This is a genomic window from Arenibacter certesii DSM 19833 (genome assembly GCF_000429545.1).
Taxonomy (GTDB): Bacteria; Bacteroidota; Bacteroidia; order Flavobacteriales; family Flavobacteriaceae; genus Arenibacter; species Arenibacter certesii.
Genome location: NZ_AUCB01000009.1, coordinates 1 through 115343, shown reverse-complemented (window position 1 = coordinate 115343; position 115343 = coordinate 1). Strand labels below are relative to the sequence as shown.

Sequence of the window (115343 nt, the reverse complement as noted above, 5' to 3'; positions counted from 1 at the left end):
AGGACGATTATAGTGTAATTTATACTACCCCACACGGCAATAGTATTTTACTCGATTTTGCAAAAGAGACAATTGATAAGGAAAATTTAGGAAAAGGAGAAGATACCGATCTATTGGCCATTAGCCTATCTTCTACCGATGCTATTGGACATACCTTTGGAGTAAACTCGGTGGAGGTTGAGGATACATACCTTAGGTTAGATAAAGAATTGGGAGCGTTTTTTAAATATCTAGATCAAAAAATAGGAAAAGGCAAATATACTATCTTCCTTACCGCAGATCATGGAGCAAATCACAACCCGCAATTCCTACATGAAAATAAGCTGCCTGTACATACTGTTAAGTCCAATCTAAAAGAAGACCTCAATGAATTGTTAAAGAAAAGGTTTCAAGTTGATGGTTTGGTAAATAGTACGGGATACAATCAGGTACGTTTTGATTATAAATTGATTAATGAGCACCAATTGGATGAACAGGAGATGCGGGATATTTGCATGAGATATCTTAGAAGGAATCCAGAAATACTTTTTGTTGCCGATTTTAATAAGATTGGGGATGCGGCTATTCCAGAACAAATAAAACAAAGAATGATCAATAGCCATCATCCAGAAAGGACCGGAGGCATTCATTTTGTGTTCAATGCCGATGCAAAGTCCTTAACAACCAAAGGTTCTGGTCATTCGGTTTGGAATCCGGACGACGCCAGGATCCCTATGTTATGGATGGGATGGGGAATTAAGAACGGAAGATCTTCCCAACAGGCCCATATGTCGGATATAGCTCCAACATTAGCATACCTTTTAAAAATTCAGGTGCCCAATGGCAGTATTGGAAAAGTCTTGAATGAAATTTTAATCGAAGAATAGATGGCAAGATCCTTTAGGTAAGGACCATAACATTTGAAATAAAACATTATATAAAAGCGGTTATCTATTAATGGATAGCCGCTTTTTATGATTAATAATTACATTACCTATAGAGCGTGAAATGTCCCATAAACCTTTGTTTTTCCTGGTCATTCGCATTTACTTCATACCAATAATCACCAGATGGCATTTCTCTTCCTTCATAGGTGCCATCCCAGCCGGACACCTCATTTAAAACAGCCACAACCCTACCGTAACGATCATAGATCTTTACTTCCATATTAGGGAAAAAATCCTTGTTCCCAGGGAACCACGTATCGTTCTTACCATCTCCATTGGGAGTAAAGAAATTAGGGATATTTAGCTGGCCTGTAAATTTAAAAGGTATGGAAACTAAAGCCTCACACCCGTTTTGATCTACTACTCGAACGGTTACATTAGCATCCTGATTGGATAAGAAAACATTATCACTACCTTGGGATTCTCCTTGGAAGAAAAATTCATATCCCCCAAATCCTCCTGTTGCAGTTGCCGTTATTTCATTGGGGCCAGTTTTTACAGCTACTAAAGTGAGTGGGTCAAAAGCATCTATCGAAAATTCAACGTAGGTACTACAACCATTCTCATGATAGATGTACACCGTGTGGTCACCCGCTGGTAGATTTCCAAAAGTGGTCTGTGTATTGGCCACAGTTAAATCATCTTCATCCAAAGAAAATAACAAATGTGACAACAAGGTAGTATCTGCCATTCTAATATTAACTGTATTGTTAGGAAATATCCCTTCACAACCATATTCTACATTAGGTTCCGAAGTTAGATCTACTCCAATTGATATAGGCACAATAACATCGGTTTCACAGCCCATAGCATCTCGGATGAAGACCACGTAGGTCTTCCCGCCTATGAGGTTATCCATAAACAAAGAATCATTTCTTGAAAAAACCTCATCTCCGATAGAATTGGGACCTATGATTTTTGTCTCAAAATAAGTTGCTCCGCTAAGCACATCCAAAAATGGGGTTCCCCCGCTGGCAGTTAGTTGTGCAGATCCATCTGACGCATTAATACATGTTTCAGAGGAGGAAATAAAGGAAGCAGAGAGGGCATCTGGTTGTGAAATAGTCAACACAACCTTCTCACTACACCCTTTTTCATCCTGAATCAATACTTCATAATCACCAGGTGCAAGATCTGTAAAAGTGTACGCATTGGGAGATACCGGGTCACTATAAAACTTATTAAAATCAGGGGAAATTGCAAATTGCACCAACCCCTCTCCACCAGAGATTAAATCTATAGAAATAGAACCATCCTCCTGTCCATAACAGCTTACCTGATTAGGAACGGCGTTGAATTCTATAACAGCGGGTCTAACAATCTCCATTGGGCCTTTTACTTCACCACAACTAAGACCACTTGTTACCCCAATATAGTACTCCATTCCTTCTAGCAACTCTTCAAAAGTTCCATGATCTTGTGCTGGTCTTATGATAGTTGACGTAGCATTTGGAGAAAAAGGATCTCCAGGATCGCCTGCATAAAGGGTATATTGATAATTACCAACTCCACCAGCTGCAAAAGACTCTATTCTACCGTCCATTTCGGAAGCACACGAAATATCATCGGGCATATTAGGAACCAACTCTACCTGTTCCGCATCAACAAGACTTATTCCTTGTGATCTAACACTTTTACAAACATTGGCCCCAGAAATATCTTTCTTACGAATATCATACCGATAAAATCCTGGTCCAACATCCATCAAAACCGAGGTACCTATCATTTCTACATAAGGGTCGGAAGGAGGGGCATTATATAGTCTATATTCATAAACATAACCTGACTCTGGATTTTGCACACTAAGTCTTATTTGTCCGGCTCCGCCACATCCTGGCGCTTGAACTTGTACTAGTCTGGGCTGAATGGGCGCTGGCGGATTAACATAATAAGGTTGGGTGTGCCCAATACATTCATAACTTGAGGAAACTTCTATAGCATACCAACCTGCACTAATAAATCCGCCCGTAACCCCTTCAAATGTTGGTGAATCCTGCAATCCACCTCTAGACAACTCATCGTTTATATCATCGCTGCCCAAATAAAGCAACTGGTATTTGTAGCCTGCACCTACAACTCCGCCAGAAGCTCCTGAGGTTCCGGTTACCACATCGCCCGTGGTAGGATCGTACGCTTCCAAGACAGCATTATTCCCACCAGGACAAACTAAACCTTGTGGTTCCCTTATTGCTGCAACTACTGGCTCTATCGGACTAAGTAATATATCATACGTAGCCTCACATCCCTCTACATCTCTTATAGCAATCTTATAATTCCCACTAGAAAGACCATTAAATTCACTGTTTACAGTAAAGGCCACGGTTTCTATAAAGTTATTGCTTCCCAATGGAGATTCTAAAGAGAGAGAATATTCATAAGGTGCAATATCCCAACCACCCAGTCCTGTAGCTACTATTTTGCCTCTATTATCATTACAACTAACGTTGCCTATTTCCATACCGCTAACGGATAAAGGACCATTTGGCGTTCTAATGGTTGCTACATTACTACTCCCAGAACAATAAGGAACATCATCTGAGCTGATGACCACATAAAAGTTACCTCCCGGAAGATCGGTGATTCTCTCTGGATTATTGTTAGTATTAGACATGCCTGTTCTAATGGAAGTAGAAGCCGATATATCATTACTTCTATATACATTATAGGTATAATTCCCAGAGTAATTTGTTACATTTATCGTCAACTCTCCGTCATCTGCTCCAAAACAAGTAATTGGTTTAACTTCATTGATGACTGCCATTGGCACAATAGGCTCATTAACTGTATGTTTCGGTAAAGGGTACGTACAACTCCCTATATTATCCGTAATTTCAAAAAGATAGTCTCCCGCAGCGGGTAAATCAATTATAACAAAATTGTCTCCAGAAACGGTTATCGGCGCCATAGGAACTATGGAGTTAATAGTAACGGTAAAGTTGTTAGTACCAACCACATCTATCCTAATTTGTTCAGGATCCTTACAATCTAAGACCTTATCTACTGATAATGTAGGTACCACATCCGTTGGCGGGTTAATGGTTGGTATAACAAATTCTGTTCTACACCCATTACCATCAACTGCATATACTGTAATATCTCTAGGATTTCCATTATCAATTATTTCAAAAGTGTTGGACGTTTGATAGTTACCATGCCCTGTTATACTAAACTGATACCCAGAGCCCTCTGTTCCTGGATCCTCAACATTTACCGTAATTATGGTAGAACTATACCTGTTGGCCCCAACTTCACAAGCAAAATCCGGTGCACTGGCAGATATCGTAAAATCTAATGGCTCCTCCACATCAATTAAGCCCGACTGGTCTGAACAATTTCTTGCAGAAATTACTTCTACCTCATAACGTCCTGGGGAAAGATTACCAAAAGAACCGGAAGTATTATTAGTGATCAGCGCTCTAGTATCAAAATCCAATAATTGATACTCTATAGGACCATTCAACTCACTACCAGTCTGAAGGAGAATATTTATACTTCCGTTATTGGCACCATTACAAAAAATGTCTTGTTTATTCACTTCTGCAATTACCGGAGCTATAGGGCTTTCTAAGTTCACAATAACCGTATCATTACATAAAGTTTCCGTATCTTCAATATATATTCTATAATTTCCTGCAACGAGTCCTGTGAAAATCCCAGCTAATCGATCCCCAAGTAGGGGAGTTCCAATATTGCCGCCACTTTCATTTTGCAATTGATAGCTAAAGTTGTTGCTACCCCCTACTACTTCTGAAGTAATTGTTCCATCCGGATTAAAACAATCGGGATCGGTAGAAAATCCTCCACTTACGGCTAGGAATTCATAAACCTCTGCATTCGCTTGGATAGTACAACCATTCCCATCTACGAGTTCAACAGGATAGGACCCTGGACTATTCACATAAAAAGTAGCTTCATATAGAGCCCCATTTAACACTCCAAATTGGGATTCCCCTCCCAAGGTGAAACGAGGTGTATTTATGGTGCTAGGTACAGAGACATAGACCTCAAATGACGTAGCGTTAACATCACATTGGTTAACAACAGTTATTACTGGAGGTGTTACATTAGGCTCTAACTGGATTACGGTAGCTATGTTAAAAGAAGTACAACCATTAGTATCCTTAACATAAACATCATAATTCCCTGCGGGAGCAAAAAAGGTGGTTTCTGTTACAAAATCTCCTAAGTTAGGTGTATTTCCTTGATCCATAAACGCAAATTCATACGGCGCTCCGGTCCCACCCGTGCCTTGAACAGTAATAGATCCATCGGCATTACAATTTGCAGGACGCTGCGTTAAAATATCGATCGAAGGTAGGTTTGGGTCAATTGTAATAGAGGCTGAATCCGTACATTCATCGGTTACATTGGTTACCAAAATCTGATAGTTACCGGACAATGTTAAATGACTATTAGAATATGAGACAGATGTTGGAATCACCGTTGCTAATTCCATTGTAGATCCGTTGCTATTGTTCACCAGTTCTATTCTTAGTTCATCACCAAGATTAAATCCATCTATAGTATATACAATTTCGCCATTTCTATTAACATCACAGAATCCTGTCGTAGACGTTGCCGTTACGTCCAATAAAGTGGGTCCATCTACAGGTTCTATGCTATCTACATAAATACATCCTGTATTTGTATCTAGTACCTCCACGGTATAAGTAATCCCAAACTGTAATCCATTAAATGTATGTCTTCTCAATGGAGAGTTAACCGGTTCAAATGAATTGGCGGGGTCTTCCACCAGTCGAATTTCAAACGGACCAATACCACCGTTAATCTCCACAGTGTTTGTAAAACCGGTAGTACTACAAGTAAGAGGAGTAATAGGGTCTGGCACTACAGTCACCATATTTTGACCAATGCTAACCGTATCTAGATCTCTACAACCAGCAGAATCCATCGTCACAACAGTATAGGTACCAGGAGTAAGTCCGCCAAATGTATGTGAAGTAGACGCGGTAGGCCCGCTACGGGTTACCTCTGCACCAAATTGATTTTGTAGTATAAAGGTGAAGTTTGGGCTTCCATCAGATACACCAGTTACTTCTATCTCACCATAAACCCCACTAGGAGAACACGTTGCATCAACTGCTAAAACAGTGGCATTAGGTGGAAGAGCGCTATTTGTACCTATGGTCTCACTCCCTGTAAAAACACATCCCCTAGAATCCCTTACTATATAAGAATAGGTTTGTCCTGCATTTAAATTAGAGTACGTAGTTTGAGAAGAAAAGCCTCTTCCATCAAAATTAACTTCATATGGAGGCACACCAATCGCAGCATTAGGAACTACAGTAATAATACCATTATTCGTTCGCCCACAACTAGCAGCTGCTACATTTGCCGATGCGTCAATTCCCACGGGAGGATCCATAACCAAAGGATTTGATTCCGACACACATCCTTCATTATCCGTTACACGGAAGATGTAAATTCCTGGAGTTGAAGTATCAAAAAGAAAATTAGTGGACATCAACGCTTGCGGGGGACCAAAGCTACTACCGCTGTCCGAGCTAACTTCGTATTGCTTAGGGCCAGGTCCGGAAAGGTATCCTCCTGAAACACGTACACGTACTTGGCCTGGGTCTGTACCACAAGGAATATCGCTTTCTATAGCAGTGGTCACCCGCAATCTACCTCTCACTGTAACATTTATACTGTGACTACAATTATTACCATCCCTTACCTGAATAGTATGGTTTCCTTGAGGCACTCCAGTGAATACAGGACTTGACTGCCAAGACGTAATCCCATTAATTTGATACTGATGGCTACTCAAAGGTGCGCTACCTTCTGCAGAACTCACGGCTACAGTGGCCCCTGTACCAGGAATAAAGCAAAAATCTGAGGCTCCTGAATCCAGTGTAAGGGTTGGAGCGCTTATGGAGGTAAGGTTAAAATTAAATGTTTCAACACACCCCTCAGAGTCAGTAACAGTCATGGTATATGCTCCTACTTGGCTGAGATTTGCAAACGTTCTATTGGATGTTGGTCCAATAACTGCCCCCGTTGGCGGTGTTAAGGTATATCTATGATTGCTCCAACCACCGGTAGAATTGGCCACTACCCTACCCCTGTTACTATTGGCACAGCTCATATCTGTAACAGTACCCGTTAATGATAACAAGGTGGAAGGCTCCAGAATAGTAATGGAAGCGGTTTCCGTACACCCCGTATCAATATCCGTTACCGTAATTTCATAAGTTCCCATTCCAGATGGTGGCAACACCACTTCACTACTATTTTGTGGCACACTTTCAGGTCCACCGTTAATAGTATAGGTATAGCTATTGGCAAATCCGTCTATAATAAAACTACCAGTACCATCAGTTGCTCCGGTACAGACCTGTGTATCCCCACCCGATTTAACCCGTGCCCGTATAGAACTAATATTTGCTGCCGTAAAACTTTTAGTGTAAGTACAACCATTTACATCAGTTACCCTAAATTGGTATGCCGTTGCAGTATTTAAACCAGTAAAAGTATCATTAGACCCATTGTCAATATTTGGACCCGGGCCAACCACCTCATATTTTGTAATTGAATGATTACTAGTTACGGTCAATTGTACATCTACGGTCCCCACAGAACAGTTTATATTGTTCTGGGAAAAAGAAATTGCTTTTGGTGGATCTATATCACTAATTGTTATCGGGGTCAGTTCTAATCTACACCCACCATTATCCCTTATTATTGGGGTATAGGTCCCCGGAGCCAAATTACTATAGACCGTCTTAGTACTAAAGTTAACGGGGGCATCTCCAGAAACACTAAAGACATAGCCACTGCCAGAACCTCCCGAAAAAGGGCCTTGAAATTCAATTTGTCCTCCAATGGGGCCACCCATACCATCACATGTCCTATCTAATATTTTTACTGCATTTCCAGATATGGCTCCTGTAGTAGCAACAGTAACAGAATTAGACATATCCATAATACAGTCAAAACCACCTTGTTGGTAACGTACTTGTATGGTAGGGTAGCTGCCCGCTGGAACGGTAATCATAGGATTGGTACTCCAAGTATCACTAGGCGATGCCCTAAAGGATAGGTTATACCCCTTTGCATCCACCACATTAAAATCTAATTTAGCCCCCCCGTTGGTACAGTTACCATCTATGCCACTTACCATGATGTTTGGAGGAGTTAATTCCTCTACATTGGCAGATGCAGTAATGGTACACCCTTTGCTATCTGTAATTAAAAAATCATAAGATCCAGGGCTAGTTACGGTATAGACTGCATCACTAGTATAAGCACTACTGGATGGACCCGTACCGTTTACCACAAAGGTATATGGTGCTGTTCCCCCTGAGGTCTTAACAGAAATATCTACGCTGGCAACGCTGCATCCAAAACTATTATTGACCTCCGTTGATGCATCCATAGCAACCATTCCTTCCCCGATCACAATGGGATTTCCATTAACATCCAGGTCCTGGGAAGGGGGCGGAATTCCTAAAGCTGTATCCCCTTTACATTGTTGTGTTTCTACACTAACACTGTAGGTTCCAAAACCAACGGCACTAAAAATATAATTATCGGCAGCTATAAATGAAGTGAATTCTTGCGGAGAACCACTAGCATCCAATAAGGTATATTTATAGGGTCCTGGCACATTACGCACTGCCACTGAAATACTCCCAGTATCCCCGCTACACTGGGCGTCCACATAGGTCATTTCGATATCGATATCCCTTTGTTCAATAACAATGGGATCATATAGGTATTCACAAGTATTTTGGGTGTTTTGCAATCTAGCTTTTACTACATAGGTCCCAGGAACCAAATCACTAAAAATAGCTCCCTGCCACGGCCCAAAACCAATTCCATTATCTATACTGTACTCATAGGAACTAGATAGATTGGTGATTTGAATCCTTCCAGGAGTCCCACAGACAAAGTCTCTCTTTACAAAAGTTTGGGTAATAGTGCTTTTCTTTACATTAAAGTAATAATACGGCCCCGTTCCATTTACTCTTACCCTATAGCCTGCACCGGTGGAAGAACTGATGCTGCTTGCATCTATGTTAAATATATTGTTGGTACTTATTGTATTCCAGCAACCTATATTGGTATTGGCACATTTATCATCCACGTTAAAAGTACATCCGCTACCAGGAGAAAATTGTTGCCAATCATAACTACTGTAGGAACCCTGTAACGCCACTAATCTATCATCAAAATCACCACATAGGGCATAGCTTGCCATGGAACTACCATCATTGTTGCAATTATCATATGCATCCGCATTGGTAATAATTGTTGCGAACATCACAGCAGGGGTGGTATTCGGTTGTAAAAGCGTTAAATCTTTAATTTTTAAAGGGGCAAGCTCCTTGTCGGCTTCAAGCATTAAAGCTACTTCGGAATTAACAATACTAAGTGCTGAGGGAATATCAGCAGTCATTTTATGGACAACAGATTTTGCTATTGCAGAACTGCATACTATTGATACCAGAAGTAAAAATGCGACATACCAATAATGCCGTGGTTTGGGTGATAGCATACGTTAAGTAGGTTTTTCAAAATATATTTGGATTTGGGTTCAAAGTATATTTTGTAGTACTAGTTTATACTTATATTTTATAATTATCTTTATCGTCTAAAGCCAAATTATTAATTATTAAACGTTTAAATATGAAGAATAGTATTTCCTTCCTCGTCTTGGTACTCCTAGGATTAAATTTATCCTGTGCGCAACAGGGTGAAAATGAAGTGAGCACGCCTGATAAAATAACTTTCACTCCACAACTCATTATAGATGATTTACCAATTGCATGGGGAATGGCATTCTTGCCCGATGGAAGTATCCTGATTACCGAAAAGTCCGGGGATTTAATACGTTTTAAGGATGGCAACAAATCTATCATCAACAACTCCCCTACCATATACAACCGAGGACAGGGTGGGTTGCTGGATATAGCTATAGATCCGGATTATAAAAACAACGGCTGGATATATATTTCATACTCATCTGAAGAAGGGGAGGACAAAGGAGGTAATACCGCAATAATGCGTGCAAAATTAAATGGCAATAGCTTAACCAATAACGAAGTACTCTATAAGGCAAGTCCAAACTCAACTAAAGGTCAACATTTTGGTTCTAGGATTGAATTTGACAATGACGGATATTTATATTTTTCCATTGGAGATCGTGGGGATCGGGATGTGAATCCGCAGGACATTACAAAGGATGGAGGAAAAGTTTACCGCATAAATAGGGATGGAAGCATTCCGTCTGACAATCCATTTGTTAATTCTGAGGGCGCAAAAACTGCAATTTACAGCTACGGTCACCGCAATCCGCAAGGAATGGTTAAGAACCCATATACGGGAGATATCTGGACAAATGAACACGGCCCACAGGGCGGGGATGAAATAAATATTGTAGGAAAAGGTAAAAATTACGGATGGCCAGTGATTACCTATGGAATAAATTATAGTGGCACCCCAATTACCGACCAGACAAAAAAGAAAGGGATGGAAGATCCACTTCACTACTGGGTTCCTTCAATTGCCCCTAGCGGAATGACTTTTGTAACCAGTGATAAATATCCTAGTTGGAAAGGAAGTCTATTGATAGGATCTTTAAAATTCCAATATTTGGAACGCTTAGAACTGAAAAACAATAAAGTGGTGTATCGCGAAAAGCTTATGCCCGATCTGGGTAGGATTCGTGATGTAAAACAGGCGCCAGACGGATTTATTTATGTTTCAGTAGAAGGCAAGGGCATTTATAAATTAGTACCAAAAATATAATTTATTTTAAATACATAAGATCATACTAATGTGGGGGTAGTAGCTCAAAGCCTCTCTCCCACATTAAATGGATAAAACGCAACTCTAATCTATATAAATAGCTAAGAAAATCTCCATGAAGTTTATAATAATAACCTATATAAGTGCACTAATTACCCTTACCCTTTTTCTTTCACAAGATAAAGCGCTAGAGGAAAGCATTAAACGAGGAGCGGATATTTATTCTGATTTTTGTGTTACCTGCCATTTACCCAATGGGAAGGGTGTAGAGAAGACTTTCCCACCATTGGCCAAATCAGATTACTTATTAAAAAATAGGGAAGAAAGTATACGGGGCATAAAATTTGGCCAACAAGGAGAAATAGTGGTCAATGGTATTACTTATAATAATACCATGCCTGCGATGGGATTGGATGACGAGGAAATAGCCGATGTAATGAACTACATACTCAATTCTTGGGGCAACAAAGGCAAAGACTTTGTTACCCCGGAAGAAGTCTCTAAAATCCAGAAAAAGTAGTGCTAGCCTTTTTGGGCATCTATTACCTTTTTAACGGAACCAAATTTTTTTAACAAAGTTTCGGCCTCCTTATAATCCAAGTTAAGTTCCTCTACTAAATATCGGGTACCACGGTCTACAAGTTTTATATTACTGAGCTGCATATTCACCATCTTGTTTCCCTTTACTCTCCCAATTTTGATCATTAGGGCAGTAGATATCATATTGAGGACTAATTTCTGGGAGGTACCACTTTTCATTCTTGTACTTCCGGTAACGAATTCTGGACCTACATTTACCGCAATGGGAATTTCAACTGCTTCTGCTAATGGAGAGCCTGGATTATTGGTAACACATGCGGTAAGCAAACCCTTGGCTTTTGCTTCTTTCACCCCACCAATAACGTAAGGGGTGGTTCCCGAGGCGGCTATTCCAACAACAGCATCATTTTCATTAATACCATAGGCTATAAGATCTTTCCAAGCTTGGTCGGGATCATCCTCTGCATTTTCCACTGCTTTTCGGATGGCAATATCTCCACCTGCTATTAGACCAATAACACGGTCGTAAGGCATCCCATATGTGGGCGGAATCTCTGAGGCATCCAAAATACCCAATCTCCCGCTAGTACCTGCTCCGATGTAGAACATACGTCCCCCTTTATTAAATCTTTCCACCAGGGCATCTACCAATTTAGTAATGGAAGGAATTTCCTTTTCTACCGCCGCTGCAATTTTCTTGTCCTCTTCATTAATACTGGAAAGGATAACATTGGTATCCATAAATTCCAGGTCATTGAAGTTAGAAGGCATTTCGGTAATTCTCTTATACTCTGACATACTTAATAAAATTGTAGTGTTTACTAATAAATTAAAGCTGATCTCTTGGTATTATAATCTTAAACTAGGCTTAAAAAAGGTGCTAAAGATACTTTACCTAAGTCTACTAATAAAGAAATTGAACTTCTAAATAATTCTTATTTCTTGATAATCTCTTGCATTTTACACCTCCATAAACCAACTCTCGATAATTTTAAATCCTATAAAACAGCCATTAAACCGTCTCATCTTATAGTATATTAAATCTCTTGTTCCTATACATATCCAGTAGCGGATTTTCGGGATCTAATTCGGTTATCAATGTATCAATACCTTCTATATCGCAAATCTTGTAACGCTGAATGGTATTTAGTTTTTCTGATATCACAGGGGCCACTATTTTTCGGGAGGCTTTAATCATCGATTTCTTTAACTGCACAATCTCCCAGTCAAATTCCGATAATCCATATGATAGATCAATGGAATGAGTTCCTAAAAAACACAGATCAACCGAAAACTCGGATAACATATGAATAGCACTACCTCCTACGGTGATCTGAGAATCCTTGGAGACTCTTCCACCAATAAAAATTATTTCTACATTCGGTTTTGTCAGTAGTTGCGTAGCCACCGGCAGACTAGGCGTAAAACAGGTTAATTTTAAATTGGTGGGCAACAACCTGGCCATTTCCATATTAGTGGTTCCACCGGTCAACAGTATAACCTGTCCATCCCTTAATAAGGTTATTGCCTTTTCTCCTATTATTGATTTCTCATCTTTGGAATATATTTCAACTCCCTGAAAATTATAATTATGAAAGCCCAAGGAAATAGCACCCCCATGTACTTTTTTCAGCTTCTTTTTCCGATGCAATTCAGTAATATCTCGCCTAACTGTGTCAACGGACACATTAACGAGGTCGGCCATATCGGGTAATAACACCCTATTATGCCTTCTAACCTCATTTAAAATGATTTGCTGTCTTTCTGCCTTTAACATAATTATAACTATAATAACAAATATAAACAATTAATCATCCGCTTGCAGCAAACTGAATAAAAATAGAAAAATAATTGCAAAAAATTGCAAATAATTCTAATTATTGCCTATTTTTGAAAGGCGTAGGATTACATATTCTAATAAATCGCAAAAAACTGCATTGCAAATGAGCAAGTAAAACTCGTAATTGAATATTTTATTAACCTAAAATTAACGACTTAAGATTACCTAAAAAATTGCATTTAACAGGACCTTTTTTATTACTCGTTTTGAAACGATTTAGACTAACTAATTAAACTAACACAGATTATGGAAAAAAGATTTCAAAAATCATTTTTGTTCTTGGCGCTCCTGTGTTCCATACAAGTATGGGGACAGACCAAAACCGTTACAGGGGAGATTTACGACCCTGAAGGGGTGCCCATTCCTGGAGCAGGAATTTACGTGAAAAACACATCTAACGGTACCATATCCGATTTTGACGGAAAATTTTCACTTCAGGTACCAGAAAGTGGTAATACTGTACTTGTATTTTCTTCCTTAGGATTTCTACAACAGGAAATCACGGTAGGGAACAAAACCAACTTCACCATTACCCTTCAGACCAATGTAGAAGGCTTGGATGAGGTAGTTGTAGTTGGATATGGAAGTCAGAAAAAAAGAAATGTAACTGGAGCTGTGACCGGGGTAGATACCGAGGTACTCACCTCTAGACCCATTACCGACGTAGCTAGAGGGCTACAGGGAGCTACTCCTGGACTTACTATAACGTCTCCAAGTGGACAGATCGGAGAAAATCCTACTATTAAACTAAGGGGATCTGTTGGCACCTTAGGTACAGGTGGCGGCGCACAACCACTAATCTTGGTAGATAACGTAGAAATCCCAAGTTTACAGTCCATTAACCCAGAAGACATTGAGGAAATATCCGTATTAAAGGATGCAGCCTCTACCTCTATCTATGGATCAAGGGGAGCTTGGGGAGTTATTTTAATTACTACCAAAAAAGGGAGAAAGAATAGAGCTCCATCAGTCAACTATTCTAACAACTTTTCATGGGCGACCCCTACGGTTACCCCTAAAGTAGCACCTGCAGCTGATGGTGCCGAAATGGCGTTTGCTGCCGTTAATAGAAGAATTCCATCTTTAAAATCCTTTGGCGTAGTAGGGATGAGAATAGACCAATTGGCTATTGAAAAAATGAGGGATTGGGAAGCACAATATGGCGGACAGGACTTAGGGATGGAAATGGTTGAAGGTAGAGATTATGAAATAAGGGACGGAAACTAGTTTTTCTATAGGTCTTGGAATCCTAGCAAACTGTTTGTTAAAGAGTGGGCTCCACAGCAAAAGCAAGATTTTTCGCTTACCGGAGGAGGAGAAAACACTACTTACTATCTTGGATTGGGGTACCTGAACCAAGGTGGGGTGTATAAAACAAATCCCGATACTTATGAGCGATATAACTTAAACCTTAGTATTAATTCTACTATAACGGACTGGTTAGATATCAGAGCTAAAGTGATGCATAATAACTCTTCACAAACAGATCCATTTAAGTTTGGCTCTGCAACTTATGATGCATGGTACTACACTACTAGATGGCCGGCATTCTATCCATATGGTACTGTAGACGGTAAACCGTTTAGAAATCATATTTCAGAAGTGGAACAGGCTAAAATGAACGAAAATAACTCTAGCTTATCTCGTATTAATTTAGGAACTACCATAACCCCTATTGAAGATTTAGCCATTAATTTTGACTTTACCCATGACAGGGTTGAAGACCACGAAAAGCAGGTTGGAGGAACTTTATATGCCTATAACTTTTGGGCACAGGGTGCCGATTTTTCTTATGTACCTTATAGTAGCTCTGCTTATGACCGTGTACAATACAACTCTAGTTGGAGCAGAAGAAATACCGCAAAAGCATATCTAGTTTACGATAAGGCTTTTGATGATCACGAGTTTAAATTCACCTTTGGAGGGGATATGGAAAAATATGATTATTGGCACCACTACTCCCAAAGAAGAAATCTTCTAAATCCAGACCAAGGAGAATTAGCACTGGCAACTGGAGATATGTTTATTGGAGGAGATAGAAACAAATGGAACACTTTAGGTTTCTTTGGAAGAATTAACTACGCCTACAAAAATAAGTTACTATTGGAACTAAATGCTAGGTATGATGGTTCGTCTAGGTTATCATCTGACAAAAAATGGGGTTCTTTCCCTTCTGTATCTGCAGGATTATATCCTAACTGAAGAGAATTTCATGGAGTCTTTATATCCAACACTTTCCTTCTTAAAACTAAGAGCTTCTTATGGTTCAGTAGGAAACCAAAATACCTATTTATCCAGTATTTATAGAATTATGTCCTCTAGTTCTTCTGAATGGCTAATAGATGGAAACAATCAAGTTACTGTAGGAACTCCAGGCGCGTTGCCTTCCTCTTTAACTTGGGAAACGGTGACCACTTTAGATGTTGGTTTGGATGCTAGATTTTTCAACAACAAACTTGGAATGACCTTTGACTGGTACGAGAGAACGGTTAGTGACATGCACAGTTCCGGAATAACCCTTCCCAGCAGCTTTGGAACTTCTTCTCCAAGACGTAATTACGGAGAGTTACAGACCAAGGGTTGGGAGCTGAGCTTGGATTACAAACACCAGTTTGACAATGACCTTAAAGTAAGTGCATTGGTTACCTTGACAGATTTTAAAGAAAAACTAACAAAATACTCAAACACTACAAAAGGTATCACCTCTAATTATGAAGGTAAAGTCCTAGGAGAAATTTGGGGATATGAAACGGATAGATTCTTCACTGAAGACGACTTTAATTCTGATGGCTCTTACGCCAATGGGGTTGCAGATCAAAGTCTTTTTGAAACCAACGGTTGGTTTAAATATGGCCCTGGTGATGTAAAGTTTAAAGACCTTAATGGAGATGGAGTTATAGATTATGGCAGTAGAACTGTTGGAGATTCTGGAGACATGAAGGTAATTGGTAATTCAACTCCTAGATATCAGTACGGTATTCAATTGGGTGCCGATTTTAAAGGCATAGACCTTAGCGTATTTATGCAAGGGGTAGGAAAACGTGATTTCTGGGCTAATGGTCCGGTGTTTATCCCAGGATACAGATACGGCGAAGGATGGTATGAGCACCAATTAGATCATTGGACTCCTGAGAACACTAACGCGTACTACCCTAGACCAAACGATCAGGGCCAGAGTAATAGTTCAATGAACTTTTTGCCACAGACTAAGTATTTGCTTAATATGTCTTACCTACGTATGAAGAACATTACCCTAGGTTACTCTTTTCCAGAATCGGTGTTAAACAAATTAAGAGTGAACAAATTAAGATTATATCTAAGTGGTGAAAACTTATTTGAAATTAGTGGAGTACAAATTCCAGTAGATCCAGAAGTTGACTATACCAACGCTGGAACCAATGATACCTCTAGCTTTGGAAGAGTTTATCCATTTAGAAGATCGTACTCTTTTGGACTTCAATTATCCCTATAATTTTTAAATGAAAAATATGAAGACAATATATAAAATATCACTATTTTTTCTTAGCCTCACTGTACTAGTAGGCTGTGAAGACGACCTATTGGACGTACCGCCACAAGATATGTTGGTAGACGAGACCTATTGGAGCAGTGAGGGCAACGTAAAAACATTTGCCTTTGGCTTCTATACCGGTTATTTTAAAGGCTACGGTTCTGGCTATACTTGGGGGAATTACTTTTCAGGTCAAACTCTGAACGATGATTTTGCACCTACCAATCCATCTAGATTTGCCTTACAAGTACCCACTTCCGGCGGAGGATGGGGATTTGGTTGGGTCAGAAAAGCCAATATCTTTATCAATAGAGTACAAACTGTACCCATGGAACAAGAGGCCATAGACCACTGGACTGGAATTGGCAGGTTTTTTAGGGCAATGGAATACCATGATTTGGTAGCCCGATTTGGCGATGTACCCTACTATGATCAAGAGTTATCAGAAGAGGATAATGAGCAATTATACAAAACTAGGGATGATCGTACTTTTGTGATGGATAAGGTATTGGAAGACCTACAATTTGCTGCCACCAACGTTAGGGCATCCGTAGACAATAATGGTTTGGAGGTGAATAAGGATGTGGTACTCGCCTTTATGTCGCGTATTATGTTATACGAAGGTACTTGGCAGAAATATCACGAAAACAATAGTGCTAAGGCCTCCGAATATTTGGAAGCTGCCAAATGGGCGGCTGATCAAATCATAAACAGTGGGAATTATTCCTTAGGGAACTACAGAGCGGTTTTTAACTCTCTTAGCCTTAAATCAAATCCAGAGGTAATCCTTTACAAGGAATATGAGTCAGGCCTGCTTACACATGCCTTAAATAGCTATAACAATAAGGAACCACAAACAGGGATTTCAAAAAATGCTATTGAATCTTATCTTACTGAAGATGGATTGCCAATTTCCCTATCTCCATTGTATCAAGGGGACCAAGGTATAGACAATGTGATGGCCAACAGAGATGGTAGAATTTATGAGACCTTTGTATCATCAGAGTTAAGAATTAATGGTGTTGCGCCCAACCATTCTACAACAGGAATCGCAACACATAAATTTTTAAATGAAAGTATAAAGGACGATCCCATAGGAAGCTCTAACTTAAATCCAACCGATGCGCCAATTATTCGTTATGGAGAAGTACTGTTAAATTATATAGAAGCAGTAGCTGAATTAGCTACATTAGGAGGTGCTGCCGTATCGCAAGGGGATCTGGATAGGTCTATTAATGTATTGAGAGACCGCGTAGGAGTTAATTTGCCTCATTTACAAGTATTGGGAGATATGCCTGCTGTGGGTGGTATTGTATATGACGATCCTAAAAGAGATCAGGATGTACCTGCATTACTTTGGGAAGTCCGTAGAGAAAGAAGGGTAGAATTGATAATGGAAGGATATAGATTAGACGACCTTAAACGTTGGAAGAAATTGGCATATGTAGATATGGTTGCCAATCCTGAAATTAATCGAGGTGCGTGGATTAAGAAATCCGACTACCCCGAAAGCGAACTGAAGGACATCACATTGACAGATGGAGACGAGGGATATATTATACCTGCCTCTGCTTCTGCATCACTAAGAGTATTTGATAATGAAAGGGTCTACCTAAGCCCAATCCCATTAGATCAAATTACGCTTTACAAAGACCAAGGAGTTACTTTGGAGCAAAACCCAGGATGGGAATAGCAGTTAAGTGTTAATTATATACCTAAAGTACTTCAGAGCAATGCTCTGAAGTACTTTTTTTTAATATTAGAATAATCGTTTTATAACAATATAATCCTCCCTCTATCCTCAAAATTCAATGAAAAAATATTCTTATCACCTTATACTACTTAGCATTCTTAGCATCCTGTCCGTAGGATGCAAACCATCCAAAATATCCGCTTACCTAGACAAACAGCCTATCTCTACTGTTTACACTGATAATAAAACTGTAAAATGGGACCCAAAAACACCTTATAATGTAGAAGAGTTTCGAGCTGCATGGGTAGCCACCGTGGCAAATATTAATTGGCCAAGTTCACCTGGACTCCCCGTCCATGAGCAGCAAAAAGAGGCTATACAACTTTTGGATTTATTAGAAGAAAACAATTTTAATGCTGTTATATTTCAGGTTCGCCCACAGGCAGATGCGCTTTACAAAAGTAACATTGAACCTTGGTCTTATTACCTAACCGGTAAACAGGGAAGTGCTCCCGAAATAGATTATGACCCCTTACAATTTTGGATACAAGCGGCGCACGAGAGAGGATTGGAATTGCATGCATGGCTAAATCCATATAGGGCACACCATACGGCTGGAGGTGAAATAAGCAATACGTCCATAATAAAAACCAATCCCGAATTAGTTGTAGCACTAGAAAATGGTATGTATTGGATGGATCCATCCCTAAAAGGAACACAAGAACATTCCTTAGCAGTGGTGATGGATATCGTAAATAGATACGATGTAGATGGCATCCATTTTGACGATTATTTTTACCCCTATGACTCGTATAACAATGGAAAGGATTTTCCAGATGATAAGAGTTGGATTTCCTATCTTAATGATGGTGGCAAGCTGTCCAGATCCGATTGGAGACGCCAGAGTGTAAACACCTTTATCAAAAATGTATATAACGAGATAAAAGATTCTAAACCCCACGTGAAATTTGGCCTTAGTCCTTTTGGCATATGGAGACCTGGTTACCCAGAATCCGTTGTAGGGCTAGATCAATACGATAAACTGTATGCAGATGCCAAACTTTGGTTAAACGAAGGTTGGGTAGATTACTATACTCCACAACTATACTGGAGAATTAATAAAATAGGACAAAGTTTCCCAGAACTTTTGGGCTGGTGGCAAAGCGAAAACACCAAACAAGTCCACCTATGGCCAGGGCTGAATATTGGTCTTGGAGGAGATGAAAAAAATGCAGACGAAGTTATCAATCAAATTATGATTACTCGTGGTATGGTACCAAAAAGTAAAGGCGCCGTTCATTGGAGCATTGCCCCATTAATTAAATATGATAGCTTGGCACTTGCCATAAAAAATGGTCCTTATAGCAAAAAAACCTTAGTTCCTCCTTCCCCATGGCTGAATAACACACCTCCAACCCCCCCAAGTCTTCAAATAAAAAAAGAACAAGATGCTATTGAGTTAACATGGAGCCACCCAGAAAAATCTCAGATATTTAGATGGGTAGTATATTACCAACGCCAAGGCAAAAGATGGGAACACACCATCCTAAACCAAGGATCAACATCCTTGACCCTCCCTATTACCCAAGAAAATGGTAAATTCCCCATTATAAAAGCTGGACTATCAGCAGTAGATAGAACGGGTAACCAAAGTGAATTTTTTGAATTAAATATCAATTAAAACCAAATCCCTATGAGCCCATTAATCGTTTTTGGAGTGATAGCAGCCTATTTTGCAATGCTAATGGTCATTAGTTACTTCACCTCCAAAAAATCTGACAATGATACATTCTTTACTGGCAACAAACAATCGCCTTGGTATTTAGTGGCTTATGGAATGGTAGGTGCCTCCTTATCAGGGGTCACTTTTATTTCTGTCCCAGGCGAAGTAGGGAATACTGCGTGGACCTACCTTCAATTTGTAATGGGAAATATGGTGGGTTATGCCGTTATTGCTTTTGTGCTGGTCCCACTTTTTTATAGGCTAAACCTAATTTCTATCTATGAATACCTAAATGATCGATTTGGAATGAAATCGTACCGGACTGGCGCGTCATTCTTCATTATTTCACAAACTATTGGAGCCTCTTTCAGGCTCTTTCTAGCCGCACTAGTCTTACAAATTGCTTTTTTTAATGCTTTTGGCATTCCATTTTGGGTAACTGTTTTTATCACCATTTTATTAATATGGTTGTACACGTATAAAGCAGGCATTAAGACCATAGTATACACAGACACCTTGCAAACCACTTTCTTATTAGCTGCGGTTGTGATAAGTATTGTGGTAATTCTACAGCATCTAGACCTAAAAATAGGGGATCTTTATGGTGTGGTATCCTCTAACCCCATGTCCAAAATTTTTGAATGGGACTGGCTATCCAATCGTAATTTTTTCAAAACGTTTTTAGCAGGTGTTTTTATTACCATTGCTATGAACGGACTAGATCAAAACGTAATGCAGAAAAACTTAACCTGTAGAAATATAAAGGACGCCCAGAAAAACATCCTTTGGTTTTCAGTTACCTTTTTCCTGTCTACTATGTTGTTTCTAATCCTTGGAATTCTAATATACGAGTACGCAGGAAGCCATAATATCGCAATCCCCGAAAGAACGGATGATCTTTACCCCCTTCTGGCACTAAACTATTTTGGCATTCTGGCTGGAACAGTATTCTTGGTCGGCATTGTAGCCGCAGCTTTTTCAAGTGCCGATTCTGCCTTAACAGCCCTTACTACCTCCTTTTGTGTAGATATTCTTGACATCAGAAAAAAACAATCGTCTCAAAAGAACATAAGGCAGTATGTACATATTGGATTTACTCTGGTTATGTTTACGGTAATCGTCATCTTTAACGCATTTAATGACAGTAGTGTAGTAAGTGCGGTTTTTAAAGTCGCCGGATTTACCTATGGCCCGTTGTTAGGGCTATTTGCATTCGGACTTATGTTTAAACAAAAGATAAACGACAAACTAGTCCCCTACATCTGTATTCTTTCCCCTATACTGTCCTTAGTTCTAGATCTAAATTCCGAAGCTTGGTTTAATGGTTTTAAATTTGGATTCGAGATATTGTTGATCAATGCAATGATAACCATGATTGGACTTTGGATGTTGACGCAAAGAAAAAACACGGTTATCACCAACTCTAACTAAAAAAGTTGCTTTTCATAAGCACAGAAGGCTAATGAATTGCAAATAAAATTAAACACAGATTGCATTCTCTATTACTAAACTTCCTGTCTTTAACAATTAAAGATGGGGAAGTTTAACATTAGAAAGAAAAATTTTAATTACTGGTAATGAGGTATTTACATTGTAATCGCTATTAATTCAAAGTCACAAATACCTTTAATTTAAATAGGTAAAACCACACTCCTACTCCTTCAAACGATACATATAATAGCCACCGCCTTTGTCCCAGCTACAGAAAATAAGTGTTTTTTCATCCGGTGACACTCCTAGCCCCCTTGGTTCTGCTCCATCCAGTTCAGGTAGTTCTAAGGTCCAAACTTGTTTTTTATTGGCATTCCTATAGTGAAAGGTGGATGGAGAAATGCCGCTAGATCTTGTTGCTACATACATGGCCTCCTTCCTAGGGACCCGTAGCGCACTACTTCCCCCGTAGGTACTTACTATAGCTTCCTTTTCCGCATACTTCTGCCCGTCTTTACTGGTGTATACCTGTATCTTTGCAGTCCCAGGATCGGGAAAATAAAGACTTAATCCATCTGGACTCATATCGAACGTACGTGCCAGAATTCTATCTTTTAGTTCTAGGATCCTCACTAGATCAAATTTTGAAGGATCATTATCATTCTGTTTTAAGACATAATTGGGATCATCCGCAAATAGGGACATGGCATAGATCTCACCAAGCTCATTTACCCTCGGCGCTGTGATGGCACGCTCACCTGCTGGCACCTCCCATACCGCAATTCCTTCTCCGGTATTCGCATCTATCTTTATAAGGCGCCTATTTATTCCGGCTAAAATATGTCCGTCCAAATCTACTCCTACCCCATTCACTGGACTGAGTTTATAATCTATCCCATTTATCATAACACTTTGCAAAGGAGAAAAACTGGCAGGCGCCCCTTCTGCTGTTCTAACCACAAAGCCCTTATTGTAATCGGCCAACCATAGTTTATTATTGCCGTCCCAAACGGCTCCATACCCTCCTCCCGATGGGACTATCTTATCTACAAACTCATAATTGGGGGCCACTATTTCTGCAAAATCCTCCAAGGGTTCATTAGATTTTATCAAATGTAATTTCTCAGTCGAAGAGGGGGTGATATTGCTCCCGTCGGAAGAAAGCACCCTATGGTAGAAAATTCCTGACTCCCCTTCTTCAATTCCAGATAAAAGCTCAAACCAAATACGCTCTACAATCTTAAATCTTGGTTCCCTTCCCGTTTGATGCTGCCATAAGACATTCTTAAAATCGGGGTCTTTCGCTAATTGATACGTATAAGAAACAAAATCGCCATCCCTATCCATTGAAGGCTTCCACTCCACCATGTACAGGGTTTCACTATTTCTTATGCCATAGGTATTTTTGGATTGGTGTGAAAGAATTTCTGTTGGTTCAGGGGGTTTGTTGCCAATAGGGTAAAGCTGGCTTCTATATTTTTGATCTTTCCATGTCACCTCAACGTTTAAAGCTCCTACTGCAAGAGATTCCTTTACATCCCGATCCAATGCCATTTCACCCTTAAATACTAGTTGACCCTTTTTTCTCCGAGTAACTTTTAATGATTTTATAGAATTACTCGCTTCGGTATTTCTCCCACTTCCCAAACTCACAGCAGCATTTTTGGTGAAATCTTGGCTCAGAAGCTCCAATTGTCCTTCTAGGTATAAAATATCATCTCGAATTTCTGCAAGTACCATTCCTTGGCCTACGCTATTATGGTCTACCTCAGTATCGAAAACCGATCTAAAGCTCCCTTCAACATGTGTGAAATTGGTATTTATATCCCGGCGGATAATGTTCCCATTTACTCCGAACATAGCGGAAGGATACCTAGAAGTTTCTAAAATTTCCATTTCGGCAGCATTCCGCTTTTTTATGTTATAGGTTGTATATTCCAACCGCTTCCCATCTTCAAAAATATCCACAATGGTAATGGTATTTTCTGGAAGGCGGGTATCTCCCAACCAAGCACGGGGCCCCGACCCTGCAGCACCGGCATTCAACAATGCTAGCTTCCCTTTTTTTGCAGGATAATAGGCATGTTGGTGTCCACTGATATAGGTATGCACCTTATAATCTTCCAGCAATCGTTGCAACTTTTTAGGATTCTCTAAAAGATTCCCTTTAGAATCCCGCTCTTGAGCCACCCCATATAACGGCATATGTCCTATTACGAAACGATTTTTTGCATTTCTTGCCTCAGATGTTTTAAACTGCTCTTCTAGCCAATCCAAATTTTTCTGGGTAATTACAGAAGAGGAAGCCTCCCAAGAGACAAAAAACACTCCATCTTTCACGAAGGAATAGTAGTGGGGAAAATGGGATACGTCTACAAAATTCAGCCTAGTCCTTTCAATATTCTTCTCCCAAAATTTTCTGGTCGCCTCGTGTTCTATAGGGTAAGATCGTGGACCATCATGATTTCCTACCGTAAAGGCAAAAGGAATTTGGGCTTTATCCAAGGGATCCATAATATGTTTATTAAATCCATCCCACATCTTTTTAAGTTGCAGCGTATCCGAGATACCCATTCCCGCAACCATATCACCCCCACACAACACCAAATCTGGTTTCCATATTCTTGGAATACGTTGCATAATACTATCTACCTGCCATTCATAATCTGCAGCACCCAAACCAGAGTTCAGATCGCTGATCACCGCAATTCGCATTGCCCCTCTTTCTGGAAGTTCTGGAAAGTCTTTCTTGGATACCAATCGTATAGCATCCGTGGTAAACTTGCCTTCTCCTCCGCCCATAATTTCAATCATATCCCCTGCTCCTAAGTGAAATGACCCCAACACTTCCCATTTCCCCGGTTGGGATATGGATTGCTGGTTAACAGAAAGGGTGTCTATTCCAGAAGTACTGTGCACCACATAGAAGACCTCATCAGAATGTGCGTCATCATTAATATACCAAGCCCCCAGTTGGTAGGTATTTCTTCTAATATTTTCTAATTGATATACGGCCTTATTAATACTATTTACCATGCTACTTCGCGCTGGCGTTTCACCATAATAATTATTGTCCCTGCTGTTTTTCCAGATCCCGACTTCGGAATAATAAGGACTATCCGTATCCAAAATAATAATTTCACCATGCTTGGTGGGTGTTTTTTCTGAGAGCACTAAGGCACCGGCGTTTTTACGTAAACTATTTCTATTACCCCCAGTTATAGCTGTTGGCACGTTCACCACTTCACTGCCCGCTACCATTGCTGAAGATCCACCTCCATCTAAATTCAATGCTTCTTTGGCCCCTATCCCAAGCATTAGTTCAGCCAACTCTTCCAATGTAACTCCTACACTGGCCGCTTGACGCCCATCTACCACCATCATCAACAAGGTATTTTCATCTGCATAACCAATGGCACTTCTAGGATGTCTAATTAAATGCCCCTTGCCAAAGCCTTCTTCCTCCGATGTAACATTAATCTCCCCATTCTTTAACAACACTGGCCCAGCTCCTACAGCCTGTTCTGGATTCCATTTTACCCCCTTTTTATTTGTTCCAGGCTTGGAATACTTCCAAATTGCTCCGTCTTGCTTAGATCCAGTAGACCATACTATTTCTGGCAATCCATCTACTAAGCCAAATGCGCCACGCGCCCTATCTCCAGTAGGACCTAGAGCTACAGTTTTTCCGTCTTGGACAATGAGACTCACAGCGCTGGTAGGAGCAAAATACCCCCCGTTCAATGCCAGGATACCGCCATTTTTCTTATATGTTTCCAAGGTGGTCTCCCTAATGGTATTGCTGCCCATTGATCTTAAATCCAAATTTGTGTCCCGTAAATCTACTTTTGCATAGACAGCCCTAATAGGTTCTCCATCGGCCAATGTTCCCGCAGCATCAAAGACTTGAACAGAATTTGGCAAAACTATATTAAGATCTTCACGAGGCTTCCAATCCAATCCCAGATCTTGGGAAAATAAAGGGAGCGATAAAAAGAACATAAAAACAAAAAAAAGAGGAAGGGATAAACGCAATTTCCCACAAGAATGAGCATTAGCTCTGCCTAATAAAAAAGAACTCATATACACAGAAATAGAATTGTTACTATTAAATAACCATTAATGGACATACTATTTAATTACAAGCCCTAAATATAAAGCTCCCTCTATTCAGAACCTAGTCTTTAACTCGCTTTACCCAAAACCGTTACAAAACAGTGGGAGTAGTTAACAAATGGGGTAAACTCTCTATTAATTTGCGAAAAAAAGCCTTACTTTTAGAGATTTGAATTTAAAATAACCAACAGATTAAATCTTGATCTAAATCTTTAAAAAAAGCCAACCATCAATGGAGAAAACAATTACTACGCAAAGGTATTACGCCTTGGATATTTTACGAGGTATGACCATTGCCTTAATGATAATGGTAAACAACCCAGGAAGCTGGTCACACATCTACCCACCACTTAAACACGCCGCTTGGCACGGCTTTACTCCTACAGATTGGGTATTCCCTTCCTTTCTTTTTGTTGTGGGTACCGCCATGAGCTTTAGTTTGAAAAAATATCAGACCATGGGAAACAGCCTAATTTTAAGAAAAATAGTTAAGCGGGCAGGGATGATATTTTTAATCGGACTCCTGTTAAATGCATTCCCCTTTATTTATCGTGCCGATGATGGAATTACATTTAAAAATTTAGCCAATATCCGTATTATGGGGGTATTGCAACGGATTGCATTATGTTATCTCTTTGCTTCTTTAATCATTCATTATTTAAAACTTAAAAAATCTGTCATTGTCGGAGTATTAATTCTCCTAGCCTATTGGGCCATAATGTATTTTTTTGGATCATCGCCCAACCCCTTCAGCTTAGAGAATAATGCCGCTCTAAAATTTGACAATCTAATTTTTAGGCCAGAAAATATATATAAAGGATTTGGTATTCCCTTTGATCCAGAGGGGCTCTTAAGTACCTTAACCGCTACTGTAAATGTTATTGCGGGATACGCGGCTGGCGTCTTTGTACAGAAATCAGGCAAAAATCTTAAAACCGTTTTACAACTTATAGCCTCGGGCATTGTTCTTGTAATTATAGCGCTTATTTGGGACGTATATTTTCCAATTAACAAACCTATATGGACCAGTAGTTACGTCTTATATAGTACGGGATGGACGCTAATGGTAATGGCCATTTTAATCTATGTTATAGAGTTATTGAACCTTAAAAAATGGGCCTATTTCTTTGAAGCATTCGGCAAAAATCCTCTTTTTATTTTTGTGGTATCGGGCGTAGTCGCAAAACTTCTTGGTTTGATTCGTATTGGCGGAGTCTCTCTTCATTCGTGGCTGTATAAAAACCTATATTTAAGCTGGCTAAGTGAGGTAAATGCTTCTCTTGCGTTTGCCATCAGCTTTATAGCAGTAATGTGGCTACTGGGCTATGTACTGGACAAGAAAAAAATATATATAAAAGTATAATAATTCACACTAATATGTCTATTAAAAAAATACCCTTACTCATTACCCTATGCCTATTTGCTACAATTTCGCGAGCCCAGGAAAATTCTAAAAAGACACCAGAATTCTTACAATATACCGAAAGTACCTGGGTAGATTCCATAATGAAATCCCTAACCCCACAGGAGCGTATTGGACAACTTATATGGGTGTCTGCCTACTCTAATCGTGGGCCGGAACACCGAGCGGATATCCTAAAAACCATAAAAGATTGGAATATTGGAGGGTTGGTCTTTTTTCAAGGTGATCCCGTAACTCAGGTAAAATTGATGAACGAGTACCAAAATGCTTCCAAAGTACCCCTAATGGGAGCAATTGATGCCGAGTGGGGCTTGGGGATGCGATTGGATAGTACCATAAGTTTTCCCTTCCAAATGGCCCTAGGAGCAATACAGGACGATAACTTAATCTATGAGATGGGAAAAGAAATGGCGCATCAGATTAAAAGAGTAGGATTACACCTGAACTTTGCTCCCGTTGCCGATGTAAATAACAACCCGAATAACCCGGTAATTAACTACCGATCCTTTGGTGAGGACAAATATAAGGTTGCCGAAAAGAGCATTGCCTATATGCAAGGAATGCAAGATGGAGGACTAATTACAACCGCAAAACATTTCCCTGGTCATGGAGACACCAGTACAGATTCCCATTTTGATCTTCCACAAATAAACCACTCTAGAGAGCGATTAAACGATCTAGAGCTGTACCCCTTTAAAGAACTTATAAATGCCGGCATCAATGGCATGATGGTAGCCCATTTAAACATTCCGGCATTAGACCCATCCGGGGTACCTTCAACCCTTTCCAAAGCAATAATCAACGACCTACTACAAGACCAATTGGGTTTTGAAGGTCTTATTGTAACCGATGCTATGGAAATGAAGGGGGTAACCAAAGGCAATTTACCTGGGATTGTAGATAAACAAGCTGTATTGGCTGGTAATGATGTTTTAGAGATTGTGCAAGACGTCTCCAAAGCAATTACTGAAATTAAAAAGGCCGTAGACAAAGGAATCATTTCGCAAAAAACAATAGATGCCAGGGTACGTAAAATCCTTGCGGCTAAGCAATGGGTAAACCTAAACAAATACGAGCCTTTGCCTGTTTCCAATCTACTGCTGGACATAAACAATCCACATGCCTTATTGTTAGAGCGTAAACTAACCGAGGCATCTTTAACTGTACTTAAAAATGAGGCAGACCTCCTTCCTCTAAAACACTTGGATACTTTAAAAATCATGTCGGTTTCTATTGGTGCCGACAAAAAAACTACATTCCAAAAAACGTTGGATCTATATACCAAAGTAGATCATTTTACACTTCCAATGGAAGCCTCCCAAAAGGAAATGGAAGCAATTAAGAAAGAGCTTCCCCAATACAACTTGGTTATAGTTGGTGTACATGATGACACTCCCAGACCACGAAACACCATAAAATTTTCAGAATCCGTACAGTCTTTTATTCAAACCCTACCTTTTAATAATACGGTAGTTGCCTATTTTAAAAACCCATATTCTATAGATAAACTTAACAACTTAGATAATGCCAAGGGGCTTATTGTTAGCTATCAGGATGGAGAATCGGCACAAGACTTGTCCGCACAATTAATTTTCGGTGGTGTGGGTGCTAATGGTCAACTCCCTGTGGGAATCGGGAAAAAATTTAAGGCTGGGGACGGACTTACCATTAAAGGCGGAATTCGGTTTAAATATACCCTACCGGAAGATGCTGGGATGGATTCCAAAACCCTATACCATGGGGTAGATTCTTTAATGAACCAGGCTATTGATTTAAACGCTACTCCTGGAGGACAGCTTTTAGTGGCTAAAAATGGGAAAGTTGTTTTACACAAGGCCTACGGTCTAAAAAAATACAACGACACCACAAAAGTGTCCCTTGAGGATATTTATGATCTAGCATCCGTTACTAAAATTTCCTCTGCTCTTCCTGCTGTAATGAAATTGTATGATGAAGGAAGGTTTGACCTCGATAAAGGGATAGATGATTACCTGAGATATTTTAAAAACTCCAATAAAGCAGATGCCAATTTTAGGGAAATACTAGCGCACCAAGCTGGATTTAATCCCTATATCACCTATTGGAAAAATACCCTTAGAAAAAATGGAAGCTATAAATGGAGTACTATTAAAAAAGATTCGTCGGCTCGGTTTCCTATAAAAATCAGCTCCAATATGTGGTTACACCGCAATTATCAAAAAAAAATATTTAAAGCGATTAAAAAATCGGCTCTCTTAGAAAAAAGGGAATATAAATATTCTGGTTTGCTTTTTATGCTCTTACCCACAATGATTGAAGAAATTACCAAGGAGGATTTTGTGAACTACGTAGATCAGAATTTTTATAACAAACTAGGAGCATACACCTTAACGTATAATCCAGATAAAAAGTTTAACAAAAACCAAATCATACCTACCGAGCACGATTTTATGTTTAGGCACCTACCAGTACATGGTACCGTACACGATGAAGGTGCAGCCATGATGGGCGGCATTTCTGCCAATGCAGGTCTGTTCTCCAATACCAACGATTTAGCCAAGTTAATGCAAATGTATCTTAATATGGGTACCTACGGAGGCGAAGAATATATTAAGGAAAGTACGGTAAAAGAGTTTACCAAAGTTCAATTCCCAGAAAACAATAATCACCGCGGATTAGGATTCGACAAGCCTTTTTTAGAATACAAAGGTGTAAATAGCAATACCGCTAAAGATGCAAGTAGCGATAGTTTTGGACATACTGGATTTACTGGAATTATGGTTTGGATGGACCCAAAGGAGGAGCTATTATACTTATTTCTTTCGAACCGAGTATTGCCTACCCGGGAAAATACCACCTTGTATAAACTGAACACCCGAACCAATATTCAACAGGTTCTTTACGATGCTATCAAATAATCCTAGAACCAATAAAGGATGAAAATTTATAAAGTTTTGGGATTAATGTCCGGTACCTCCCTAGATGGCTTGGATCTAACCTATTGCCATATTTGGAAAACACCCACGGGATGGGATTTCGATATAAAAAATACGGATAGCATTCCCTATTCCGATACATTAAAAGAGAAGCTTAAAAATGCAATTTATCTACCTGCTGATACGCTTTTAGAATTTCATAACACTTATGGAACCTGGCTAGGAAAACAATCCAAGGAGTTTATTAAGACCCATGAATTGGAAGCCCATTTTATAGGTAGCCATGGACATACCACTCATCATCAACCACAAAAGGGGTTCACTTTTCAAATAGGCTCTGGTCAACATCTAGCCAATGAAAGTGGCATTAAGGTAATTTGTGATTTCCGTTCTAACGATGTGGCGCTGGGCGGACAAGGAGCACCTTTGGTGCCTTTAGGAGACCGACTCTTTTTTGGGCAGTACGATTATTGTCTAAACTTAGGAGGAATTAGCAATATTTCCTTTGAACGTAATGGGGAACGATTGGCCTATGATATTGGTCTGGCAAATATGATTCTTAACCACATTACTCAGAAAATAAACCTCAACTATGACAAGGATGGGGCCCTAGCCAGAAAAGGAAGTATCAACAAGCCCATGCTGGAGCAATTAAACAACCTAGAATTCTACAAACTGCCTTTTCCAAAGTCAATTGGTTTTGAATGGTTTGTAGCTCAAGTGGTTCCCATTGTTGAGGCTAACGACGACAATATAGAAAACCTATTACATACCAGTATCCACCATATCTGTGACCAAATTGCTAAACAGGTGGAATTGCAAAAAAACAAAACAGAAAATACACTTTTTGTTACAGGGGGAGGTGCCCTAAACGGTTTTCTTATGGAAACATTACAAGAAAAAGTTGGCAGTAACACCAAAGTGGTAAAACCCACTAACCTCCTAGTAGAGTTTAAAGAAGCCCTAATCTTCGCCCTCATGGCAGTATTACGAGAGGAGAATTCTATAAATTGTTTGCGTTCCGTTACCGGAGCAAAACGCGATTGTTCTGGTGGGGTAATCTACTTACCAGCATAAATTAAATTATCAGATTATTATTCAAATCCGTACCTTAGAAAACGCAAAAAACTTGTCAACAAATAAAAAACCAAACCACATGGAAGACAAACAAAAAAAGGCCACCGCATATTGGAAAGAAAACGTCCGTTATCTCTTCATTCTGCTTTTTATTTGGTTTTTGGTCTCTTTTGGTGCTGGGATACTCTTTAAGGATTTCCTAAATACTTTTAAACTCGGAGGATTTAAACTAGGGTTTTGGTTTGCACAACAAGGATCCATTTATGTTTTCGTAGTCCTCATCTTCGTCTACGTTTACCTAATGAACAAATTGGACAAAAAATACGGCTATAACGAATAAAAATTAACCAACCAACAACCAAAACCATACACTATGAGTGTTCAAACCTGGACCTACCTTCTCGTAGGAATTACTTTTGCCCTTTATATCGGAATTGCTATTTGGTCCAGGGCAGGTTCAACAAAAGAATTTTATGTGGCCGGTGGCGGAGTGTCCCCTCTAGCGAACGGAATGGCTACTGCGGCCGACTGGATGTCAGCAGCTTCCTTTATCTCTATGGCTGGTATTATAGCCTTTGCAGGGTATGATGGCTCGGTATACCTTATGGGGTGGACGGGTGGATATGTGTTACTAGCACTACTACTTGCCCCCTACCTTAGGAAATTCGGGAAGTTTACAGTCCCCGATTTTATTGGGGAACGCTACTATTCCAATACAGCTAGAATGGTAGCTGTTTTTTGCGCCTTAATCGTATCCTTCACCTATGTAGCGGGCCAAATGAGGGGCGTTGGCGTTGTTTTTTCAAGATTTTTACAGGTGGAGATCGATACCGGAGTCATTATAGGGATGGTAATTGTACTGTTTTATGCCGTTTTGGGAGGTATGAAAGGGATTACCTATACTCAAGTAGCACAGTACTGCGTTCTGATCTTCGCTTTTATGGTACCCGCTATATATATTTCCTTTCAAATGACGGGTAACCCAGTTCCACAGCTGGGAATGGGCACCACTTTTAACGATGGCTCTGGCACCTTTTTATTGGATCGTTTAAATGGACTCTCTACCGAACTGGGTTTTGCAGAATACACGGACGGATCCAAATCCATGATAGATGTCTTTGCTATTACCTTGGCGTTAATGGTTGGCACCGCAGGGCTCCCACACGTTATTGTTCGGTTTTTTACTGTAAAAAGAGTTAAAGATGCCCGTAAATCGGCAGGACTGGCACTCCTACTGATTGCAATCCTGTACACTACAGCTCCCGCTATTTCCGTTTTTTCTAAAATTAATTTAATAAATACGGTGAGCAAACAGCCTTATATTGACATGCCAGTATGGTTTAAAAATTGGGAAGAAACCGGACTCTTATCCTTTGAAGATAAAAATAGGGATGGATTAATTCAGTATCTCGCCGATCCCAACCAAAATGAACTTACGGTAGACAATGATATTATGGTGCTGGCCAATCCAGAGATCGCCAATCTTCCGGCGTGGGTGATCGCTTTGGTAGCTGCAGGAGGCCTAGCAGCAGCCCTTTCTACTGCCGCGGGATTACTATTAGTGATTTCCTCCTCAGTTTCCCACGACCTTATCAAGAAAATATTTTTGCCCAATATCTCAGAAAAAGGAGAACTATGGTCCGCTCGCGCCGCGGCAACAGTAGCGGTAGTCGTTGCAGGGTATTTTGGCATCCACCCACCAGGATTTGTCGCTGCAGTAGTAGCATTGGCATTTGGACTGGCCGCCGCTTCTTTTTTCCCAGCTATAGTATTAGGGATATTTTATAAGAAAATGAACAAAGAAGGAGCTATAGGTGGTATGATTGTAGGGATAAGCCTAATGTTATTCTATATGGCAAAATTTAAATTGGGCTGGTTGGGAGAAATCCCAGACAAATCTGAATGGTGGTTTGGAATATCCCCAGAGGGATTTGGTACTGTAGCTATGATCGTTAATTTTATCGTTGCAATAGCCATCAATAAGTTTACCCCAGAACCCCCATTAGAGGTTCAGGAAATCGTAGAACACATTAGGATTCCCAGTGGTGCTGGCGATGCAATAGAACATTAAATTATTTTATGAGCATAAATGTCGGATAGGAAATGGCATATTTGTTTTCATTCCATAATAACCTTTCCAAAAGAGTATGGATTTACAAATTCGTTTCCCAAAACTATCCGAATTAAGATGATTTGTATAAATTTATAAAAAATCAAATAGAACATGAGTAATTATCACATTAAACATTTGGAGGAGTACTATCAAGTGTATCGGAAATCCATCCGAGAACCAGAAAACTTTTGGGGAGAAGTCGCAGAAGAACATTTTTTATGGCGTAAAAAATGGGATAAGGTCCTTAGCTGGAATTTTAGTACTCCGGAAATCAAATGGTTTGAGGGTGCTAAACTAAATATTACTGAAAACTGTATAGACAGGCACTTATTAAATAGAGGCGATAAAACCGCTATTATTTTTGAACCCAACGACCCTAATGAGGAAGCAGAACACATTACCTACAAACAATTACATGATAGGGTATGTAAACTGGCGAATGTTTTAAAAGATCAGGGTATAAAAAAGGGAGACCGGGTATGTATCTACCTCCCAATGATTCCGGAATTAACCATATCATTACTGGCTTGTGCACGTATTGGAGCAATTCATTCCGTGGTATTTGCTGGGTTTTCATCAACCGCATTATCCTCTAGGATAAACGATAGCGATTGTAAGTTGGTAATTACCGCAGATGGTTCCTTTAGAGGCAGCAAATCCATAGCCCTAAAAAGCATAGTAGATGAGGGGTTAGAAAAATGTCCAGGCGTTAAGTCCGTTTTATTAGTAAAGCGTACTAATACCGAAATTAATTTTGTAGAAGGCCGTGATCAATGGTTACAACCTTTATTAGATAAGGCTGATCCCAATTGTGCCCCAGAGATAATGGATGCCGAAGATCCTTTGTTCATCCTATATACCTCCGGATCTACAGGAAGCCCTAAGGGAATGGTACATACCACTGGTGGCTATTTAGTATATACCGCCTATACCTTTAAAAATGTCTTTCAGTATACCGAACATGATGTGTACTGGTGTACGGCAGATATCGGTTGGATTACCGGTCATAGTTATATCGTCTATGGACCTTTGGCCAATGGAGCCACTTCCCTTATGTTTGAGGGGGTTCCCAACTACCCAGACTACAGTAGGTTTTGGCAGATAGTAGAAAAACACAAGGTTAATCAATTCTATACTGCTCCAACAGCAATTAGGGCATTAGCAAAACAGAATATAGAATTTACCAAAAAACACGATCTAAGCTCGCTTAAAGTTTTAGGATCCGTAGGAGAGCCTATAAACGAAGAAGCCTGGCACTGGTACAACGACGTAATCGGAAAAAAGAAAAGTCCGATAGTGGACACTTGGTGGCAAACAGAGACAGGAGGTATAATGATTACTCCCATCCCTTTTGTAACTCCAACAAAACCCACTTTTGCAACACTACCGTTCATTGGAATTCAACCCGCAATTATGGATGATAAAGGTGAAGAAATAAAGGGTAATCAAGTAGAGGGACGTTTATCTATAAAATTCCCATGGCCCGGGATAGCGAGAACTATTTGGAATAATCACAAGCGATACAAGGAAACTTATTTTTCTACCTATCCCAACTATTATTTCACTGGCGATGGAGCCTTTAGGGACGAAGTAGGCTACTACAGAATTACAGGACGTGTAGATGACGTAATCATAGTATCCGGCCACAACCTAGGAACCGCCCCTATAGAAGACTCTATAAACGAGCATCCGGCAGTTTCAGAATCGGCCATTGTTGGTGTTCCACACGATGTTAAAGGAAGTGCACTTTATGGTTTCGTAACCTTAAAGGAGACTGGAGAATCTCGAATGCACGAAAACCTCAGGAAAGAGATCAATCAAATGATTACGGAACACATTGGTCCAATTGCCAAGTTAGATAAGATCCAATTCACTAGTGCGTTACCAAAAACGCGTTCTGGTAAAATTATGAGACGTATCCTAAGGAAATTAGCCAGTAGGGATATGGATAATTTAGGTGATACAAGTACCCTTCTAAACCCAGAAGTGGTGGAAGAGATTAGAAATAACCTTCTTTAAATATTTTTTGGGGGCATTGCCACTTTATATTAAGATATAAAGTGGCACGTGCTTTCCGCTGTATCTTTTTTATTTCCATAAAAAAGGATGCCGCTGCAATCACTAATGCGGCCACTTTATTATAAATACTGCCAGTTTAAAATTCTTAAAAAGCTATATCGATTTTCATATAGCAGACCCAATGCTATTCATTTATAGTTTGCCTTATAAAAATTGGCAATATTATATATGTGCAATTAGGGTTATTATTCAAATTTGAACTAACGATCAAAGGCAGTCTGTAAAATAACACTCCTACGAACAGCAATCATAATAAAAAGGGAAAGACCTGCACAGATAGCAAATCCAATAAACAAAGGTAGCGTTGTCCCCTCCATAAAACTACCAATATAGGTCGCAATAGGTATAGCGATCATTGTAGATACAAACCCGGTAATAGCTGCGCCAATTCCCGCAATATGACCAATAGGCTCCATGGCAATAGCCCTCAGGTTTCCAAACAAAAACCCCAAAGCAAAAAATTGAACGGCAAGAAAAAAGATCAACACCCATAATGGAGGATTGCTCGAATTCCAGAACAAGCTTACATAGGTTAATGATATGGCAAAAAACAAACTAAGGGAGATAGAAGCAAGTTTACGCATACCCCATCTCACTACCATTGTTCCGTTTAATAGAGTAGATATCCCCACAGAAATCGCTAGACCTGCAAAAATATAGGGGAAGTCATCCGCTAATCCATATTGATCCTCAAAAACCTGCTGAGCCGAACTCAAATACACCATAAAAGCACCCGTAATTAACCCCGACACCAAAGTGAAGGCTATACTTTCCTTATGCCTTAGCAGTTCCTTTAAACCTTTTAAATAAATATGTTTGGAGAACTTAATCTTATAGTCGGTTTTTAAAGTTTCTGGTTGTCGCTTCCAAAACCATACTCCTATAACTACCGTGGCCACTAATTGCACAAAAAAGATAGATTCCCATCCAAAACGATCCAAAAAGAATTTTCCCATTGCTGGGGCCACAATAGGCACTAAAATAAAGAAAGCGGTAACAAAAGACATAATCTTAGCCATATAATCACCCCTATAAGAGTCGCGTATCATGGAAATACTTATGGAACGTGCAGCCGATAGGCCTATCCCTTGCAACACCCTACCCGCTAACATCCACTCCAAGCTGGGCGCAAAAACGCAGATAATACTAGCGATAATGAAAATAACAAAACCGAAATATACAATAGGCTTACGGCCAAAGCTATCTGAAAGAGGCCCTAACATCAATTGACCTATTCCCAATCCCAAGAAAATCATGGTAATCAATTTCTGGTTCTCCACAGGATCATGGCTACCTACATCTACTCCTATAGTGGCCATAGCAGGCAATATGGCGTCTATGGCAAGGGCTACGATAGACATTAAGGAGGCCATTATCGCTACAAATTCGAATTGAGGTCTCTGCTGAGAATTTTGCATCCGGCAAAAGTAGTCATATCCAGCACGATAGGAAAAAAAGGCCTTTAAAATAACAAAATGATAACAGTTGAAAGACACCTATGATAAAATGAAACTAGCTAAATAATCTATTATCGTTAAGTATATAATCTGACCCTAATTGCGCTCTCCAAACAATTTTATACCGCTGGCTGGGAAGGTGAATTAATTCCATGCTTTTACCAAAACCTACTTATGGAAAACATAAAAAAGACTTAAAATTTTATAAACTAGATGGAACATTTAGAATCTTCGCTTTACAACCCGCTTAGGTTGTAAGGTGGAATCAATTACAATTTCAAAATCGATTACCCCCAACACTAACTCTTCATCGGTTATAACCTCTACAGACCATAATCCTGGTTTAACATTATTCTTATAAGTGTACCCGCGATAACCTCCATCCCTACCGCCAGTAATTTCATAGCCAATATCATCCATAATCTCCCACTGTGAAGAATCGTCATTATACCATATCCACCTATGATAAATGGATTTTTTTAAGTCGGTGGGAGCAAATACGGAGGAAAACACATATACATTCTCACCAGGTTTATGAATATATTCCGATTTATGGTCTCTCCAAAAAACATACCACTCATCTCTTTCATAGGTTACATGATAACTATTATTTTCCAATTCAATATTATGCGCTACCATTCCTGTTTGCATTGCCAATGGTACAGGAGGTATCATTCTAAAAAAATAAAAAACATTGATCAGTACATAAATAGATAAAATAAGCCCAACTATTTTCCCATAGTGGATTTCCGATCTAGTACTTGGACTAATACCATAGATGATAGTTATTACCAAGAGCGTACAAAATAAACTCACCCCACCGGAAATAAGGAAAATAGTTGTATTCATTTCACTGATAAACACCGGAATAATAAAGGTGAAAAAAGTGAAGCTTATAAAAAAGTATACTCCAAACTGTAAATATTTATTGGAAATCCTTTTCTTGAGCAACTCGTTGGCAAAAAGTAATAGCACGAGAATTACAAAAAAGGATATAGTTCTGGAAAGTGAAACACTTCTAGAAAAATAAATAACAAAAGCGCTGGAGAGGCCTCCAAAGAAAAACTGGATCGCCAAAGGTAAGTACTGCTCATATCGACCCAAAATGGTGTTTTTCCACCGCCCATCATCCGCCAAATTATATAGAAATAGTGCTATCGTTAAGGAGGACATATGAAGGCATAGCACTACCAAATCGTACAACCTATCAATACGTCCAAGGGTTAAAGAATCAAAAATGAAACCCGCAACAAAGAAAATTATGGGAGCGTATTTCTCATGTCTCTTGATAAATTTTCGAAAGCCGCTATTTCTAAGTCTTACTAATGCTCTTTTCATCTAAATATTTGGAAGGGGTAAAAATAATCAATATACTTTCCTTTTACTTTGTTCCTAGTATTTCATTTGAGCCTGTCCCAAGCACTAGAATAAATGAATACTGACTACGTTACAATACTCCACTTTTAAAATCTTAGACCTAAAAATAACTGAAATTATATAGACCTATTCTCAGATCTTCAATTCTATTTTTCACCAAAGGTCAGTGGAATTATAAATATCGCTGCAGGTTTTTCTTAAAATACTGGGCACTGGTCGCAGCACTTTTGATGGAATTATCGGTGAAATTGCCACCTTGTTCTATATAATAATGTTCTAAACCAGATTCCTTGGGGTCTGGAAGTATTTCTTGGTAGTTAATGGATCCATTTCCCAGTTCGGTATAATCCCTACTAATCTTATGCATATCTTTTATATGCCACATGGTATATCGCTTCGGCTGCTTACGGATTAATTCCTTCGGACTGTGGTTAGAAGAACGTATTACCCAGTACATATCTAGCTGCAATTTTACAAGTGCAGGGTCGGTCTCATTTATAATTATATCAAATCCGTTGCCCCCATTCTGATCTTCAAATTCATAGCCGTGGTTATGATAGGCAAACCCTAGACCTGCATCTTTTATTTGTTCTCCGATGGTATTCATCTTCTTGGATATTAATTTATAGTGATCAATGGTCCTTTGTTCAGGTGACAACCAAGGCAAGGTGATGTAATCGCTTTTTAATGTTTGTGCTCCAACAATACACTGATCTACGAAACGTTTTAGTTCATCTTCGGATTTATCCAGGTATGGAGAGAAATTATAATGACCACTACTGACAGTTAGGCCTAAGTCGTCTAACAAATGTTTAAAATCCGACGATGAATAACCGTAATAGCTCCCATTTTCAGCATCAAATCCATAAATTTCAAAATCCACATAACCTAATCCTTTTAAATACCCCAAAGTGCTTTTAGGATCTTTGGCCATTTCATCCCTAATGGAAAATAATTGATATCCCATCTTAAATTTTGGCGCGGTGATCAGGGAAAAAGAAGATAGGGGCAACATTGCCGCTACCCCTAACACTCCAGTTTTGCCAATAAATTTTCTTCTATTCATATAATGCAATTCTACAAAATTAAAACCTGTCTACTCTAAATGTACCGGCTATCAGTTCCGCTTAGGGGTATTTAAAAAAAGACTTTCCCCATGTAATACTTAACCTCTTAACACGGCCCTAAATATTTATTTAAAAATACGGAAGTATATTATATCCTTTAATTCCCTTCCAAGTTAACTAAATTTTATCCAATTAATACTGGGCTAATAAGAGTTATATTTAAAAATCAATTGACAATTAAATTTTTGTTACTTAAAAAACAAATAACCCACTTATATGTCATTCTACTTTTTATATTAACTAAAGTAAAACAACCGATACGTTAAAGTAGTTTCGCAAGAAATCATATATCCGATTTTAAGTCTATCAACGATAAAAAAAAAGTCTGACCGAATTTATAGGGTTAAAAAAAGGGATTACAAAAATTGGAATTACCTTTAATCAATCTTTTCTCTATTGTGACATACCATTTATGATAAAAAAACTGCTTGTTTGCCTACTATTATTACATATTTCTCATTTTACTTGGGGACAAAAACTGAATAACCAAGAAATTAAGGAGCTCATCAATTCTTACAAAAAGGATATTAGGGGTCCTTATAAAGAAATCCGGTGGTTCTGCACAGATGGCAGTATACGTCTGCCGAAAGACCCATGTCCGGATAAAATTGGCCCTGGAGTACAACATGCTACCTACAAAAACTCGATCACCGATCTTGGTAAGAACAACCATTTGTTTTTTGGTCAAATTCTTGCTTATACCGATAAGGAAGAGTTCTGGGATAAGGAAAGCAACCATTCGCGCCTAAAACAATATCAGCTAGATAAATATTTAAGGTCTGTTGACGACGGATGGGTGTTACAAAAAGGGCAATATTATAGAGGAGCTATACAGTCTGAAGACGAAGAGGCATGGGGCATTGATTTTTATAAATGGCTGCTCTCCGATACCGATAATTTAAAAAAACATTTTTTTCTTATCAGACAATCCTTAAAAGATATACCGCACGAAGGAGATGATAATTTAGCGCAAAAAATTAGAAGCGAATCTAAGGTGATTTCCGACATGGCACCTAGCTTTATGGATTTGCGAATAAAAATTCATAGTCAGCCCGATGCGGAAGATATTAATAGGGTAACCCATTATAAAAACAACCATAGCGGAAAATTAAGTTCGGAGGTCAATTCAAAAATTGATGCTTTAACCCGTACCATGACTACCTTCTACAAGTCTGTAGATATTGCTGCTTTGCCAAAAAGAACAAACCTTGTTTTGGAAAAACAGATTGGTAAGGATATAATCATGTATGCGGACCTTTATTCAGAGGAAAAAAATAACGCATTTTTAATTCCGGCAACGGCAGAATTACTGCTTTCCATTAGAAAGGCAATATTAGAAGAAGAATCTGCTGCCGCTAGATTACAATTAATGGACGCCTCGTTAAAACTAGAAGAAATAATTTTTAAAAAAACGCCCGAATGGCGGCCCAAAGACGTAAACGAACTCTTAGACAAGGTATGCTATTTAGGAATGGCCAACGTTGGGGCAGGATATATAGAACTCCAAGAATGGCAACAATTAAACTTGGCTTCCAAGGGGAATTCATTAGGGGAACTTACCAAAACATGGGAACATGCACGTAGGGAAGTAGAATGGAGTTCTTCTATGGTAAAGGCCAATTATCAAAATATTGTAGATATATACACAGGTTTTGAGCCCAAAGCATATGGGTATATAGACGATAAAATTAGGGGTTCTATAGCCTTACACCTGGGGCAGTCCGTTAGTGAATTAGGGGATATAATTGCCAAGGAATCGGCACTCACCAATAAAGTGATGGGTATTGATAACCAAAGCGGCTTTCGCGGTTTAAATTCGGGTTATGCATTGGGTGAACTAGTCGTTGTAAGTGGGTCCCCAGATGAAATTGAAGTAGTTTCAGATAAAATATATGTATTTCAGCGACCGCCCGCAGATTTAAAACCTGTGGCCGGAATTGCCACCGTATCCGAAGGAAATATGGTTTCCCACGTACAACTTTTGGCTAGGAATTTAGGAATTCCTAACGCAGCACTAGCCGATGACAACCTTAGAAACCTTCTACAATATAATGGAGAGGTGGTATTTTTTGCAGTTTCCAATAAAGGTAATGTGATTATGAAGCTGGAAAATGATATGACTCCAGAGGAGCGAAATCTCTTTGCCAAAAAAGAACGCAGGGAAGATAGGGTGCGCGTCCCCATTGATAATATCCGATTACAGGAAAACAAAATTTTAGACCTTAAAGAAGTGGATGCCAGTGATTCTGGAAAACTCTGCGGCCCTAAAGCGGCTAACCTAGGTCAATTAAAAAAGATGTTCCCTAACAAAGTGGTAGAAGGCCTAGTAATTCCCTTTGGAATTTTCAGATCCCATATGGATCAATCTATGCCAGATAGCAAAGTTACCTATTGGGAGTTTTTAAACACCATTTTTAAAGAGGCGGAAACCATGCGGACCCAAGGAATTAACCAAAGCGAAGTTGAGAACTATCAATTACAAAGATTGGAGATGCTAAGAGAAGCTATAAAAAATATTCCCTTACAAGCGGAGTTTCTTGATCAACTAGAAAAAGGGTTTGCCAATATACTCGGGGAAAATTTAGGGGAGATTCCAGTATTCCTTAGAAGTGACACCAATATGGAGGATCTAAAGGACTTTACTGGAGCAGGTCTTAATTTAACCATATTTAATGTGGTGACAAAAGAAAAGATAATTGCAGGAATTAAAGATGTATGGGCCTCTCCCTATACGGAGCGCAGTTTTAAATGGAGACAAAAATTCCTGTTGAATCCAGAAAATGTTTTCCCATCTATATTGGTTATCCCCAGTGTAGATGTAGATTATTCAGGAGTTTTAATTACCAAGGGAATCAGCTCCGGAAGACCGGAAGATTTAACGATAGCCTTTAGTAGAGGTGCTGGGGGCGCGGTAGACGGGCAATCTGCAGAAACCTACGAGCTATTTGATGCTGGAGGCAAACAGTTGCTTGCACCTGCCAGGGAAACTTATTACAATAGGCTCCCCACAGTAGGAGGAACAGAAAAAAAGATAGCTACCTTTGAAAATTTCATATTAAACGATCAAAACGTTCAGGATATTAGAGATCTTGCAAATGCTATTAGGGAAACGATGCCCAAAGAAACAAGCACTGATTATAAAGGTGCTTATGATGTAGAGCTAGGTTTCCAAAACAATAAGTTATGGTTGTTTCAGATTAGACCTTTTGTGGAAAATAAAAAAGCACAAAGCTCCGATTATTTAGAAGCTATAACCCCAAATATAGATCTGAACAAAAAAATCAATCTCTCCCAAAAAATATAAGATGCGGAAATATTTCATCTACACCCTTTTATTACTATGCTGTTCTGCATTTACTGTGGTAAATTATTACCCAATAGATGGATACGAGCGCACGGGAATAAAACGTTTAAAGTATTTGGAATTAGTTAAAAGTGGAGAAATAAAATCAGCCTCCCCCCTACCTGCCGGAGCTTATAAATCGTACGAGGAAATTACTCTTAATCTTCTCTCAAAAAAGAAGGATAGTTTGGAATCCATTTTAACTATAGACGAAAATTTTCAGAAAGAAATAAACGGACTTTTCAAAGGGTTGGATAAAAGTTATTCTCTTGCAGTTTTGGATATTTCCGATGTAAATCAGATTCGCTATGCAAAGCGAAATGAAACCGCAGGCTATCAACCGGGTAGCGTAGGTAAATTGGCGGTATTGGTAGCGCTATTTGACCAATTATCGAAAATTTATCCTGACTCCTTCGAAAAAAGAATTGATTTATTACGTTCCAAATCCGTTAAGTCAGGCGTCTGGGGCTTAACAGATTCACATACCGTTCCAATTTTTAATGTAGAGACCAATAAACTCATTAAAAGACAGGTGGTTGCCAGTGACGTGTTTACCTTATTTGAATGGGCAGACCATATGCTCTCTGTTAGCAATAATGGCGCTGCCAGTATAGTATGGCGGGAAGCCTTGTTAATGGCCGCCTTTGGACAGGCATACCCAGAACTTACTCAAGAAGAAGCCGATGCTTATTTCAACACTACCCCTAGAAAAGATCTCACCGATTTATCCAACGATATTGTAAACCTACCACTACGTAATTTAAACATAAGTTCCGATGAATGGCGATTGGGCAGCTTTTTTACCTCTGGCGCCAACAAATATGTTGGAGACAAGGGCGGAAGTATAGGATCTACTTTGGGGTTAATGAAGTTCTTAATCCAATTAGAACAAGGGAATGTAATAGATGAAGCCTCGAGCCTTGAGATGAAGCGATTAATGTATATGACGGATCGCAGGATAAGATATGCACAATCCCCTTCATTAAAAGAAGCCGCTGTTTATTTTAAATCGGGGAGTTTGTACCAGTGTAATAAAACAAGTGGTGAACCTTGTGGCAAATATATGGGGAACATCACAAATTTTATGAACTCCGTAGCCATTATAGAACATCCAGATAACTGTACCTATATGGTGGTTTTAATGACCAATGTATTGCGAAAAAATTCGGCCACAGACCATATGATGCTGGCCAGCAGTATTGATAAAATAATTAAAAAGTAGTCTTTTCAGTGGATTGAAGGATTTCAGCAGCCTTTTTCCTAACCTTTTCATGAGAATCATCCAAAGCCATTTCCAATAGGGAGTTGTATTTTGGTTCGTTAATTTTTTCAATTAGGTAAAGTACCGCCAATCTCAATTTAACATCTTTTCTTTTTAAGAGGGCAGTATAACATTCAAACTCACTTAGCACCTTAATATTTAAATTCTTTAGTTTTTTTTCTGAACCCGTTTCTAAAAGGGTGGATTCGGCTACAGGAATCAATTCCTTTTTAAGCTGAATATCTAAGATGTTATCTAAAAACTCAATGGCATGTATCCGTTGTTCCTCTTTTCCGTGCAGTATAGAGTTTAGTATGGGGTCTACATCCTGTGGAGGGTATTTGATACCCAAAAACTTAAAGATTCGTTGTAATTGCCTATCCAATCGCATTTCCAATAAATGTATCAAACCGTTTCTGGCCTCGTTTTCTTCGCGCGATTCCGGTATCTCGGAATTTCTTTTATATCTGATGATAATCTGGGAATGAATAACAGAAAGGGTATTCTGATAAAGATTGCATTCGTCCAAAATTCTATCCACAATAAATCGATCGTTAATTTTTAAATGTGGATACTTCCATTTCAATCTTTTTAAGACCTCAATAGCTTCAATTTTTATAGTATGTTCCGTTTCTCCAGTTAGTTTTATCAAAGTATTTACAGCTTTTTGCGAGGCAAACTTTTCCATTACCAATACTACTACTGCAGCATCTTCCATCTCCACCTCATTCTCCCTCAATACCTTTTCGTACAGAATGTCAATTATAGGCTCTCCAAAGAAATATAAGGCTTCTACACTAGACTTTCTAGTTTCCTTCCCCGATAACTTAGCAACAATTAAACTCACGAACTGTTCGTTCAAGGTTTTGGATGCCGCTATTATTGCAGTGTTGGCCACAGCACTATTTCCGGAATCTATATGCACCTTTATAACATCGTAAAACCGTTCTACCTTGGCATTTCCTATAGCTTCCAGAATAGCCTGTATCTTATTCGTTTTCTCCTCCTCGGAGCTTAAGTAGGTAAGTTGCGACAACGCGTTTTCTATTCGGTTATCCAAACTAAAACGGCCTTGTAAAAGCGTATTGTTCCTCAATTCTAAGGACAAGCCTACCAAGGCAGCATTGGCAATGGTGTTATCCTCCACATTGAGATAGGTATTAAAAAGCTGAACCTGATCCTGATCGTAATTCTTCAGTAAGTATCTAAACGCAGAAGTGGTGACTTGCTGATCTTTATCCATTATCAGATCTTGAATGGGTACACATAAATTTTCGGTGTTAAGAAAATAAAGGTTCTCTATAGCAAGAGCCCGCACCTTGGCAGAAGGATAACTTAAAAGATTTTTAATGGCATAAAAAAAACGTTCATCCTTCACCTCTAAAGTTTTATGGAGCATGTGAAGTATCTGATTCTCCGTTCCGCTATTTAGCACCCGGACAACGGTATCTATAATGGACGTGACCTTTATTTCTTTCTTATCTACCTTTTCCTTTTTTACACCAGATTGTTCCAACAACCCTTTAAACGCTATTATATACTCCCTTCTGAGATGATAGATAAAATACAACCATAAAGAAATTAGGATAATAATAATTAAACTGATGTAAGTTGAAGGTATTTCTAGCGCATTGATAAAGAATATCAAAATAAAGCCGGCCAGTCCCGTTGCGATACTATCTACCACTACATCAGTAAAGGTTTTGGTCTTCTTTTTAATTTCTATGGGTATGGGGATGGAAAGAAGCTCCGTTGCCGCTTTATTTACGGACTGCTTTAAACTCCCATCCACAATTTTAATAAATACCACCACCCACAACTGGGGAAGAATCAATAATAGAACCGACCCAATTAAAATACCTGTGGGCAACCATAATAACGACTTCCCAACCCCAAAAGTCCCCACAATTCGCTTGGTAAGAAATAATTGAATTAATAAGGAAATTACACTGAGCGTGGAAAACCAAAATCCAAAAAATGAAGTCAGCTCATCCTGATTTTGTATAAACCTAGAGGCATAATCGCTGTATTGATAATCTACAAGCTTGGCGATTAGCACACTAATCCCAATTACCAGGGCAATTAAGCTTAGTAATTTAGATTGTTTAATTAGTCTAAAAGGAGATTCTCCTTTAGGTGTAGACCTTCCTGAAACTTGAAAAGGGTTTAATTTCACTACCTCTGTACTCCATATGTAACGGGTAATGGGAAGACAGCATAGAAGCAAGGCCGCTGCAACAAACAGCAAATTTTCAGTGTATAGTATCTTGGTCAACAAAGAGGTTAAATACCCCCCAAATATTCCACCAGCTATAGCTCCCGCACCAATAAATCCAAAGACGCGTTTTGCTTCTCTTACATTATAGACTAGGTTGGCCATTATCCAAAACTGAGAGGCGGTAAGCAGACCAAACAATGCCACCCAGACATATGGTATATAAAGAATATACCCGCTAGCAAGGTTAAAACTAAATGCGATAGCAAATAGCACCAATGAAATTACTGAACCTATAATAGTCCTATCAACTATTATGTTCAGTGCATATTTTTCCATGGCGCTATCATAAAAATAAGAACCTACAATAGCCATAATTGCTGTTAGCACATAACCTAGAGGAAGAGCACTAGAGGAAAGTTCGGAAAGAAATAAGGAGTTGATAGTTGGTTTTACAATCAGTAGAACCGTTATAATAAGGAATATGTTCAACTGCAGAAGAAGCGTTTTTTTTAACTCCTCCTCCTTCAGATCAAAAGCTTTTAGAATATATGTTTTAACCAGTGATAATAGGTAGTTCAAATGTGGTTCTTTATGTAAATTAAATACCAAATAACTTATTAGGACTAAACCAATTTACAATATATAGCGCTAACAAAGGTAACTGGAGCTCCTATTACCCAACATGTGTGATGATGGACCATGGTTCAATTAATGGCCACTTGAGCGCGTCCTGCCCGTAGTACTTTTTCTACTGGCTTCACAAGATCTCGAATTATTTGCTCCCCAGATTCATCATCTATCAAAGCAACTAAGATATAACGTCTATTTGGATTCTTTCCCCATACTAGGACCGAGTCCGAATGAAAATTTTTCCAAGATCCAGATTTACGATACAATTTTGCAGTGGGTGCAATAACGTCTAGCGTGTTTACAAATTTATGATGCAATTCAGGATCCCCCATTATATCTAGCATCTGTTTAGATCTCTCCCTATTAACCAATTGACCATTGGCTAACAAATAATAATAACGGCATACCTGGTTTACCGTGGCGGCATGGGATAAATTCTTAAGGGGTTCCCTATTGGTGTCCCCGCCCCCACCGTAGCGCTTACCTACCCAGAGTCCGCCACCACGTTCCTCATCATAAAACTTATATTTGGGATCGGTCATCACGGATTGTATCTTATCATAGCCCAATCGATCGATCATCCTTGTTGAGGCCGCGTTGTTAGATCTACTGATCATGAGCCGCATATCTTCCCTTATTGTTTGGTTGTCCTTAAGCTCCCCTTTTTCTAACGCATCCATAGAAGATAGCAAAATTGCAATTTTAGGCAAACTAGCTGCGTACATCATATAATTGCCATTAATACTAGCATATTTTGCCTCGTCTGGATTTTTTAAATCTACGATTCCTACAGCCATTTTTCTATTTTTCATTAAGGCTTTCCACTTGGGATTGGACATAAGTTCGCGTTCCAAACTTTGCTGCAGACTATTGCTTGCCAAACTCGTCAAAGGTTTCACCTGAGATTCCCCTATTCTGATTGGGAGGTCTTTTTGGGCATATATTCCTGTAGCGGATAATAAGGTAATTATAAAAAGATAAAATCTATTCCCCATAATGTTTTTAGCTGTTACAACATATTAAACAAAATTATTCATTTATAGAATTACTCCTTGTTAATTTTTATGATTGCTAACTATTTTAATTCCCCTTATTTATATGGTATTTTGGCCGAAAGCGCACCTGTAAATGTTAAATCTTTTAGTATCTTTCTATAAATGGGGATTTTATCTGCTTAACTTTATATTACTCACATAAAAATCCAAGGGCACTAAGTGTATAGATCCATCTCTTTTGCCTATTGATAGAATTAAAATCACAGGGTTTTCATCCCAAATCGCTATTTTTGGAACAAAATATTTAGAAATGCTAATTATCGGGATTGCAGGAGGAACCGGATGTGGAAAAACAACCGTAGTAAACCAGATTATCAATGAGTTACCAAATAAGGAGGTTGGTGTAATTTCCCAAGACTCTTATTATAACGACCTTTCTTATCTTTCCTATGAGGAGCGGTCGCAGATAAATTTTGACCACCCACGGGCGATCGATTTTGAACTGCTGGGAAATCATTTGAATGAACTAAAACATGGCAATCCAATTCATCAACCGGTGTATTCTTTTGTAAATCATAACCGAACCAAAGATACCATCCTTACCCATCCCAGAAAGGTGATGATCGTTGAGGGAATCTTAATTATGACAAATCCACAAATCAGGGAAATGTTCGACATTAAGATTTTTGTGCATGCCGATTCTGACGAGCGATTAATCAGAAGGTTAAAGCGGGATATTAATGAGCGGGGAAGAGATCTTGATGAAGTGCTAGAGAGATACCAGAAAACTTTAAAGCCTATGCACAATCAATTTATTGAACCTACCAAGGAGTATGCAGATATAATAATCCCCAACAACAAATACAATACCGTTGCCGTAGATATTGTTAGGTCTATCATTAATCAAAAGCTAGCATAGCTATTTATGGGAATAAAAGAGATAAGAAAGAAAAAATGGTTCGCTATAGTGACCAATATGTATGTATTGGTACTTACTGCCTTTTTGATTTGGATGGTTTTTTTTGACACCAACTCCCTACTTATACATTGGGAACTTAAAAAGGAAATAAGAAACCTGGAAAAACAACGCGAATTTCTACAGGAGGAGATTTCTAGGGATAAGAAAATTATAGAAAAGCTTTCAGATCCTGAGGAGTTGGAGAAATTTGCTAGGGAACAGTATTATCTGAAAAAGAAAAACGAAGAGATTTATTTAATAGAATACGAAGACAGTATAAAATCTAAGAAAAATGAGTAATTCCAAGCTGTTCCTTGATTTTCGGGAGATTTCCGTTAAAGAATGGAAACAACTAATACAGGTAGACCTTAAGGGCGAGGACTATAATGAACAGTTAATTTGGGAATCCCCAGAAGGGATAAAAACAAAGCCTTTCTACCATATGGAGGACATGGCCTCCTTAGATTTGCCCAAGTTTCAATTAAATAATTCTTGGGGAATTGGACAGGCCATTTATGGGGGAAATGCGGTTATGGCCAATAAAAATGCCTTAGATGCCATAAAAAAAGGAGCAGAAGATCTTCATTTTACCGTTCCATCACCTAAAATAGATCCAAAGGAGTTACTACAACACATCGATTTAAATAAACACACCCTATATTTTGACTTGCAGTTTTTATCGGAGTCGTATTGTAAATCGCTTTTAAAATTCGCTGAAAATAACGCTCACCATATTTTTCTGAACATCGATATTATTGGAAATTTAGCTCGAAGCGGGAATTGGTTTTCTAATATGAAGCAAGATCACCAGCAGATGGATAGCATCCTTGCCTTAAACCATGACAATACCTTAAGCGTTGACCTTACCCTTTATGAAAATGCAGGTGCCAACAGAGTACAACAACTTGCCTATGCAATGGCACATGCCAATGAGTACCTCAACCATTTAGAAGATAAAAATAAAGCGCTTTTAAAAACAACCTTTTTTACTTTTAAGGTAGCTATTGGTGGGAATTATTTTTTTGAGATCGCCAAAATCAGAGCCCTTAGAATGTTGTTCGCCACTTTAGCAAAGGAATTTGGAGCTGGGCCTAATTGCCATATCATTGCCGTGCCTACCAAAAGAAACAAGACCTTGTACGACTATAACAACAATATGCTGCGCACTACTACGGAATGCATGTCGGCCATCCTTGGAGGTGCAAATACGGTCTGCAACTTACCCTATGATGCCATATACAAAAAAGACAATACATTTGGATCTAGGATGTCCAGAAACCAACTACTACTCCTAAAAGAAGAAGCCCATTTCAACAAGGTTGGCAATGCTCCAGATGGTAGTTATTACATAGAGACCTTAACCCATCAATTGGCTTCGATGGCCTTGGAACTATTTAAACAGATAGAAACTGGAGGCGGATTCTTAGCGCAACTGAAACAACAGCTCATTCAGAAAAAAATAAAGGAAAGTGCAAACAAAGAACAGGAACGGTTTAATAAAAAGGAGGTTATCTTGGTTGGAACTAATAAATATATTGCCGCCGAACAACAAATGAAAGATAATCTGGAACTGTATCCTTTTGTTAAAACCAAAACCAGAAAAACTTTAATAGAACCCATCATAGAAAAAAGGCTATCGGAAGCGTTAGAACAAAAGCGCTTGGAACAGGAATAAACTTAAGTCTTAATATTATAAGTTTGGTTAACTTAATAGAAGAATTAATACCCCATAGCATGATTACGGAGAATTTCCAGACTGATAATCTATGGTATATTTTAAAATAATTTGATGACAATGGCTAGAAAAAATCTCCAACATATAAAACTTGGCAAAAGTGAAGGTTCCCACCATCACAAATTTAATGGGGATCAATTTATGACTGCCGAGGGTATCCCGTTAAAATCATCCTATTCCCAATATGATACAGAGCGCTTAGCACATTTAAATTTTGCCGCAGGAATTCCGCCCTATTTAAGAGGGCCATACAGCACCATGTATGTTAAGCGTCCATGGACCATCAGACAATACGCGGGGTTTTCAACAGCTGAGGAGAGCAACGCTTTCTATCAGCGGAATTTAAAAGCAGGACAAAAGGGTCTATCCGTAGCATTTGACCTCCCAACCCATAGAGGATATGATAGCGATCATGAACGAGTTGTAGGGGATGTAGGCAAAGCCGGTGTAGCGATAGACTCGGTAGAGGATATGAAAATACTCTTTAAGGATATCCCTTTGAACAAAATGTCTGTTTCGATGACCATGAACGGCGCCGTTCTACCAATAATGGCATTTTATATTATAGCAGCTGAGGAACAAGGCGTACCCATGGATCAATTGACCGGTACTATCCAAAATGATATCCTAAAAGAATTTATGGTTAGGAATACCTATATCTACCCACCTACACCATCCATGCAGATTGTAGCCGATATTTTTGAATATACCAGCAAACATATGCCCAAGTTTAACAGTATTAGCATCTCTGGTTACCATATGCACGAAGCTGGGGCTACCGCCGATTTGGAATTAGCTTATACTTTGGCAGATGGATTAGAATATATTAGGACGGGATTAAAGGCAGGGCTAGATATAGATCATTTTGCACCGCGACTCTCTTTCTTCTGGGGGATAGGCATGAACCATTTTATGGAAATCGCTAAAATGAGGGCTGGCCGTATGTTATGGGCTAAACTCGTAAAACAGTTTAATCCTAAAAAAAATAAGTCCTTGGCACTGCGCACCCATAGCCAGACTAGTGGATGGAGCCTTACTGAACAAGATCCTTTTAATAATGTTGCCAGGACTACAATTGAAGCCTCGGCGGCAGTATTTGGAGGAACCCAAAGTTTGCACACCAACGCCTTGGATGAGGCCATAGCCCTTCCTACCGATTTCTCTGCACGTATAGCACGTAACACCCAACTATTTCTACAGGAAGAAACGGGAATAACAAAAACCGTTGATCCTTGGGGCGGCAGTTACTATGTGGAATCCCTGACCCACGAAATAGCTCAAAAAGCTTGGGAGTTAATCCAAGAAGTAGAAGATTTGGGTGGCATGACCAAAGCAATAGAGGCAGGAATACCAAAACTTAGAATAGAGGAAGCGGCAGCAAAAAAACAAGCCCGTATAGACAGTGGCCAGGATATTATTGTGGGAGTCAATAACTATCAAGCAGAGGAAGAAGTAGATAGCTTTCAGATATTGGAAGTAGATAATGCAGAAGTACGTAGACAACAGCTTGAAAGATTACAACAGCTAAAGTCGAATAGAAATGCCAGTGATGTACAGTACGCCTTAAACCAGCTTACGGCTGCAGCAGAAATAAAGATGAAATATGCCTCCTCCAAAAATAGTTACGATACAACCGAAGGTGAAAATAATTTACTAGCTTTATCGGTAAAGGCGGCTAAGGCAAGAGCTACTTTGGGAGAAATCAGCACCGCATTGGAAAATGCCTTTGGCAGACATAGGGCAGTAATAAAAACATTTACAGGAGTGTATTCAAAAGAGATAAAAGACGATAATAGCTTTGAAAAAGCTCGAGAAATGGCCAACAAGTTTGCCGAACAAGAAGGACGTAGACCAAGGATAATGATCGCAAAAATGGGTCAGGATGGTCATGATCGTGGTGCAAAAGTGGTGTCTACAGGCTATGCCGACCTTGGGTTTGATGTAGATATTGGCCCCTTGTTCCAAACCCCCGCTGAGGCTGCGAAACAGGCGGTAGAAAACGATGTCCATATTTTAGGGATATCCTCTTTGGCAGGAGGTCACAAAACCCTTGTGCCCCAAGTATTGGAGGCATTAAAAAAATACGGGCGCCAAGATATTATGGTAATTGTAGGCGGCGTAGTCCCCAAACAAGACTATAATTTTTTATATGAAGCTGGAGCAGTAGCCGTTTTTGGTCCAGGTAAAAAAATAAGCGATACTGCAATTCAAATATTAGATATCCTATTGGACTAAGTATCGTCAAAACAGCCTTAACAACGCTGCCCCCTGCCTTTTTTCAGGGAAGCAGATCAGTCTCCATGGCTTAATTTATCGGCTGTTAACAAAATACATTTTATAACAACGTAAATAATCGTATTTTTACCCACTAACTTACTATGATAATGGGCAAAATAATTGCTATTGCAAATCAAAAAGGCGGCGTAGGTAAAACCACCACTTCGGTGAACCTAGCAGCTGCTTTGGGTGTTTTGGAAAAAAAGGTCTTATTAATTGATGCCGACCCCCAGGCAAACGCAACCTCCGGATTAGGAGTGGATGTGGAAACAGTAGAAATGGGAACTTATCAATTATTGGAGCATACCAAATCTGCCAGGGAAACTATAATATCTACTTCTTCCCCTAACCTAGATCTTATACCCTCCCATATCGACTTGGTAGCCATTGAGATTGAACTGGTGGACAAGGACGATAGAGAGTATATGATGAAGAATGCGATCCGATCCCTAAAAGACGAATATGATTATATTTTAATAGATTGTGCTCCTTCATTGGGTCTCTTAACGTTAAACGCCCTTACTGCGGCAGATTCCGTTATGATCCCTATCCAATGCGAATACTTTGCACTGGAAGGATTGGGGAAATTACTGAATACTATAAAAAGTGTTCAAAAAATTCATAATCCAGATTTGGATATAGAAGGTATGGTACTCACCATGTACGATTCCAGATTGCGCTTATCCAACCAAGTTGTTGAAGAAGTGAAAAAGCACTTTTCCGAAATGGTTTTTGACACCATCATTCAAAGGAACGTGAGATTAAGTGAGGCACCAAGTTATGGCGAAAGTATTATTAAATATGATGCAAGTAGTACAGGAGCAGCCAATTATTTAAATTTGGCCAATGAAGTAGTAGTGAAAAACAAGGAAACTGTATAATGGCGAAAGCGACAAAAAAACAAGCGTTGGGCCGCGGATTATCGGCCTTATTAAAAGATCCCGAAAATGACATTCAATCGGCTTCCGACAAGAATGCCGATAAGGTAGTAGGTAATATAGTTGAATTGGATCTGAGTTCCATAGAAGTAAACCCATTTCAACCCCGTTCTAATTTTAATGACGAAGCATTGCAAGAGCTTGCCTCCTCAATTAGGGAATTAGGCGTTATACAACCTATAACCGTAAGGAAATTGGACTTTAACCAATATCAATTGGTTTCTGGGGAACGACGATTTAGGGCGTCTAAACTAGTAGGCCTGGAAACTATCCCTGCCTATATTCGTATTGCCAATGACCAAGAATCTTTGGAAATGGCATTGGTTGAAAATATTCAGCGTCAGGATCTAGATCCCATAGAAATTGCACTTTCTTATCAGAGGTTGATTGATGAAATTCAATTGACGCAAGAAAAGATGAGCGAAAGAGTTGGAAAAAAGCGATCTACCATTACCAATTATCTGCGCTTATTGCGCCTAGATCCTATTATTCAAACCGGGATAAGAGATGGTTTTGTTAGTATGGGTCACGGAAGGGCATTAGTAAACATAGAAGAAAAGGATGACCAAATAGCCCTATATGAAAAAATTGTAGGTGAAAACCTTTCCGTAAGAAACACAGAGAAGGCCGTAAAAGAATATCAAGAAAAGAAATCTGGCTCAGGCCAAGAACCGTCTACTGAAACAAAAGAACAAAAGAAATCTAAAATCAGTCCGGAATTCATAACAAAGAGCGTAACTCGATTTACAGATTATTTAGATGTAAAGGTAGATATTAAGGCAACTGAAAAAGGGAAAGGAAAGATTACAATTCCTTTTCATTCCCAAGAAGAATTTAATCGATTAAAAAAATTGATTACGGGTGAGTAAATTTTCTCTATCACTAATAGTATTTTTTCTGGTCATCTCTATTGGGTTTGCCCAAGAAAAGGAGGTTATACAAGAGCCCGATTCTGTACAAGTTGCCCTTAAAGAACAGGGTATTACAGTGATAGACACGCTAAAGATCAAAAAAAAAGGAATCAACCCCTTGGCCCCCAGTAAAGCGGCATTTTATTCCGCCGTTTTCCCGGGCCTAGGCCAAATCTATAACAAACGCTACTGGAAGGCACCTATTGTCTACGCAGTGATAGGGACCGGGGTTTATGCCTATAAATATAATGATGATCTTTACGATAGATTTAGGACTGCCTTTAAACGCAGGCAAGCCGGTTTCACCGATGATGAGTTCTACGATCTAGGATCACCAAATCCACCAGGTTCCCCTCCTGACTTTTCTAATACGGCATTGGAAAATGCCCAAGATAGATACCAGCGAGATAGAGACCTATGGCTATTGGTCACAATTGGCATGTACGTCCTTAATATAGTGGATGCCAATGTAGACGCGCATTTAAAACAATTTAATGTGGATGATGATCTGAGTATGCAATTTAAACCATTCTTGGATACAGACGCCCTAACCGCTAATCCGGTCTACGGAATGGCATTAACCATAAAATTTTAATTAATGAACATCGCCTTGTTCGGATATGGTAAGATGGGGAAAATGATCGAACAGATCGCCCTGAACAGAAACCATAACATTGTAGCAAAAATTGACGTGGATACCACCGAAATAAATTTTTCGGAAATAGATGTAGCCATAGATTTCAGTATGCCCAATGCTGCTTTTAACAACATAAAAATGTGCATGGTAAACAACATTCCCCTAATCTGCGGAACCACAGGATGGTTGGAAGATTATGAGAATGCAGTTAGGATATGCAAGGAAAATAATGGCGCATTTATATACGCTTCCAATTTTAGCCTAGGCGTAAATCTATTTTTCGAATTAAACTCCTATTTGGCAAAAATGATGGGGAATCTAAAGCAATATCAGGTAAGTATGGAAGAGATTCATCATACCCAAAAATTAGACGCTCCAAGTGGTACGGCAATAACTTTAGCAGAAGGTGTAATAAATGAAACCGATTATTCTGGATGGAAACTAGATACTGCGAACGCTAATGAAATTCCGATTACTGCCAAACGGATTAATGATACCCCTGGCACCCATACCGTCAACTATAACAGTGAAGTTGATAGTATTGAAATTAAACATACCGCCCATAATCGCGAAGGTTTTGCCCTAGGTGCAGTAGTAGCAGCGGAATGGATCCTAGATAAAAAAGGAGTATTCACTATGAAAGACGTGTTAAACCTTAGTTAAGGAACGTAACAATCACCAATAAATAAAGACTTAAAAGATTGATTGTTAATTTTTAAACAGCAATCCTAAATCAGCATACGGATATGAACGGTACACAGTGGATTATATTTATTTTAATCATTCAGGTAATACATTTTTTAGGAACTTGGAAATTGTACGTTAAGGCAGGTAGAAAAGCATGGGAGGCAGCTATTCCAGTCTATAATGCCATCGTTTTGATGAAAATTATCAATAGGCCAAAGTGGTGGGTAATTCTACTCTTTATACCTATCATTAACTTATTGATGTTCCCTGTTGTTTGGGTAGAGACCCTTAGGAGCTTTGGTAAGAACAGCCTCATAGATACTTGGTTGGCCATACTTACCTTGGGTTTATATATCTACTATGTAAATTATTTTACAGATGTCACTTATGTAGAAAATAGGGATCTTCATCCAAAAACCGCCTTAGGAGAGTGGGTAAGTTCTATTGTATTTGCCATTGTTGCGGCTACTTTGGTTCACACCTATGTAATCCAACCTTATGTTATTCCTACAAGTTCGCTTGAAAAAACCTTACTTGTGGGCGATTTTCTTTTTGTGAGCAAGTTTCATTATGGTGCACGGGTACCCATGACTACCATTGCTGCTCCAATGGTTCATGACACCTTACCGATTCTTAAAACAAGGTCTTACGTAGCCGATGTAGATCCTGCCACCTACAAAACATCTTTTTGGAACAAGCTACAGCTTCCTTATATGCGCCTTCCTGGCTTTAAAAATATAAAAAGGAATGAAATTGTAGTTTTTAGTTGGCCTGCAGATACGGTTTACCAATTCTTTAAACAACAAGAAGGGGTCAGAAAGCCCATTGATAAAAAATCTAATTACGTTAAGCGCGCTGTGGGCATACCAGGGGACTCCTTATCTATAGTGGACGGTTATGTACATATAAACGGAAAGAAAACCGTATTACCTTATAGAGCTAAACCTATGTTCTCTCATACGGTAACTGTAGAACAAAAATTTACAAATGCAGCAATAGATGCATTAGGAAGAGAAAATTTTGCCGGAAACGTAGTGCGTATACCTAACAGTTCTTTAAAGTTAGAAAATGCAGACCAAGTAATTTCTGCAATGCACATGGAAGTAATTAAAACCGACTCCGTTTACACCTACTATTCCGGGAATGTTAGCAATAATAGGGTCCGCGACTATTTAAAGTCAGAGGACGTAAGCAATATGGCCATTTTTAATTTAACGGAAGAAGAAGCCACTAATTTCACTGGAAAAGAAGGTATAGTGTCCATCAAAAAGCTTGCATTTACCAATAAAAACACCTCTCTTTTCCCTCAAGATCCTGCTCACCCTGGAACTTTGGACAATATGCAGTCCATCTACATCCCTGAACAAGGGAAGACAGTACCTATTAATATAGATGCACTTCCTATATATGAGAAAATAATTAAGGAATACGAGGGCAACACCCTTAAAGTAAACGGCAATCAGATTTTGATCAATGGAGAAGTGGCCGACACTTATACCTTTAAACAGGATTATTATTGGATGATGGGAGACAATAGACACCGATCCGAAGACAGTAGAACTTGGGGTTATGTTCCAGAAGACCATATTGTAGGTACGCCTGTTTTTATTTGGATGAGTATAGATGGGATCAACGATGGAATGAAAAACTGGAAAATTCGTTGGGACAGAGTATTTACTACAGTCCACGGAGATGGGGAACCTACCTCCTATTTTAAGTACTTTATAATAGCCCTAGCAGGATGGTTCGTATTTGATTATTTTAGAAAAAAGAAAAAAACCGACGAAAAATAGTATGCCTAATCCTAAGCCTTAATTCATGTTTTCATTTGAGGCTTAGGATTCAAATTACAGTAGGAACAATTTTAAAAATTGCATCATTCCCCATTTAGTGGTACTTTGATTCATTATTAGATTAATACATTTCCCAATCAACAAATCATCAAATTGATTCATTAAAAAAATGCAATTGCTTCTTCATCCGGGATATTTTTTAAACATCGCCAATTTCGCGGCCATTGTTCAGAATGATATTTGTTGGGAGGTAAAAGACAATTATCAAAAGCAGACCTTTAGAAACCGTTGCTATATCTGTACGGACATTGGAAAGCACATGCTTAATATTCCTATAAAGCATATTGGAAATAACAGCAACAAACAGGTATATGCCAATGTAGCCATTGACAATAATTACCATTGGCAACGACAACATTGGCGCACCTTGCAAACGGCATACCGGACTTCCCCATTCTTTGAGTTCTACGAAGATGATATAGCCCCTCTCTACAAAGAGACCTTTACTTCCTTAATGGATTTCAACTTAAAGACCATAGAAACTATTTGTGAGTGCTTACAAATACAGATACCTACAGATAAGACCACAGTATACGAGTCAAAAGTAAATGATAAAATAGACGGTCGCCATTTAATCAATTCAAAAACTGAAATCCAGTTTGATCAGCCGCAATATGTTCAGGTTTTTAATGACAGGAACCCCTTTATTTCTAACCTAAGCATACTGGACCTCCTCTTTAATGAAGGCACAAATACCCTTCCCTATCTTAGAACTATAAAATTAGGTTTCCCTTATGCTTAGGTGGAGTCTGCACTATGGAATCCATTTTTTGGTACCCATTCTAATCGGCCTACTTTTTTATAAAGAATATAGATGGAAGGCAGTTTTAATACTTCTGGGAGGTATACTAATAGATCTAGATCATTTATGGGCAGATCCCCTTTTTGACCCTAATCGATGTAGTATTAATTTCCATCCGCTGCACACCTACTGGGCAATTATAATGTACTGCATTATGCTAATTCCAAAGAGGACAAGAATATTTGGCTTGGCACTTGTAATACATATTATAGCGGATATTACGGACTGCCTACTTATGTAACATGTAGGTAGTATGACCCAGACAGACCTACATATGGATTCTTATTATTTTGCAACCTGTCCCAGATAACAAGGGATAAGTACCGATATTGGTTTTAAATGCCCCTCCCAAGCTAATTATAAATAGGACTATATCAACAAATTCCTTTTTTTGGAAAATAATTACTATTTTGTACTCTTGATTTAAACACATTACAATAAACCAATAAAGTGTTATGGGAGATTATAAGTTTCACAACTCCATTCCTTCCGGAAGAAGGGAGTTCATCAAAAAATCTGGCATTGCCATAATCGGGGGATCGCTGGTATCTCCAGCGCTATCTTTTGGCGCTACCAACCTATATAAAGATTCTACCTTAAAGGTTGGATTAATTGGTTGTGGTGGTCGTGGTACTGGAGCCGCTGCACAGGCCTTACAAGCAGATCCTAACGTTGTACTTTATGCCATGGGGGATGTTTTTGAAGACCGATTAAATTCAGCCCATACCGAATTATTGAAAGTGTCTGGTGATAAGGTAAAAGTAGATCCCAAAAACAAATTTGTGGGATTTGATGCCTACCAAAAAGTAATTGATTCGGGTGTTGATGTAGTACTCCTTACTACTCCTCCGGCTTTTAGACCGGACCATCTCCAAGCTGCTGTTGATGCAGGAAAACATGTATTTTGCGAGAAACCTGTAGCAGTAGATGCTCCGGGTGTGCATAAAGTATTGGCTGCTGCCAAAAAAGCCAAGGAGAAAGGCTTATCTCTAGTTTCTGGCTTTTGTTTTCGTTATGATTACCCCAACAGAGCTATATTTGGACGTGTTTTAGACGGACAGATTGGAGATATAAGAACGGTTACTACTTTCCGCCATGGAGGGGAAGCTTGGTATAAAGAGAGACAGCCAGATTGGACGGACATGACCTACCGTATGCGCAACTGGTACTATTACAATTGGCTATCAGGTGATTTTATTGTAGAGCAGGCCGTACATAGTTTAGATATGATGTCTTGGGCAATGGGTGATAAAATGCCTATAAGCGCTACCGGTACTGGCGGAAGACAGGTGCGAACAGATAAGAAATATGGCAATATTTTTGACCATTTTGCGGTGGAGTTCGAATATGAGAACGGAGCGAAAGGATATCATTTCACTAGACAACAAAGTGATACTTCACATAAAAACAGCGTGGAAGTCCATGGTACTGATGGATCCTCTATTACCCATATTGGACGTAGATATGAGATAACAGGAAAGAATAGCTATACCTACCGCGGAGAAAGGAACAATATGTTCCAAACCGAACACGATGAACTATTTGCCTCCATAAGAAATGGCAAACCTATGAACGATGGGGAATGGATGGCAAAGAGTACTATGTTGGCAATTTGGGCACGTATGGTTGGGTACACGGGACAAACACTAACATGGGATCAAGTATTTAACTCTAAAGAATCACTAGGACCAAAAATAGATGAATACAATTGGGACCTAGTCTGGCCCTCTGCACCAGTAGCTATTCCAGGAAAAACTAAATTTGTTTAACCCCACTCTTAAAAACAAGAATTCGTTAAACCTCATGGCGATCTATTCGCCGTGTGGTTTAACTATAAAATATAACACCTCTATAAATAAAGCTTACCCTTTCCATATGTATTATTTTGGGATTAAGCTTTAATCTAAAATTGCCGCGCATAGCTTAACTATAGAAAAAGGAGAATAGAACAGCTATAAAATAGTTTGAGGAAATGGAATTAGTAAATTCGTCCATAAAGGAATCCGTAGCGGCTAATTTTCAGTTTACAAATCGTAATGTTATTCAGCATCCAGCAAAAGCATCCTTTGTATAACAAAGCGAGAGCGATCTCTTTTAAGCTTTAGCTGAAAATAGGCCAGACAACTATCCAAAGACTCTTAGAAAGCCTCAAAAGGTCTAATACCACTGATAAAAAAGGATATTCGAAAATTAAATTCAGCAAAGATGTGCGTTAGCTTCTATTCTCTAGAGATACTGTACAATCAGAACTTTCGTGAATATAAAAACAAGGGAATTGGCAAGTTTACGCCTAAATCTTTTTAACTATTGGCCCCCAAAATCAAAAGAGGCCATAAGTGGAAAGTGATCGGACAATTTTACATCAAAGTTTTTATGAGCCTTAACTTGAAAGGCCTTATCAACCAAAATAAAATCTATCCTAACCGGATAATATTTAAAATTAAATGTTCGGCCATATCCCACTCCTTGCTCCATAAAGGTATCTTGCATATCGCCCTTAATTACATGATAAACATTGGAGAACTGAGTGTTGTTAAAATCACCACAAACAATTTTCTTATAAGGGGTAGCATTTCGATGCTCATTGAAAATGGCGACTTGTTCTTGCTGTTTAGCAAATGACTCGCTCATACGCTTAAATAACCTGGTCTTTGGCTCTTTGCTAATTTCCTCTACTGTGGGCACTACCTTATGAGACTCTAAGTGCATGTTATAAAGACGTACCGTATCCTTATTTATGACTACATCCACATAGATAGCATTGTTGCTACTATCAGGAAAATCCAGGGAACCTTTCCCTATGATCGGAAATTTAGAATAGATAGCAAGGATCACTTTCTTATAGCCATATTCAAAGTCTACAAAACTATAATCATATTGATCAAATTCTGCACTATTCTTTTTTGTGTAATCAAACTCCTGGAAACAAACAATGTCGGGATCTTTGGCTCTTACAAGATCTACTATTTGGGCCCCTACTGTTTTATCCTTTATTGTCGCGGAACGATTAAATCCGCGGCTATTAAAACTCATTACACTAACTTCCCCATTACGAATAGGCTCTTCTGAAGTCTGAAACTTAAAAAAAGTACCCAAAATCACATAGCCCACTATTAATACAAGTCCGGACAATAAGAGATTACGACTCCCTTGTAGCAGCCAGTAACAAAAAAAGAGGGCGTTAATAAACACCAAGAGAGGCACAGTAAGCGATAATAACGACATAAAGGGAAAGTGCGTTACAGGAATATGAGGCGCAAAGCAAGCCAATATCAAGAGCAGTGCACAAAGCCCATTGAAGAGGAATATTAATTTGTTAATTAGATTTTGCACCTATCTTAATCTTCCTTACCTGCCTTGAACAAAAAATCCTTTTCGGCTTTGGAGAGACTTTCGTAGCCAGACTTACTTATTTTATCCAAAATAGCATCAATTTTTCGCTGACGACTTTCCTTATCGTAATTCCCTGATGCTTTAGATGCCGTACTTTCCTTTCTATATACGGTCTTCATTGACGCCTTCTTTTCCTTCCCCTTAAACATATTCCCAAAGCTATCCATTAGATTTGAAAACCAGCTACCAATGTCATTCCCTTTGGGAAGTTGGATTGCGTAATAATATCCTAAAGCGGCACCTCCCACATGAGCTAAATGTCCGCCTACATTTTTACCAAACGAAATTTGTATCAGATCCATCAATACCACTAGCACCCCAATATGCCAGAGCTTCACATTAAAAAATAGTACTCTCACCTCTTGGTTAGGCAAATAGGTGCAAATAAATATTAGCACTGCCGTTACACCCGCAGAAGCTCCTATCAGTGACGTATTTTGACCTATTAAAGCGGGGAAAATATTATAACTCAATAAAAAGATCATTCCCCCAAAGATTACTCCTAGGAAATAAACGTTTAAAAATCTTTTCTTATCAAATAAATTTAAAAAAATCCTTCCGGCAAAGTAAAGCATTATCATATTCCAGAAAATATGCCCGAACCCGGAATGAAAAAACGAATACGTAATCAGCGACCAAGGCTGGGTAAGAAAATCGAAAAAATCTTTTGGGATTCTAAACCAACGATCTACCCCATTGTTAATGGGAAGGGCAAATAGCAAATTAATCAGTCCGCCTATAATAAAAATAGCCACATTAAATACTATTAGCTTTTCGGCTATACTTAACCGATTATAATAGTATGAAATGTTCTGATTGCGCATTATAGATCCCATCGATTATTGTTAAACTGATTTTTTTTCCAATACCACATCATTATAAACCCAAATAAGGCTCCACCCACGTGAGCAAAATGTGCAATTCCACTCCCAAAGATAGAATAACCTGTTACCCCTGAAAATAAATCGAGCCCAATAATTACCGGAATAAAGTACTTTGCTTTTACCGGTACCGGTATAAACATCAAGAACAGCTCAGCATTAGGGTAAGACATCCCAAAGGCGACCAACACCCCATAAATGGCGCCAGAAGCCCCCACAGCCGGTGTATTAATGGCACTCAGGAAATTATCTATCGTATCCTTTGAAGCTATATTATACCAATTGGGACTGTACTTTCCATTGGTAACGATCTCCATTATTTGTTCCTTGGGAATTCCTGAATCGACCAAAGCATCAATTCCCTGATGGAAATAATAATAGTTAACCCCTGTATGGATCAATGCTGCACCAATACCTGCCGAAAAATAAAAGAATAGAAATTTATTCCTACCCCACATTCTTTCTAGTGGCGAGCCAAATGCCCATAACGCATACATATTAAATAATATATGCATAAATCCTCCATGCATAAACATATGGGACAATACCTGCCAGTATTCAAAGTTACCATTTTTTGGAAACCATAAGGAAAACCACTCGTACATTTGGTCTCCATAGAGATAAGTAGCTACAAAAAATAGCCCATTTACAATGATCAAATGCTTTACTGCATCCGTAATTCTACCCATTTATAAAAATTTTTTGTCAATATCGTCTTCGGTAATGGTAACGTATACTGATTTATTAAAAGGACTTAATCTAGATTCTTTACATGCAAACAAATCGTTTACCAATGCCAACTGGGAATCTCTATCTAGCACTTCCCCAGTTTTCACTGCTAAGGATTTTGCTAAGGTTTTGGACAACACGTCAGTCTGCGAAAATCCATCCACAACAAAATCTTGATGATAATCAGAAATCAACTGTTCTAATATCATATCCACCTCGCTTTCGGGAACCGATAAAGGCACCCCACTTATCTTAATTCCCTCATCTCCAATAGCCTCAAAATCAAAACCTATACTGGTTAAGTTATCTTGGATTTCCATGATAATGTCCCTATCATTTTTGGAAAAGGTTAAAGATAATGGAAATAACAATTGTTGGCTCACCGCTTCTTTTACGGTAATATTCTTTAAGAAATTTTCATACAATACCCGCTGATGCGCCCTACTTTGGTCTATAACTACCATCCCGGATTTTATAGTGGTCACTATATATTTCCTTCTTAATTGAAAAGTTGTTGTTACCGCATCCAATCCAATCTTGCTATCATCAAAAATAGAGCCCGTAATAGTGTCCGATTCAAAGCTGATACTACTAAAATCATTATTTCTTTCGCCTTGTGAGTCCATTCCAGAATAAAGTGACTCCCATCCTTGTGTAGATGGTTTCTGGACGTTAGACCTCCCTCCGGTTGCAATATATTCTTCCTTGAAAGGATTAAATCCAGAGTCTACTACCACTCGTGGTTGTTCTGCAGATCTGTTTTTATATTCATAAGGAGTCTCCAAATTCTGATCCTGATCAAAATCCAAGGCTGGGATTACATTAAATTGCCCTAAGCTATGCTTTACGGTAGATCGTAAGATAGCATATAACGTGTGTTCATCATCAAATTTAACCTCCGTCTTAGTTGGATGTATATTTATATCGATAGAGCCCGGGTCTACTGTTAAATAAAGGAAATAGCCTGGATAGCTATCTTTTTTTATCAGTCCATCAAAAGCTGCCACTATAGCGTGATGCAAGTACGGACTTTTTATATACCTATTATTAACAAAAAAAAACTGCTCACCCCTACTCTTTTTTGAAAATTCTGGTTTACAAATAAATCCACTAATAGTGACCACCTGCGTTTCCTCCTTTACTGGAACCAACTTCTCATTGGTCTTGCCCCCGAAAACATTAACAATACGCTGCCTGTCATTGGAGCTTGGAAGGTTAAAAATTTCATTGCCATTATTGTAAAAATGGAAAGAGATAGATGGATGCGCTAATGCCACCCGATGAAATTCATCAATAATATGCCTTAATTCTACTTGGGTAGATTTTAGGAAGTTACGCCTAGCGGGAATATTGAAAAACAAATTCTTAACCATCATGCTAGTTCCTTTAGGCGCTACGGTAACTTCTTGGGAAATTACTTTACTCCCTTCGATCCTAATATGGGTAGCCACCTCATCTTCCTCTGTTCTAGACTGCATTTCCACATGGGCAATAGCAGCAATAGAAGCTAAAGCCTCTCCCCTAAAACCGTTGGTATTGAGGTTAAAAAGATCCTCGGCCTTTCTGATTTTGGAAGTTGCGTGCCTCTCAAAACTGAGTCGCGCATCGGTTGCACTCATACCAACACCGTCATCTATAACCTGGATAAGGGTTTTCCCTCCTTCCTTTATTATTAGCTTAACTGTAGAGGCACCGGCATCTATGGCATTTTCCATTAATTCCTTAACAACGGAAGCGGGACGTTGCACAACTTCTCCTGCAGCAATCTGATTCGCTACATGATCTGGCAAAAGTTGAATGATATCTGCCATTATTTAGAAGTAAAAATAGATAGATCGAAATCTATAATATAGAGAAAAATAAATACTAGGAGTGCTATGATGACAACCAATCTAATGGTCTGATCTCGGTTTCCAGATCGTTTTAAGTCCTCAATAGCTCTGGAAAATTTGCCTTTAAGGCCAGAACGGCCATCCATGGTAGGCCTAAACTTGTCCAATTTATGTTCAATCTTAAAGGGATTCCCCTCCCCTTTATCGTCATAATAACGCGGCGTATAACTGAACTTCTTATTTTTACGTAATCTTGAAAACTTTCCCATAATATTAGATTCCCAAAGTTACTCAAAATAGAAAAATCTACCTTACCGCAGTTGCTAAAATATGTTAACATTTATAGGCAATGGCAGCTTTCCAGCTTTATCTACCACTAATTTATATAAAAAGAGGGGTTAGAAGAAATTAATTCCCCAAGTTGGCCATCTTTATAGCGGCAATAGCAGCTTCTGTTCCTTTGTTACCATGAGAACCACCACTACGGGCAATAGCCTGATCCATGTTATTGTCCGTCAGGACACAAAAAATAACAGGAGTTTGCGTTTTTACGTTAAGATCCATAATTCCCTGTGCTGCGGCCCCACACACAAAATCGAAGTGCATGGTCTCTCCTTTAATAACGCTACCTATTACAATAACTGCATCGACTTTTTGGGTGTGGATCATTTTTTTAGCTCCAAACGGAAGTTCAAAACTACCAGGAACGTTCCAACGTATAATATTTTCTTCTTTGGCCCCACAGTCCAATAGCGCTTCTATAGCTCCATTATAAAGTCCTTCTGTAATATTCTCGTTCCATTCTGAAACAACAATCCCAAACCGAAAATCTTTCGCGTTTGGGACAGTTGTCTTATCATAATCCGATAAATTCTGCTTTTTAATTGCCATCTTAAATGCTTTTTGCCTTACCTATAAAAGCGTCTATGGTTTTAGCCTCCTCAGAAGCGGAAAACTCATCTTTTATTCTCTGGAAATATTTAAGCGCCTTGTCTTTATTATTTAAATCGAGCGCGGTTACCCCTGCTTTATATAAAAATTTAGGCGTAGTATACTCATTAGTGCTGTGAGATATAGCTTTCTCATAATACCCCAAAGCATCTTTTGGTTGGTTTAACTGTAAAAAAGCATCACCAATTCCTCCTTTAGCAACAGCACCCAAAATCATATCTTTAGAAGAGAAACCTTCCAAATATTTAATAGCCTCATCATATTTCTGCATATTCAAATATGCCATACCAGCGGAATACTTAGCCAAATTAGCGGCAGGAGTTCCATTGTATTCCTCAATAATATCTAAAAACCCGAACTTACCATCGGCACCGTTCAATGCTAAAGTAAACAAAGAGTCTTTTTCCGCAGTTGCGAATAACGCTTGATCAAAATATTGTTGTGGATATAGCATCTCATTAGCAGCACTTTCCGCCTTTGGTTTTTCTATAAACTGAAAATAAGCCATATACCCCAATACAGCTACAGCGATAACACCTATCACCCCTAAAATATAGTTCTGGTTCCTAGACACCCATTCCTCAGATCTGGAGGCACCTTCATCTAATGAACTAAACACTTCTGCAGTAGTACTTTCCTGCTGATCCAATTGATTCTCCTCCTCTTTATTTTTCGGTTTATAACCTCTTTTCTTGTAAGTTGCCATTATAGAATTTAATTAGTGGCGCAAAAATATAGTTTTTATCCAAATCCCGCTCAGTATTTATGGTTAATTTTACATATTTTGAACTTTCCTTGACTATTGGAAAATAAAAAATTTACTTCGCAGAATGTTTCTAAAGAAATTATCGCTTATTAATTATAAAAATTTTGCCTCCCAGAGCTTTGACTTTGACACAAAGATCAATTGCTTTGTAGGCGATAATGGGGTTGGTAAAACAAATGTCTTAGATGCCATATACCATCTTTCCTTTGGCAAAAGCTATTTTAACCCTATAGCTACCCAAAACATAAAGCACGATGAAGATTTTTTCATGATTGAAGGCGAGTTCCAAAAAGAAGACCGAGAGGAAAAAATTCTCTGCAGTTTTAAAAAGGGAATGAAAAAAGTTATTAAGCGCAACGCCAAAGCGTACGACAAATTCTCTGACCATATTGGATTTATACCATTAGTTATTATTTCTCCGGCAGATCGTGACTTAATTATTGAAGGGAGCGAAACCAGGCGAAAATTTATGGATGGAGTGGTATCCCAGTCAGATAAAACGTATCTCCAAAACTTAATCAAATACAACAAAGTACTTGCCCAAAGAAATTCGTTATTAAAGTATTTTGCATTTAACCACACGTTTGACAAAACCACCTTAGGCATATACAACGAACAATTACAGCAGTACGGCCAAGAAATATTCAACAAAAGACTCGCGTTTATAGAATCGTTCATTCCAATCTTCCAAGAGCAATACCTCGCCATTTCAGGAGGAAAAGAACCAGTAGATTTAACATACCAAAGCAAGTTATTAGAAAATGATCTTGTAACTTTATTGGAAGAAAGTCTAGAAAAAGATAAAGCGTTGCAATATACCAGTACAGGTATACATAGAGACGATTTATTATTTTCTATAGACGGGCATCCCATCAAAAAGTTCGGGAGCCAAGGCCAACAAAAATCATTTCTAATAGCCCTTAAATTAGCCCAGTTTCAATTTATTAAAAAGCAGGCCGGAACTACGCCGTTATTACTATTAGATGATATTTTTGACAAATTGGATGAAAATAGAGTAACCCATATTATCCGCCTAGTGGACGAAGATAATTTTGGACAGATATTCCTTAGCGACACCCATACGGAGAGAACTGAAAATGCCGTTAAAAACACGCATCAATCGTATAAAATATTTAAATTATAGCATGAGAAATCTTTATTATCTTATATTCTTCTTAATATTTAGTGCATGTAAACAAGAGATAGGATGGGAGCAAATACCCCATTTAAATGGCTATTGGGAAATAGAAAAAGTAAGTTTCCCCAATGGTTCCGAAAAAATATACACAGTGAACACCACTATTGACTATATTGAAGTAACTGATAAAAAAGGCTACAGAAAAAAAGTACAGCCTACCTTTTTAGGCACTTACGACACCTCTAACGATGCCGAATACTTTACTTTAATAGAGAAAAATGGAAGCATAGACATGTACTACAAGAACCAATTAAGTGAATGGGGAGAGAAAATCATCAGCTTAGACGAGAATAACTTTAGTACCGTAAACAAGGAACAGATAACATACCATTATAAACGTTTTACCCCCATTAATCTCGATTAATTATGGCTAAAAGAAGAAACAACAACCTCAGCATGGGCGAGGCCCTTCAAGAATTTATTTCAGAAAATAAACTTCAAAAAGGAATGGATCGTGTGAACGTCCGTGATGCGTGGAAACAAATGATGGGCAACGGGGTAAACAATTACACTACCGCCATAGAACTGCGGAACGACACACTTTTTGTCTCCCTTTCCTCTTCTGTTCTAAGGGAAGAACTAAGCCATGGTAGATCCAAAATTATCAATATGATAAACGAGGAGATGGGAAGAGAACTGGTTAAAAAAATTGTACTTCGCTAATTAGAAGACTACAGAAACAAAAAAAACCGACTTAACGTCGGTTTTTTTATTCCTATTCCTTTTTTCTTAGTACACTTCTCTACCAGAAAAATGAAAAGCACCTTCAATGGCTGCATTTTCATCGCTGTCAGATCCGTGAACGGCATTTTCCCCAATAGAGGTTGCAAATAATTTACGGATAGTTCCTTCAGCAGCTTCCGCTGGATTAGTAGCACCAATCAACGCGCGAAAATCCTCAACAGCATTATCTTTTTCCAAAATAGCTGCTACAATAGGACCTCTAGTCATAAATTCTACCAATTCACCATAAAATGGACGTTCCTTGTGAACTGCATAAAACTCCTGAGCGTCTCTTGTGCTCAATTGAGTATATTTCATGGCCACAATCTTAAAACCAGCAGAGGTTATTTTTTCCAAAATTCCGCCTATATGTCCGTTTTCTACGGCATCTGGCTTTATCATGGTAAATGTTCTGTTTGTAATCATCTCTTTAAATTTTGTGCAAAAATACATTTTATTCTTCAACCTACAAGAAGAAAAAATCAGGCTGTTTGCTTACACCTAACTAGTTATAATCACCGCACTAAGGCGATCACTACACCTGAAAAAAACACCAAAACCTTATCAAAACCCAAATACCAAAACCCAAATTAAATACATTACCACCAATAAATTACCCACAAAACAGGGACTAAACACTGCTAATATTCTTAGTCAAATTAAAAGATCCGGATAAAAGTATATATTTTTAAATTGTATCTTTGCGCCCATGAATTTAGAAACAATCAATGCAATCGATGCGCTTCTTGAGACTCCTCAACGCATCGTAATTATACCTCACAAAAATCCTGACGGCGACGCTGTAGGGTCTACCTTAGCTTTGTGGCACTATTTAAATGATATGGGGCAGCAAGCCAAAGTTATCGCTCCCAACGATTTTCCCAAATTTTTAAAATGGCTTCCAAATAATGAGCAGATCATTAATTTTGAAAAAGATGCTGCTTCTGCGAAGGAATTGATAAATGATGCCACGGCAATATTCACCTTAGACTTTAATCACTTAGGTAGAATTGGCGAATTACAACCTCTTTTAGAAGAGGCCTCTGCTACTTTTGTAATGATTGATCATCACCAAGAGCCGTCCGATTATGCCAAAATAATGTATTCCGATGTAACCATGAGCTCCACCTGTGAAATGGTGTACAATCTCATTGAAGCACACAAAGGTATAAGCTACATTACCCCCGAAATTGCAATTTGTCTCTACACTGGTATAATGACCGACACCGGTTCATTTAAATATTCTTCCACATCCAGTAGAACACATATTGTAGTTGCTAGCCTGATTGAAAAAGGCGCTAATAACACTCTTGCTCACAGCATGGTATACGATACTAACACCCCCAGCAGACTACATCTTTTAGGATGTGCTCTAAAAAATATGGTAATTTTGGAAGAATATCGCACTGCTTATATCACTCTTTCTCAAGAAGAATTGGACAGGTATGATTTTAAAAAGGGAGATACTGAGGGATTTGTAAACTATGGACTTACCCTAGAAGGAATAATTTTTGCAGTGATCTTTATTGAAAATAAGGACGAAGGAATTATTAAGATCTCTTTGCGTTCGGAAGGAGATTTTTCAGTAAACGAATTTGCCAGAGCTCACTTTAATGGTGGAGGTCACAATAATGCCTCAGGGGGACGTAGTGAAAAGAGCCTATCGGAAACTGCTCAATATTTCACTTCCATATTACCCTCGTATAAAGACCAATTAACTAAATGAGAAAATTCTATTATTTGTTCTTGCTCGCCATAATTGCACAATGCGGTGTTCCGGAAGCCAGAAGACCGATCAAAGTCAAAACAGGAAGCATCCTTAAAGAATCCGTAGAGCGAAATAAAGCATTGCTTAAACAAGAAGAAGAACAAATCCAAAAAATCATTGCTGCAGACAGCAACAACACCTATCTTGCAAGTGGTGGCGGTACCTGGTATCACTATATAAGTAAAAATAACGAGAGCGATTACCATCCTAAGCCAGATGATGTGGTGACCATGGAATATAATATTGTAAGCATGGAAAATGATACCATATATACCAAGCAAGAAATTGGCACAATCACCTACAATGTAGATAAACAGCAGCTATTTCCAGGACTCAGAAATAGCGTAAAATTATTGAAAGAGGGAGAGAGCGCCACATTTTTGATTCCCTCCTCCCTAGCCTATGGCTATCATGGAGATAAAAATAAAATTGGGACAAACGTTCCGATCAAAACCACAATTACCATTATAAAAATCGATAAAAGTCAAAATTAAAACCACAAATGATGAAAAAAGCTTACCTATTATTATTAATACTAACCATAGCGGTTTCTAGTTGTAAATCTAGCAAGCATGCCGAATTGGGCGATGGCATTTTTGCCGATATCAATACCAATAAAGGGGAAATTATACTCAAGTTGGAATATGAAAAAACTCCTTTAACCGTTGCCAACTTTATTTCTCTTGCCGAAGGAAAAAATCCGTTTGTTAGTGACAGTTTAAAAGGGAAAAAGTACTATGATGGCATTATTTTTCACAGGGTAATCAAAGATTTCATGATTCAGGGCGGTGATCCATCGGGAACTGGAAGCGGTAACCCAGGCTATAAGTTTAAGGATGAATTTAATGATTCCCTAAAGCATGATAAAGCAGGAATCCTTTCTATGGCCAATGCAGGACCTACTACTAACGGAAGTCAGTTTTTTATTACTCACAAAGAAACTCCCTTTTTAGATGGAAGACACACCGTATTTGGAAATGTTGTGACAGGAATGGAAGTAGTAGATTCTATTGCCAATGTAGAGACTGGCGAAAGAGACAGACCCGTAACAGATGTGGTTATGAATTCAGTAGAAATTATTAGGAACGGGAAAGACGCTAGAAAGTTTGATGCTATAAAAATAATGAGTGATTATTTTGCCGAGGAAGAAGAGAAAATAAAGGCAAAGGAAAAAATGATTAGCGATATGGTTGCCGAGTTTTCACAGCAAGAGCCACAGGCCAAAGAGCTACCTTCCGGATTAAAGATATATACCCTAAAAGAAGGAGAAGGCGTTAAGCCAAAAATAGGACAGAAAGTAAATGTGTATTATGCAGGATATTTATCCGACGGTTCTTTATTTGATAGTAACGTTGAAGAAATAGCTACCCAATACGACGCTTTTAATCCAGCTAGAAAACAAGGTGGAGGATATCAGGCTATTCCAATGGACTACAGCCCAGAGGCACCTTTAATTGCTGGTTTTAGAGAAGGTTTAATGGAAATGAAGGTTGGTGACAAGGTTCGTTTGTTTATTCCCTCCCACTTAGGCTATGGTGAGGCTGGAGCAGGTAATGTTATCCCTCCAAATTCTAATTTAGTATTTGATTTGGAAATCACAGAAATGGCCAATTAGTCATTTGCATAGTATAACAAAAACCGTCACTAATATGATTTGCATACTAGTGGCGGTTTTGTTTTATGCTCCAGCGAAATTAAAATCTATTACCATATTTGGGATTTCAACTCCAAGGTAGCTTTTAAAATATCTTTTTGGGAGATTTGCCCCACCAATTTTCCATTTTCAACTATAGGAAACCGCCTTCTTTTTTCATTTAAAAACTTATTGGCAGCGTCAAAAATATTCATATCACCGTCAATGGTTTCCACATTCTTTATCATATGCTCCTTCACCAGCTTATTGGGACTAGGCATATTATGATATCTTTTTTCACTGATATGCTTTATACAATCCCCTTCGGAAATAATGCCTATCAGTTCATAATTCTCATTTACCACTGGCCCTCCGGAAATCCTATACTTCAACAAGGCCTCAATAACTTCTTCTACAGATTGATCTGGCAGAAAAGTAATAAGCTTCGTCGTCATATAGTGACGCACTCTTAAAAGAACTTCCTCCTTTGGCTGTACGCTCCTGGGTCCCTTGTAATTTTTGATAGCCATATCTATAGTGATTTGAAATTCACCATATAATATAGCGAAAATTTCAAGTAAAACCTAAAGAATTGTCTTTAGATGGACTTCTATTAAAAAAAGCTGACAAGCCATTAAAAACAATGTTTTGATAATTTTATTAAGTTTTGGGTGTGCTTTCCAAAATACTCAATGTATACTTCCAAAATTTCTGGGTTGATGAAATACTGGCTCTCTCATCAGGAGAATGAGCACCTTTAATAGTTGGCCCGAAACTAATCATATCTACTTCAGGATAGTTCTGTCCAAGTATACCACATTCCAGTCCTGCGTGGCAGGCCACTACATTGGGCTCCTCCTTGAAGAGTTCTACATATTTCGCTTGCAGCACCTTTAAAATAGCTGAATCCGGATTTGGGTTCCAACCCGGGTAATCTCCGCTAAGATTAACTTCATATCCCGCTTTTTTGAAAACTGATTTAAGGGACGATGTCAATTCATTTTTTCCCGCTTCTACCGATGATCTGGTAAGGCATGCTATTTTTAGGCTCCCTCCCTTAACCTCAACTCTTGCAATGTTATTGGACGTCTCTACCAAATCTTCCATGGAAGCACTCATCGCGTACACTCCATTATGCGCGTCATTTAAGGCCGTCAATAGACTTTCTCGCTCCTTGCTCCCCATCACCTTTGAAGGTGCCTCGGTAGGTTGCACGGTAATTTTTAAACTAGGGTCTGTTGCAGAAAAATCATTAGTAATACTTTGCGCCCATTTCTCAAAATCTTGGGTAAACTTCTCTACATAGGCACCGTTCACGACTACCAAGGCTGTACTTTCCCTCGGAATAGCATTCCTTAATCCGCCTCCATTAATTTCGGCAATCTTAATATTATACTTATCGGCAGCTTTCACTAGCAAACCATTCATTAGCTTGTTGGCATTTCCAAGTCCCTTGTGAATATCCATTCCACTATGGCCGCCGCTAAGTCCCTTAACAGAAATTATAAATGCAACGGAATCCTCAGGGCATTTTTCTTCATCATAAACTGCCTTGGCAGTAACATCTACCCCTCCGGCACATCCTATATCAATTTCATCATCTTCCTCCGTGTCCAGGTTTAAAAGAATCTCCCCTTTTAGCAATCCTCCTTTTAGACCTTTAGCTCCTGTCATTCCGGTTTCCTCATCAATGGTAAATAGTGCTTCTAAAGCGGGGTGCGGAATATCCTTACTTTCTAATAGGGCCATAATCGTTGCTACGCCCAGCCCATTATCTGCTCCTAGAGTAGTACCTTGGGCCCTAACCCAATCTCCGTCTACATACATTTGTATTCCTTGGGTATCAAAATCGAAATCTGTGTCGTTGTTTTTTTGATGCACCATATCTAAGTGGGATTGTAAGATGACCGTTTTTCGATCTTCCATCCCTTTGGTAGCTACTTTCCTTATGATTACGTTGCCCACTTCATCCTTGATAGTTTCCAATCCAAGATTTTTTCCAAAATCCATCATAAACTCTATTACTCTTTCTTCTTTTTTGGACGGCCGTGGCACTGCATTAAGATCTGCAAATTTATTCCATACCTCTTTTGGCTCCAACTCACGTATTTCTTTTCCCATAGTTATAAATCTAAACCCCAAAAATACAGATAGAAAAATAACTATGCGAGAATATTGGTTAATTTTGGACAGATGGAACAAAAAATTAAAAACCTCATCGCCCTATCCCTTCTACCACAAATACTATTAGTAAAGTGGCTAGGTACTTATCCAGAGCTTATAGAGAACTACTACAGTAAAGGCCTTTATCCCTTAATATCTGGGTTTTGGCGCGCACTATTGGGGTGGATACCTTTTTCCATTGGGGATATTCTGTATGCTTTACTGATTATAGTCTCCTTAAGATATCTCATTGTCAACCGAGCACGGATTAAACAAAAGCCAATATGGTTTTTAAGAGATATAGCAGTGGTGGCATCCGTAGCCTATTTCAGTTTTCATATTTTATGGGGATTTAATTACTATAGGCAACCCTTATCCATGACTTTGGAATTACGGGACCAACACAGCGAACAAGACTTAGTGGATTTTGTAGACCGATTAATAACCAAGACCAATGAGGCTCAATTTCAACTTACGAAAGACAGTACCAAAATGGTGCTAATTCCCTATAGCAAAAAAGAAATATTTAAGATTACCATAGAAGGATACCGAACTTTGGAAAACCAACTTCCAATATTCACCTATAAAAGACCAAGCCTAAAGAGATCTCTTTTCAGCACTCCCCTCACCTATATGGGGTATGGAGGGTATCTAAATCCCTTCACCAATGAGGCCCAAGCAAATGGAAGGCTGCCAAACTTTAGGTTCCCAATAATAAGCGGGCATGAAATTGGACATCAACTAGGATATTCTGCAGAGAACGAAACCAATTTTGTCGGGTATCTAGTAACCGTAAAAAATGAGGATCCCTATTTTAAATATGCCGCCTATGCTTACGCATTGAGTTATTGCCTCAATGATCTGGCCTATAGGGACCGAGAACTATTAGATAATGCCTATAGCAAAATAAATCCGGGGGTGATAAAAAACTACAATGAGGTTTCTAAATTTTGGCAGGCCCATGAGAATCCCATGGAACCCGTTTTTAAATCTGTTTTCAACACCTTTTTAAAAGCCAACAACCAAGCTGAGGGTATTAAAAGCTACAATGCCGTGGTTTCACTTTTGGTTAACTATTACCAAGAAAACCCACTGTAACGAAAGGATATTAAACTACAACTGTCATAATAATAAAACAGAAAAATTTAGCAAGTCCTTATTGAATCTACCTCCTTAAATGTTAAAAAAACCCAAACACTTTAGTGGTTTGTAAGGGAAAGGCTATTTTTAGATCAACTAATATAACTAACACAACTTAATATGAAAATGCGCTTTTTAGCACTCGCCACCATGTGGTGCAGTATTTCTTTGTTTGCTCAGGATTACTTTCCCAAAAATGATGGTGTTAAGGCAGAGGACCTTAATTACACAGCCTTAACCAATGCCAAAATTTACATTACCCCTACAAAGGTCATAGATAAGGCCACCTTGCTTATTTACAAGGGCAAGGTAGTAGCGACCGGGAAATCGGTCAACCTACCAAAAAATACAGTATCCATAGATCTAGAAGGAAAATTTATTTACCCCTCCTTTATTGATATTTATTCTGATTTCGGAATAGATCAGCCCAAAAGGGCCACTGGCGGAGGCCGTACTGCACAATACGAATCTTCTAGAGAGGGATTTTATTGGAACGACCATATTATGCCAGAAAACAATGCTATTGGCGTTTTCAAATATGACGACAAGAAAGCAGAAGAACTAAGGAAGGCCGGATTTGGAACGGTAAACACACATATTCAAGATGGTATTGCCCGCGGAACAGGTGCCCTAATTGCACTAAACGGGAAGGGTAGCGACGCCGATCGGATTTTGGACGATAAGTCGGCCCAATATTTTTCTTTAAAAAAGAGCGTCCTTAAATCACAATCATACCCAAGCTCCCTAATGGGTTCCTTAGCATTATTAAGACAAATGTACCACGATGCAGATTGGTACGCCAAAGGTAATGTAGAGACAAAGGATCGTTCCCTAGAATCTTTAAATACTAACAAAAATTTGGTGCAAATATTTGAAGCCGGTGACAAAGACCATGTATTGCGTGCAGACAAAATAGGCGATGCTTTTAATACTCCATATGTAATATTGGCAGGCGGAAATGAATATGAAAATATTCCAGATATTAAAGCCACCAATGCCAAATTGATAGTTCCTATTAATTTTCCAAAAGCATACGATGTATCCAATCCTTTCCAAGCACAGTTCCTAAGCTTAAAAGATATGCGCTTATGGAATCAGGCCCCATCCAATCCCAAAGTGCTAGAAGAGAACAAAATCACTTTCAGCCTTACGCTACACGACTTAAAATCTCCTTCAGAATTTAAAGATAAGCTGGCAACTGCTCTAGAATATGGACTATCCAAAACAACTGCCTTGGAGGCGCTAACCACCGTCCCAGCAGCAACCTTGGGAAAATCTACAGAAATAGGAACACTACAGACAGGGAGCCAGGCAAATTTCCTTATTACCTCTGGCGATATTTTTGATAAAGGAACTATTTTATTCGAGAACTGGGTACAAGGACAACAGCATATCATTAACGATAAAAGCCTTAAAGATATAAGAGGCAACTATAGCCTGAGTGCAGGAGGAAGCACCTATACCTTATCTATTAGCGGTGAACCAGCAAAGCCCATAGCAGAAATTAAGGAAGGAGATGACAAGCGTACCTCTACCTTAAGTTACGAAAATAGTTGGGTAGCATTAACCTTTCATAATAAAGAAGGGGATAAAATCTATAGGATGACTGGTAAAGTTACCTCAGATTCAGACAATATTACTGGTAGACTTATTTTGCCCAATGGCACCGAGACTACTTTTACAGCTAACAAAACCTCCCCTTACTCAGAAATACCAAAGGGAGATAAGCAAGACAAATCCCCATTAGTGCAGCCTGTCACCTATCCTAATGTAGGCTACGGTTATGCCAGCAGACCAAAACAGGAAACCATATTGTTTAAGAACGCCACAGTATGGACTAGTGAAGAAGCAGGAATTCTGGAAGCTACCGATGTCCTGATTAAGAATGGAAAAATCTCCAAAATAGGGAAAAACATTAATGCAGGAGGGGCTATAGTAATAGACGCTACGGGGAAACACCTCACTGCCGGAATCATAGACGAGCATTCGCATATTGCGTTATTATCTGTTAACGAAAGCGGACACAATTCCACCGCAGAGGTGAAAATGGAAGACGTAGTAGACCCAGAACATATAGGAATCTATCGCAACTTAGCAGGTGGAGTAACCTCAGCCCAACTGTTGCACGGATCCGCAAATCCTATTGGAGGAAGATCTGCCCTTATTAAATTGAAATGGGGAGCAAGTGCTGAAGAGATGATCTATGATAACTCTCCTAAATTTATAAAATTCGCACTTGGCGAAAATGTAAAGCAATCTAACTGGAGCAGTTTTAGTAGATTCCCCCAAAGTAGAATGGGTGTAGAACAAATGTTTATCAACTACTTTCAGCGTGCCAAGGAATACGATCTTAAGAAAAAAAGCGGACAACCCTATAGAGTGGATGAGGAAATGGAAACATTGGCCGAAATCCTAAATGGAGAACGATTTATTAGCTGTCACTCCTATGTGCAAAGTGAAATAAACATGTTGATGAAAGTGGCAGAGAAATTTGACTTTACCATCAACACTTTTACCCATATTTTGGAAGGATATAAGCTAGCCGATAAAATGAAGGCACACGGAGTAGGTGCCTCCACTTTTAGCGATTGGTGGGCCTACAAGTATGAAGTAAATGATGCCATCCCATACAATGCGGCCATTATGCAGAGCCAAGGGATTACAGTAGCCCTTAACAGTGATGATGCGGAAATGTCCAGGAGACTTAATCAAGAAGCAGCTAAAACGGTTAAATATGGTGGTATGACCGAGTTAGAAGCATGGAAAATGGTAACCATTAACCCAGCAAAACTATTGCATTTAGACGAAAAGGTGGGTAGTATAAAAGAAGGAAAGGATGCAGATATCGTTTTATGGAGCCACAACCCCTTGTCCGTTTATTCCAAAGCCGAAAAAACATTGATAGAAGGAGCGGTATACTTTGATCTGGAAAAAGACAAACAACAACGAGAAGCCATTAAAGCCGAAAAAGCAAAATTAATAAATCTTATGCTAAAGGAGAAGAATAAGGGCAATGCCACCCAAGATCCCAAGAAGACTGAGAAAGAAGAATTTCATTGTGATAGCCTTTAAAAATCGATACTAGATGAAAAATTTAAAAATTACCATAGTTATAGCTTTTATCCTGTGTACTTATCAAAATTTTGCACAACAAACACCGGCATCCGCACAAGAAATGGGAATTTCTATTGAGGGTGCAATTGCCCACTTGGGAAATGGGGAGGTTATCGAAAACTCTTTAATCATGTTTGAAAATGGCAAACTCACTTTTGTAGGCAGTGCCAACGCAAGGATTGCCCGTACCGGCACGGTCATAAATGCCAAGGGAAAACATGTATATCCCGGATTTATTGCCACTTGCACCTCCTTAGGTTTGGTAGAGGTAGATGCCGTTAGAGCAACAAACGACAAAGCTGAAATTGGGGAAATGACTCCACATGTAAGAAGTTTGATCGCTTACAATGCGGAATCTAAAGTAGTAGAAAGTATGCGCCCCAACGGAGTGCTTTTGGGACAGGTTTCTCCAAAAGGCGGAATTATTTCTGGCACATCATCCGTTATGCAATTTGATGCATGGAATTGGGAAGATGCTGCCGTAAAGGTAGATGATGGGATACATCTTAACTGGCCAAATAGCTTTAAGCAGGGTCAATGGTGGATGGGTGAAGATAGAGCATACAAACCCAATAAGGACTATCCCGAAGAAACAGCAAAAATCGAAAATTTCCTTAAAAGTGTCAAGGCCTATGGTAAATCCAATGAGACGAAAAACAATCCGGCTTACGGGGCAACCCAGGGTCTGTTCCAAGGCACACAAAAACTGTATATATATGCCGACGGGGAAAAAGAAATATTAGATGCTATTACTGCAGTTAAAAACCTAGGGGTTAAACATATAGTATTAGTTGGCGGATATGAGGCCCATAAAATTACCGACTTCCTTAAACAGCACCAGATTTCTATTTTGGTAAGGGCACCCCATAACCTACCCCAACATGATGATGACGATTATGATCTACCCTATAGACTCCCTAAAATATTATCGGATGCGGGTCTGTTAGTAGCTATACAAAATATGGATGCCATGAATTTCCAAAACAGGAACCTTCCCTTTTATGCAGGGCAAATTGCACAACAAGGAATGTCTCCAGAAAAAGCGTTGGAGATGATCACCTCTAACCCAGCAAAAATCCTTGGTATAGATGAAAATTACGGAACTTTGGAAGTAGGAAAAAGCGCTACCCTATTTATCTCAGAAGGTGATGCATTGGACATGCGCACCAATCAATTGAGCAAAGCTTTCATAGATGGTAGAGATATCTCACTAGAAACCCATCAAACCCAATTATGGAAAAGGTATATGGGAAAATATGAAGGAAAATAAACTATTTATATAACAAAATTAAAAGGGCTTGGAATACAATCTATTTCTAGCCCTTTTTTCATGATATACTTTTAACAGTGAAATTACTTTTCCCTCTCCCACCTTCTAATACCCAAATAATTTACTAATTACCAAAATCCAATGGCACTAGATTAATAACATGAGCACCATAAAAAGAATCAAATAAACATTAGACAAGGGTTCTTTAGTCGGTAACACTCAAGAAAGGATAGAACACCAGAAGCAGAGAAATCTAGTTTTCTTTAATTTCATTCACATTTTTAAAAACGTATGTCTTTTAGGGGTCAATTGAGCGTACATTTTTAGGTGGTGTAAGTCGCACCAATAGCTTATTTTTGTTCCGATGAGCTATATTAAGGAGATAAACAGCGTACAAAACCCTTTAGTAAGGCAGACGCTAGTATTAATAGAAAAATCACGGGAGCGCAAGAAAAAAGGAATCTTTATAATTGAAGGAATCAAAGAACTGGAACTGGCAATAAAGGGCAGATACCTGCTACGGACCCTTTTCTTTTATCCTGAACTAATTTCAAAAGAAGAGGTCTTGAATCAACTTAAAGAGGTTGAAGATCCACCCGAATTGGTTTCCATTTCAAAGGAAGTTTTTCAAAAAATCGCCTACAGAAATAGTACAGGAGGTATTTTGGCGATTGCCAAAACAAAGGAGCATTCCCTAGACCAACTTAAACTAGAGAGCAAAAATCCTCTGATTCTGGTTGCAGAAGCTCCCGAAAAACCAGGTAATATTGGCGCTTTGCTCCGAACTGCGGATGCCGCGGGTTTGGATGCTGTAATTATTGCTAATGCCAAAGGGGATCTTTACAACCCCAATATTATCCGTTCCAGTGTAGGATGTCTTTTCACTACTAATATCGGTATAGGGAGTTCCGAGGAGATTATAGAGTACCTCAAAAAAAATAATATTTCCATTAATTGCGCCGCATTGACCGCCTCCAAAGCCTACACTTTGGTAGACTTTACCCAACCCACGGCTATTGTGGTTGGCACAGAGGCTACTGGACTATCGGAGGACTGGTTGCAAAAATCCGATCAGAATATAATCATTCCCATGCGGGGGGAAATAGACTCTATGAATGTTTCCGTCTCCGCGGCAATACTTATATTTGAGGCTGTAAGACAAAGAAAACTTTAGCCTCTATCTAATTTTGATAACTACAAATGGACACCCAAATTCTATTCTATATTATAATTGCCATTCTAATTATCCAATTTATAATTGATCGGGGATTAGAATACCTAAATGCTAAACGTTATAACGATAGAATTCCCCAAGAACTAGAAGACGTTTTTGACCAAGAAGAATATAGAAAGTCTCAAGAATACAAAAAGATCAACTATAAGTTCGCATGGTTCACTGCAACCTTTTCCTTAATAATCACCTTGGCATTCCTCCTATTTGGAGGTTTTGAATGGATAGATTCCATTGCTAGAAGCGTTAGCTCTAATCCTATAATTATCGCCTTGATATTTTTTGGTATTATTATGATTGGAAATGACATTCTTACCACTCCATTTTCCTATTACAGAACTTTTGTTATTGAAGAGAAATTTGGTTTCAACAAGACTAGCAAAAAATTATTTTGGATAGACAAGATCAAGGGGTGGCTAATGACCATTATTTTAGGGGGTGGAATTTTAACTTTGATCATTTGGTTTTTTGAATGGGCAGGAACTAACTTTTGGATCTATACGTGGTTCTTAGTTGCTGCCGTTTCCTTGTTTATGAATTTATTCTACAGCAGGCTCATTGTTCCTATATTCAATAAGCAGACTCCTTTAGAAGATGGCAGTTTAAAAGATAAGATTCAAGAATACGCCAATAAAGTAGGATTTGAAATTAAGAATATTTTTGTGATTGATGGATCCAAAAGATCCACTAAGGCCAATGCTTATTTTTCGGGCTTTGGAAGGGAAAAAAGAATCACTTTGTATGATACTTTAATCAACGATTTGGAAGAAGAAGAAATTGTAGCGGTATTAGCCCATGAGGTAGGACATTATAAGCGAAAACATATTATTTACAACATTACCCTTTCCATTTTATTAACAGGATTAACGCTATACATACTCTCTATTTTTATAAACAATCCGGAAGTTTCTCTAGCCATTGGAGTTTCCCATCCTAGTTTTCATGCAGCGTTGATAGGCTTTGGAATTTTATACAGCCCCATTTCAGAAATCACCAGTCTAGTAATGAATATGATTTCTAGAGCTTTTGAATATCAGGCAGACGATTATGCCAAGGATACCTTTTCTCCACAACCCTTGATCAGTTCCTTAAAAAAATTATCTAAGAGTAGCCTTAGCAATCTTACTCCACATCCTGCTTATGTATTTATGCATTATTCCCATCCTCCACTAATTGCTAGGATAAGAAATTTAAAGGTATAGATTTTGTTGTGTTTTATTCTAGTATGTATTAAATTTAAAATATGATGACCGAAGCTGCAATAGAACAAGAGAATAAGAATATTGCCAAGCAATACAAGGAGTTGCTTCGCATAAGCTATCAGACCCTTACCGATGAGGATAAGAAATTGATACGCTCTGCCTTTGATGTTGCCGTAGATGCACATAAAAATCAAAGAAGAAAGTCAGGAGAAGCCTATATATTTCACCCTATAGCCGTCGCTAAAATTGTGGCTTCTGAAATTGGTCTTGATGCGGTCTCTATTGCGTCTGCTCTCCTCCACGATGTGGTAGAGGACACTGAATATACCCTTGTGGATATTGAGCGTATATTTGGGGAAACGGTAGCGCGTATTGTAGATGGTCTTACGAAAATCGCACATCTAAATAAGGATATGAACATATCCCAGCAGGCAGAGAACTTTAGAAAAATGCTCTTAACGCTGAATGACGATGTAAGAGTCATTATTATAAAAATAGCAGATCGGTACCACAACATGCTCACCATGGATTCCATGCCAGAGCACAAGCAGGTAAAGATAGCTTCCGAAACCTTATATATCTATGCCCCCTTGGCGCATAGAATAGGTTTATATAATATTAAGACAGATTTAGAGGACTTAAGCCTTAAGTATACAGAACCCGAAGTTTATGCAGATATTTTAGGTGAAATTGAGGAGTCTAAGGAGGATCAACAGGCTTATATAGATGCCTTTTCAGAGACCATTAGCAACTCTTTGGACCAGGAAAACATTAAATATCAAATAAAGGGGCGAATGAAATCGATTTTTTCCATTCGCCGCAAGATGAAGGCCCAGAATGTTTCTTTTGACGAGATTTACGACAAGTTTGCCCTACGCATCATATATGAATCGGACAGGCATAACGAAAAATTTATCGCCTGGAAAATATACTCTATTGTTACCGATCATTACACGCCCAACCCAGTACGATTACGGGATTGGATTTCCTCCCCTAAATCTACAGGTTATGAAGCATTGCATATTACTGTGATGGGACCAAAAGGAAGATGGGTAGAAGTACAGATCAGAAGTGAACGAATGCACGAGATAGCCGAGAAAGGATATGCGGCACACTTTAAGTATAAACATGGAGATCAAAAAGAACAAGGAATTGAAGAATGGTTAAACAAACTCCAAGAAGCCTTAGAAAATGCGAATTCCAATGCGGTAGATTTTGTTGAGGAATTTAAGTTAAACCTTTATTCCAAGGAAATCTTTGTGTTTACTCCCAAGGGCGAGCTTAAATCACTTCCAAAAGGAGCAACGCCCTTAGATTTTGCCTTTAACATCCATACCGAAGTAGGCATGCATACCAGGGGCGCCAAAGTAAATGGAAAGTTAGTCCCACTAAATACTACCCTTCAGAGCGGTGATCAAGTAGATATTATTACGTCCGAATCTGCCAAACCTAACCAAAGTTGGTTGGATTATGCCACAACGGCAAGAGCCCGATCCAAAATCAAATCTTCATTGCGGGAAGAAAAGAAAGTTGTCGCAATGGACGGGAAAGAGATTCTAAGGAGAAAACTTAAATCCCAAAAAATTAACCTTAATGAGGACACGATTAATAAAATGGTGGTCTTCTTTAAATTAAAGACCAGTCTAGACCTGTTTTATAGAGTGGCAATAGGTGTTATAGACAATCAGATGATCAAAGATTTTGCCGCATCCTATAGCAATGCCTTTATCAGCTTCTTTAAAAATAAGATGAGGAGAACTCCTTCTCCTACAGAAATAAATAAGGAAGAAATCACCGTAAAATATGACACGCTAGTATTTGGCAAAGAAGAGGATAAGTTAGAATATAAACTCTCCCAGTGCTGCAATCCTATTCCTGGCGATGAAGTGTTTGGTTTTGTAAGTGTAAACGAAGGGATTAAGGTGCATAAGAAAAATTGCCCCAATGCCATATCACTACAATCAAATTATGCCTATAGAATCATATCTGCCAAATGGATAGACTCGTCCCAAGAAGAGTTTACCGTAGAGATAATGCTGACTGGAATAGATAACTTAGGATTGATCAGTCAGATTACCGAAATTATTTCGGGCAATTTAAATGTCAACATGCGGAATTTGAATTTTAGCACAGAAGGGGGAACATTTACTGGTAGAATTACACTTGTTGTAAAAAACAATATTATTCTTAAAAGAGTTATAGAAAAGCTAAAGCAGATCAACGGCATCGATAAAGTATCTAGAATTTAAATTTTAACTGTACATTTGCAGACTAATGCAGGGTACATAGCTATGGGGGATAATAATAATCAAGAAATTGTAAAAGGTGTATTCACCGCTTTCTTAGAAGAAAACGGACATAGGAAAACACCTGAACGTTACGCCATTCTACATGAAATCTATAAAAGTGAAGATCATTTTGATATAGAATCACTCTACATCAAAATGAAAAACAAGAATTATAGGGTCAGTAGAGCTACCTTATACAATACCATTGAGCTTTTATTAGAATCTAAATTGGTAAGAAAACATCAATTCGGTAAGAATCAGGCCCAATATGAAAAATCATATTTTGATAGACAACACGACCATGTTATCCTAACAGATACAGGGGAAGTAATGGAGTTCTGCGACCCACGGATTCAAGTTATTAAACAGACTATAGAGGAAGTATTTGATATTAAAATCAACACTCATTCCCTATATTTTTATGGTACACGAAACAAAGAAGAAAACACAAATAATTAATCCAATTACATAAAGAATGGCAGTAGATTTACTACTCGGACTCCAATGGGGAGACGAAGGGAAAGGAAAAATAGTGGATGTTTTAACTAAAGACTACGATATTATTGCTCGCTTCCAAGGTGGCCCCAACGCTGGTCACACGCTGGAATTTGATGGCATAAAACATGTCTTGCATACCATCCCATCGGGTATATTTCACAAGACCGCTATCAACATTGTTGGTAATGGCGTGGTGATCGATCCCGTTATTTTTAAAAAAGAGTTGGATAACTTAAAGAAGTTTAACCTAGATATTAAATCTAAACTTCTAATTTCGAGAAAGGCACACCTTATTTTGCCTACCCATCGCTTATTAGACGCCGCTTCTGAAACCTCTAAAGGAAAGGCCAAGATTGGGTCTACCCTAAAAGGTATAGGACCTACCTATATGGATAAGACCGGAAGAAACGGCTTACGTGTTGGGGATTTGGAATTTTCCGATTGGAAAGATAAATACCGGGCACTTGCCAATAAGCACGAAGCGATGATTGCCTTCTATAATGTAGAAATACAGTATAACTTAAAAGAATTGGAAACAGAATTTTTCCTTGCCGTAGAAGAGCTAAGAAAACTTACCTTTATAGATAGTGAGGAATATATTTTTAACGCCCAAAAGGAAGGAAAAAAGATTTTGGCAGAAGGAGCTCAAGGATCTTTGCTGGATATCGATTTTGGGACTTATCCATTTGTAACTTCTTCTAATACCACTGCTGCAGGCGCCTGTACCGGTCTTGGTGTAGCACCAAACAAAATAAAACAAGTAATAGGTATATTTAAGGCATATACTACTAGAGTTGGCAGCGGTCCGTTCCCTACAGAGCTGTTTGATGATAATGGAGAAAAGATGGCCCGTATTGGAAACGAATTTGGAGCTACCACCGGAAGAGCAAGACGCTGCGGCTGGTTAGACCTAGTAGCATTAAAATATGCCGTTGAAATAAATGGGGTGACCGAATTGATGATGATGAAAGCCGATGTCCTTAGTGGGTTTGAGACCTTAAAAATTTGCACCGCATACAATTACGAAGGAACCCAGATAAAACATTTCCCTTATAGCATAGAGCCAGAACATGTGACTCCTGTATATACTGAAATGAAAGGATGGGCTCAAGATCTTACTAAAATGAGTAAGGCAGATGAGCTTCCGGATACCTTATTGAATTACATCTCATACTTAGAACAAGAGTTGGAAGTGCCTATTAAAATCGTTTCAGTTGGTCCAGACAGGACACAGACCATCCACCGTTAATATAAAAGCCATCCTTGTGATGGCTTTTATCATATAACGCTTTCCTAATTCTATCCTAAACAATATATTCCTCATTCAAAATATACTATTTTTGATCAAAATTTTAATGGTTTGCACAAACTAATACTCTTATTATTTGCCCTATTTATATTTGGGATCGGCCAAGCACAGCAACCGGCATCTGGAAGTAAACAGATAAATATTGTTTATGGTGGCACCTTTACCAAAAACGAAGATGTCTACCCAGGCGCAGCTATATTCAGTAAAGACGACCAACAGGTACAGTTTGAACATGAGGGAGCAGACCTATGGTGTGATGTTGCCATTTACTATCGTAAAGAAAACAGACTTAAGGCCGTTGGAAACATTAGACTACAACAGGGAGATTCTGTTCAGTTAACTAGTGGACGCATTGATTATAACGGCGATACTAATCTAGCCAAAGCTTGGGAAAACGTTATCCTACAGCATACGGGAATGACCCTCACTACAGACACCCTTAGATTTGATAGAGAGAACCAAGAGGCATTTTACCAGGATTATGGAACCGTGGTAGATTCAACCAATACGCTTACAAGTAAGATAGGACGATATTTCACCCAACTAAAAAAGTCCCAGTTCTTGGACAGTGTTAACCTAAACAATCCAGAATTTCAATTAGTCTCTAAACAGTTGGATTATTATACCGAATCTAAGAATGCTTATTTATACGGGCCTTCAACTATTACTGGCGAAGGATATAAAATATACGTTGAACGTGGATTCTACGACACCAACATAGAAAGTGGATACGGGATAAAAAACACCAGAATAGATTATAACAACCGTATCATTTATGGGGACAGTGTCTTTTTTGACAAAAAAACGGAATTTGCTTCGGCAACCAATAATATTATAATAAAAGACACCATTAACAATGGTTTAATTCGGGCCCACTACGCCGAAGTTTTTAAGGCAAAAGACTCCGTTTTCGCTACGAAAAGAGCGGTTTCCATTAATCTTGTGGAGCAAGACTCCCTCTATATGCACGGAGATACGCTAATGCTAACCGGGAAACCGGAAGAACGCGTTTTACGGGCTTTTAGAAACGCAAAATTTTATAAAACGGATTTATCGGGTAAGTGCGACTCTATTCATTTTGATCAAAAAACAGGTATTACCCAATTGATTACGCGCCCTATTATCTGGAATGGAGAAAACCAAATGACAGGGGATAGTATTCACCTCCTTTCGAATATAGAGACAGAAAAATTAGACTCATTAAAGGTGATCAACAATGCCTTTATCATTGCAATGGATACCGTTAGTAAAGTAGGTTATAATCAAGCAAAAGGCAAAGATCTCTTTGGACAGTTTGTAGATAACGAGTTACGGATCATTGACTTAGTTAAGAATACGGAAGTGATTTACTATATGTACAACGATAAACAGGAACTTATAGGAATAGATAAAACTATATGTAGCGCCATTCGGATGACCATGGCAGAAAACGAAATTGAGGATATCACTTTTATTACTGACCCAGATGGGGATATATTTCCTGAAAAAGATTTGCCCGATAACAGCAGAAAATTAAATGGATTTATATGGAGGGGGGACGAACGGATCTTAAATAAGGATGATATCTTTGACGAGGACGATAACAACATCATATTACCCGTTATACAAGGGATAAATAATCCTATCGATACCGATATTGAAGCCTCGGAAGCTATTGAGGAAGAAAAAAAGCGCGATTCAATAAATGCCCCAGGGAATTTTGCGTCCCCCGTTCCCCTAACGCCAAAAAAGAAATCAAAGCAATTAGAGTCTATAAAGAAAGATTCTTCAGCAAACTAAAGAGCTTGTACTACGTTTATTTAGAGCAATTCAACACTTTATAAAAAGCAAACAAAACTAGACTAAGCATAGCATTTTTAAAGAACGCTATTACGGGATAATGGATATTTAGCATTTTAGACAATTAAGCACGACTATGAAAGAGGATTTTTTAAAATATCAGGCACAAACTTCACCACACCCATTGGCTTTAGAAGTCTCCCATGCCAAGGGAAGCTATATATATGACACCAAAGGTAATGCCCATTTAGATTTTGTTGCTGGGGTATCTGCATGTACTTTGGGCCATTGCCATCCTAAGGTGGTAAAAGCTATCCAAGAACAAGCAGAAAAATATATGCATGTTATGGTGTATGGGGAGTATATTCAGGAACCTGCTGTAGAATACACTAAACTCTTGGCAAAATACCTTCCGGCCCCATTACAAACCACATATTTGGTGAATTCTGGCACAGAAGCTATGGAAGGTGCTTTAAAATTAGCTAGAAGGAGCACAGGAAGAAGCCAGATAATTGCCGCTAAAAGAGCATATCATGGCAACACTATGGGAAGTCTTAGCATAATGGGGTATGAAGAGCGAAAAAGCGCTTTTAGACCTTTGGTGCCAGATGTAGGCTATCTGAGGTTTAACCATGAAGCAGATTTATTAAAGATAACAGAGAAAACGGCTGCCGTAGTATTGGAAACCATTCAGGGGGGTGCCGGATTTATTCTTCCCCATAATAACTATTTATCAAAAGTTAGGGAACGTTGTACTGCTGTTGGCGCCATGCTTATTCTGGACGAGGTACAACCGGGGTTTGGACGTACTGGGAAGCTTTTTGCCTTTGAGCATTTTAATTGCATTCCCGATATTTTGGTCATCGGAAAAGGAATGGCCGGAGGCATGCCAGTGGGAGCATTTGTGGCCTCTCAAAAACTGATGCTGACATTACAGGACCGACCAAAGCTTGGCCATATTACTACTTTTGGCGGAAATCCAGTAATTGCTGCTGCCTCCATGGCAACACTAAAAGAGCTCACCGAAACAAATCTTATAGCGGATACCCTAGAGAAGGAACTATTATTTAGGTCCATATTAGTACACCCCCTAATTAAGGAGATTCGAGGAAAAGGCCTTATGTTAGCCTTAATAATGGAAAGCGAGGAAATAACAAACGAATTAATTTTAAAATGTACTAAAAACGGATTAATACTTTTCTGGTTGCTTTTTGAACCTAAGGCCGTTAGAATTTCCCCACCGCTAACCATTACTAAAGAGGAGATTACAAAAGGATGCAACCTTATCCTAGAGGTATTAAATGAGCTCGGACAATAATTTGTTAACTAATTTGTTAATAATAAAGACCTAGTCCGTAAGTTTTCAAGAAGTGTAAAGACTATTTTAGTTCCAAATGAATAATAAGAAGTTCCTATGCCGTTAGAACCAAACGAAAGATCAGGGCAGCCAATCGCTAAGTTTGAATCAATGCTGAAGACAGATGATATCTACTTCTTTGATGCAGAAGACTTTCAGGATATTATTCACCATTATTTAAACAACGGAAAGATAGCTCTGGCGAAAAAAGCTATTAAAATTGGATTGCAACAACATACCGATAGTGTGGAGTTAAAACTCCTCTCCATTGAAGTAATGGTTTTTGAAAACAATCTAGAGCAGGCAGAAGCTATGCTAGATGAGCTACAGCTTATAGATAGCAGTAATGAGGAAATCTTCATTCAACGCGCTAATATCTATTCTAAAAAAGATAATCACGAGGCGGCAGTTTCCCTTTTACACCATGCTCTAAACCTTACCGAGGATAGTTTTGACATTCACTCCTTGTTAGGAATGGAGTATCTGTTTATGGACAAATTTGAGGAGGCAAAGAATAATTTCATGAAGTGTGTATCCTTTGATGAACAGGATTACTCATCTCTCTATAATGTAATCTACTGCTTTGAATTTCTGGAAGATTATGATGGCGCAATCCTATATTTAAACGACTATTTAGAACGCAACCCGTATAGTGAGGTCGCTTGGCATCAGTTGGGCAAAATGTATTTCCCAAAAAAATTGTACAAGGAAGCCTTGGTTGCCTTTGATTTCGCTATCATTTCGGACGACAGTTTTATTGGGGCCTATTTTGAAAAAGGAAAGGTACTAGAAAAATTGGGCCGCTATGAAGAGGCCATTGAGAATTACGACATCACTATATCAATGGAAGATCCTACTTCCTACGCATATTTGCGAATTGGAAGGTGCTATGAAAAGTTAAATAAAGACGAAGAGGCCAAATCATACTATTATCGCACCGTACATGAGGATCCCTTATTAGATAAGGGCTGGCTGGCTATTACTGGATATTACTTTAGACAAAAGAATTACGATAAAGCCCTTCATTACATCAATAAAGCAATAAATATTGACGGTGAAAATGCGAAATACTGGAAAAAATGCGCCAGAATACATTCGGTTTTAAAAAATAACGATGAAGCCTACTATGCTTACCAACAAGCCGTAGAGCTAGGCAACTATGAATTTGACACATGGTTTCATTGGGCCGACGTTGCCGTACAGAATTTAGATGTGCACGCCGCAATCCAAATACTTACCCAAGGGCAGGAATTTTACCCACAAACATGTGAAATGCAATATAAAATGGCCGGATATTACCTTTTAATCAGTGATTATCCTAGAGCCCAATATCGCCTCATCAATGCCTTAAAAATAGACGCAGATAAACTCCACTTGTTTAAAGACGAGTTTCCTCAATTCTATAATACCGAATGGGTAACGAACATAATTGAAGAAGTGAAAAAAGCTTCCAGATAATTACACTATTTTTGATGTTTTTATCATTTTATGGAAAAACGCAATTTCATCAGTTACCTTATTATTTCGTTAAAAGGCATGGCTATGGGCGCTGCAGATGTAGTGCCAGGGGTGTCAGGAGGCACAATAGCATTTATATCAGGTATTTACGAAGAATTGATCACCAGTATCAACAATGTTAATCTGTCCCTCTTAAAAACTTTAAGAACAGAGGGCTTCAAAGCATTCTGGACCAAGGTGAATGGCAATTTTTTATTATCCCTACTTGTGGGAATAGCCATTAGCATCCTTTCCCTGGCAAAATTTATTAGCTGGTTATTAGAGAACCAGCCCATTCCTTTATGGTCATTTTTCTTTGGACTTGTGTTGGCCAGTATTTTTCTGGTTGGCAAGGAAATAAATAAATGGAACCTAGGCACCATACTTACATTAATCTTGGGAGCGGCCATTGCTTATTACATAACCACACTGCCTCCCTCGAAAAATACTGACTCCCTAGTCTATTTGTTCTTTTCTGGAGCACTAGCAATCTGCGCCATGATTTTACCTGGGATATCGGGAGCCTTTATACTTGTATTATTAGGGTCGTACAAAACTATATTGGATGCAGTTCACGAGCGCGATCTAAAAATTGTGATCACGGTGGGATTAGGCGCCATATTTGGACTTTTAAGCTTTGCCAAGCTTTTAAAATGGATGTTTACCCATTACAAAAATAGCACCTTATCCTTACTGACAGGTTTTATCGCAGGCTCTTTGAACAAGATTTGGCCGTGGAAGGAAATCTTGGAAACTAAATTGTACGGTGAAAAACTCGTTGTTTTAAAAGAGCAAAATATTTCACCCTACGCTTTTGAAGGCGATCCACAAATTATGTTTGCCATTCTCTTAGCCATCACTGGTTTTTCCCTTATTTTTATCTTGGAGAAATTAGCGACAAAAAAGTAATCGGCACGTCATAAATGAAAAATACCAGATCTATTACGGATAAATTCTTTTTGGTTATCAAGGGCCTATTTATGGGTGCCGCCAATAAGGTCCCTGGTGTTTCTGGTGGTATTGTCGCTTTTGTTGGAGGGTTTTATGAGGAGTTTATCTACTCCCTGCAAAAAGTGAACGGCAAAGCATTTAAACTTTTAATAAGTGGCAGGTTTAACAGCTTTTACCGCTATACCAATGGACAATTTTTATCATTGCTGATTTTTGGGATGCTAATAAGTTATTTTAGTATTTCCAAAATTCTAGACTATTTCCTAGAAAGACAAGAACTGTTTGTCTGGGCAGGATTTTTCGGTATGATCTTAGGCTCTATTTATTATATCTCTAAGGATTTTAATCAATGGGGAAAAAGTACAATTACAGCAGGGATCATCGGTCTTATCATAGGTATTTCTATAAGCTTTTTAAGTCCAGCAACACAAAATGACAACCTGTTATTTATCTTTTTCTGTGGAATTATAAGTGTTTCAGGAATGACGCTCCCCGGACTTTCCGGATCGTTTATACTTATTCTTTTAGGGAATTATGTATTGCTATTGGTAGATTCTGTAAACGCGCTATACGATACGTTCGCCGAAGTTTTACGAGGTGATTTCAGCTTTACCAACAATATAAAGCGGTTAAACACCCTAAAAATACTAGGTGTATTTACTGCTGGATCAGCAATTGGTTTGGTAAGCCTTTCACATCTGCTGAGCTATGTTCTTAAACATTATAAAAATATCACCACTGCAGTCATAATAGGCTTTATCACTGGCTCCTTAGGGGTGGTCTGGCCTTGGAAGCGAACCTTATATAGAACAGACGCACAGGGGAATATGCTATTAGACACTAATGATAGCCCCATTATAACAAATTACGAACGATATTTACCCGATCTGATGATAGCGGAGACGTATTGGGCCCTATTTTTCATCATTTTCGGAATATTAATTTTATTAGCTTTGGATTGGTATGGAAGAAACAGACAAGAAAACGCATAGGTATGGTTTAATAGGAAGAAACATTTCCTATTCGTTTTCCAGAGGATACTTCACGGAAAAATTCTCCCAGTTAGGTTTAAATACACACTCTTATGAGAATTTTGATATAGATACTATAGATCTGTTTCCGGATATCTTGCAACAAAATAAGAATATTAGCGGTTTTAATGTTACCATTCCTTATAAGGAGCAAATTATACCCTTTTTAAGTAAAATTGAGGCTGAAGCAAAAGCTATTGGAGCGGTAAACACCATTAAAATTGTTAAAAACCAGTCCATTGGCTACAATACAGACGCATATGGCTTTTATAAATCCATAGCCCCCCATTTAGAGAATCATCACAAAAATGCTTTGATTTTAGGCACGGGAGGAGCTTCTAAGGCTATTTCCTATGTGCTAAGCAAATTAGGAATAACCTATACCTTTGTTTCACGAAATCCAGAAAAGGGTCAATTAAACTATGGTGACCTTAATTTGGAACTAATGCAGAAAAACACAGTTTTGATCAATTGCACGCCGTTAGGAACTAATCCCAATATTACGGACAAACCAGATATCCCCTACAATCAGATTACACCTAAACACCTCTTATTTGACCTTATCTACAACCCTAGTAAAACGGCGTTTCTAACGGAAGGTGAACTAAAGGGTGCCAAAATCTGTAATGGATCCAAAATGCTACAATTTCAAGCAGAAAAAGCATGGGAAATCTGGAATTCATAACTACTACATTCTTATATATCTGATTTTCAATACACAATACCTTATAATCCTAATTACCTTCTTAAACAGAAGTTTCATTATCTTTGTTATTGAATAGGTTGTAATTTTATTATTGTAAATTACGCCCCAATAGCTATAAACATTCATAAGATGTTAGAAGACAAAGAGAATAAACTACAAAATAATGTAGGTAAAGAGGAAGTTTCAGAGAAAAAGGGTTCCTCAGATAGTTTAGAGAAGACCAGCGAACCACTCTATAATTCCAATCAGGAAAATGTGGTGTCTGATAAGCTTGAAAAGTCGGAAGATCCCAATTCGATAGCTAAGCAAGATGAAGATGCTTCCGATGCAGATGCAGACGAAGCTGTGGAAAACAAAGCGCTTAAAGCAGCCCATAAAGTAGAAGACAAAGATGCTGTTGCCAATGAGGCAATAGATATTTCAGATACCACTAACATAGAATCTGCAACAGCTGATACCTCAAAATCCGATTCCACAGAAAAAGAAGAGAATATTTTAGAGGAAATAGATGAATCCAACGCAGAAGATGCAGAAGATTCAGATAATCAACTACGCCATCAAATTCCAATGCCAGACTACCATGCTATGTCCATGGAAAACTTAGTAGGTGAACTACAGAGGTTGGTACGTAATGAAAAAGTACAAGCTATTAAGAAGCATGTAGACGGAATTAAATATGAATTCGATTTAAAATTCCAGGAATTTATTGAAGAAAAAAAGGAGGAATTTATTAGTAGTGGTGGCAATGAAATAGATTTCAGATATAATTCCGTTACCAAAAGACAATTTAATGAGGTTTATACCGATTATAGGGAAAAGAGAAATGCCTATTATAAAAATCTTGAGCAGGGCCTTAAAACCAATTTAGGAAAAAGGCTAGAGATTATAGAAGAGTTAAAAGGTTTAATCAATGTAGAGGAAGATATAAATACTACCTATAAGAACTTTAAGGATATACAAGAACGATGGAAATCAGCAGGTCCGGTTCCTCGGACCAATTATAACGATGTTTGGCGTACATACCACCATCATATTGAAATGTTTTACGATTTTCTTCATATTAATCGAGAGCTCAGAGATCTTGATTTTAAATACAACTATGAAGAAAAATTAAAAATCGTAGAACGTGCAGAATCCTTAGTAAAGGAAGAAGACTTGCACAAAGCCTTTCAGGAACTCCAAATTCTACACAAAATGTGGAAAGAGGATATTGGTCCGGTAGGAAAAGAACATAGAGAAGAAATATGGGAGCGTTTTAGTAATGCCACAAAGCAGCTACATCAGAGAAGACAAGAAAACTATAAAGAACTAGAGAAGGTCTATGAGGTGAACCTGGAAAAGAAAAATGAAATAATCGATTCCATTAAAAATATAGCCTCCAACACTGCAACAAAACACAAGGAGCTACAGCAGCAGATCCGTGAAGTTGAAAAGCTGAGGGATCAATTTTTTAAAGCAGGCAAAGTACCTCAAAAGGTAAATGAAGAAACTTGGGCTAACTTTAAAGGAGCCGTTCGGGAATTCAACAGGAATAAGAATAGCTACTATAAAAACCTAAAAAAGGAACAACAGGTTAACCTAGATAAAAAAAGAGCCTTATTAGATCTTGCCATCTCACTTAAAGACAGTGAAGATTGGGACACCACCACCCAAGAGATGAAACGGATCCAAAGCGAATGGAAAAAAATAGGACATGTCCCTAGAAAGTACTCGGACAAAATATGGAAAGAGTTTAAAACAGCTTGTAATCAGTATTTTGATCGTTTCCATGCATTAAAAAACGAAGCTCAGAAAGAAGAATCAGAAAATTACGAGAAGAAAAATGCCTGCTTGGATAGGCTAAAGAAATTTGAATTAAGCGGCGACAAAAAGAAGGACCTAGCTGCCATAAAGGAATTTATTGCCGAATGGAAAGAGTCTGGTAGGGTACCTTATAATAAAATGAGCATTAACGCTAAATTCAATAAAATTTTAGATGCCATTTTCAAGAAACTAGACATAAGTCGACAAGAAGCAGAACTCTTAAAATACGGAAATAAGATACAACGTTTAGCCAACAATGATAATGACTATGCCATTTCTAATGAACGTACCTTTATTAGGAGAAAAATTGATGAAAGCAAGAATGAGATCAGGCAATTGGAAAATAACCTTCAATTCTTCTCCAATGCTTCCGAAGACAATCCATTAGTTAAAGAGGTTATTAAAAACATAAATAATCACAAAGAGTCGTTGGAAACATGGAAAGCAAAGCTGAAAAAATTAAATATTTTAGCAAATAATTTAATAAAGGAAGCGGAAGAAGAGCAAAATCCGGACGAAGAAGAGGCCTAACATAATGGTCCTCATATAACGCCAATAACTTTTAACAACCCTATTTTCTAAAAAACGAAAATGGGGTTGTTGCTTTTATAGGTGTAACGTACTCTAATGTCAATTTTAATGATAAAATAACCTCATTACATACCTTTATTCCTAAAAGCCTAACCAAGATATGTATTTGCAATAATCTGAGCTCACAGCCCAGAAAAATGGAATTTTATAATTATTTATGGATACTTACTCTTATACAAAGCATAGGTACCAATACTTAAGCACCTACGAATAAGAAAGAGAATGTGGTCTGTAAGGTTTTTTATTATTAACACCAATGGTTGACATCCCTTACCCCCCTATCATGTTTATGTTTTTATGGAGATACATCAATATTAGTATATGCCAGGAACTTATTACTATATAAGCAACAAAAAAGCCATTCTTAATGCAAGGAAAACCTTAACCTTAAGAATGACTTAATATTGTATTACTAAATGCCGGTCACTAATCTTAAACAGCTTCCGGACTAAAAGATAATACTACAATTTACTTTGCAACATTTACGGCCCTTGTTTCCCTAATTACGGTGACTTTCACCTGTCCTGGATAGGTCATATCTGTCTGTATTTTTTGAGAAATTTCAAAAGAAAGCTCTGCTGCTCTATCATCGCTGACTCTTTCGCTTTCGACAATTACCCTTAGTTCTCTACCTGCTTGGATAGCATAGGCTTTTTGGACTCCTCCAAACCCGAAGGCAATTTCTTCCAAATCTTTTAAACGTTGAATATAAGAATCGAGCACCTGTCTTCTGGCACCAGGTCTAGCACCACTTATAGCATCACAAACCTGTACGATCGGCGCAATCAAGTTTTTCATTTCAATCTCATCATGGTGAGCTCCAATAGCGTTACACACATCTTCTTTCTCTCCATACTTTTCAGCCCACTGCATCCCCAAGATAGCATGCGGAGTTTCTACCTCTGCCTCTGTATTGGGCACCTTGCCTATATCGTGTAAAAGACCTGCCCGTTTAGCCATTTTAGGATTTACTCCTAGTTCAGCTGCCATTACCCCACAGAGTTTTGCTACTTCCCTAGAGTGCTGTAAAAGGTTTTGGCCATAGGAAGATCTATATTTCATTCTACCCACTGCTTTGATCAATTCTGGGTGCAGACCGTGAATTCCAAGATCGATAACAGTACGTTTACCAATTTCAACTATTTCCTCCTCTATCTGTTTTTCCGTCTTCTTTACGATTTCCTCAATACGTGCGGGGTGTATTCTTCCATCGGTCACCAATTTATGGAGCGATAGCCTTGCTACTTCTCTTCTTACAGAATCGAAACAAGAAAGAATAATAGCTTCTGGGGTATCATCTACAATAATTTCTACACCTGTTGCTGCTTCCAAGGCCCTAATATTCCGTCCTTCACGTCCTATTATTCTACCTTTAACATCGTCGGACTCCAAATTGAATACAGAGACACAATTTTCAACAGCCTCCTCAGTTCCAATACGTTGAATGGTATTTATTACTATTTTTTTAGCCTCCTGCTGTGCAGTAAGTTTAGCCTCCTCTATAGTGGCTTGAATATAAGACATAGCATCAGACTTAGCAGTATCTTTAAGGGATTCTAACAACTGCGATTTTGCCTCATCGGCAGATAATCCGGAAATAACTTCCAATTGCTGTACTTGACTTCTATGTAACTTATCTAACTCGGACTGTTTTTTCTCAAATAATTCGCTCTTGCTTTCAACTTCTTTCAACTTGCTTTCAAGTTGCTCGTTCATTTTCTTACCTTTTGCAAGTTCACCACTCACCTGCGACTCCTTATCCCTAGTGCGCTTTTCAGATTCAGAAATCTTCTTATCCTTATTTATTATAACTTTTTCATGTTCTGCCTTCAGCTCCAGAAATTTTTCTTTGGCCTGGAAGATTTTATCTTTTTTAATATTTTCTCCTTCAATTTGCGCCTCCTTAATGATGTTGGCACCTTCATTTTTTGCATTGGTAATGATCTTGGACGCCTTGCCTTTTTCCATAGCCTTTGCAATGGCAAAACCTATCACCAGCCCAACCAAACCTGTTATTATCGCTATACTCTCCATATATGTGTTAAAAATTAGTAAAAAAAAAGCCCACATTGATGGAAGATTTGTACAAACCCCTATAAACAGGTTTAGGGCTAACAGACTGATCAAGGATCCTTATACTAGTAAGGCCTGCTTTTACAATCTAAACTCACCCTTTTCAAACAAATTAGTGTTGAGTTTGTCAAATATTAATTACCAATGTGGGCAGTAACTTTTTTATTTAAAAGAACGTTATTTAATTCCTAGCTTGGAACCAATCAAAAGATCTAAAGCTTTCAGTCGCTCAGCAGTTTCTGTAACCCCCTCCGTTTGATCTATTCCTCTTTGCTCAATTTTAGAGGCAAATTGGAGTGCGCACATGGCCAACACATCCTGTTTGTCCCTAACGGCATAATTTTGCTCAAATTTTTTAGCTAACTGGTCTATATTCTTAGCCGCCTTCCTAAGACCTTCTTCCTGTGAAGGATCTATGGTCAAGGGATATACCCTATCTGCTATAGAAAGCTTTATTTTGAGCTTATCTGCCATATTATTATCTTACATTATTCCGATAGTTGCACTATACAATGGTCCAACTCTCTTATCAATGTGTTTATCTTAAGCTTAGCTTCAGTCTTGTTTGTATCACTGCCCAGTATTGTACTTGCCAACTTCAGTGAATTGTACTTGTCCTGCCACTCCTCTACCGAAGCTAATGTTACTTCGTGTTCGTTTTTCACAGCAGCCAATTCTCCTTCTAATTTAAGGTTTGTGTCTTGCAAAAGCGCTAACTGGTGCAACAACTTACTTATTTTATTTTCTAAAGAATCTACAATATCTACCAATTCACTCATATGCAAATATCAATGCATTTTACACAAAGTTAATATTCCTCGCTCTACTTAGCAATTCTTTTTTCACTTATTCTGAAAGTAATGCTGCCACTACTTGTACCGAACTCATGAATTGAACTCGTAACATATTTAAAACCACTACTTTTTTTATAATTTGAACGGTATTAATTACTTTCGCCTCAATTTACAAATAATTATGAGAGGGACTTTTTTAGGATTGTACTTATTACTTACACTTATTGGTTATGGACAGGCAAAGTATCCAACAGATATCTATAGACCTCCCTTAGACATCCCAATTATTTTATCGGGCACATTTGGTGAATTACGGTCCAATCATTTCCATGCAGGAGTAGACATAAAGACTCAACAGCGGGAAGGAATCCCAGTATTTTCTATTGGTGATGGTAGGGTAACCAGAATAAAGGTTTCGCATTGGGGATATGGCAAAGCTTTATATATTGCTCATCCTAATGGACATACTTCTGTTTATGCCCATCTTCAAAAATTTTCCCCAGAAATTGAAGAGTACGTTAAGAAAGTACAGTACCAAAAAAAATCTTATGAAGTAGAAATTTTTCCCGACATCTCCGAAATTCCACTTAAAAAAGGAGATCTTATTGCTTATACTGGCAATACAGGGGGATCTGCCGGGCCTCACCTACATTTCGAAATAAGAACTAGCGCCACAGAAATGCCTACAAACCCCTTGTTTTATGGTTTAGAAGTCCGTGATGCTACTAGCCCCACGTTGCTTGGAGCCTATGCCTACCCATTATCCGACAATTCCCAGGTTAACCAAAGCCAGGAGAAAGTAAAACTAAAATATCACCGGCAAGCAGATGGTTCTTATTTAGCTGATAAGGTTACTGCAACCGGAGTAATAGGATTTGGAATAAATACATATGACCGTCAGGACCTAGCCGCCAACAAAAACGGCGCCTATTCACTAAAACAAATCGTAAACGGGAAGGTATATACAGAATACGCCTTTGAAACTTTTTCATTTCCAGAAAGCAGGTATATAAATACCTTAATAGATTATCCCCATTACGCTACCTACTATGAAAGGATTCAGAAGTGCTACAAGGAACCCAGTAATTTATTGGGAATCTACAACACCCTTTACAACGATGGGAAAATAGACATAACTGATGGGCTATCATATAACATAGAAATACATATTAGTGACCTAGCTGGAAACACTACAAAATTGATTATTCCGGTAGAAGGGAAAAATCAAGAAATTATAATCCCGAAAAAAGACGATAAAACCGATAACTATATTATCGCCAAAAAACCTAATAATTTTGATTTAGAAGGAGCTAAAGTATATTTTCCTGCCAATACATTTTATGAGAATTTCTATATTGATCTTAAAAAGGGGAAAGACACAGTTACCATCCACAACAGCAAAGTCGCTGTTCATAGGAATTTTACGATCACTTTTGATGTAACTGATTACTCTAAGGAAGAAAGAGACAAAATGTTTATAGGAAGATTGGACAAGAACATGACCCCTGGCTTTTCATCCACCTACAAAAGAGGAACCACCTTTTCCACTAGAACCCGTAATTTAGGGACCTACACCCTTGCAAAAGACACTATAGCGCCTAGAATAAGCCCGAAAAACTTTAAAGACAAACAATGGCTCACCAATTACAATTATTTAAGTCTTAGAATTGATGATGATTTAAGCGGAATAAACACCTACACGGCTACCTTGAACGGGGAATGGATTTTAATGGAATACGAGCCGAAGACCAATACTATAACCTATAATTTTGATGATATTATCCTAGATAAAAAACAGTGTGACCTAGAAGTCATAGTAACAGATAATGTAGGCAATAGCAGTACGTTTAACAGTACCTTTTATAGAAATTAAGACTGTTGAGGCGAGCTACATTACCGCAAAAGTGCCAAACATAAGATAACTAACGACCTATTTAGAAAATATTAAAGTTGAAGATTCGGAAATTGCCATATTTTTACAATAAAATTAAACTGAGCTCCATTAATCAGCCCCTTTTAATTATAGAATTGGTTTATATCCAACTCAAAATATGGAGACCCACACGCCTAATGCACTTAAAAAATTCTAATTGGCAGTCGTATTAACAATTATAATACATTAGTATCGAATGAAAAATAAATTTCTATTCCTATTTGCTATTCTGTGTTTGAGCCTAAATGCTCAAAAGAATGTTTATGAGAGCACTAAATTTGACGAATTGAGTCAAAAGCACGAAACCTTGGCTATCATACCATTTGTAACCAATCTACAACTTAAAGATGGTATCTCTAATGCAGAATTGAAAAAGCTGGAAGAAAAAGAAGCTTACGAGGTACAAAATGCGCTGGAAACCTATTTTTCCAAAAGGAAGAAAAAAAAGAAATTCTCGGTAGAATTCCAAAATACAGAGAACACCAATGCGCTTTTAAAACAGAACAATATAACTTATGAAAATATTGATATCTATACCGTAAAGCAGCTATGTGAAATTTTGGGGGTAGACGGACTTATTAGCGGTAGCCTAGATCTTAACGTACTACTTTCTAAAGGGGTCCCTACCTCATTCAGGATAATGGATTATATAGATGGACAAGCAGACTATGGTAGGATAGGGGTAAAAATAAGTGATGGCAATACCGGCAAATTACTATGGAAATACGAAAAACAAATTAATAAAAAGTCTGGCAAGAATACGACAGACCTTATAGATAAAATGATGAAAATGACCTCTAGGAAGTTCCCCTATGATCGTGAACGTCCACGAGATAGAAAAAAGAGCTAATCCTTATTGTAATCGCTTAAGACTTGGATCACATAATCCAAGTCTTCCCTAGTATTGTAACTGGAAAATGAAAACCTTAAGGAGGGCTTCCTCATCTCTTCTTCAGAAAGGATCTCCGAAAGAACATGCGAGCCAAGGTTACTACCAGATTGGCAGGCACTTCCCGCAGAACAGGCAATTCCTTTCATATCTAGGTGAAATAACAGCATCAAAGCCTTTTCGGGATCAAATGGCAGACAGACATTCACCAAAGTATAAGTGCTTTTTTCCATATTTCCTGACTCCCCGTTAAATTTAACTCCTGGAATAGCGGCCTGTAGCTTCTCCAAAAAATAGTGCTTTAGGTCGGCAATATATTTAGATTCCACCTCCATATTGCTATAAGCCAGTAAAAACGCCTCTTCCAAACCTATTATGTTATGGAATGACTCGGTTCCCGCTCTAAATCCCCGTTCTTGCGAGCCCCCAAAGATTAAAGGTTTTAGTCCCGTATTTCTTTTGATATAAGCAAATCCAATTCCCTTAGGACCATGAAATTTATGGGCCGCAGCGGTTAGAAAATGAAGCGGTGTTTTCTGCACATCCCAAGAATAATGTCCAATAGACTGCACAGTATCCGAATGAAATAAGGCGTTGTTATCTACACAAAGCTTAGTCACGGAATCAATATCCAACAGATTTCCAATCTCGTTGTTGACATGCATTAAACTGACTAATTTTTTATCGTCATCATTTTTTAATAAAGACTCTAAATGAGTTAGGTCTGGATTTCCTTTTAGATCTAGCTTTACATATTGCAGCGCTATACCATACTCCCGCTTTAATTCGCGAGCCGTGTGCAAAACCGCATGATGCTCTATAGGAGATGTTATTAAGGTTTTAACACCAAGGTCCCTCACGGCACAACGAAGAATCATATTATCTGCTTCCGTTCCTCCCGAAGTAAAAACAATTTCAGAGGGATTGGCGTTTAATTGTTTTGCTATGGTTTTTCTAGCCTTTTCGATACCTGTTTTTGCCGATCTTCCAAAACTATGGCTAGAAGAAGGATTTCCATAATAGTCGGACAGGGCTTCCTGCATTCTCGTTATTACCTCTGGTCTTACCTGAGTTGTGGCGGCGCTATCCAAATATACCTTTCTCATTAAAACATTGATTTATTTAAACTCCCTTACCTAAATTAGGCATGGCAAAAATACTTGAATTTAAGTTAATTTCCTGTGAAATACAGGGAAAGCTGTAGGTTTATCACTTAAATTTCTATTAAATTTGAGGCATGAGAAATATTCTATTATTTGTTTTTTTGATTAGCCTTTATTCCTGTGACGATGGGGACCTACAAATTGAAACTATAAATTTTGATGACAGTCAAATTCAGTTCTGCGGGAGCACCCCAACCACCGAGAGCACTGTGTTTTTCAAAATTGTTAATAATGAAGCATTGATTCTAACCTTAAGCAGTGGCACCTTAATAAACGAGGAATACGAAGGCGAAGTACAAATTCCAATATCTGGGGAAACCAAGGTTACATATCGTATTTTTTCCGACAAAGTGAGCAAAAATTATTTTTGTGATGCAGTTCCCCCAATCACTCCTACGGTAACCGAAGAAATTGAGGCTCAAAGTGGATTCGTTCTAATAACGACTACAGCTAAAGTAGAGGGCGAAACTACTTCTTATGAACATACTATAAAATTAAGCGAAATATCGCTAGTAAATAAAACTAACGATCAACGCATTACCGATCTTAGAATCAATGATTTTGGCACTGTTACAACTAAGTAAAACAGCTTAGACTTTCTACTACCATTATTTTTGAAAAAAATAGACTTCTGTAGCACCTGCGCCATACTTTTGGTAATCGGCGTCATAAAATTTTACATTCTCGTAATTTCTGAACAAAAAATAGAGTTCTTCTTTCAATACTCCTTCTCCCACGCCATGAATAAACACAACTTTTTGTATTCTTTTTCGCATGGCAAAATCCAATTGCCGTTTTGCCGTATCCATTTGAAGGTTTAAAATCTCAAAATTGGTCATCCCTTTGGGAGTCTTGGTCAATTTCTCTATATGAAGATCTACCTCCATCTTAGGAGCACTCCGTTCTTTAGGCTTGGCCACTGGTCTATGTCGCCTTTTAGGGATTTCCTTTTCTGCCTTTATTTTAGCCACCTCAAAATTAGAAACTGCAATTTCCCCATCTTTGGGTAAAGGCATCAATTCCTCCGCAAAAAATCTCAATACAAAGCCCTCAGTACTTTCCATCGTAATTTCTTTACCATGAATATGTACTATTTTACCCCTAACTATATCGTCAATAGCTTCTACCTTATCGCCTACTTTAAATCTCATCATCTTCTTCTTTTATTCGCTCTCTTTCATCCAATTGGCTGCTGCTCCATAATTGAGTAGATTTATAGAGTCCGAACATCAACAATACAAATCCGACCATCAGTGCAAACTCCTCTCCCATAAATCGGTTACCAAAACCAGCGATTAAGCCTCCGATTGCAATCATTAGTAAATAAAAAGTTCGTTTCATTTTCATTGCCCAAAAATAATAGTAATTTCCCGTAAACAATTATATTAGCACTTTAAAATAGGGATAAAATGTACTTGTTACAGCTGGAAAACTATATGCTGCCTTGTCTGAACAAGGAAATCTTTGGTATCGATTGTCCCGGTTGTGGTATCCAACGCGCCATTTCTTTTATTCTTGAAGGGAATTTTATTTCAGCGTTTAGAATGTTCCCTGCTATTTACACTATTATTCTATTGATTGCGTTTTTAGGATTTAGTCTTTTCTTTGAAGTAAAAAATAGCTTCAAAATAAAAATATACCTGTTATACCTAAATGCAGGTATCATTATCATTAGTTATATAATAAAAATGCTTAAAATAATCTATTAAAATCAAACCATGGAACAACAAAAACTACCCAATGCAACACTCATTTTAGTTTTCGGTATCATCTCAATAGTAACTTGTTGTTGCTATGGTGTTATTGGATTAATTTTCGGAATTATAGGGCTAATCTTAGCCAATAAAGCAACCAACCTTTATGCTCTTAATCCAGATCAATATGAGGGGTACAACAATGTAAAATTAGGTAAAACACTATCTATAATCGGGATTGTATTAAATATTTTGGTAGTTGTGTTTTTCGTATGGATTGTTTCTATCATCGGTTGGGATGCCTTACAAAACGAGGATCTTATGAGAGAGCGTTTGGAGGACTACTTGGGTAATATGGAATAGAGCCTATGTCATAGCTTCATGTTATTACAACCAAACCAATGGAAAACAATTATAGACCAAAACCTAGCAACTATTTAATCCTTGCTATATTCAGTACAATTTTCTGTTGTATTATTCCAGGGATAGTTAGCATAATTTATGCTGCCAAGGTAAATGAAGCCTATGCCCTAGGGAATTATGATGCCGCAGAGCGTGCATCTAAAAATGCAAAAACATGGGCCTTGGTCAGCATAGGGCTGGTAGTGGTTATTTTCGTTGTTTCAATCGCTTTTTTTGGATTTGCTGCTATTGCCAGCTTTCTAAGCAGCAGTTACTAATGAGACAGTGATTTCTAAAAAAGGTAAAAAACAGTTATTAATATTACTTATAGGAGTGCTATTCTCTGGAATAGCACTCCTATATTTTTTTATGGATCCCAGTAGCTCGTCCTATTTCCCTAAATGCCTCTTCTACCATTTTACGGGATACTATTGTACGGGATGCGGCAGCCAAAGAGCGCTTCATCATCTTTTACACTTAAATTTTGTTGGCACATTAAAGTCCAATGCACTGTTTATACCCGCCTTTATGTTGATGAGTTATCACTTTTCCATAAAATTTCTCTCGATTAAGATTGGCAAAAACTATCCGGATATTATTTATCATCCCAGGACACCTATAATAGTTCTTATTATCGTGATGCTCTTCACCATCTTTAGAAATATCCCCATATTTCCATTTACCTTTCTTGCCCCATCCGCATAAAAAAACCTGCTATATAGAGCAGGCCTTTCTTTACATATATTATAGGAAACAATTTATTTCTGAAACTGCTCTAGAGTTTTAATGATTATAGCGACACAGTCTAGCAATTGCTCACGTGTCATAACCAAAGGAGGAGCAAATCTAATAATGTTACCATGGGTTGGTTTTGCCAAGAGACCATTATCCCGTAAGGCTAAACAAATATTCCACGCTGTAGAGCTAACTTCGGAATCATTCACCAAAATGGCATTCAAAAGCCCTTTCCCCCTTACTGCAGTCACAATAGAACTACCAGGAATAAACTTATTGAGCTCTGCCCTAAAGAGCTCACCCAATTCCCGCGCATTTTCTGCCAAGCCTTCCTCTTTAACCACCTCCAATGCAGCAATTCCCACTGCTGCAGCAACAGGGTTACCACCAAATGTACTTCCATGGTTTCCAGGTCCAATTACATCCATTATATCATTATCGGCTAGAACACAAGATACTGGGTAGGCACCCCCAGAAAGTGCCTTTCCTAAAATTAACATATTGGGTTTAACTCCTTCATGATCTACTGCCAACATTTTTCCCGTCCTAGCAATTCCTGTTTGTACTTCATCAGCAATAAAGAGAACATTATATTTTTCACAGAGTGCCTTAGCTTTGGCCAAATATCCGTCAGTAGGCACATATACTCCCGCTTCCCCCTGAATGGGTTCCACCAAAAATCCCGCTACATTATCATTGCTTTTCAATGCCTCCTCCAAAGCAATTAAATTATCATATTCAATTTTAATGAACCCCTTAGTATAAGGTCCAAAATTTATCCTAGCTACAGGATCATTAGAAAATGAGATTATAGTGGTAGTACGACCGTGAAAATTATTCTCACAAACAATAATTTGCGCTTCGTTCGAGGCAACTCCTTTTTTCTCATAGGCCCATTTCCTACAAATTTTCAAAGCAGTCTCCACTGCCTCCGCACCCGTATTCATGGGCAGCATTTTATCATATCCAAAGGTTTCACAAGCATATTTCTCAAACTTCCCTAACTGATCATTGTAGAATGCCCTAGAGGTAAGAGTGAGCGTTTGCGCCTGACGCGTCATAGCATCTACAATTTTTGGATGACAATGTCCCTGATTGACTGCGGAATAAGCAGAAAGAAAATCATAATACTTCTTCCCTTCGGCATCCCAGACATATACTCCCTCTCCCCGACTTAAAACCACAGGTAAGGAATGGTAGTTATGCGCTCCATACTTATCCTCCAATGCAATAGCATTTTCTGAAGTTAAATTTTCCGTTTGTGACATGAGTTATTAAAATTTAAATAAAACTATAGCAATTCCTTCTTTGGGGAGAGAAATCATCCTTTGTAGAATTGCTAAATTACTAAAAAATAAAATTCAGGTAACTCATAATTCCCATTTAAAAATAGGGTACCATTGATAAATTAATATAATTCCGACCAATAGTTCAGGATAAGTTATCATTTATATATACATCCATTCTTCTTCAACAAGATAACCCTATTACAAGGTCTATACTTCCCGTTGTTAATTACGTAATAACCCTTTTCTGATATAATTTTGAATCCCCCGATAAAATAAGCAACTAATTACCATGGTTCTTTTCCTGCATATTGCGACATCCATTACGTGAGAACAAAGGAATATTATCCTGCCGCAGCCTCCTTTAAAGCCATAACTTGCATCCTAATCAAATTAGGCAGCAATGCACAATAATTAACCTACCTACTTTGCTGAAAGTTCCGCAAAAATGAGTTTAAATCCTGAAAAAATCCCCTATTTTTGCGTTATGCGAAGAAAGAATAAAAGACAGATTTTTGAGAACGTAGAGGTCGTAGATGCCGGAGCAAAAGGCAAGACTATTGGAAAAGCTCCTGACGGGAGGGTAATTTTCCTTACCAATACCGTTCCTGGGGATATAGTAGACGTACAAACCACAAAAAAAAGAAAATCATATTTTGAGGGCGAGGCGACCCATTTCCATACCCTTTCTCCAAAAAGGGTCACTCCTGTTTGCGAACACTTCGGAGTTTGTGGGGGATGCAAGTGGCAAGATATGGGATATGAACACCAATTGTTTTACAAGCAAAAGGAAGTAGAAAACAATTTGCGTAGGATTGGACATTTGGAACTCCCAGAAACTATGCCAATACTGGGCTCTAAAAAGCAGTATTTCTATAGAAATAAAATGGAATTTTCTTTTTCGGATAGCCGATGGCTAACCTTGGATGAAATAAATTCGGGTGAAGAAATTCAAGATAAAAATGCTTTAGGATTCCATATCCCAGGCATGTGGGATAAAATATTGGACATTAAAAAGTGTCATCTACAGGAAGATCCTTCCAACGCAATTCGACTGGAAATTAGAGAATTTGCAGTAAATAATAACCTTTCATTTTTTAATCCAAGAAATCAGCATGGATTATTAAGAACGGCCATGATACGCACCTCTTCAACGGGAGAAATTATGGTAATGGTTCAATTTTTCGAGAATGATCAGGACAAACGTGACCTATTAATGGATCACCTATCTACCACATTCCCCGAGATAACTGCATTGCTATACGTAATAAATCAAAAGCAAAACGATACCATTTACGATCAAGAAGTAGTATGCTATGCGGGTCGAGATCATATTTTTGAAGAAATGGAAGGCCTACAATTTAAGATAACGGCAAAATCCTTTTATCAGACCAACTCGGACCAAGCGTTTGAACTGTATAAAATAACTAGGGACTTTGCTGGACTTACTGGTGAAGAGCTCGTTTACGACTTATATACCGGTACGGGTACCATTGCCCAATTTGTTGCCAGAAATGCAAAAAAGGTAGTTGGAATTGAAGCTGTTCCAGAAGCTATTGCCGATGCAAAAGCCAATGCCGAAAGAAATAACATACATAATGTTCAGTTCTTTGTCGGTGACATGAAAAATGTTTTCAATGCGACTTTTATTGCTACCCATGGTAAGCCAGATCTTATTATTACCGACCCACCAAGGGACGGAATGCATAAAGATGTGGTGCAACAAATCCTGAATATTTCCCCAGAAAAGGTGGTCTATGTAAGCTGCAACAGTGCAACACAAGCTAGGGATTTGGAGTTGATGAAGGAAGATTATGAAGTTGCAAAAGTGCAACCTGTAGACATGTTTCCGCAAACCCATCATGTGGAAAATGTTGTACTTTTGAAAAAACGAAAAAACCAGGTCCCATCGTAATGTTTAGAACTAAACTTCCCACCGCCATTCTAATAGCAGGTATCGTTATTTTTTGCATAGGTATTATAAGTTGTGAAAAAGACGATATTTGCATAGACGGAAATACTCCATTATTGGTGGTTCGGTTCTATGATGCCGACAATAGGACAGAATTAAAAAAAGTACCCAAATTCCGTATTGTAGGCATAGGACAAAAATCTACTGTTAGTGGCGTCTCAGATCGCACCGATCTAGATTCGATCGCTATTCCATTAAAAGTAACAAACAGCAGTACAGGGTTTTATTTTATATCCAACTCCGTTGATGTGGAAGCGCAAGATCAGGCCGGGCAACCCATTTTATTGGAAGGCGGAGATTTAGATAGTCTTTATTTTAATTATAACCGAAAGGATAAGTTTGTATCTAGGGCTTGTGGCCATATCGCCAATTTCGATAATTTAAGCGGTGATTTAAGGTCCGAATCTCAAAATTGGATCAAGGATATAGAAATTACAACTCCCCTGGTAGAAAATTCAACCGAAGCGCATGTTAAAATATATCATTAATAGTTTCCTTTTCTTCGGGTTTCTTTCGGGTTACTCCCAAACCAAACCCATAGACCTGCAACCTAAGGACACCATTGCCAGAACCGATCCTTATGGTATTAGGGTGGGTATAGACCTCAGTAGACCGCTTATATCCGCTTTAACGGATGGATATACCGGCTTGGAAATTGTGGGAGATTATCGCCTTACCACGAATTGGTATTTAGCTGCAGAATTGGGAAATGAAAAGAAAACTCAACAAGAAGATCTTTATAATTTCACTAGCTTCGGAAGCTATATAAAATTAGGGGCAGATTATAATACGTATGGCAACTGGTACGGAATGCATAATATTATCCACGTTGGCGGAAGATATGCTTTTAGTAGTTTCAGCCAGACCCTTAACAATTATCATATTTTTAGCACCAACCGATATTGGACCGATCCAAATTATCAACTTGACCCAGGGCCCAATGTTCCACCAGATTTCCCTGTTGGCTCTACTGTTCCTCAGGAGTTCAACAGTTTAAATGCAAGCTGGCTAGAAGCCGTAGTAGGTGTTAAGGCCGAACTTTTTGCCAATATTTATTTGGGTGCCAGTGTTAGAATAGGCTATCTGGTTAGCAATAAGGAACCAGAAGGATTTCGCAATCTATGGATACCCGGGTTTAACAAAGTAACCGATGGAAGTAAATTTGGGGTTGGTTATAACTACACTCTCACCTACTTTTTGCCACTTTACAAGAAAGCCAAAAAGATTAATGAAGATAAAAAAACTAAAGCACAGGACGAAATTCCAGTTAATTAATCTAAAGCTCCCTTACTCCTTTTAAAAAGATCCATTTCATCATAACCTTATCACCTTCCGAGGTTTTAACAGCAGCAAATTTTGGCGCCAGCACACTTGCCACTACGGCTGCTATAATCGCTAGGATAAGTGTGTCTATTGTTAAAAGCATTCCAAGTACTAACCGGACGGTGACAAATAATATAGCGAAGCCTAGAAAATTATAGATAAAAGCTTTGTATTTTGGTTTCACGGCACACTGTTTTTATTTATAAAATTCGGACTAATTGTCTTTGTTAAATTTAGTCTTTTTACTTCCTTCATACATAACATATTTCACCAAGCGGGATTCCAAGTGACTGTTATATACTTTTATCTTTCTAGATGGACGTAGTCCTACAAATTTTAAAGCATCTAAATTAGAAGTAATAAACCAGGCATCTGTGCCAGGATAATTTCTTTTTAAGGTATTACCAATATCCGTATAAAAATCTTCCATTTCAATATCCAATCGTTCTCCGTACGGCGGATTGAAAACCATGTGTAAATGGTTATCCGTAAATTTCTCTGTATCAAAGAAATTCTTTCTTTCGATGGTAATATATTCAGATAGATTGGCATTAGCTACGTTATCCATAGCTTTCCTGACTGCGGATGGTGCTTTATCATACCCTATAATCTTATGATGAAAATCTCTAGTCTTATTTAAACTGCTCTCAATAATTTTATTGAAAAGATCTTCATCAAAATCGTGCCATTTTTCAAATGCAAATTCCTTTCTATTTATATTTGCGGGGATATTGCAAGCAATCATAGCGGCTTCAGTTAACAACGTACCACTACCGCACATAGGATCAAGAAAATCACCCTGTCCATCCCAACCGCTCAACAATAATAATCCCGCTGCCAACACTTCGTTGATAGGAGCGATATTGGTTGCTGTTCTGTATCCTCTTTGGTGTAGTGATCTCCCCGAAGAATCCAAAGATACATTACAATGGTCCTTTTGTATATGAATATTGATCCGCAAATCCGGGAATTTAATATCCACATTGGGCCTGCTACCATCCGTATCTCTAAATTTATCCACAATAGCATCCTTAGTTTTTTGGGAAACATATAAAGAGTGGGTGAAATTATCCGAGTTTACTGTGGCATCAATAGCAAAAGTGGTATCCGTAGAAAGAAAGTTGAACCAATCCATGGAATAAATCTTCCTATAGAGATCATCCTCGTTTCTAACATTAAAAGAATGTATAGGTTTAATAATTTTAATGGCAGTCCTAAGACATAGATTGGCCTTGTACATAAATCCAGTATCTCCCTCAAAAGAAACACTTCTTATTCCCTCTTCTACATTACTTGCACCAAGGTCTCGTAACTCCTTTGCCAAAATTTCCTCGAAACCGAACATGGTTTTGGCTACCATTTTAAAATTATTGTTCATACCTCCTATTAAAATTACCACAAAAATACATTAATTTTATCCCCCATTAGGATATTTCCCTAATAAGTACAACACCTAACCATACGTACATGATTTATTTATTACCCATTCTTGCGGTATTGTTCAGCTTTCTTTTTGTTTATGTCACCAAACCCAAAAATAAAGAGACCTTTAAGCTATTATTAGCCTTTAGTGGTGCCTTTCTCTTAGCCTTAACCGTTTTTGAGCTATTCCCTGAAGTATATATGGACTCCGATTCCAAAACAGTGGGTGTGTTTATTATGCTTGGGATCCTATTACAAATATTCCTAGAGTTTTTCTCTAAAGGGGCAGAACACGGGCATGTACATTTAGATCCAGAAAACAAAGAATTCCCTTGGATGCTATTTGTTAGTCTTTCTATACATAGCGTATTAGAGGGGATACCCATAGAAAGCCATCACAATATCCTTTATGGCATTTTAGTACACAAAATACCAATTGCCATTATCTTAAGTATATTTTTATTAGCCTCTAAAATTAAATTAATACCTTCTATATTATTTATTATACTATTTTCACTAATGACCCCTTTTGGCACCTTTATGGCAGCTAATTTTGCCTTTATAGAAACCTATGCCGTATATTTGAATGCATTGGTTATTGGTGTTTTTTTACATATTTCGACGGTTATTCTATTTGAAAGCTCAGAACACCACAAGTTTAATTTACGCAAACTTCTGGTCATTATCATTGGGATTGCGATAGCATATGTTTTTTAAATGTTCAGTAGAGAGGAAGCTAAAAAATTACGACAAGATTTCTGGATATCTTTTGGAAAATCATTTCCCAGGAAATGGATCTTGCATCGCACCAAAATAAAAGATTTCTCTTTCAAATTCCACTTTGAAGCGAAGAATGCTATGGTTTCAATGGATATTGAAAATCAGGATTTAGAAAAACGATTAGAAATGTGGGAGAGGTTAGAATCGCTTCGTTCTATATTAGAATCCGTATACCTACCAAACGTGCAATTTAATGATAGTTACGTTCTAAGCAACGGAAAGGAGATCTCCCGGATATGGGTGAGCAAACCCAATGTATCCATATACAATAAAAACACTTGGCAAGAAACCATGGAATTTTTAAGAGACAACATGGATAAGTTAGAAGCGTTTTATATGGAGTATGAGGATATTTTAAATCCTTAGGCCACTTTCTCTTCAAGAATAAATTTAGCTCCTTATAGTGTCGTTAATTCGCGCCCAAGTCTGAAGGTATCAAAAGAGCACATCCTGACCTTTTACTACAGCAGCGGAGCAACCGCATTGCGATTGGACATGGATCACTTATCATCCAATGATGAAGCAGTTTCTTAATAGGTAACGGTCAAACACTAGTAACCCTCACTTCCAGTGATGAGTTAGCCACTTTAAAGGTAGATAGACACCTGGGAAGCGGGAACAGCAAGGGTTCCGCAGCAACGCACCATACCTACCACAAAAACGGTACGCATCGTTACCAGTCACAACAGCAACCATAAAGCCGCGTATCGGTCGCACATTAGTAATCCTATCATCCAATGATGAGGCAGCCACTATAAAAGAAGATAGACACTCGGGAAGCGGGAACCGTATAGGTTCCGCAGCAAGGCCCCATACAAACAACAAAAACAGAGTGCATCGCGTAACCTATCTCGACGGCAACCCTACGACCGCGTATCAGTCGCACATTAATTACCTCTCATCCAATGATGATGAGGCAGTTCACGTCAAAGAATGTGGGCAATAACTAAGCGGTAAGGTAATAGTTACCGGGGATCAAGAACAATTGTTGTGTTTATGCAAATATTGTGGTTAATCTATAAAGAAAGAATTCTACGTTTTTCACACCTCTAAATTGACTTCTAAATGCCTTTATCTGGGCATTGAATGATTCTGCCGCTGCATTTGTGCTCCTATTTATAAAATAGTTTAGGATAGATCTATAGTTGAGTGTTATGGTGTATGCGATGGTGTTGAACGCCCTAAATCCTGTATTTTCTACATTCTTGTACCAATGCGCGAGTTTTGTATAGGCGGTCTCTATGGACGTTGCCGTAATGAATATGTTTCTGAGTCCTTGGACCAGGTCGAAGGCAATCTTTATATCGGGATATTGATCGAATAATATCCTGCTTCTTTTGCATTGGTTCTCTGTCCAGTTATTTGGAGCCTTGTACAGTAAATACCTGCTGCGGGCCACTAGTTGCTTTCTTGTATCCCCGTTATTGAATTCTTTTGGGACGAATGTCTTGTTCTTTGCCCTTGCCTGTTTTATCTGTTCGTTCTCCAGGTCTATTGCGTCCCGTCTGTGTTTAATCCGGATATCCTGAAGGGCTTCCAGTGCGAGTTTTTGTACATGGAAGCGATCGGTGACCTATATTGCCTTGGGAAAGCACTTCTTCGCGATGGTCTTTATTGAGTTTGCCATATCCAGGGTGATCTCCTTGACCTTGGCCCTTTCCTTGTCCGATATCTTCATTAGCTGTTCTATAATAGGTTCCACCTTGGTACCGGAGAATATGGCCACTATAAATCCTTTCCTGCCCTTGGCCTTTTTGTTGGTGATTATGGTGTAGAGTTCCCCCTTGGAGAGTGCCGTTTCGTCAATGGACAGATATGGCCCGCTATTCTCGGGAAAGATGAGCAATTGTTTGGCATGTCCCTTTTGCTCCCAATCTTTAAAATCGATCAGATAATCCTTGTACTGTCGCTGGAGCTTCTTTCCGTCGACCCCATAGAAATGGCCTATGGTGCGGCAGTCCGAAGCCTTAGTATCGACTAAGTACTTTTAAAAAAGCAGCGACCTCGATGGTCATTCGTGTTCCCTGTGCGACCAGATCCCAATCTCTTTGCACGGCTTGCCCAGTGGCCTTATCCAACCAACGGCGGCGCTTAATGTGAAGAAAGACCGACTTTCTCCGCAATGGAAAGTCTTGGACGACAATCTCTTTGTGAAAACCATGGGCTATTAAAGTGCGATGTTTTTCCTGTTTAGGAGTATCCTTCTTTTCTTCGAAATATAAATGAAGCGTACCCTCTTCTGTTTTATGAGAAACTAGTTTAAAGTGGGTTATTAAAAGTTCCGGCAGTATAAGCTTTAATAGGTCGATAGATAATTCCAAGGCTGTTCGTTTTTTTGCAAAGATCTTATTCTATTTTTAATTCACACACAACTTTTGAGCTTGATCCCTGATTAGTCTGGAATCCGTATAGGGTCTGTGCCCATATACAGAAGCAGGTTGGGATAGGGGCAAAAAAAAGAGTCCCTCCATGTTTCCATGAAGGGACTCTTAAAAAAAGGCGGCGGCCTACTCTCCCACTTGATATAGCAGTACCATCGGCGCAGACGGGCTTAACTTCCCTGTTCGAGATGGTAAGGGGTGGGCCCCGTCGCCATGGCCACCTAAAATCTTTGGCTCGCAATCCTTATTTATAAGGAGTACGCACCGCGCCACTGGGGCGCAATATCGTTGACATAATAGGGACAGGGCATACTTGCCAGAAAGG

At 38.5% G+C, this 115343-nt stretch carries 91 protein-coding genes, 1 rRNA gene, 1 other RNA gene and 1 pseudogene (1 of these 94 running past the window's edge); 62 read left to right on the top strand and 32 right to left on the bottom strand.

Features of this window, described 5'->3' with window-relative positions; genetic code table 11:
- Nucleotides 1-866, top strand: partial view of an alkaline phosphatase PafA gene (gene pafA / locus G466_RS0105650; protein ID WP_026812784.1) — the 3' portion only. The gene continues 784 nt to the left of window position 1, outside the view; 866 of the gene's 1650 nt are visible here — the last part of the coding sequence; its start codon lies off the left edge, out of view; it ends in the stop codon at nucleotides 864-866.
- A gap of 103 nt (nucleotides 867-969) precedes the next feature.
- Here pafA and G466_RS0105645 read toward each other — a convergent pair whose 3' ends face one another.
- The gene (locus G466_RS0105645; protein WP_229797165.1) at nucleotides 970-9348 is read right to left on the bottom strand and encodes a T9SS type B sorting domain-containing protein; all 8379 of its coding nucleotides are present in this window, start codon (nucleotides 9346-9348) and stop codon (nucleotides 970-972) included.
- Nucleotides 9349-9578: 230 nt separating this feature from the next.
- Between G466_RS0105645 and G466_RS0105640 the strand changes: the two genes are divergently transcribed.
- Together G466_RS0105640 and G466_RS0105635 are read left to right on the top strand one after the other, a co-directional pair.
- A complete protein-coding gene (locus tag G466_RS0105640; RefSeq protein WP_026812782.1) occupies nucleotides 9579-10700 on the top strand; it encodes a PQQ-dependent sugar dehydrogenase in 1122 nt (373 codons plus the stop codon).
- A 115-nt stretch (nucleotides 10701-10815) separates the two neighbouring features.
- Nucleotides 10816-11220 (top strand): c-type cytochrome, encoded by a 405-nt coding sequence (locus G466_RS0105635; RefSeq protein WP_026812781.1) that lies wholly within the window; start codon nucleotides 10816-10818, stop codon nucleotides 11218-11220.
- 2 nt (nucleotides 11221-11222) lie between these two features.
- Here G466_RS0105635 and G466_RS0105630 read toward each other — a convergent pair whose 3' ends face one another.
- Both G466_RS0105630 and G466_RS0105625 read right to left on the bottom strand, forming a co-directional pair.
- A complete protein-coding gene (locus tag G466_RS0105630; protein ID WP_026812780.1) occupies nucleotides 11223-12038 on the bottom strand; it encodes an N-acetylmuramic acid 6-phosphate etherase in 816 nt (271 codons plus the stop codon).
- Between the two features lie 229 nt (nucleotides 12039-12267).
- Entirely contained in the window at nucleotides 12268-13017 is a 750-nt protein-coding gene (locus G466_RS0105625; protein WP_026812779.1) for a DeoR/GlpR family DNA-binding transcription regulator, read from the bottom strand.
- 309 nt (nucleotides 13018-13326) lie between these two features.
- On the opposite strand from G466_RS0105625, the gene G466_RS24410 reads away from it, so the two are divergent.
- The 6 genes from G466_RS24410 to G466_RS0105605 all read left to right on the top strand — a co-directional run bounded on the left by G466_RS24410 (nucleotide 13327) and on the right by G466_RS0105605 (nucleotide 21438).
- Complete coding sequence (locus G466_RS24410; RefSeq protein WP_229797166.1) at nucleotides 13327-14307, top strand: carboxypeptidase-like regulatory domain-containing protein; 981 nt, start codon at nucleotides 13327-13329, stop codon at nucleotides 14305-14307.
- Nucleotides 14308-14445: 138 nt separating this feature from the next.
- A complete protein-coding gene (locus tag G466_RS24405; protein ID WP_229797167.1) occupies nucleotides 14446-15282 on the top strand; it encodes a TonB-dependent receptor in 837 nt (278 codons plus the stop codon).
- Entirely contained in the window at nucleotides 15203-16552 is a 1350-nt protein-coding gene (locus tag G466_RS24400) for a TonB-dependent receptor domain-containing protein (RefSeq protein WP_240488297.1), read from the top strand. The genes G466_RS24405 and G466_RS24400 overlap by 80 nt, the downstream gene beginning before the upstream one ends.
- Before the next feature lie 16 nt (nucleotides 16553-16568).
- A complete protein-coding gene (locus G466_RS0105615; protein ID WP_026812778.1) occupies nucleotides 16569-18284 on the top strand; it encodes a RagB/SusD family nutrient uptake outer membrane protein in 1716 nt (571 codons plus the stop codon).
- Between the two features lie 118 nt (nucleotides 18285-18402).
- Nucleotides 18403-19965 (top strand): glycoside hydrolase family 10 protein, encoded by a 1563-nt coding sequence (locus tag G466_RS0105610; protein WP_026812777.1) that lies wholly within the window; start codon nucleotides 18403-18405, stop codon nucleotides 19963-19965.
- A 12-nt stretch (nucleotides 19966-19977) separates the two neighbouring features.
- On the top strand, nucleotides 19978-21438 hold the full coding sequence (locus G466_RS0105605) for a sodium:solute symporter (protein WP_026812776.1): 1461 nt from the start codon (nucleotides 19978-19980) through the stop codon (nucleotides 21436-21438).
- A 222-nt stretch (nucleotides 21439-21660) separates the two neighbouring features.
- On the opposite strand, the gene G466_RS23050 is transcribed toward G466_RS0105605, so the two are convergent.
- Complete coding sequence (locus tag G466_RS23050) at nucleotides 21661-25521, bottom strand: phosphodiester glycosidase family protein (RefSeq protein WP_051315537.1); 3861 nt, start codon at nucleotides 25519-25521, stop codon at nucleotides 21661-21663.
- 265 nt (nucleotides 25522-25786) lie between these two features.
- Here G466_RS23050 and G466_RS0105595 point away from each other — a divergent pair, with 265 nt between their 5' ends.
- From G466_RS0105595 to acs, 6 genes are all read left to right on the top strand, one after another.
- Nucleotides 25787-26917: an acyltransferase family protein gene (locus tag G466_RS0105595; RefSeq protein ID WP_026812775.1), complete on the top strand. Its 1131-nt coding sequence runs from the start codon at nucleotides 25787-25789 to the stop codon at nucleotides 26915-26917.
- A 14-nt stretch (nucleotides 26918-26931) separates the two neighbouring features.
- Nucleotides 26932-29874, top strand: a complete 2943-nt coding sequence (locus G466_RS0105590; RefSeq protein WP_026812774.1) for a glycoside hydrolase family 3 N-terminal domain-containing protein — start codon at nucleotides 26932-26934, stop codon at nucleotides 29872-29874.
- A gap of 18 nt (nucleotides 29875-29892) precedes the next feature.
- Nucleotides 29893-30969, top strand: a complete 1077-nt coding sequence (locus tag G466_RS0105585; protein ID WP_026812773.1) for an anhydro-N-acetylmuramic acid kinase — start codon at nucleotides 29893-29895, stop codon at nucleotides 30967-30969.
- Nucleotides 30970-31048: 79 nt separating this feature from the next.
- A complete protein-coding gene (locus G466_RS0105580) occupies nucleotides 31049-31309 on the top strand; it encodes a DUF4212 domain-containing protein (RefSeq protein WP_026812772.1) in 261 nt (86 codons plus the stop codon).
- Between the two features lie 33 nt (nucleotides 31310-31342).
- On the top strand, nucleotides 31343-33040 hold the full coding sequence (locus G466_RS0105575) for a sodium:solute symporter family protein (protein ID WP_026812771.1): 1698 nt from the start codon (nucleotides 31343-31345) through the stop codon (nucleotides 33038-33040).
- Between the two features lie 153 nt (nucleotides 33041-33193).
- On the top strand, nucleotides 33194-35101 hold the full coding sequence (gene acs, locus G466_RS0105565) for an acetate--CoA ligase (protein WP_026812770.1): 1908 nt from the start codon (nucleotides 33194-33196) through the stop codon (nucleotides 35099-35101).
- 260 nt (nucleotides 35102-35361) lie between these two features.
- On the opposite strand, the gene G466_RS0105560 is transcribed toward acs, so the two are convergent.
- The 3 genes from G466_RS0105560 to G466_RS0105550 all read right to left on the bottom strand — a co-directional run bounded on the left by G466_RS0105560 (nucleotide 35362) and on the right by G466_RS0105550 (nucleotide 39061).
- Entirely contained in the window at nucleotides 35362-36579 is a 1218-nt protein-coding gene (locus G466_RS0105560) for a multidrug effflux MFS transporter (RefSeq protein ID WP_026812769.1), read from the bottom strand.
- A 261-nt stretch (nucleotides 36580-36840) separates the two neighbouring features.
- Nucleotides 36841-37956: a DUF2914 domain-containing protein gene (locus tag G466_RS0105555; RefSeq protein ID WP_026812768.1), complete on the bottom strand. Its 1116-nt coding sequence runs from the start codon at nucleotides 37954-37956 to the stop codon at nucleotides 36841-36843.
- A 211-nt stretch (nucleotides 37957-38167) separates the two neighbouring features.
- Nucleotides 38168-39061, bottom strand: a complete 894-nt coding sequence (locus tag G466_RS0105550) for a sugar phosphate isomerase/epimerase family protein (RefSeq protein WP_026812767.1) — start codon at nucleotides 39059-39061, stop codon at nucleotides 38168-38170.
- A gap of 473 nt (nucleotides 39062-39534) precedes the next feature.
- Between G466_RS0105550 and G466_RS0105545 the strand changes: the two genes are divergently transcribed.
- Together G466_RS0105545 and G466_RS0105540 are read left to right on the top strand one after the other, a co-directional pair.
- The gene (locus tag G466_RS0105545) at nucleotides 39535-42426 is read left to right on the top strand and encodes a PEP/pyruvate-binding domain-containing protein (RefSeq protein WP_026812766.1); all 2892 of its coding nucleotides are present in this window, start codon (nucleotides 39535-39537) and stop codon (nucleotides 42424-42426) included.
- 1 nt (nucleotide 42427) lies between these two features.
- Nucleotides 42428-43687 (top strand): serine hydrolase, encoded by a 1260-nt coding sequence (locus G466_RS0105540; RefSeq protein WP_026812765.1) that lies wholly within the window; start codon nucleotides 42428-42430, stop codon nucleotides 43685-43687.
- On the opposite strand, the gene G466_RS0105535 is transcribed toward G466_RS0105540, so the two are convergent.
- Together G466_RS0105535 and G466_RS0105530 are read right to left on the bottom strand one after the other, a co-directional pair.
- Nucleotides 43677-46523 carry an Npt1/Npt2 family nucleotide transporter gene (locus tag G466_RS0105535; RefSeq protein WP_026812764.1) on the bottom strand — a complete coding sequence of 949 codons (2847 nt, stop codon included), beginning with the start codon at nucleotides 46521-46523 and terminating at the stop codon, nucleotides 43677-43679. The two genes, G466_RS0105540 and G466_RS0105535, sit on opposite strands and share 11 nt — an antisense overlap.
- A gap of 125 nt (nucleotides 46524-46648) precedes the next feature.
- Entirely contained in the window at nucleotides 46649-47569 is a 921-nt protein-coding gene (locus G466_RS0105530) for a serine hydrolase (protein WP_026812763.1), read from the bottom strand.
- Nucleotides 47570-47879: 310 nt separating this feature from the next.
- On the opposite strand from G466_RS0105530, the gene udk reads away from it, so the two are divergent.
- From udk to G466_RS0105465, 12 genes are all read left to right on the top strand, one after another.
- A complete protein-coding gene (gene udk, locus G466_RS0105525) occupies nucleotides 47880-48488 on the top strand; it encodes a uridine kinase (protein ID WP_026812762.1) in 609 nt (202 codons plus the stop codon).
- 6 nt (nucleotides 48489-48494) lie between these two features.
- Entirely contained in the window at nucleotides 48495-48827 is a 333-nt protein-coding gene (locus tag G466_RS0105520) for an FtsB family cell division protein (protein ID WP_026812761.1), read from the top strand.
- The gene (locus tag G466_RS0105515) at nucleotides 48820-50202 is read left to right on the top strand and encodes a methylmalonyl-CoA mutase subunit beta (RefSeq protein WP_026812760.1); all 1383 of its coding nucleotides are present in this window, start codon (nucleotides 48820-48822) and stop codon (nucleotides 50200-50202) included. The genes G466_RS0105520 and G466_RS0105515 overlap by 8 nt, the downstream gene beginning before the upstream one ends.
- A gap of 120 nt (nucleotides 50203-50322) precedes the next feature.
- Complete coding sequence (gene scpA / locus G466_RS0105510) at nucleotides 50323-52497, top strand: methylmalonyl-CoA mutase (RefSeq protein ID WP_026812759.1); 2175 nt, start codon at nucleotides 50323-50325, stop codon at nucleotides 52495-52497.
- Between the two features lie 149 nt (nucleotides 52498-52646).
- Nucleotides 52647-53420, top strand: a complete 774-nt coding sequence (locus G466_RS0105505; RefSeq protein WP_026812758.1) for a ParA family protein — start codon at nucleotides 52647-52649, stop codon at nucleotides 53418-53420.
- A complete protein-coding gene (locus G466_RS0105500; RefSeq protein ID WP_026812757.1) occupies nucleotides 53420-54346 on the top strand; it encodes a ParB/RepB/Spo0J family partition protein in 927 nt (308 codons plus the stop codon). Before G466_RS0105505 ends, G466_RS0105500 begins: the two co-directional genes overlap by 1 nt.
- The gene (locus G466_RS0105495; RefSeq protein ID WP_026812756.1) at nucleotides 54339-54983 is read left to right on the top strand and encodes a DUF5683 domain-containing protein; all 645 of its coding nucleotides are present in this window, start codon (nucleotides 54339-54341) and stop codon (nucleotides 54981-54983) included. Before G466_RS0105500 ends, G466_RS0105495 begins: the two co-directional genes overlap by 8 nt.
- A 3-nt stretch (nucleotides 54984-54986) precedes the next feature.
- Nucleotides 54987-55688: a 4-hydroxy-tetrahydrodipicolinate reductase gene (dapB, locus tag G466_RS0105490; RefSeq protein WP_026812755.1), complete on the top strand. Its 702-nt coding sequence runs from the start codon at nucleotides 54987-54989 to the stop codon at nucleotides 55686-55688.
- 83 nt (nucleotides 55689-55771) lie between these two features.
- On the top strand, nucleotides 55772-57505 hold the full coding sequence (gene lepB / locus G466_RS0105485; RefSeq protein WP_026812754.1) for a signal peptidase I: 1734 nt from the start codon (nucleotides 55772-55774) through the stop codon (nucleotides 57503-57505).
- 169 nt (nucleotides 57506-57674) lie between these two features.
- Nucleotides 57675-58307: a WbqC family protein gene (locus tag G466_RS0105480; RefSeq protein WP_026812753.1), complete on the top strand. Its 633-nt coding sequence runs from the start codon at nucleotides 57675-57677 to the stop codon at nucleotides 58305-58307.
- Nucleotides 58300-58608, top strand: a complete 309-nt coding sequence (locus G466_RS24395; RefSeq protein WP_026812752.1) for a DUF6122 family protein — start codon at nucleotides 58300-58302, stop codon at nucleotides 58606-58608. The genes G466_RS0105480 and G466_RS24395 overlap by 8 nt, the downstream gene beginning before the upstream one ends.
- A 214-nt stretch (nucleotides 58609-58822) precedes the next feature.
- The gene (locus tag G466_RS0105465; RefSeq protein ID WP_051315536.1) at nucleotides 58823-60136 is read left to right on the top strand and encodes a Gfo/Idh/MocA family protein; all 1314 of its coding nucleotides are present in this window, start codon (nucleotides 58823-58825) and stop codon (nucleotides 60134-60136) included.
- 535 nt (nucleotides 60137-60671) lie between these two features.
- Here G466_RS0105465 and G466_RS0105460 read toward each other — a convergent pair.
- The 7 genes from G466_RS0105460 to G466_RS0105430 form a co-directional block, all read right to left on the bottom strand.
- Nucleotides 60672-61592 (bottom strand): endonuclease/exonuclease/phosphatase family protein, encoded by a 921-nt coding sequence (locus G466_RS0105460; RefSeq protein WP_229797170.1) that lies wholly within the window; start codon nucleotides 61590-61592, stop codon nucleotides 60672-60674.
- 113 nt (nucleotides 61593-61705) lie between these two features.
- Nucleotides 61706-62584 (bottom strand): rhomboid family intramembrane serine protease, encoded by an 879-nt coding sequence (locus G466_RS0105455; RefSeq protein ID WP_026812749.1) that lies wholly within the window; start codon nucleotides 62582-62584, stop codon nucleotides 61706-61708.
- The gene (locus tag G466_RS0105450) at nucleotides 62584-63330 is read right to left on the bottom strand and encodes a rhomboid family intramembrane serine protease (RefSeq protein ID WP_026812748.1); all 747 of its coding nucleotides are present in this window, start codon (nucleotides 63328-63330) and stop codon (nucleotides 62584-62586) included. Before G466_RS0105450 ends, G466_RS0105455 begins: the two co-directional genes overlap by 1 nt.
- Entirely contained in the window at nucleotides 63331-65181 is a 1851-nt protein-coding gene (gene mutL, locus G466_RS0105445; RefSeq protein WP_026812747.1) for a DNA mismatch repair endonuclease MutL, read from the bottom strand.
- Entirely contained in the window at nucleotides 65181-65471 is a 291-nt protein-coding gene (locus tag G466_RS0105440; protein WP_026812746.1) for a hypothetical protein, read from the bottom strand. Before G466_RS0105440 ends, mutL begins: the two co-directional genes overlap by 1 nt.
- Nucleotides 65472-65610: 139 nt before the next feature.
- Nucleotides 65611-66093, bottom strand: a complete 483-nt coding sequence (ribH, locus tag G466_RS0105435) for a 6,7-dimethyl-8-ribityllumazine synthase (RefSeq protein WP_026812745.1) — start codon at nucleotides 66091-66093, stop codon at nucleotides 65611-65613.
- Between the two features lies 1 nt (nucleotide 66094).
- Nucleotides 66095-66859: a tetratricopeptide repeat protein gene (locus G466_RS0105430; protein ID WP_026812744.1), complete on the bottom strand. Its 765-nt coding sequence runs from the start codon at nucleotides 66857-66859 to the stop codon at nucleotides 66095-66097.
- A 124-nt stretch (nucleotides 66860-66983) separates the two neighbouring features.
- Between G466_RS0105430 and recF the strand changes: the two genes are divergently transcribed.
- Genes recF through G466_RS0105415 form a run of 3 tightly spaced genes read left to right on the top strand, consistent with a single transcriptional unit; the run spans nucleotide 66984 to nucleotide 68780 of the window.
- Nucleotides 66984-68063, top strand: a complete 1080-nt coding sequence (gene recF / locus G466_RS0105425; protein WP_026812743.1) for a DNA replication/repair protein RecF — start codon at nucleotides 66984-66986, stop codon at nucleotides 68061-68063.
- Nucleotide 68064: 1 nt separating this feature from the next.
- Nucleotides 68065-68481: a hypothetical protein gene (locus tag G466_RS0105420; protein ID WP_026812742.1), complete on the top strand. Its 417-nt coding sequence runs from the start codon at nucleotides 68065-68067 to the stop codon at nucleotides 68479-68481.
- 2 nt (nucleotides 68482-68483) lie between these two features.
- A complete protein-coding gene (locus tag G466_RS0105415; RefSeq protein ID WP_026812741.1) occupies nucleotides 68484-68780 on the top strand; it encodes a DUF721 domain-containing protein in 297 nt (98 codons plus the stop codon).
- A 66-nt stretch (nucleotides 68781-68846) separates the two neighbouring features.
- On the opposite strand, the gene G466_RS0105410 is transcribed toward G466_RS0105415, so the two are convergent.
- Nucleotides 68847-69266 carry a nucleoside-diphosphate kinase gene (locus tag G466_RS0105410; protein WP_026812740.1) on the bottom strand — a complete coding sequence of 140 codons (420 nt, stop codon included), beginning with the start codon at nucleotides 69264-69266 and terminating at the stop codon, nucleotides 68847-68849.
- Between the two features lie 283 nt (nucleotides 69267-69549).
- On the opposite strand from G466_RS0105410, the gene G466_RS0105405 reads away from it, so the two are divergent.
- The 3 genes from G466_RS0105405 to G466_RS0105395 are packed head-to-tail and all read left to right on the top strand — an operon-like array spanning nucleotide 69550 to nucleotide 72223.
- The gene (locus G466_RS0105405) at nucleotides 69550-70566 is read left to right on the top strand and encodes a DHH family phosphoesterase (RefSeq protein ID WP_026812739.1); all 1017 of its coding nucleotides are present in this window, start codon (nucleotides 69550-69552) and stop codon (nucleotides 70564-70566) included.
- Nucleotides 70563-71102, top strand: coding sequence for a gliding motility-associated peptidyl-prolyl isomerase GldI (gene gldI, locus G466_RS0105400; protein WP_026812738.1), 540 nt, complete (start codon nucleotides 70563-70565; stop codon nucleotides 71100-71102). Before G466_RS0105405 ends, gldI begins: the two co-directional genes overlap by 4 nt.
- Nucleotides 71103-71110: 8 nt before the next feature.
- A complete protein-coding gene (locus G466_RS0105395) occupies nucleotides 71111-72223 on the top strand; it encodes a peptidylprolyl isomerase (protein WP_084418748.1) in 1113 nt (370 codons plus the stop codon).
- 89 nt (nucleotides 72224-72312) lie between these two features.
- Here G466_RS0105395 and G466_RS0105390 read toward each other — a convergent pair whose 3' ends face one another.
- A complete protein-coding gene (locus tag G466_RS0105390; RefSeq protein WP_026812736.1) occupies nucleotides 72313-72771 on the bottom strand; it encodes a CBS domain-containing protein in 459 nt (152 codons plus the stop codon).
- Nucleotides 72772-72901: 130 nt separating this feature from the next.
- Nucleotides 72902-74362 (bottom strand): aminoacyl-histidine dipeptidase, encoded by a 1461-nt coding sequence (locus G466_RS0105385; protein WP_026812735.1) that lies wholly within the window; start codon nucleotides 74360-74362, stop codon nucleotides 72902-72904.
- Nucleotides 74363-74434: 72 nt separating this feature from the next.
- Between G466_RS0105385 and G466_RS0105380 the strand changes: the two genes are divergently transcribed.
- From G466_RS0105380 to G466_RS0105310, 15 genes are all read left to right on the top strand, one after another.
- Entirely contained in the window at nucleotides 74435-75502 is a 1068-nt protein-coding gene (locus G466_RS0105380; RefSeq protein ID WP_026812734.1) for a DUF3810 domain-containing protein, read from the top strand.
- A gap of 162 nt (nucleotides 75503-75664) precedes the next feature.
- The gene (locus G466_RS0105375; RefSeq protein ID WP_026812733.1) at nucleotides 75665-78616 is read left to right on the top strand and encodes an amidohydrolase family protein; all 2952 of its coding nucleotides are present in this window, start codon (nucleotides 75665-75667) and stop codon (nucleotides 78614-78616) included.
- A gap of 13 nt (nucleotides 78617-78629) precedes the next feature.
- Nucleotides 78630-79928, top strand: coding sequence for an amidohydrolase family protein (locus G466_RS0105370; RefSeq protein WP_026812732.1), 1299 nt, complete (start codon nucleotides 78630-78632; stop codon nucleotides 79926-79928).
- Nucleotides 79929-80292: 364 nt separating this feature from the next.
- Nucleotides 80293-81102 (top strand): TrmH family RNA methyltransferase, encoded by an 810-nt coding sequence (locus tag G466_RS0105365; protein WP_026812731.1) that lies wholly within the window; start codon nucleotides 80293-80295, stop codon nucleotides 81100-81102.
- Between the two features lie 26 nt (nucleotides 81103-81128).
- The gene (locus G466_RS0105360) at nucleotides 81129-82361 is read left to right on the top strand and encodes a M48 family metallopeptidase (RefSeq protein ID WP_026812730.1); all 1233 of its coding nucleotides are present in this window, start codon (nucleotides 81129-81131) and stop codon (nucleotides 82359-82361) included.
- A gap of 44 nt (nucleotides 82362-82405) precedes the next feature.
- Nucleotides 82406-84610: a RelA/SpoT family protein gene (locus tag G466_RS0105355; RefSeq protein WP_026812729.1), complete on the top strand. Its 2205-nt coding sequence runs from the start codon at nucleotides 82406-82408 to the stop codon at nucleotides 84608-84610.
- 42 nt (nucleotides 84611-84652) lie between these two features.
- Nucleotides 84653-85108 (top strand): Fur family transcriptional regulator, encoded by a 456-nt coding sequence (locus tag G466_RS0105350; RefSeq protein ID WP_026812728.1) that lies wholly within the window; start codon nucleotides 84653-84655, stop codon nucleotides 85106-85108.
- A 16-nt stretch (nucleotides 85109-85124) separates the two neighbouring features.
- Nucleotides 85125-86396, top strand: a complete 1272-nt coding sequence (locus G466_RS0105345) for an adenylosuccinate synthase (RefSeq protein ID WP_026812727.1) — start codon at nucleotides 85125-85127, stop codon at nucleotides 86394-86396.
- A gap of 111 nt (nucleotides 86397-86507) precedes the next feature.
- Nucleotides 86508-88235 (top strand): OstA-like protein, encoded by a 1728-nt coding sequence (locus G466_RS21500; protein WP_034234763.1) that lies wholly within the window; start codon nucleotides 86508-86510, stop codon nucleotides 88233-88235.
- Nucleotides 88236-88371: 136 nt separating this feature from the next.
- Nucleotides 88372-89553: an aspartate aminotransferase family protein gene (locus G466_RS0105335; RefSeq protein ID WP_026812726.1), complete on the top strand. Its 1182-nt coding sequence runs from the start codon at nucleotides 88372-88374 to the stop codon at nucleotides 89551-89553.
- 96 nt (nucleotides 89554-89649) lie between these two features.
- Nucleotides 89650-91050, top strand: coding sequence for a tetratricopeptide repeat protein (locus tag G466_RS0105330; RefSeq protein WP_026812725.1), 1401 nt, complete (start codon nucleotides 89650-89652; stop codon nucleotides 91048-91050).
- Nucleotides 91051-91080: 30 nt separating this feature from the next.
- Nucleotides 91081-91998, top strand: a complete 918-nt coding sequence (locus G466_RS0105325; protein WP_026812724.1) for a DUF368 domain-containing protein — start codon at nucleotides 91081-91083, stop codon at nucleotides 91996-91998.
- Nucleotides 91999-92012: 14 nt separating this feature from the next.
- Nucleotides 92013-93032, top strand: coding sequence for a DUF368 domain-containing protein (locus G466_RS0105320; protein WP_026812723.1), 1020 nt, complete (start codon nucleotides 92013-92015; stop codon nucleotides 93030-93032).
- Nucleotides 93004-93756 carry a shikimate dehydrogenase family protein gene (locus G466_RS0105315; RefSeq protein WP_026812722.1) on the top strand — a complete coding sequence of 251 codons (753 nt, stop codon included), beginning with the start codon at nucleotides 93004-93006 and terminating at the stop codon, nucleotides 93754-93756. Before G466_RS0105320 ends, G466_RS0105315 begins: the two co-directional genes overlap by 29 nt.
- A 150-nt stretch (nucleotides 93757-93906) precedes the next feature.
- Entirely contained in the window at nucleotides 93907-96111 is a 2205-nt protein-coding gene (locus tag G466_RS0105310) for a DUF349 domain-containing protein (protein ID WP_034234760.1), read from the top strand.
- 528 nt (nucleotides 96112-96639) lie between these two features.
- Here G466_RS0105310 and rny read toward each other — a convergent pair.
- From rny to G466_RS0105295, 4 genes are all read right to left on the bottom strand, one after another.
- On the bottom strand, nucleotides 96640-98205 hold the full coding sequence (rny, locus tag G466_RS0105305) for a ribonuclease Y (RefSeq protein WP_026812720.1): 1566 nt from the start codon (nucleotides 98203-98205) through the stop codon (nucleotides 96640-96642).
- A gap of 53 nt (nucleotides 98206-98258) precedes the next feature.
- Nucleotides 98259-98368, bottom strand: a non-coding RNA gene (gene ssrS / locus G466_RS23480) — 6S RNA.
- A gap of 53 nt (nucleotides 98369-98421) precedes the next feature.
- The gene (locus G466_RS0105300; RefSeq protein ID WP_026812719.1) at nucleotides 98422-98718 is read right to left on the bottom strand and encodes a cell division protein ZapA; all 297 of its coding nucleotides are present in this window, start codon (nucleotides 98716-98718) and stop codon (nucleotides 98422-98424) included.
- A gap of 14 nt (nucleotides 98719-98732) precedes the next feature.
- Complete coding sequence (locus tag G466_RS0105295; protein WP_026812718.1) at nucleotides 98733-99023, bottom strand: hypothetical protein; 291 nt, start codon at nucleotides 99021-99023, stop codon at nucleotides 98733-98735.
- Nucleotides 99024-99219: 196 nt separating this feature from the next.
- Between G466_RS0105295 and G466_RS0105290 the strand changes: the two genes are divergently transcribed.
- Nucleotides 99220-100911, top strand: coding sequence for a M23 family metallopeptidase (locus G466_RS0105290; protein WP_026812717.1), 1692 nt, complete (start codon nucleotides 99220-99222; stop codon nucleotides 100909-100911).
- Nucleotides 100912-101167: 256 nt separating this feature from the next.
- Nucleotides 101168-101821 carry a hypothetical protein gene (locus G466_RS0105285; protein WP_026812716.1) on the top strand — a complete coding sequence of 218 codons (654 nt, stop codon included), beginning with the start codon at nucleotides 101168-101170 and terminating at the stop codon, nucleotides 101819-101821.
- Here G466_RS0105285 and G466_RS0105280 read toward each other — a convergent pair.
- Nucleotides 101818-102966 carry a cysteine desulfurase family protein gene (locus G466_RS0105280; RefSeq protein ID WP_026812715.1) on the bottom strand — a complete coding sequence of 383 codons (1149 nt, stop codon included), beginning with the start codon at nucleotides 102964-102966 and terminating at the stop codon, nucleotides 101818-101820. The two genes, G466_RS0105285 and G466_RS0105280, sit on opposite strands and share 4 nt — an antisense overlap.
- A gap of 131 nt (nucleotides 102967-103097) precedes the next feature.
- Between G466_RS0105280 and G466_RS0105275 the strand changes: the two genes are divergently transcribed.
- A complete protein-coding gene (locus G466_RS0105275; RefSeq protein ID WP_026812714.1) occupies nucleotides 103098-103607 on the top strand; it encodes a hypothetical protein in 510 nt (169 codons plus the stop codon).
- Between the two features lie 24 nt (nucleotides 103608-103631).
- On the opposite strand, the gene G466_RS0105270 is transcribed toward G466_RS0105275, so the two are convergent.
- Both G466_RS0105270 and G466_RS0105265 read right to left on the bottom strand, forming a co-directional pair.
- Nucleotides 103632-104177 carry a Smr/MutS family protein gene (locus G466_RS0105270; protein ID WP_026812713.1) on the bottom strand — a complete coding sequence of 182 codons (546 nt, stop codon included), beginning with the start codon at nucleotides 104175-104177 and terminating at the stop codon, nucleotides 103632-103634.
- Nucleotides 104164-104370 carry a hypothetical protein gene (locus G466_RS0105265; RefSeq protein ID WP_026812712.1) on the bottom strand — a complete coding sequence of 69 codons (207 nt, stop codon included), beginning with the start codon at nucleotides 104368-104370 and terminating at the stop codon, nucleotides 104164-104166. The genes G466_RS0105270 and G466_RS0105265 overlap by 14 nt, the downstream gene beginning before the upstream one ends.
- Nucleotides 104371-104432: 62 nt before the next feature.
- Between G466_RS0105265 and G466_RS0105260 the strand changes: the two genes are divergently transcribed.
- The 4 genes from G466_RS0105260 (at nucleotide 104433) to G466_RS24690 (ending at nucleotide 105824) form a co-directional block, all read left to right on the top strand.
- Nucleotides 104433-104732, top strand: a complete 300-nt coding sequence (locus G466_RS0105260; RefSeq protein WP_034234753.1) for a DUF2752 domain-containing protein — start codon at nucleotides 104433-104435, stop codon at nucleotides 104730-104732.
- Between the two features lie 9 nt (nucleotides 104733-104741).
- The gene (locus G466_RS0105255; RefSeq protein WP_026812710.1) at nucleotides 104742-105080 is read left to right on the top strand and encodes a CCC motif membrane protein; all 339 of its coding nucleotides are present in this window, start codon (nucleotides 104742-104744) and stop codon (nucleotides 105078-105080) included.
- Nucleotides 105081-105118: 38 nt separating this feature from the next.
- Complete coding sequence (locus G466_RS0105250) at nucleotides 105119-105397, top strand: CD225/dispanin family protein (protein ID WP_026812709.1); 279 nt, start codon at nucleotides 105119-105121, stop codon at nucleotides 105395-105397.
- A gap of 91 nt (nucleotides 105398-105488) precedes the next feature.
- Nucleotides 105489-105824, top strand: coding sequence for a DUF2752 domain-containing protein (locus tag G466_RS24690; protein WP_169720736.1), 336 nt, complete (start codon nucleotides 105489-105491; stop codon nucleotides 105822-105824).
- A gap of 53 nt (nucleotides 105825-105877) precedes the next feature.
- Here the strand turns inward: G466_RS24690 and rocD are convergent, their stop codons facing one another.
- Nucleotides 105878-107122: an ornithine--oxo-acid transaminase gene (gene rocD, locus G466_RS0105240; protein WP_026812708.1), complete on the bottom strand. Its 1245-nt coding sequence runs from the start codon at nucleotides 107120-107122 to the stop codon at nucleotides 105878-105880.
- Between the two features lie 505 nt (nucleotides 107123-107627).
- On the opposite strand from rocD, the gene rlmD reads away from it, so the two are divergent.
- The 3 genes from rlmD to G466_RS0105225 are packed head-to-tail and all read left to right on the top strand — an operon-like array spanning nucleotide 107628 to nucleotide 110387.
- On the top strand, nucleotides 107628-109055 hold the full coding sequence (gene rlmD, locus G466_RS0105235; protein ID WP_026812707.1) for a 23S rRNA (uracil(1939)-C(5))-methyltransferase RlmD: 1428 nt from the start codon (nucleotides 107628-107630) through the stop codon (nucleotides 109053-109055).
- A complete protein-coding gene (locus G466_RS0105230) occupies nucleotides 109055-109600 on the top strand; it encodes a DUF6452 family protein (protein ID WP_026812706.1) in 546 nt (181 codons plus the stop codon). Before rlmD ends, G466_RS0105230 begins: the two co-directional genes overlap by 1 nt.
- On the top strand, nucleotides 109581-110387 hold the full coding sequence (locus G466_RS0105225) for a DUF6048 family protein (RefSeq protein WP_026812705.1): 807 nt from the start codon (nucleotides 109581-109583) through the stop codon (nucleotides 110385-110387). Before G466_RS0105230 ends, G466_RS0105225 begins: the two co-directional genes overlap by 20 nt.
- A gap of 1 nt (nucleotide 110388) precedes the next feature.
- Here the strand turns inward: G466_RS0105225 and G466_RS0105220 are convergent, their stop codons facing one another.
- A complete protein-coding gene (locus G466_RS0105220) occupies nucleotides 110389-110619 on the bottom strand; it encodes a hypothetical protein (protein ID WP_026812704.1) in 231 nt (76 codons plus the stop codon).
- A 30-nt stretch (nucleotides 110620-110649) separates the two neighbouring features.
- Nucleotides 110650-111813 carry a THUMP domain-containing class I SAM-dependent RNA methyltransferase gene (locus G466_RS0105215; RefSeq protein ID WP_026812703.1) on the bottom strand — a complete coding sequence of 388 codons (1164 nt, stop codon included), beginning with the start codon at nucleotides 111811-111813 and terminating at the stop codon, nucleotides 110650-110652.
- 89 nt (nucleotides 111814-111902) lie between these two features.
- Here G466_RS0105215 and G466_RS0105210 point away from each other — a divergent pair, with 89 nt between their 5' ends.
- Together G466_RS0105210 and G466_RS0105205 are read left to right on the top strand one after the other, a co-directional pair.
- Entirely contained in the window at nucleotides 111903-112574 is a 672-nt protein-coding gene (locus G466_RS0105210; protein WP_026812702.1) for a ZIP family metal transporter, read from the top strand.
- Complete coding sequence (locus tag G466_RS0105205) at nucleotides 112575-113003, top strand: DUF4268 domain-containing protein (protein WP_026812701.1); 429 nt, start codon at nucleotides 112575-112577, stop codon at nucleotides 113001-113003.
- A gap of 628 nt (nucleotides 113004-113631) precedes the next feature.
- Here the strand turns inward: G466_RS0105205 and G466_RS21495 are convergent.
- The 3 genes and pseudogenes from G466_RS21495 to rrf all read right to left on the bottom strand — a co-directional run bounded on the left by G466_RS21495 (nucleotide 113632) and on the right by rrf (nucleotide 115243).
- Nucleotides 113632-114483, bottom strand: a pseudogene (locus G466_RS21495) (ISAon1 family transposase).
- Nucleotides 114484-114604: 121 nt separating this feature from the next.
- Nucleotides 114605-114958: an ISAon1 family transposase N-terminal region protein gene (locus G466_RS0105195; protein ID WP_026812700.1), complete on the bottom strand. Its 354-nt coding sequence runs from the start codon at nucleotides 114956-114958 to the stop codon at nucleotides 114605-114607.
- 173 nt (nucleotides 114959-115131) lie between these two features.
- Nucleotides 115132-115243 (bottom strand): 5S ribosomal RNA (gene rrf, locus G466_RS0105190).
- Nucleotides 115244-115343 lie beyond the last annotated feature (100 nt).

Coding starts and splice junctions, on each gene's coding strand:
- G466_RS0105350 (WP_026812728.1), top strand. CDS start 84,653: ATGGGGGATAATAATAATCAAGAAATTGTAAAAGGTGTATTCACCGCT.
- G466_RS0105325 (WP_026812724.1), top strand. CDS start 91,081: ATGGAAAAACGCAATTTCATCAGTTACCTTATTATTTCGTTAAAAGGC.
- G466_RS0105355 (WP_026812729.1), top strand. CDS start 82,406: ATGACCGAAGCTGCAATAGAACAAGAGAATAAGAATATTGCCAAGCAA.
- G466_RS0105215 (WP_026812703.1), bottom strand. CDS start 111,813: ATGAACAATAATTTTAAAATGGTAGCCAAAACCATGTTCGGTTTCGAG.
- G466_RS0105465 (WP_051315536.1), top strand. CDS start 58,823: ATGGGAGATTATAAGTTTCACAACTCCATTCCTTCCGGAAGAAGGGAG.
- G466_RS0105280 (WP_026812715.1), bottom strand. CDS start 102,966: ATGAGAAAGGTATATTTGGATAGCGCCGCCACAACTCAGGTAAGACCA.
- G466_RS0105450 (WP_026812748.1), bottom strand. CDS start 63,330: ATGGGTAGAATTACGGATGCAGTAAAGCATTTGATCATTGTAAATGGG.
- G466_RS0105260 (WP_034234753.1), top strand. CDS start 104,433: ATGTACTTGTTACAGCTGGAAAACTATATGCTGCCTTGTCTGAACAAG.
- G466_RS0105295 (WP_026812718.1), bottom strand. CDS start 99,023: ATGAGTGAATTGGTAGATATTGTAGATTCTTTAGAAAATAAAATAAGT.
- dapB (WP_026812755.1), top strand. CDS start 54,987: ATGAACATCGCCTTGTTCGGATATGGTAAGATGGGGAAAATGATCGAA.
- G466_RS23050 (WP_051315537.1), bottom strand. CDS start 25,521: ATGAGTTCTTTTTTATTAGGCAGAGCTAATGCTCATTCTTGTGGGAAA.
- G466_RS0105575 (WP_026812771.1), top strand. CDS start 31,343: ATGAGTGTTCAAACCTGGACCTACCTTCTCGTAGGAATTACTTTTGCC.
- G466_RS0105335 (WP_026812726.1), top strand. CDS start 88,372: ATGAAAGAGGATTTTTTAAAATATCAGGCACAAACTTCACCACACCCA.
- G466_RS0105505 (WP_026812758.1), top strand. CDS start 52,647: ATGGGCAAAATAATTGCTATTGCAAATCAAAAAGGCGGCGTAGGTAAA.
- G466_RS24690 (WP_169720736.1), top strand. CDS start 105,489: ATGGATCCCAGTAGCTCGTCCTATTTCCCTAAATGCCTCTTCTACCAT.
- G466_RS0105605 (WP_026812776.1), top strand. CDS start 19,978: ATGAGCCCATTAATCGTTTTTGGAGTGATAGCAGCCTATTTTGCAATG.
- G466_RS0105275 (WP_026812714.1), top strand. CDS start 103,098: ATGAGAAATATTCTATTATTTGTTTTTTTGATTAGCCTTTATTCCTGT.
- G466_RS0105635 (WP_026812781.1), top strand. CDS start 10,816: ATGAAGTTTATAATAATAACCTATATAAGTGCACTAATTACCCTTACC.
- G466_RS0105630 (WP_026812780.1), bottom strand. CDS start 12,038: ATGTCAGAGTATAAGAGAATTACCGAAATGCCTTCTAACTTCAATGAC.
- rocD (WP_026812708.1), bottom strand. CDS start 107,122: ATGTCACAAACGGAAAATTTAACTTCAGAAAATGCTATTGCATTGGAG.
- G466_RS0105395 (WP_084418748.1), top strand. CDS start 71,111: ATGATGAAAAAAGCTTACCTATTATTATTAATACTAACCATAGCGGTT.
- G466_RS0105540 (WP_026812765.1), top strand. CDS start 42,428: ATGCGGAAATATTTCATCTACACCCTTTTATTACTATGCTGTTCTGCA.
- G466_RS0105405 (WP_026812739.1), top strand. CDS start 69,550: ATGAATTTAGAAACAATCAATGCAATCGATGCGCTTCTTGAGACTCCT.
- G466_RS0105265 (WP_026812712.1), bottom strand. CDS start 104,370: ATGAAAATGAAACGAACTTTTTATTTACTAATGATTGCAATCGGAGGC.
- scpA (WP_026812759.1), top strand. CDS start 50,323: ATGGCTAGAAAAAATCTCCAACATATAAAACTTGGCAAAAGTGAAGGT.
- G466_RS0105480 (WP_026812753.1), top strand. CDS start 57,675: ATGCAATTGCTTCTTCATCCGGGATATTTTTTAAACATCGCCAATTTC.
- G466_RS0105590 (WP_026812774.1), top strand. CDS start 26,932: ATGTCTATTAAAAAAATACCCTTACTCATTACCCTATGCCTATTTGCT.
- udk (WP_026812762.1), top strand. CDS start 47,880: ATGCTAATTATCGGGATTGCAGGAGGAACCGGATGTGGAAAAACAACC.
- G466_RS0105290 (WP_026812717.1), top strand. CDS start 99,220: ATGAGAGGGACTTTTTTAGGATTGTACTTATTACTTACACTTATTGGT.
- G466_RS0105595 (WP_026812775.1), top strand. CDS start 25,787: ATGGAGAAAACAATTACTACGCAAAGGTATTACGCCTTGGATATTTTA.
- G466_RS0105640 (WP_026812782.1), top strand. CDS start 9,579: ATGAAGAATAGTATTTCCTTCCTCGTCTTGGTACTCCTAGGATTAAAT.
- rlmD (WP_026812707.1), top strand. CDS start 107,628: ATGCGAAGAAAGAATAAAAGACAGATTTTTGAGAACGTAGAGGTCGTA.
- G466_RS0105455 (WP_026812749.1), bottom strand. CDS start 62,584: ATGCGCAATCAGAACATTTCATACTATTATAATCGGTTAAGTATAGCC.
- G466_RS0105580 (WP_026812772.1), top strand. CDS start 31,049: ATGGAAGACAAACAAAAAAAGGCCACCGCATATTGGAAAGAAAACGTC.
- G466_RS0105270 (WP_026812713.1), bottom strand. CDS start 104,177: ATGATGAGATTTAAAGTAGGCGATAAGGTAGAAGCTATTGACGATATA.
- G466_RS0105230 (WP_026812706.1), top strand. CDS start 109,055: ATGTTTAGAACTAAACTTCCCACCGCCATTCTAATAGCAGGTATCGTT.
- G466_RS0105370 (WP_026812732.1), top strand. CDS start 78,630: ATGAAAAATTTAAAAATTACCATAGTTATAGCTTTTATCCTGTGTACT.
- G466_RS0105560 (WP_026812769.1), bottom strand. CDS start 36,579: ATGCAAAATTCTCAGCAGAGACCTCAATTCGAATTTGTAGCGATAATG.
- G466_RS0105375 (WP_026812733.1), top strand. CDS start 75,665: ATGAAAATGCGCTTTTTAGCACTCGCCACCATGTGGTGCAGTATTTCT.
- G466_RS0105380 (WP_026812734.1), top strand. CDS start 74,435: ATGGAACAAAAAATTAAAAACCTCATCGCCCTATCCCTTCTACCACAA.
- G466_RS0105365 (WP_026812731.1), top strand. CDS start 80,293: ATGAGCTATATTAAGGAGATAAACAGCGTACAAAACCCTTTAGTAAGG.
- G466_RS0105360 (WP_026812730.1), top strand. CDS start 81,129: ATGGACACCCAAATTCTATTCTATATTATAATTGCCATTCTAATTATC.
- acs (WP_026812770.1), top strand. CDS start 33,194: ATGAGTAATTATCACATTAAACATTTGGAGGAGTACTATCAAGTGTAT.
- G466_RS0105545 (WP_026812766.1), top strand. CDS start 39,535: ATGATAAAAAAACTGCTTGTTTGCCTACTATTATTACATATTTCTCAT.
- G466_RS0105225 (WP_026812705.1), top strand. CDS start 109,581: ATGTTAAAATATATCATTAATAGTTTCCTTTTCTTCGGGTTTCTTTCG.
- G466_RS0105255 (WP_026812710.1), top strand. CDS start 104,742: ATGGAACAACAAAAACTACCCAATGCAACACTCATTTTAGTTTTCGGT.
- G466_RS0105415 (WP_026812741.1), top strand. CDS start 68,484: ATGGCTAAAAGAAGAAACAACAACCTCAGCATGGGCGAGGCCCTTCAA.
- G466_RS0105610 (WP_026812777.1), top strand. CDS start 18,403: ATGAAAAAATATTCTTATCACCTTATACTACTTAGCATTCTTAGCATC.
- G466_RS0105550 (WP_026812767.1), bottom strand. CDS start 39,061: ATGAATAGAAGAAAATTTATTGGCAAAACTGGAGTGTTAGGGGTAGCG.
- G466_RS0105500 (WP_026812757.1), top strand. CDS start 53,420: ATGGCGAAAGCGACAAAAAAACAAGCGTTGGGCCGCGGATTATCGGCC.
- G466_RS0105420 (WP_026812742.1), top strand. CDS start 68,065: ATGAGAAATCTTTATTATCTTATATTCTTCTTAATATTTAGTGCATGT.
- mutL (WP_026812747.1), bottom strand. CDS start 65,181: ATGGCAGATATCATTCAACTTTTGCCAGATCATGTAGCGAATCAGATT.
- G466_RS0105410 (WP_026812740.1), bottom strand. CDS start 69,266: ATGATTACAAACAGAACATTTACCATGATAAAGCCAGATGCCGTAGAA.
- G466_RS0105515 (WP_026812760.1), top strand. CDS start 48,820: ATGAGTAATTCCAAGCTGTTCCTTGATTTTCGGGAGATTTCCGTTAAA.
- G466_RS0105320 (WP_026812723.1), top strand. CDS start 92,013: ATGAAAAATACCAGATCTATTACGGATAAATTCTTTTTGGTTATCAAG.
- G466_RS0105310 (WP_034234760.1), top strand. CDS start 93,907: ATGTTAGAAGACAAAGAGAATAAACTACAAAATAATGTAGGTAAAGAG.
- G466_RS0105430 (WP_026812744.1), bottom strand. CDS start 66,859: ATGGCAACTTACAAGAAAAGAGGTTATAAACCGAAAAATAAAGAGGAG.
- G466_RS24410 (WP_229797166.1), top strand. CDS start 13,327: ATGGAAAAAAGATTTCAAAAATCATTTTTGTTCTTGGCGCTCCTGTGT.
- G466_RS0105210 (WP_026812702.1), top strand. CDS start 111,903: ATGATTTATTTATTACCCATTCTTGCGGTATTGTTCAGCTTTCTTTTT.
- G466_RS0105625 (WP_026812779.1), bottom strand. CDS start 13,017: ATGTTAAAGGCAGAAAGACAGCAAATCATTTTAAATGAGGTTAGAAGG.
- G466_RS0105615 (WP_026812778.1), top strand. CDS start 16,569: ATGAAGACAATATATAAAATATCACTATTTTTTCTTAGCCTCACTGTA.
- G466_RS0105330 (WP_026812725.1), top strand. CDS start 89,650: ATGCCGTTAGAACCAAACGAAAGATCAGGGCAGCCAATCGCTAAGTTT.
- G466_RS0105460 (WP_229797170.1), bottom strand. CDS start 61,592: ATGTCGTTATTATCGCTTACTGTGCCTCTCTTGGTGTTTATTAACGCC.
- G466_RS0105285 (WP_026812716.1), top strand. CDS start 101,168: ATGAAAAATAAATTTCTATTCCTATTTGCTATTCTGTGTTTGAGCCTA.
- lepB (WP_026812754.1), top strand. CDS start 55,772: ATGAACGGTACACAGTGGATTATATTTATTTTAATCATTCAGGTAATA.
- recF (WP_026812743.1), top strand. CDS start 66,984: ATGTTTCTAAAGAAATTATCGCTTATTAATTATAAAAATTTTGCCTCC.
- ribH (WP_026812745.1), bottom strand. CDS start 66,093: ATGGCAATTAAAAAGCAGAATTTATCGGATTATGATAAGACAACTGTC.
- G466_RS0105385 (WP_026812735.1), bottom strand. CDS start 74,362: ATGGGAAAAGAAATACGTGAGTTGGAGCCAAAAGAGGTATGGAATAAA.
- G466_RS0105300 (WP_026812719.1), bottom strand. CDS start 98,718: ATGGCAGATAAGCTCAAAATAAAGCTTTCTATAGCAGATAGGGTATAT.
- G466_RS0105520 (WP_026812761.1), top strand. CDS start 48,495: ATGGGAATAAAAGAGATAAGAAAGAAAAAATGGTTCGCTATAGTGACC.
- G466_RS0105585 (WP_026812773.1), top strand. CDS start 29,893: ATGAAAATTTATAAAGTTTTGGGATTAATGTCCGGTACCTCCCTAGAT.
- G466_RS0105315 (WP_026812722.1), top strand. CDS start 93,004: ATGGAAGAAACAGACAAGAAAACGCATAGGTATGGTTTAATAGGAAGA.
- rny (WP_026812720.1), bottom strand. CDS start 98,205: ATGGAGAGTATAGCGATAATAACAGGTTTGGTTGGGCTGGTGATAGGT.
- G466_RS0105205 (WP_026812701.1), top strand. CDS start 112,575: ATGTTCAGTAGAGAGGAAGCTAAAAAATTACGACAAGATTTCTGGATA.
- G466_RS0105390 (WP_026812736.1), bottom strand. CDS start 72,771: ATGGCTATCAAAAATTACAAGGGACCCAGGAGCGTACAGCCAAAGGAG.
- G466_RS0105345 (WP_026812727.1), top strand. CDS start 85,125: ATGGCAGTAGATTTACTACTCGGACTCCAATGGGGAGACGAAGGGAAA.
- G466_RS0105530 (WP_026812763.1), bottom strand. CDS start 47,569: ATGGGGAATAGATTTTATCTTTTTATAATTACCTTATTATCCGCTACA.
- G466_RS24400 (WP_240488297.1), top strand. CDS start 15,203: ATGATGGTTCGTCTAGGTTATCATCTGACAAAAAATGGGGTTCTTTCC.
- G466_RS0105440 (WP_026812746.1), bottom strand. CDS start 65,471: ATGGGAAAGTTTTCAAGATTACGTAAAAATAAGAAGTTCAGTTATACG.
- gldI (WP_026812738.1), top strand. CDS start 70,563: ATGAGAAAATTCTATTATTTGTTCTTGCTCGCCATAATTGCACAATGC.
- G466_RS0105250 (WP_026812709.1), top strand. CDS start 105,119: ATGGAAAACAATTATAGACCAAAACCTAGCAACTATTTAATCCTTGCT.
- G466_RS0105645 (WP_229797165.1), bottom strand. CDS start 9,348: ATGACTGCTGATATTCCCTCAGCACTTAGTATTGTTAATTCCGAAGTA.
- G466_RS0105555 (WP_026812768.1), bottom strand. CDS start 37,956: ATGAAAAGAGCATTAGTAAGACTTAGAAATAGCGGCTTTCGAAAATTT.
- G466_RS24395 (WP_026812752.1), top strand. CDS start 58,300: ATGCTTAGGTGGAGTCTGCACTATGGAATCCATTTTTTGGTACCCATT.